At 50.6% G+C, this 115,343-nt stretch carries 96 protein-coding genes, 2 tRNA genes and 1 pseudogene (2 of these 99 running past the window's edge); 53 read left to right on the top strand and 46 right to left on the bottom strand.

The window, feature by feature from the left end:
• The 5 genes from rimO to IMY23_RS11315 form a co-directional block, all read left to right on the top strand.
• On the top strand, nucleotides 1-729 hold the 3' portion of the coding sequence (gene rimO / locus IMY23_RS11335) for a 30S ribosomal protein S12 methylthiotransferase RimO (RefSeq protein WP_192822192.1). Its footprint begins 639 nt before the window's first position; only the last 729 of its 1,368 coding nucleotides appear in the window; its start codon lies beyond the left edge, outside the window; the stop codon is at nucleotides 727-729.
• A gap of 601 nt (nucleotides 730-1,330) precedes the next feature.
• Nucleotides 1,331-2,887 (top strand): bacillithiol biosynthesis cysteine-adding enzyme BshC, encoded by a 1,557-nt coding sequence (gene bshC / locus IMY23_RS11330; RefSeq protein WP_192822191.1) that lies wholly within the window; start codon nucleotides 1,331-1,333, stop codon nucleotides 2,885-2,887.
• A gap of 1 nt (nucleotide 2,888) precedes the next feature.
• Nucleotides 2,889-3,467: a 5-formyltetrahydrofolate cyclo-ligase gene (locus IMY23_RS11325; protein WP_192822190.1), complete on the top strand. Its 579-nt coding sequence runs from the start codon at nucleotides 2,889-2,891 to the stop codon at nucleotides 3,465-3,467.
• A 606-nt stretch (nucleotides 3,468-4,073) separates the two neighbouring features.
• Nucleotides 4,074-7,304: a SusC/RagA family TonB-linked outer membrane protein gene (locus IMY23_RS11320; RefSeq protein ID WP_192822189.1), complete on the top strand. Its 3,231-nt coding sequence runs from the start codon at nucleotides 4,074-4,076 to the stop codon at nucleotides 7,302-7,304.
• Between the two features lie 11 nt (nucleotides 7,305-7,315).
• Nucleotides 7,316-8,743 (top strand): SusD/RagB family nutrient-binding outer membrane lipoprotein, encoded by a 1,428-nt coding sequence (locus tag IMY23_RS11315; RefSeq protein ID WP_192822188.1) that lies wholly within the window; start codon nucleotides 7,316-7,318, stop codon nucleotides 8,741-8,743.
• A 253-nt stretch (nucleotides 8,744-8,996) separates the two neighbouring features.
• On the opposite strand, the gene IMY23_RS11310 is transcribed toward IMY23_RS11315, so the two are convergent.
• From IMY23_RS11310 to IMY23_RS11285, 6 genes are all read right to left on the bottom strand, one after another.
• The gene (locus IMY23_RS11310) at nucleotides 8,997-9,380 is read right to left on the bottom strand and encodes an SRPBCC domain-containing protein (protein ID WP_192822187.1); all 384 of its coding nucleotides are present in this window, start codon (nucleotides 9,378-9,380) and stop codon (nucleotides 8,997-8,999) included.
• Nucleotides 9,381-9,511: 131 nt separating this feature from the next.
• Nucleotides 9,512-10,111 (bottom strand): hypothetical protein, encoded by a 600-nt coding sequence (locus tag IMY23_RS11305; protein ID WP_192822186.1) that lies wholly within the window; start codon nucleotides 10,109-10,111, stop codon nucleotides 9,512-9,514.
• 481 nt (nucleotides 10,112-10,592) lie between these two features.
• Nucleotides 10,593-13,103, bottom strand: coding sequence for a DPP IV N-terminal domain-containing protein (locus IMY23_RS11300; protein ID WP_192822185.1), 2,511 nt, complete (start codon nucleotides 13,101-13,103; stop codon nucleotides 10,593-10,595).
• A gap of 351 nt (nucleotides 13,104-13,454) precedes the next feature.
• Nucleotides 13,455-14,123, bottom strand: a complete 669-nt coding sequence (mnmD, locus tag IMY23_RS11295; RefSeq protein ID WP_192822184.1) for a tRNA (5-methylaminomethyl-2-thiouridine)(34)-methyltransferase MnmD — start codon at nucleotides 14,121-14,123, stop codon at nucleotides 13,455-13,457.
• Between the two features lie 273 nt (nucleotides 14,124-14,396).
• Nucleotides 14,397-15,053, bottom strand: a complete 657-nt coding sequence (locus IMY23_RS11290) for a hypothetical protein (RefSeq protein WP_192822183.1) — start codon at nucleotides 15,051-15,053, stop codon at nucleotides 14,397-14,399.
• A gap of 394 nt (nucleotides 15,054-15,447) precedes the next feature.
• Nucleotides 15,448-16,413 (bottom strand): YihY/virulence factor BrkB family protein, encoded by a 966-nt coding sequence (locus IMY23_RS11285; RefSeq protein ID WP_192822182.1) that lies wholly within the window; start codon nucleotides 16,411-16,413, stop codon nucleotides 15,448-15,450.
• 145 nt (nucleotides 16,414-16,558) lie between these two features.
• Here IMY23_RS11285 and IMY23_RS11280 point away from each other — a divergent pair, with 145 nt between their 5' ends.
• Nucleotides 16,559-17,332, top strand: a complete 774-nt coding sequence (locus IMY23_RS11280; RefSeq protein ID WP_192822181.1) for a hypothetical protein — start codon at nucleotides 16,559-16,561, stop codon at nucleotides 17,330-17,332.
• Nucleotides 17,333-18,151: 819 nt separating this feature from the next.
• On the opposite strand, the gene IMY23_RS11275 is transcribed toward IMY23_RS11280, so the two are convergent.
• From IMY23_RS11275 to IMY23_RS11255, 5 genes are all read right to left on the bottom strand, one after another.
• Entirely contained in the window at nucleotides 18,152-19,594 is a 1,443-nt protein-coding gene (locus IMY23_RS11275; protein WP_192822180.1) for a DUF4403 family protein, read from the bottom strand.
• Between the two features lie 66 nt (nucleotides 19,595-19,660).
• The gene (locus IMY23_RS11270) at nucleotides 19,661-19,990 is read right to left on the bottom strand and encodes a thioredoxin family protein (protein WP_192822179.1); all 330 of its coding nucleotides are present in this window, start codon (nucleotides 19,988-19,990) and stop codon (nucleotides 19,661-19,663) included.
• Nucleotides 19,991-20,113: 123 nt separating this feature from the next.
• A complete protein-coding gene (locus IMY23_RS11265) occupies nucleotides 20,114-20,767 on the bottom strand; it encodes a hypothetical protein (RefSeq protein WP_192822178.1) in 654 nt (217 codons plus the stop codon).
• Between the two features lie 67 nt (nucleotides 20,768-20,834).
• Nucleotides 20,835-21,566 (bottom strand): DUF3891 family protein, encoded by a 732-nt coding sequence (locus IMY23_RS11260; protein WP_192822177.1) that lies wholly within the window; start codon nucleotides 21,564-21,566, stop codon nucleotides 20,835-20,837.
• A 287-nt stretch (nucleotides 21,567-21,853) separates the two neighbouring features.
• Nucleotides 21,854-22,816 (bottom strand): NAD-dependent epimerase/dehydratase family protein, encoded by a 963-nt coding sequence (locus IMY23_RS11255; protein WP_192822176.1) that lies wholly within the window; start codon nucleotides 22,814-22,816, stop codon nucleotides 21,854-21,856.
• 455 nt (nucleotides 22,817-23,271) lie between these two features.
• Between IMY23_RS11255 and kbl the strand changes: the two genes are divergently transcribed.
• The 3 genes from kbl to IMY23_RS11240 all read left to right on the top strand — a co-directional run bounded on the left by kbl (nucleotide 23,272) and on the right by IMY23_RS11240 (nucleotide 26,636).
• The gene (gene kbl, locus IMY23_RS11250; protein WP_192822175.1) at nucleotides 23,272-24,465 is read left to right on the top strand and encodes a glycine C-acetyltransferase; all 1,194 of its coding nucleotides are present in this window, start codon (nucleotides 23,272-23,274) and stop codon (nucleotides 24,463-24,465) included.
• A 353-nt stretch (nucleotides 24,466-24,818) separates the two neighbouring features.
• Entirely contained in the window at nucleotides 24,819-25,244 is a 426-nt protein-coding gene (locus IMY23_RS11245) for a hypothetical protein (RefSeq protein WP_192822174.1), read from the top strand.
• A 459-nt stretch (nucleotides 25,245-25,703) separates the two neighbouring features.
• A complete protein-coding gene (locus IMY23_RS11240; RefSeq protein ID WP_192822173.1) occupies nucleotides 25,704-26,636 on the top strand; it encodes an NYN domain-containing protein in 933 nt (310 codons plus the stop codon).
• A 220-nt stretch (nucleotides 26,637-26,856) separates the two neighbouring features.
• On the opposite strand, the gene IMY23_RS11235 is transcribed toward IMY23_RS11240, so the two are convergent.
• Both IMY23_RS11235 and IMY23_RS11230 read right to left on the bottom strand, forming a co-directional pair.
• Nucleotides 26,857-28,266 (bottom strand): hypothetical protein, encoded by a 1,410-nt coding sequence (locus tag IMY23_RS11235; RefSeq protein WP_192822172.1) that lies wholly within the window; start codon nucleotides 28,264-28,266, stop codon nucleotides 26,857-26,859.
• A 6-nt stretch (nucleotides 28,267-28,272) separates the two neighbouring features.
• Nucleotides 28,273-28,839, bottom strand: a complete 567-nt coding sequence (locus tag IMY23_RS11230; protein ID WP_192822171.1) for a sigma-70 family RNA polymerase sigma factor — start codon at nucleotides 28,837-28,839, stop codon at nucleotides 28,273-28,275.
• A gap of 339 nt (nucleotides 28,840-29,178) precedes the next feature.
• Here IMY23_RS11230 and IMY23_RS11225 point away from each other — a divergent pair, with 339 nt between their 5' ends.
• Nucleotides 29,179-29,826 (top strand): hypothetical protein, encoded by a 648-nt coding sequence (locus IMY23_RS11225; protein WP_192822170.1) that lies wholly within the window; start codon nucleotides 29,179-29,181, stop codon nucleotides 29,824-29,826.
• A gap of 133 nt (nucleotides 29,827-29,959) precedes the next feature.
• Here the strand turns inward: IMY23_RS11225 and IMY23_RS11220 are convergent, their stop codons facing one another.
• From IMY23_RS11220 to folP, 7 genes are all read right to left on the bottom strand, one after another.
• A complete protein-coding gene (locus IMY23_RS11220) occupies nucleotides 29,960-30,664 on the bottom strand; it encodes a DUF4919 domain-containing protein (protein ID WP_192822169.1) in 705 nt (234 codons plus the stop codon).
• Between the two features lie 87 nt (nucleotides 30,665-30,751).
• A complete protein-coding gene (locus tag IMY23_RS11215) occupies nucleotides 30,752-31,678 on the bottom strand; it encodes a serine hydrolase (RefSeq protein WP_192822168.1) in 927 nt (308 codons plus the stop codon).
• 139 nt (nucleotides 31,679-31,817) lie between these two features.
• Nucleotides 31,818-32,150 (bottom strand): DUF86 domain-containing protein, encoded by a 333-nt coding sequence (locus IMY23_RS11210; protein WP_192822167.1) that lies wholly within the window; start codon nucleotides 32,148-32,150, stop codon nucleotides 31,818-31,820.
• Nucleotides 32,140-32,442 carry a nucleotidyltransferase family protein gene (locus IMY23_RS11205; RefSeq protein ID WP_192822166.1) on the bottom strand — a complete coding sequence of 101 codons (303 nt, stop codon included), beginning with the start codon at nucleotides 32,440-32,442 and terminating at the stop codon, nucleotides 32,140-32,142. Before IMY23_RS11205 ends, IMY23_RS11210 begins: the two co-directional genes overlap by 11 nt.
• Nucleotides 32,443-32,602: 160 nt before the next feature.
• Nucleotides 32,603-33,130, bottom strand: coding sequence for a hypothetical protein (locus IMY23_RS11200; protein WP_192822165.1), 528 nt, complete (start codon nucleotides 33,128-33,130; stop codon nucleotides 32,603-32,605).
• A gap of 49 nt (nucleotides 33,131-33,179) precedes the next feature.
• Nucleotides 33,180-34,010, bottom strand: coding sequence for a diadenylate cyclase CdaA (gene cdaA / locus IMY23_RS11195; protein ID WP_192822164.1), 831 nt, complete (start codon nucleotides 34,008-34,010; stop codon nucleotides 33,180-33,182).
• Nucleotides 34,007-34,786 (bottom strand): dihydropteroate synthase, encoded by a 780-nt coding sequence (folP, locus tag IMY23_RS11190; protein WP_192822163.1) that lies wholly within the window; start codon nucleotides 34,784-34,786, stop codon nucleotides 34,007-34,009. The genes cdaA and folP overlap by 4 nt, the downstream gene beginning before the upstream one ends.
• Before the next feature lie 288 nt (nucleotides 34,787-35,074).
• On the opposite strand from folP, the gene IMY23_RS11185 reads away from it, so the two are divergent.
• The 5 genes from IMY23_RS11185 (at nucleotide 35,075) to IMY23_RS11165 (ending at nucleotide 41,344) form a co-directional block, all read left to right on the top strand.
• Nucleotides 35,075-35,647 (top strand): DUF1599 domain-containing protein, encoded by a 573-nt coding sequence (locus tag IMY23_RS11185; protein WP_192822162.1) that lies wholly within the window; start codon nucleotides 35,075-35,077, stop codon nucleotides 35,645-35,647.
• Entirely contained in the window at nucleotides 35,625-36,737 is a 1,113-nt protein-coding gene (locus IMY23_RS11180) for a BT_3928 family protein (RefSeq protein WP_192822161.1), read from the top strand. The genes IMY23_RS11185 and IMY23_RS11180 overlap by 23 nt, the downstream gene beginning before the upstream one ends.
• Before the next feature lie 291 nt (nucleotides 36,738-37,028).
• On the top strand, nucleotides 37,029-37,583 hold the full coding sequence (locus IMY23_RS11175) for a shikimate kinase (RefSeq protein WP_192822160.1): 555 nt from the start codon (nucleotides 37,029-37,031) through the stop codon (nucleotides 37,581-37,583).
• 84 nt (nucleotides 37,584-37,667) lie between these two features.
• The gene (locus IMY23_RS11170; RefSeq protein ID WP_192822159.1) at nucleotides 37,668-38,276 is read left to right on the top strand and encodes a sterol desaturase family protein; all 609 of its coding nucleotides are present in this window, start codon (nucleotides 37,668-37,670) and stop codon (nucleotides 38,274-38,276) included.
• An 827-nt stretch (nucleotides 38,277-39,103) separates the two neighbouring features.
• Complete coding sequence (locus tag IMY23_RS11165) at nucleotides 39,104-41,344, top strand: T9SS type A sorting domain-containing protein (RefSeq protein WP_192822158.1); 2,241 nt, start codon at nucleotides 39,104-39,106, stop codon at nucleotides 41,342-41,344.
• A gap of 91 nt (nucleotides 41,345-41,435) precedes the next feature.
• On the opposite strand, the gene IMY23_RS11160 is transcribed toward IMY23_RS11165, so the two are convergent.
• Nucleotides 41,436-41,606, bottom strand: coding sequence for a hypothetical protein (locus IMY23_RS11160; RefSeq protein WP_192822157.1), 171 nt, complete (start codon nucleotides 41,604-41,606; stop codon nucleotides 41,436-41,438).
• 442 nt (nucleotides 41,607-42,048) lie between these two features.
• On the opposite strand from IMY23_RS11160, the gene IMY23_RS11155 reads away from it, so the two are divergent.
• The 5 genes from IMY23_RS11155 (at nucleotide 42,049) to IMY23_RS11135 (ending at nucleotide 46,065) form a co-directional block, all read left to right on the top strand.
• Complete coding sequence (locus IMY23_RS11155) at nucleotides 42,049-42,438, top strand: hypothetical protein (protein ID WP_192822156.1); 390 nt, start codon at nucleotides 42,049-42,051, stop codon at nucleotides 42,436-42,438.
• A 161-nt stretch (nucleotides 42,439-42,599) separates the two neighbouring features.
• Nucleotides 42,600-43,274: an MCP four helix bundle domain-containing protein gene (locus tag IMY23_RS11150; RefSeq protein ID WP_192822155.1), complete on the top strand. Its 675-nt coding sequence runs from the start codon at nucleotides 42,600-42,602 to the stop codon at nucleotides 43,272-43,274.
• 73 nt (nucleotides 43,275-43,347) lie between these two features.
• The gene (locus IMY23_RS11145; protein ID WP_192822154.1) at nucleotides 43,348-43,617 is read left to right on the top strand and encodes a hypothetical protein; all 270 of its coding nucleotides are present in this window, start codon (nucleotides 43,348-43,350) and stop codon (nucleotides 43,615-43,617) included.
• A gap of 155 nt (nucleotides 43,618-43,772) precedes the next feature.
• Complete coding sequence (locus tag IMY23_RS11140) at nucleotides 43,773-44,198, top strand: hypothetical protein (protein WP_192822153.1); 426 nt, start codon at nucleotides 43,773-43,775, stop codon at nucleotides 44,196-44,198.
• Between the two features lie 337 nt (nucleotides 44,199-44,535).
• Nucleotides 44,536-46,065 (top strand): SulP family inorganic anion transporter, encoded by a 1,530-nt coding sequence (locus tag IMY23_RS11135; protein ID WP_192822152.1) that lies wholly within the window; start codon nucleotides 44,536-44,538, stop codon nucleotides 46,063-46,065.
• Between the two features lie 313 nt (nucleotides 46,066-46,378).
• Here IMY23_RS11135 and IMY23_RS11130 read toward each other — a convergent pair whose 3' ends face one another.
• The 4 genes from IMY23_RS11130 to IMY23_RS11115 form a co-directional block, all read right to left on the bottom strand.
• Entirely contained in the window at nucleotides 46,379-47,404 is a 1,026-nt protein-coding gene (locus tag IMY23_RS11130; protein WP_192822151.1) for a UDP-glucose--hexose-1-phosphate uridylyltransferase, read from the bottom strand.
• A gap of 94 nt (nucleotides 47,405-47,498) precedes the next feature.
• Entirely contained in the window at nucleotides 47,499-48,665 is a 1,167-nt protein-coding gene (galK, locus tag IMY23_RS11125) for a galactokinase (RefSeq protein ID WP_192822150.1), read from the bottom strand.
• Between the two features lie 73 nt (nucleotides 48,666-48,738).
• A complete protein-coding gene (locus IMY23_RS11120; protein WP_192822149.1) occupies nucleotides 48,739-50,376 on the bottom strand; it encodes a sodium/sugar symporter in 1,638 nt (545 codons plus the stop codon).
• A gap of 90 nt (nucleotides 50,377-50,466) precedes the next feature.
• Nucleotides 50,467-51,498 (bottom strand): LacI family DNA-binding transcriptional regulator, encoded by a 1,032-nt coding sequence (locus IMY23_RS11115; protein WP_192822148.1) that lies wholly within the window; start codon nucleotides 51,496-51,498, stop codon nucleotides 50,467-50,469.
• Nucleotides 51,499-51,845: 347 nt separating this feature from the next.
• On the opposite strand from IMY23_RS11115, the gene IMY23_RS11110 reads away from it, so the two are divergent.
• From IMY23_RS11110 to IMY23_RS11075, 8 genes are all read left to right on the top strand, one after another.
• Nucleotides 51,846-54,971: a TonB-dependent receptor gene (locus IMY23_RS11110; RefSeq protein ID WP_225986485.1), complete on the top strand. Its 3,126-nt coding sequence runs from the start codon at nucleotides 51,846-51,848 to the stop codon at nucleotides 54,969-54,971.
• 26 nt (nucleotides 54,972-54,997) lie between these two features.
• Nucleotides 54,998-56,539 carry a RagB/SusD family nutrient uptake outer membrane protein gene (locus IMY23_RS11105; RefSeq protein WP_192822146.1) on the top strand — a complete coding sequence of 514 codons (1,542 nt, stop codon included), beginning with the start codon at nucleotides 54,998-55,000 and terminating at the stop codon, nucleotides 56,537-56,539.
• 87 nt (nucleotides 56,540-56,626) lie between these two features.
• Nucleotides 56,627-58,444 carry a T9SS type A sorting domain-containing protein gene (locus IMY23_RS11100; protein ID WP_192822145.1) on the top strand — a complete coding sequence of 606 codons (1,818 nt, stop codon included), beginning with the start codon at nucleotides 56,627-56,629 and terminating at the stop codon, nucleotides 58,442-58,444.
• Nucleotides 58,445-59,039: 595 nt separating this feature from the next.
• Entirely contained in the window at nucleotides 59,040-60,116 is a 1,077-nt protein-coding gene (locus IMY23_RS11095) for a family 43 glycosylhydrolase (RefSeq protein ID WP_225986484.1), read from the top strand.
• Between the two features lie 221 nt (nucleotides 60,117-60,337).
• A complete protein-coding gene (locus IMY23_RS11090; RefSeq protein ID WP_192822144.1) occupies nucleotides 60,338-61,501 on the top strand; it encodes a cellulase family glycosylhydrolase in 1,164 nt (387 codons plus the stop codon).
• Nucleotides 61,502-61,888: 387 nt separating this feature from the next.
• Nucleotides 61,889-62,986, top strand: a complete 1,098-nt coding sequence (locus IMY23_RS11085; RefSeq protein WP_192822143.1) for a family 43 glycosylhydrolase — start codon at nucleotides 61,889-61,891, stop codon at nucleotides 62,984-62,986.
• Nucleotides 62,987-63,020: 34 nt separating this feature from the next.
• Complete coding sequence (locus tag IMY23_RS11080; RefSeq protein ID WP_225986483.1) at nucleotides 63,021-64,217, top strand: aldose epimerase family protein; 1,197 nt, start codon at nucleotides 63,021-63,023, stop codon at nucleotides 64,215-64,217.
• Between the two features lie 183 nt (nucleotides 64,218-64,400).
• A complete protein-coding gene (locus IMY23_RS11075; RefSeq protein ID WP_192822142.1) occupies nucleotides 64,401-66,008 on the top strand; it encodes a family 43 glycosylhydrolase in 1,608 nt (535 codons plus the stop codon).
• A 119-nt stretch (nucleotides 66,009-66,127) separates the two neighbouring features.
• On the opposite strand, the gene IMY23_RS11070 is transcribed toward IMY23_RS11075, so the two are convergent.
• Complete coding sequence (locus tag IMY23_RS11070) at nucleotides 66,128-66,796, bottom strand: hypothetical protein (protein ID WP_192822141.1); 669 nt, start codon at nucleotides 66,794-66,796, stop codon at nucleotides 66,128-66,130.
• Between the two features lie 98 nt (nucleotides 66,797-66,894).
• Entirely contained in the window at nucleotides 66,895-67,620 is a 726-nt protein-coding gene (locus IMY23_RS11065) for an RDD family protein (protein WP_192822140.1), read from the bottom strand.
• Between the two features lie 66 nt (nucleotides 67,621-67,686).
• Between IMY23_RS11065 and IMY23_RS11060 the strand changes: the two genes are divergently transcribed.
• The 7 genes from IMY23_RS11060 to IMY23_RS11030 all read left to right on the top strand — a co-directional run bounded on the left by IMY23_RS11060 (nucleotide 67,687) and on the right by IMY23_RS11030 (nucleotide 75,492).
• A complete protein-coding gene (locus IMY23_RS11060) occupies nucleotides 67,687-68,637 on the top strand; it encodes a stage II sporulation protein M (protein WP_192822139.1) in 951 nt (316 codons plus the stop codon).
• On the top strand, nucleotides 68,634-69,530 hold the full coding sequence (locus tag IMY23_RS11055) for a hypothetical protein (protein ID WP_192822138.1): 897 nt from the start codon (nucleotides 68,634-68,636) through the stop codon (nucleotides 69,528-69,530). Before IMY23_RS11060 ends, IMY23_RS11055 begins: the two co-directional genes overlap by 4 nt.
• Nucleotides 69,531-69,534: 4 nt before the next feature.
• On the top strand, nucleotides 69,535-70,260 hold the full coding sequence (locus IMY23_RS11050; RefSeq protein ID WP_192822137.1) for a DUF4129 domain-containing protein: 726 nt from the start codon (nucleotides 69,535-69,537) through the stop codon (nucleotides 70,258-70,260).
• Nucleotides 70,257-71,447, top strand: coding sequence for a DUF4350 domain-containing protein (locus IMY23_RS11045; RefSeq protein WP_192822136.1), 1,191 nt, complete (start codon nucleotides 70,257-70,259; stop codon nucleotides 71,445-71,447). The genes IMY23_RS11050 and IMY23_RS11045 overlap by 4 nt, the downstream gene beginning before the upstream one ends.
• A 12-nt stretch (nucleotides 71,448-71,459) precedes the next feature.
• The gene (locus IMY23_RS11040) at nucleotides 71,460-72,458 is read left to right on the top strand and encodes a MoxR family ATPase (protein WP_192822135.1); all 999 of its coding nucleotides are present in this window, start codon (nucleotides 71,460-71,462) and stop codon (nucleotides 72,456-72,458) included.
• Nucleotides 72,459-72,950: 492 nt separating this feature from the next.
• Complete coding sequence (locus tag IMY23_RS11035; RefSeq protein WP_370589844.1) at nucleotides 72,951-74,282, top strand: DUF58 domain-containing protein; 1,332 nt, start codon at nucleotides 72,951-72,953, stop codon at nucleotides 74,280-74,282.
• Nucleotides 74,283-74,703: 421 nt separating this feature from the next.
• Nucleotides 74,704-75,492, top strand: coding sequence for a hypothetical protein (locus IMY23_RS11030; protein ID WP_192822134.1), 789 nt, complete (start codon nucleotides 74,704-74,706; stop codon nucleotides 75,490-75,492).
• A 130-nt stretch (nucleotides 75,493-75,622) separates the two neighbouring features.
• Here the strand turns inward: IMY23_RS11030 and IMY23_RS11025 are convergent, their stop codons facing one another.
• From IMY23_RS11025 to pheS, 4 genes are all read right to left on the bottom strand, one after another.
• The gene (locus IMY23_RS11025; RefSeq protein WP_192822133.1) at nucleotides 75,623-77,593 is read right to left on the bottom strand and encodes a tetratricopeptide repeat-containing sensor histidine kinase; all 1,971 of its coding nucleotides are present in this window, start codon (nucleotides 77,591-77,593) and stop codon (nucleotides 75,623-75,625) included.
• Between the two features lie 268 nt (nucleotides 77,594-77,861).
• A tRNA-Asn gene (locus IMY23_RS11020) sits at nucleotides 77,862-77,935 on the bottom strand.
• 176 nt (nucleotides 77,936-78,111) lie between these two features.
• Nucleotides 78,112-78,978 carry a 3-hydroxyacyl-CoA dehydrogenase NAD-binding domain-containing protein gene (locus IMY23_RS11015; protein ID WP_192822132.1) on the bottom strand — a complete coding sequence of 289 codons (867 nt, stop codon included), beginning with the start codon at nucleotides 78,976-78,978 and terminating at the stop codon, nucleotides 78,112-78,114.
• Nucleotides 78,979-79,162: 184 nt separating this feature from the next.
• Nucleotides 79,163-80,188: a phenylalanine--tRNA ligase subunit alpha gene (pheS, locus tag IMY23_RS11010; protein ID WP_192822131.1), complete on the bottom strand. Its 1,026-nt coding sequence runs from the start codon at nucleotides 80,186-80,188 to the stop codon at nucleotides 79,163-79,165.
• Nucleotides 80,189-81,161: 973 nt separating this feature from the next.
• On the opposite strand from pheS, the gene IMY23_RS11005 reads away from it, so the two are divergent.
• The 10 genes from IMY23_RS11005 to IMY23_RS10960 all read left to right on the top strand — a co-directional run bounded on the left by IMY23_RS11005 (nucleotide 81,162) and on the right by IMY23_RS10960 (nucleotide 93,046).
• Complete coding sequence (locus tag IMY23_RS11005) at nucleotides 81,162-81,935, top strand: LiaF domain-containing protein (RefSeq protein WP_192822130.1); 774 nt, start codon at nucleotides 81,162-81,164, stop codon at nucleotides 81,933-81,935.
• A gap of 44 nt (nucleotides 81,936-81,979) precedes the next feature.
• Entirely contained in the window at nucleotides 81,980-83,005 is a 1,026-nt protein-coding gene (locus IMY23_RS11000; protein WP_192822129.1) for a sensor histidine kinase, read from the top strand.
• Entirely contained in the window at nucleotides 83,002-83,745 is a 744-nt protein-coding gene (locus IMY23_RS10995) for a LytTR family DNA-binding domain-containing protein (RefSeq protein WP_192822128.1), read from the top strand. The genes IMY23_RS11000 and IMY23_RS10995 overlap by 4 nt, the downstream gene beginning before the upstream one ends.
• Nucleotides 83,746-84,091: 346 nt before the next feature.
• Complete coding sequence (locus tag IMY23_RS10990) at nucleotides 84,092-84,706, top strand: TetR/AcrR family transcriptional regulator (RefSeq protein WP_192822127.1); 615 nt, start codon at nucleotides 84,092-84,094, stop codon at nucleotides 84,704-84,706.
• A gap of 5 nt (nucleotides 84,707-84,711) precedes the next feature.
• Nucleotides 84,712-86,073 carry a TolC family protein gene (locus tag IMY23_RS10985; protein ID WP_192822126.1) on the top strand — a complete coding sequence of 454 codons (1,362 nt, stop codon included), beginning with the start codon at nucleotides 84,712-84,714 and terminating at the stop codon, nucleotides 86,071-86,073.
• A 36-nt stretch (nucleotides 86,074-86,109) separates the two neighbouring features.
• Entirely contained in the window at nucleotides 86,110-87,243 is a 1,134-nt protein-coding gene (locus IMY23_RS10980) for an efflux RND transporter periplasmic adaptor subunit (RefSeq protein WP_192822125.1), read from the top strand.
• A 170-nt stretch (nucleotides 87,244-87,413) separates the two neighbouring features.
• Nucleotides 87,414-90,851, top strand: a complete 3,438-nt coding sequence (locus tag IMY23_RS10975; protein ID WP_192822124.1) for an efflux RND transporter permease subunit — start codon at nucleotides 87,414-87,416, stop codon at nucleotides 90,849-90,851.
• A gap of 10 nt (nucleotides 90,852-90,861) precedes the next feature.
• The gene (locus IMY23_RS10970) at nucleotides 90,862-91,122 is read left to right on the top strand and encodes an acyl carrier protein (protein ID WP_192822123.1); all 261 of its coding nucleotides are present in this window, start codon (nucleotides 90,862-90,864) and stop codon (nucleotides 91,120-91,122) included.
• A gap of 280 nt (nucleotides 91,123-91,402) precedes the next feature.
• Nucleotides 91,403-92,662, top strand: a complete 1,260-nt coding sequence (locus tag IMY23_RS10965; RefSeq protein WP_192822122.1) for a PAS domain-containing protein — start codon at nucleotides 91,403-91,405, stop codon at nucleotides 92,660-92,662.
• Nucleotides 92,663-92,695: 33 nt separating this feature from the next.
• The gene (locus IMY23_RS10960; RefSeq protein WP_192822121.1) at nucleotides 92,696-93,046 is read left to right on the top strand and encodes a histidine kinase; all 351 of its coding nucleotides are present in this window, start codon (nucleotides 92,696-92,698) and stop codon (nucleotides 93,044-93,046) included.
• 235 nt (nucleotides 93,047-93,281) lie between these two features.
• On the opposite strand, the gene IMY23_RS10955 is transcribed toward IMY23_RS10960, so the two are convergent.
• The 3 genes and pseudogenes from IMY23_RS10955 to IMY23_RS10945 form a co-directional block, all read right to left on the bottom strand.
• Complete coding sequence (locus IMY23_RS10955; protein WP_225986482.1) at nucleotides 93,282-94,028, bottom strand: M48 family metallopeptidase; 747 nt, start codon at nucleotides 94,026-94,028, stop codon at nucleotides 93,282-93,284.
• A 662-nt stretch (nucleotides 94,029-94,690) separates the two neighbouring features.
• A pseudogene (locus tag IMY23_RS20320) lies at nucleotides 94,691-94,768 on the bottom strand (DUF1232 domain-containing protein); the annotation flags it as partial.
• 605 nt (nucleotides 94,769-95,373) lie between these two features.
• Nucleotides 95,374-96,018, bottom strand: coding sequence for a C40 family peptidase (locus IMY23_RS10945; protein ID WP_192822120.1), 645 nt, complete (start codon nucleotides 96,016-96,018; stop codon nucleotides 95,374-95,376).
• 286 nt (nucleotides 96,019-96,304) lie between these two features.
• On the opposite strand from IMY23_RS10945, the gene IMY23_RS10940 reads away from it, so the two are divergent.
• Nucleotides 96,305-96,679, top strand: coding sequence for a hypothetical protein (locus IMY23_RS10940; protein WP_225986481.1), 375 nt, complete (start codon nucleotides 96,305-96,307; stop codon nucleotides 96,677-96,679).
• Between the two features lie 227 nt (nucleotides 96,680-96,906).
• Here the strand turns inward: IMY23_RS10940 and IMY23_RS10935 are convergent, their stop codons facing one another.
• Both IMY23_RS10935 and IMY23_RS10930 read right to left on the bottom strand, forming a co-directional pair.
• The gene (locus IMY23_RS10935; RefSeq protein ID WP_192822119.1) at nucleotides 96,907-97,530 is read right to left on the bottom strand and encodes a thioredoxin family protein; all 624 of its coding nucleotides are present in this window, start codon (nucleotides 97,528-97,530) and stop codon (nucleotides 96,907-96,909) included.
• Nucleotides 97,531-97,534: 4 nt separating this feature from the next.
• Nucleotides 97,535-98,017 carry a TlpA disulfide reductase family protein gene (locus IMY23_RS10930; protein WP_192822118.1) on the bottom strand — a complete coding sequence of 161 codons (483 nt, stop codon included), beginning with the start codon at nucleotides 98,015-98,017 and terminating at the stop codon, nucleotides 97,535-97,537.
• Nucleotides 98,018-98,139: 122 nt separating this feature from the next.
• Here IMY23_RS10930 and IMY23_RS10925 point away from each other — a divergent pair, with 122 nt between their 5' ends.
• On the top strand, nucleotides 98,140-98,697 hold the full coding sequence (locus IMY23_RS10925; protein WP_192822117.1) for a type 1 glutamine amidotransferase domain-containing protein: 558 nt from the start codon (nucleotides 98,140-98,142) through the stop codon (nucleotides 98,695-98,697).
• A 195-nt stretch (nucleotides 98,698-98,892) separates the two neighbouring features.
• Here IMY23_RS10925 and IMY23_RS10920 read toward each other — a convergent pair whose 3' ends face one another.
• Nucleotides 98,893-99,537, bottom strand: coding sequence for a porin family protein (locus IMY23_RS10920; RefSeq protein ID WP_192822116.1), 645 nt, complete (start codon nucleotides 99,535-99,537; stop codon nucleotides 98,893-98,895).
• A gap of 167 nt (nucleotides 99,538-99,704) precedes the next feature.
• Between IMY23_RS10920 and IMY23_RS10915 the strand changes: the two genes are divergently transcribed.
• Nucleotides 99,705-100,607, top strand: coding sequence for a histone deacetylase (locus IMY23_RS10915; protein ID WP_192822115.1), 903 nt, complete (start codon nucleotides 99,705-99,707; stop codon nucleotides 100,605-100,607).
• A 259-nt stretch (nucleotides 100,608-100,866) separates the two neighbouring features.
• Here the strand turns inward: IMY23_RS10915 and IMY23_RS10910 are convergent, their stop codons facing one another.
• The 4 genes from IMY23_RS10910 to IMY23_RS10895 all read right to left on the bottom strand — a co-directional run bounded on the left by IMY23_RS10910 (nucleotide 100,867) and on the right by IMY23_RS10895 (nucleotide 104,271).
• Nucleotides 100,867-101,085, bottom strand: coding sequence for a hypothetical protein (locus IMY23_RS10910; protein WP_192822114.1), 219 nt, complete (start codon nucleotides 101,083-101,085; stop codon nucleotides 100,867-100,869).
• A 162-nt stretch (nucleotides 101,086-101,247) separates the two neighbouring features.
• A complete protein-coding gene (locus IMY23_RS10905; protein ID WP_225986480.1) occupies nucleotides 101,248-101,955 on the bottom strand; it encodes a methyltransferase domain-containing protein in 708 nt (235 codons plus the stop codon).
• Nucleotides 101,945-103,057: a type III polyketide synthase gene (locus IMY23_RS10900; RefSeq protein ID WP_192822113.1), complete on the bottom strand. Its 1,113-nt coding sequence runs from the start codon at nucleotides 103,055-103,057 to the stop codon at nucleotides 101,945-101,947. Before IMY23_RS10900 ends, IMY23_RS10905 begins: the two co-directional genes overlap by 11 nt.
• Before the next feature lie 95 nt (nucleotides 103,058-103,152).
• Nucleotides 103,153-104,271, bottom strand: a complete 1,119-nt coding sequence (locus tag IMY23_RS10895) for an NAD(P)/FAD-dependent oxidoreductase (RefSeq protein ID WP_225986479.1) — start codon at nucleotides 104,269-104,271, stop codon at nucleotides 103,153-103,155.
• A 176-nt stretch (nucleotides 104,272-104,447) separates the two neighbouring features.
• Between IMY23_RS10895 and IMY23_RS10890 the strand changes: the two genes are divergently transcribed.
• Entirely contained in the window at nucleotides 104,448-104,798 is a 351-nt protein-coding gene (locus IMY23_RS10890; RefSeq protein WP_192822112.1) for a T9SS type A sorting domain-containing protein, read from the top strand.
• 257 nt (nucleotides 104,799-105,055) lie between these two features.
• On the opposite strand, the gene IMY23_RS10885 is transcribed toward IMY23_RS10890, so the two are convergent.
• Both IMY23_RS10885 and IMY23_RS10880 read right to left on the bottom strand, forming a co-directional pair.
• On the bottom strand, nucleotides 105,056-105,508 hold the full coding sequence (locus tag IMY23_RS10885) for a hypothetical protein (protein ID WP_192822111.1): 453 nt from the start codon (nucleotides 105,506-105,508) through the stop codon (nucleotides 105,056-105,058).
• A gap of 479 nt (nucleotides 105,509-105,987) precedes the next feature.
• Nucleotides 105,988-106,062, bottom strand: a tRNA-Arg gene (locus tag IMY23_RS10880).
• Between the two features lie 155 nt (nucleotides 106,063-106,217).
• On the opposite strand from IMY23_RS10880, the gene IMY23_RS10875 reads away from it, so the two are divergent.
• Entirely contained in the window at nucleotides 106,218-107,714 is a 1,497-nt protein-coding gene (locus IMY23_RS10875; RefSeq protein ID WP_192822110.1) for a phage integrase SAM-like domain-containing protein, read from the top strand.
• Nucleotides 107,715-108,246: 532 nt separating this feature from the next.
• A complete protein-coding gene (locus IMY23_RS10870; protein WP_192822109.1) occupies nucleotides 108,247-109,173 on the top strand; it encodes a hypothetical protein in 927 nt (308 codons plus the stop codon).
• A 140-nt stretch (nucleotides 109,174-109,313) separates the two neighbouring features.
• Here IMY23_RS10870 and IMY23_RS10865 read toward each other — a convergent pair whose 3' ends face one another.
• The 3 genes from IMY23_RS10865 to IMY23_RS20145 form a co-directional block, all read right to left on the bottom strand.
• Nucleotides 109,314-110,804 carry a VapE domain-containing protein gene (locus IMY23_RS10865; RefSeq protein ID WP_192822108.1) on the bottom strand — a complete coding sequence of 497 codons (1,491 nt, stop codon included), beginning with the start codon at nucleotides 110,802-110,804 and terminating at the stop codon, nucleotides 109,314-109,316.
• A gap of 99 nt (nucleotides 110,805-110,903) precedes the next feature.
• Complete coding sequence (locus IMY23_RS10860; RefSeq protein WP_192822107.1) at nucleotides 110,904-111,914, bottom strand: hypothetical protein; 1,011 nt, start codon at nucleotides 111,912-111,914, stop codon at nucleotides 110,904-110,906.
• Nucleotides 111,911-112,045: a hypothetical protein gene (locus IMY23_RS20145; protein ID WP_255430317.1), complete on the bottom strand. Its 135-nt coding sequence runs from the start codon at nucleotides 112,043-112,045 to the stop codon at nucleotides 111,911-111,913. Before IMY23_RS20145 ends, IMY23_RS10860 begins: the two co-directional genes overlap by 4 nt.
• Nucleotides 112,046-112,866: 821 nt before the next feature.
• Here IMY23_RS20145 and IMY23_RS10855 point away from each other — a divergent pair.
• On the top strand, nucleotides 112,867-114,585 hold the full coding sequence (locus tag IMY23_RS10855) for a class I SAM-dependent DNA methyltransferase (protein ID WP_192822106.1): 1,719 nt from the start codon (nucleotides 112,867-112,869) through the stop codon (nucleotides 114,583-114,585).
• Between the two features lie 11 nt (nucleotides 114,586-114,596).
• Nucleotides 114,597-115,343, top strand: the 5' portion of a protein-coding gene (locus IMY23_RS10850) for a restriction endonuclease subunit S (RefSeq protein ID WP_192822105.1). 621 nt of this gene lie beyond the right edge of the window; 747 of the gene's 1,368 nt are visible here — the first part of the coding sequence; the start codon lies at nucleotides 114,597-114,599; its stop codon lies beyond the right edge, outside the window.

Here is a 115,343-nt window from a genome sequence, read left to right as displayed (position 1 = left end):
TTACAGCGCCTTTCAGACGTGAATGGCATTGAGTGGATTAGAATGCAATACGCCTACCCAAGCCAATTCCCGATGGATGCCCTAGACGTAATGGTAGAGCGCGAGAACATCTGCAAGTACCTGGACATGCCGTTGCAGCACATCTCAGACAACATGCTCAAGACTATGCGCCGCGGTATTTCCAAGCGCCGCACGCTGGAACTGGTAGATACCATCCGTCAGCGCGTGCCAGACATCGCCTTGAGAACAACCTTGATTGCCGGTCACCCTGGGGAGACGCAGCAGGATTTTGAGGAGATGTACCGTTGGGTAGAGGAAAGCCGTTTCGACCGTTTGGGTATTTTCACCTACAGCCACGAAGAAAACACGCATTCCCATACCTTGGTTGATGATGTGCCAGACGAAGTAAAACAGGAGCGCGCCGACATCATCATGGAACTGCAGCAAGGTATTTCCATGGAGATGAACGAGGAGAAAGTAGGCAACACCTACAAAGTCCTGTTCGACCGGAAGGAGAGTGGCTATTTCGTGGGCCGTACCCAGTATGACTCCCCGGAAGTTGACAATGAAGTGTTGGTGCCCGCAGACAGTACCTATGTGCGTTTGGGAGACTTCGCCCATGTGAAAATCACCAGTTCCACAGACTTTGACCTGTACGGTGAAGTAGTTGGAACTTCCGCTGCCGTAGAGCAAAAACATATAGCCATGCAGGAATCTATAATTCTTTAATCCCGTTTTCGGGCTCATTTCTGAAAACGGAGCCAAAAACGGAAAAAGAGATTCAGACCTCACAGGTTTTCAAAACCTGTGAGGTCTTTTCATTTCTGCTAAGTCCCTTGCTGGCCTAGTTAGAAATTTTCGCTGGCGCGAGTCTCCAGACTCATGCCCACGGATGTTGGGTAGTCTTCTGACGACCCTCGCTGTGAAACAGCGACTCTACGCATGGCAGATGATTCTCCCCTTGAGGGGAAAACCCGCATCTATGGCGCGGAAGTTATTTCCGTGACTTTTCCACATAAGCACGGAAGTAACTTCCGCGCTAAGAATACAGAAAACCTTAGCAGATGCAAACACTCCTCTACGCTACTCTCAAGGGGAGAATCCGCGTTTGGCAACTACTATCATTTTCCTGTTTTTGGCCCCATTTTCAGAAACGAGGGCAAAAACGGGAAAGGGAGAACAACAATTAGCCATAAGCAATCAACAATTAAACGGCAGTTTCTCCAACAATACCAGCAGCCGGCTGTTGCAAAACGTAGGTAGCACCGTATTCTGAAAATAGATTTTACCTTTGCACGGCTAGCCAATCATTTTGGGCCGCACCCACTGTATGAAAGTTTCCTGTATTGACTATAGCGCCACCGGTGCCTTCTCTTCGCTTGTGCTGGACTATCTGAACCAAGATGCCAGGCTCCAGCCGTTCTACGCCGCTTTTCCTGAGATTCCTGCCTTTAAGCAACTAATGCAGCAGCGCAACTTCCCGGCGGCGCAGCGGCAGGTCTTGGTAGAGGAACTGCAACGCCAATACCAAGGGTTGGAAACAAGCGCCGCGGTGCAGGAGAATATTTCGGCCTTGGCCGGAGAGCAAACGTTTACCATCACCACCGGTCATCAACTCAACTTGTTCACCGGTCCGCTGTACTTTATTTACAAGATTGTCACGGCCATCACCTCTGCCCGCGAACTGCAGAAAGCGTACCCTGCGCAGAAATTTGTGCCCGTGTATTGGATGGCCACCGAGGACCATGACTTTGCCGAGGTGAACCATTTCAACCTGTTCGGGAAGAAGTACGAATGGGAGCAAGAAGCCGGCGGCGCTGTGGGTAGATTGTCCACCGATGGCCTGAACGAGCTCCTGGATGCCATGCCCGAGCACTATCCGCTGTTTGAGGAAGCCTACACCGAGAGCGCTACCCTGGCCCAGGCCACCCGGCGCATTGTGAACGGATTGTTCGGCGAATATGGCGTGGTCTGCCTGGACGGCGACAGCGTGGCCTTAAAGCAAGCCTTCGCGCCTGTGGTGGAAAAGGAACTGACCCAGCAGCTGAGCTACAAAGCCGTTACCCAGACCAATGCCGCGCTGGAGCCCCACTACAAACCGCAGGTGATGGTGCGCGAGCTCAACCTGTTCTACCTGGACGAAAACCTGCGCGAACGCATTGTGCTGGAAAACGGTCACTACAAAGTGCTCAACAGCGGCATGGTGTTCACGCAAGCAGAAATGCTGGAGCAGGTGCATGCGCACCCAGAGCGTTTCAGCCCCAACGTGGTGCTGCGCCCGCTGTATCAGGAACTGGTGTTGCCCAACCTGGCCTACATTGGCGGCGGCGCCGAAGTGGCCTATTGGTTTCAGTTGAAAGGCATGTTTGAGGCGTTTGACGTGCCGTATCCGGCGGTGATGCTGCGCAACTCGGCCATGTACGTGACCAAACCCAACGCGCAGCGCCTGGAGAAACTGGGTCTCACCGTGCCGGAAATCTTCAAAGACCTGTCCGAGCTCAAAAAGCGCCTGGCTGAGTTATTAAATCAAGAGGAAATAAACCTTGCCGCGCAGCGCGAAGCCGTGGAAGCCGCTTTCAGACAAGTAGAGGAACTGGCCCAAACCATTGACCCTACCCTGGTGAAAGCCGTGGGTGCCGAAGGCCAGAAAGCGCAGAACAGTTTCCAGATGTTGGAGAAGAAGCTCAACAAGGCCATTGAAAGCAAGAATGACACGGCCTACAATCAACTGGCCAACCTCAAGGAAAAGCTATTCCCCACGGGCGTGTTGCAAGAGCGCGTAGACAACCTGCTTACCTACCAGACCAACAACCCTCAGTTTATCCAAGCCTTGGTAGACGCGTTTGAACCGTTCGCGTTTACGTTTACTGTACTGGAGGAGGAATAGCATGGCATTGAAGGCATACCTGCGGAAAGAGTACCTGGCCCGGCGCAAACGCCTGTCGGCAGAAGAACTCGCACAGCAAAGCCAACAGATCGCTGACCTATTCTTCGCGCACTATGCTCCAACCCAGGGCGGGTCGGTACACACATTTCTGCCCATCAAGAAGCACCATGAACTAGACACGTGGCTCATTGTACGAAAACTTTGGGCCGAATTTCCGCAGACGCAGGTGGTGGTGCCGGTTGCCAACCCGGTTGATTTCTCCATGACCCATTTCCACCTGAACCCAGACACCGGGCTGCAGGAGAACCGGTGGGGCATTCCGGAGCCGGTGAATTCACTGCCCGTGCCGGAGTCTGAGATGACCACTGTGCTGGTGCCATTGCTTTGTTTCGACCAGCAAGGCCACCGCGTGGGCTACGGCAAAGGGTTTTATGACCGTTTCCTGGCGCTAATTCCGGCCTCCAGCCAGAAAATAGGCCTTTCATTAACGCCCCCGGTAGACGTGATTGATGACGCCGAAGCCAGTGATTTCACCTTAGACGCGGTGATTACGCCAGAGAAAATCTACACTTTTTCCTGAGTCCAAATCCCTTCTCATTTCTTTCTTCTTCCGTTTTTAAGGGTTCTACCGCTTCAGAGCATGTTTAAATTTCTATTTTGCCAGCGAAAACTGGCATCAAAAGAACCTGGCATCGCCTTTTTCTCTCACCGTAGCGCTGCTACGCTGCTCAAAAAAGGCTTCGCCAGAACCTTTCGCTCCCAGTTTTCGCTGGCAAAATAGAAATTTAAACAAGCTCTCAGGGATTTTATCTCCTGCAGAATGGTAAGCACTATTATTGCTTTTCGCCTTCCAGAAAAATTTGCGGGCTGCTGAACCTCTACTCTGAGATTCAGTCACTAGAATTCCTTTGTCTTATTTCCGTTTTTGGGCTCATTTCTGGAAATGGAGCGAAAAACGGACGCGTACTTTTTCTAAAGAGGGCGGTGCGTGCCGGAAAGATTTGCCAGGGCAGGTGGCAAGTGGTAGAAACCAGACCCGGTAGGAGTCAGGATGTTACCTCTATGTTATTATTTTTTTTAATTAAGTGTAGGAGTTGCTGTATTTTCTTGCTATAATTCATCGCAAATAGCACCGTTCCGCCCATTTCTAACAAACCAACTTTACACTTTTAACTACAAACAAAGCATGAAAAAAACATTACTCATTTTATTGACGCTTCTATCCTCGTTGAGCATTGCGTATGCCCAGCAGCGGGAGGTGAGCGGCAGGGTAACCGCCTCAGATGACGGTACCGGGTTGCCGGGCGTGAGCGTGGTAGTGAAAGGAACCACCTTGGGAACTTCCACAGACGCCAACGGTGAATTCAGACTGCGCGTGCCAGATGAAGCCGCCGTGCTGGTGGTGAGTTACCTGGGCTATATTACCCGCGAACTGCCGGTGGCCGGGCAATCTACCTTTACCGTGGCCCTTACCCCAGACAGCAAACAGCTGAACGAAGTAGTGGTGACCGCCCTGGGCATTCAGCGCAGCGAGCGCTCTCTGGGTTACTCCACCCAAGAGGTGAGAGGCGATAACCTTACCCTTACCAAAGAGCAGAACGTATTGGGTTCCTTGGCTGGTAAAGTAGCCGGGGTGCAGGTGGTGGGCTCTTCTGGGGCCAGCATGGGCGGTACCCAAAAGTTATCTATCAGAGGCGTTAACTCTGTGAACGGGGCTACCCCTCCGTTGATTGTGGTTGATGGAACCCCTATTTCTAATGCCAACTTCGCCGGTGACGCCGGGGCTGACTTCGGTAACCTGGGCCAGGACATCAACCCAGAAGATATTGAGTCTGTGAACGTTTTGAAAGGACCGGCGGCTTCTGCGCTGTACGGTTTGAGAGGGCAATACGGGGTGATCATGATCACTACTAAGAAAGGCGCGAAAGGTGCCAAAAAAGTAACCGTACAACTGAACTCAGCCTTCTCCATTGAAAAAGCCGGTAACTTCCTGCCCTTGCAGAACCTATACGGCGGTGGCTCCAAGCAAACCTGGAACGTGTTGCCCAACGGTCAGAAAGTGGTGCAGTTAGACGTAGATGAAAGCTGGGGCCCTAAAATGGATGGAACACCCGCGCGCCAGTTCTACAGCTTCTTCCCACAAGACCCTGACTTTGGCAAGGAGACGCCTTTTGTGGCGCACCCAGACAACATCAGAGACTATTATGAGACCGGTACCAACCTGAACAACGGCTTGACCATTACCGGCGGCGGCGAGAACACCAACTTCCGGTTAAGCTTCAATGACACCAGAATTGAAGGTGTGGAGCCCAACACCTGGTTAAGAAGAAACAACGTGGGCGTGAGCGCCGGCATTGACGTGAGCAAAAAGCTGAACTTCTCTGCCAACGTGAACATTGCCACCAACAGCGCCCAACGCCCAAGCCAGGGCTCAGAGTTGGGTTCGCGCTACACCACCCAGTGGTTCCAGCGCAACGTGGACATGAAGCGCCTGAAAAATTACAAATATGATGACGGTACCATTCTGCAGTGGAACATTAGAGCCGTTCCGTTGACAGGTACCAGCGCCGGGGTAGTTTCTAACTTCAAAGGCCTGTACTGGAATAACCCATATTTTGAGGCCTATGAGAACCCTGTGACTGACAGCAGAGACCGTATGTTTGGAGATGTAGGTCTGACCTACACCGTGTTGCCAGCCTTGAAACTGAGCGGCTTTGTACGCGGCGACTTGTTCACCCAAAACATTGAGTCACGCATTGGGGCCGGCGGGCAAGAGCCTTTGCCAGCGTTCTCTACCGGTAAATACCAGGGTAAGCAGATGAACTATGAGTTCCTGGCGCAGTATGACAAAGAGTGGGGTGCCCTCTCTTTGAACGCCAACGTGGGTGCTAACTTGTTCACAGACCATTACACCTACTTGAGCATGTCAACGGTGGGTGGCCTTTCTGTACCGGGCTTCTACAACATTGGCGCCTCCGTTGACAGACCATCTACTACCTCTTTTCTGCGCAGAAAAGAAGTGCGCAGTGTGTACGGTATGGTTTCTTTGGGGTACAATGACACCTATTTCTTAGATGCGTCTATCAGAAATGACATTTCTTCTGCCCTGCCAAAAGACAACAACTCTTATTTCTACCCTTCTGTTTCAGGTTCATTTGTATTTAGTGAACTGTTAGACTGGAGCCCGCTTTCATTTGGTAAAGTACGTGTGAGTTATGCCCAGGCCGGTTCTGACTTAAGTCCTTATCAAACTACTGCCTTCTACAGCACAGGTACGGTTTATAATACGGGTACTTCAAACGTAAATACCCTGTCAGTGCCAGACAACCTGAACAACCCGCTCTTGAAGCCAGCTTTCGCGCACTCCTATGAGGCCGGTATTGACTTGAAGTTCTTGCAAAACCGTTTGGGGGTTGACCTGACATTTTATCAGCAGAAGAATAAAAACCAGGTGTTGCCTCTGACAGTTTCAGGCGCTAGTGGCTACGGTTCAACTACCATCAATGCCGGTCTGATCCAGAACAAAGGGATTGAACTTACCTTGACCGGTTCCCCTATCAAAAAGGATAATATTTCATGGGACATGACGTTCAACATTTCCAGAAATATTAACGAAGTGGTGGAACTGGCTGAAGGAAGCCAGGTGCTCCCGTATGACAATACTACCTATTCCTCTACTACCAGTTACATTAACTCTTATGTAGGGCAGGCCTTTGGCGTTTTGGTAGGGCAGTCATATCAGCGTGATGCCGCTACCGGTAAAATTTTGATGAATGGCTCTGGTATTCCGTTGTTCACAGATGCAACTTATAACTTTGGGAGCGTGTTGCCAGATTACACCGGCGGTTTACAGAACACCGTGAGACTCTGGAAGTTTGACGTATCTGCCATGATTGACTACCAGATTGGCGGTCAGTTCTTTAGCCGCACTAAAATGCTGGCCATGAGAACCGGACAAGACGCAGAGACGGTGGCCATGAATGACCGCGGTAAGAACGTACGGGACCCTGTTGCCGAAGGCGGTGGCGTTAGAGTAGACGGCGTGTACGGACCCAACACCGTCATTAACGGGGTGAACGTGAGCGGCCAGTCTGCCACTGTGTATGTGAACCCACAAACCTATTACGGCACCGTGGCCAGACGTATTTATGATGACTGGTTGTATGATGCCTCTTACGTGAAACTGAGAGAAGTACGTTTGGGCTACACCTTAGAGAAATCTGTGCTGGGCAAACTGCCGTTTGAGCGTGTTGGTCTGGCCTTTATTGCCCGCAACGTGGCGCAACTGTGGCAAGATGCCCCCAAAGGCTTAGATCCGTCAGAACTGTCTGCTGGTAGCCAGGGCATTAGCTGGTATGAGTCTGGCCAGTTGACCACGGTTAGATCCTATGGGGTAAACCTTAACATCACCTTTTAATTGAGATGAGAATGAAGAAGATATTTATAGTAATGGTGGCATGCCTCTCCTTGGTGGGGAGTTGCACAGAGTTTGACGATGATCTGAACATAACGCCAAACTCACCTGCCAATGCCTCAGGCATGCAATTGCTGGCCAACGCCATGCTGTCCTTGCCTGGTTTAAGCTCATCGCCGCAAGGCGAATTCATGGCCCAGTTCCTGGCCGAGACCCAGTACCCAACGGCCTCTTTGTACCCTTCCGGGGGAACCAGCTTCTATGGTCTGTACCAGGGGCCTTTGATGAACATTGAAACCGCCCTTACCTCCAAGGACCTCAACGCCGTGCAAGGCCCGGTGGCCAACCAGTTGGCGGTGGCCAAGATCCTGAAGGCGTATTACTTCTGGCACATCACAGACCGTTGGGGAGATGTACCGTACTCAGAGGCGCTGAAAGGCAATACCGAGTTCACCCCTAAGTATGACACCCAGGAGTCTATCTACAACAGCCTGTTTATATTGCTGAAAGAAGCCAATGACCAGATTGTGCCCGGAGCCGTGACCAATGACATCATTTATGCCGGTGACATGACCAAGTGGAAAAAGCTGGGCAACACCATCAGGTTGTTAATGGCGCTTCGTATTTCTAAGGTGAACCCAAACAAAGGCAACACTGAGTTTAACGCGGCTTTGGCAGATGGCGTAATGACCGCCAACGCCGATAACTTTGTCTTCAAGCACCTGGCAGATGCCAACAACCAGAACTACTGGTTTGGTGAAGTGAGCAGAGGCCGTGAGTGGTGGGCGTTGACCAAGACCCTGGTTGATTACATGAAACCGGTTTCTGACCCAAGATTGCCGGTGTATGGCCAGCCAACCAAATCTACCAGAGAGTATATTGGTCTGCCGTTTGGTACCACGGCGGGCATGCCTAACGTGAGCAACTACTCACTGTTGGGAACGGCCATTTCCGCGCAGAACGCACCGGTGTATTTGGTGACGTATGCGCAGGTGTTGTTCGCCAGAGCAGAAGCCGCCAAATTAGGCTGGATCACCGGTGGTGACGCAGAAGCCAAAACCAATTATGACAACGCCATCCGGAACTCAGTGGCCCAATGGACCGTCACCCCGGCCGGTGTAACGCCTGTGGTGACCGCTGCTGACGCCTTGGCTGCCGCCAACACGTTGCTGGCCCAACCAGGCGTGACCTATGACCCTGCCAGAGCCATGGAGCAGATTGGCACCCAGCGTTGGATCCACCTTTTCATGCACGGGTATGAGGCCTGGGCTGAGTGGAGAAGAACCGGGTACCCCAACAACCTTATTCCTTCCGGCGGAAACAACGTTCCTACCAGACAGATGTACCCCTCTAATGAAGTATTCCTGAACGCGGAAAATTACACCGCTGCTGCCAAAGGTGGTGACACCATGTACGGCAAAGTATGGTGGGATGTAGATTAGCCCATTGCACCATATAACAAAAAAGAGAGGCCGGTACACACCGGCCTCTCTTTTTTGTTTAAGATTTAATGTAAATCAAGGAGCAAAATTCCAGTTAAATGCTACGGTCTTTTCTGCTTTCTGTTTTGGGGCTCATTTCTGGAAATGAGCCCCAAAACAGAAAGCAGGAAATAGCTGAAATGGTTTTTGCTTCTGCAGAAGCGAGGAATACATAAGTTTTACTCCGCCATAAACCGGCTCTAACTCTTATTGCCTACTGCTCCTCAAAAAACGAAACCAGGGAACCGACGTAGCTTTCGTCCCAACCGGCCACCATGTCTTCATAGGCCTCATCTGGGATGTTGGTCTGTTTTACTTCCATAGACGTGCCGTGCTTGTGCGGGTGCAGTTTGATGGTGACAATGGAATCTTCGGGCTCGCCTTCAAAGTACCAGTGCTGCACCAGCTTTTTGTTTTCCTCAAACTCCAGGTTCTTGCCCACAATGTTGTCATCCCAGAGCGAAAACTCAGAGCCGGGCTCCGTGGACATCTGCGCGGCGTCACCGGTCCAGATTTCCAGGGTGATGGGGTTGGTGAGGGCAATATAGACTTCCTCCGGCGTGGCCGGAAGAATGTAATATTTCTTGAATTCTTTCATAGTGGCGGTCTGTTGCGGCGGTAAGTTACCCAATCACGGGCAAAGGTAGAAATGGTTGCGCCAGGCTTGCGTTTTCGGGCTCATTTTCAGAAACGGAGCCGAAAACGGAAAATCTTCCAAAGCTTGGCCTTTTACTTCACTTCGTCAATCTGCCCGTTGGCCTGAATCTTAAAGCGCTTTCTGGTAACGGTGAGTTTTCTGGTGTTGGGCACTTCATTGTACTGCGCATCTACTTGCCAGCGCGTGGTGCTGTCTGTGTGCGTAATAGTGAAGTCTTTGGCGATGGTGAACTGCTCCCGGTGGTCAGAACTAGGTTCTTCGCGGCACGGCAGAAACTTTAAATCCTGTTCATCCAGCTGTCTTCCGTCTGGGGTGAAGGTGCGCAGGCGTGGCAGAATTTCATCTGTGGGGAACAGCACCACCAGCGCCACCACGTTTTTGTTGACAATTACTTTTCTGTACGGCAGTTCATGCGGTTTCAGGAAATGACCTGCCGCCGCCGTGTCTGCGGTAGGCGAGGGCACGAACGCAAAACTGCAGCCCGCCGTGAATGGCAACGCCAAAGGAGCCAATTCTTCGGCAAACGCCTCAAAGGATACCTGCGGAATGTCGGCGGCCTGGGTCACGGTCTCAGCGGTGGGGTTGCGCTCATAGTTAGCGTTGCTCTCATTAGAGCAGGACACCACCGTGCTGGCTGCTAGCCCTATCAAAAAAGTGACGAAATGCTTCATAGCTGCCTTATACGCAAAGCTTCCGTTTTTGGGCTCATTTCTGAAAACGAAGCCGAAAACGGGAAATTGTTGATTGCTAATTGCTGATTGTTTTTTCAGTGAAAATGCTGGCCGGATAAAGATTCTCCCATTGAGGATTGATTAGACGAGAGTTTGAGGCAGCAAACGCTGCTCTATAGTGGAAAATTTAGATCTGATGGTTGGCGTTTCGTAAGTGTAGGGACAGGGCTTGACCTGTCCGTACGCATTCCTGATCCACGCATTTCTGGTACACAAACCCGGTCCACGCATTCCCGAAGGGAAACTCAGTGTTGTTGCAGAGAGAATCAATTGCTTCGGCCAGTGTTCAGGACAGGTCGCGACCTGTCCCTACAGATCAGGAATGCGTGATTTCAAAAGAAACATTCAGGCGTACATCAAAATACAAAAAAAGCCCCAACGTCTGCACGCCGGGGCTTTCTTAAAATCGAATTCAAATCAATTAATCTTCCTGTTCTGGCGTGGCTCTGCGGCCGGCGGGGCGTTTGTTGTTCTGCTCCAGGTCTCGGTTCATCTCAGTGATATCTACGGTTTGGGAGAAATCGCCGAGCAGGTACTTGGAGAAATAGTCGGCGGTTAACCAGAACGAGTACTCCGTCATGTCACCGTAGCCGTGGCGCTGGCCGGGCATGAGCACCAAATCAAAGCGCTTGTTGGCTCTGATCAGGGCATCGGCCATTCTGATGGAGTTGGCCGGGTGCACGTTGTTGTCAATATCGCCGTGGGTCAGCAATAAGCGGCCTTTCAGGTTTTTAGCCAGGTCTGGGTTCTTGTCAATGCTGTACTGGTAGGTGGTATCGCCTTTGGCCGTGATCACTTCTTTCACGCCGTGGTGTTTCTCAGACCACCAGCGGTTATAGATGTTGTTTTCATGGTTACCCGCGCCAGACACGGCTACTTTAAAGAAATCTGGGTAGACCAACATGGCCGCCGTTGACATGAAACCACCACCGGAGTGACCGGTAATGCCCACGCGGTCGGCGTCAATGAATTTGTGGCGGTCTGCCAATTGTTCCACGGTAGCTTTCTTATCTGCCAGGCCGTAGTCACGCAGGTTGCCGTACCCGAAGGTGTGGTACCATTTGCTCCGGGCGGGGTGACCGCCGCGGTTCCCCACGGTCACTACTATAAAGCCCATCTGCGCCAGACGGTCCATGCGGTCCATGCTGCGGCCGAAGGCTTTGTTCACGGCCTCGGTCTGCGGACCTGGGTAGATGTACTGAATGATGGGGTATTTCTTGGTAGAGTCAAAATCGAAGGGCTTGTACATGACACCGTACAGATCGGTGATGCCATCATCAGCTTTTACTTTGAACGGCTCCGGGAATTTGTAGCCCGTGGTCATCAAGCGTGACAAATCGGCTTTCTCCAGGTCCATCACTTTCTTGCCGTTGTTGTCATATAAGGCAGAAACCGGCACGGTATTCACGCGCGAAGCATTGTTCACGAAGAATCTTCGGCTGTCACTCATGCTGCTTTGGTGGTCAAAATCGCCGGGGTTCAACAATTTCAGGCCAGATCCGTCAAAATTCACGCGGTACAAGTGCAGGTAATACGGGTCTTCCTTGGCTTCGCGGCCGTTGGCCGAGAAGTAGAGCACGCGGGCTTTCTCGTCAATGGCCACCAGGTCTTCACAGTGGAAAGCGCCTTTGGTGATCTGGTTTTTGAGTTTGCCGTTGCCGTCATACAGGTAGAAATGGCCCCAGCCGTCACGCTCCGACCAATGAATCAACTCGCTGCCGTTGTTTACCAGGCCCACGCGGGCTACTTCTACATACGTGTTGAAGCGTTCCTCAATGATGGGTTTCACGGTGCCGTTGTTCACATCCAGCACGCAGACGTCAATCTTCTTCAGGTCACGGCTGGTGCGGGTGAAATAGATTTGGTTGGCGGTGCCGTGCCATAAGCTAGGGCGGAATTCATCATCTCTGGAACTTTGCTTGGCGGGCGCGCCCCACACAGAAATTTCCTGGTCTTTGAAGGCGGCGGCGGTGATTTTACGCTGGGTTTTGGCCGGGAAGTTGAACAGCACAAACTCTCTGATAGGCGCTTCCTTTTCGCCGGGCATCTGGTATTTGTAGGTTTCCAGGGCAGGTCTGCCGGCAGCGGTGTTATGAATTACCCACAGGTCTTTCACCTTGCGGGCATCGGTGCGGGTGATCAGAAACGTCTTAGAATCTGGTGACCACAGCACGAAGGCGGGTTTGCGGTTATTCTTGTTTTTCTCTTTCTCTACATTGTTCTCACCGTTGGCATCGCCGCCGTAGCTATAGTTTTCTATGCCGTCTTTGGTAAGCTGGTTTTCTACAATGGTGGAGTCCTTCTCATTTTTGAGGGCTTTCTCATAGTTAACCTTGTCCATCCAATACAGGTTGTAGTTCTTGGCGAACAAGATTACCTGCTGGTCCGGGGAGATAGCGGCCCACCGGGGCTTGGTCTTCGGTTTGTTGTAGTCTGTGAGCTCTATGACTTGGCGGTTGGCCAGATTATACTGGAAGTAGTGGGTTTTCTTCTCCAGTGAGTCGGCGGCTTTTTTGTCCAGGCGGTCTTTCTTCACCACATCCACAGAGCTTTTCACCTCAAACATCACGCTTTTTTCGTCTTCGGTGAACTTGAGGTTTTCAATGGGCAGGTGCTGCGCGTCAAACGGGTCCTTCACAATAAGCGTGATGGCGGCGGCCACCTGGTCCAGGTCAAAAATGGCGCGTTTGCTCTTGGTGGCCGGGTCTACAATGTACCAGTTCTTGCCGTTGGAGGTCTCATACTGGTACCAGAACTGGTCGGTTTTCTTGAGCCAGTGTGGGTCTAGGCTGGTGGTGAAAATGAGCTTCTCCAGTTTTTTAGGCGAGAAGCGGGAAGCCAACTGGTAATTGGCCTTGGCGGGTTGCCCTTGCTGGGCGTGTAGGCCCAAGCTGCTGAGCAGCAGCACGCCCAGGAAATAAAAGGTTTTCATGAAATGCAGGTTGTTTGTGTTTGTTTGGAAAGATGAAGGTACAAAACAACCTCCACAATCTTTTAAAATGCCCACATTTACATGGGCTATTTGTGTTTTTGCCCTCATTTCCCAAAACGAAGCCCGAAAACGGCAAAACAGATTTGTAGCGTCGTGGCACTGACACAATGTGTCCACCTGAAACTTTAACAGCTCTTTCGGCAACAGACCTAAAGCTTGAGCAAAACTGCGAAATCAGTCCTCAGAAAATTGAAACTGAACTGCTCCGTAGAACCACGTCGTGTCAGTGCCACGACGCTACATTCCGTTTTTGCCCTCATTTCCCAAAATGAAGCCAAAAACGGCAAATGCTTATTTCACCCCGCGGGTCATCTCGCGTTTGCCGGGTGGGCCGGGCAGCGCCTCAACCGTGAAACCGGCGGCTTTGAGGCTGCGCTTGAAACTGCCTTTGGCGCAGTAGGTCACCAGCCTGCCGCCGGGAGCCAGGGCATCATAGAGTTTCTGGAAAATGGCGTCTGTCCAGAGGTGGGGTTGTTTCTCTGGCGCGAAGGCGTCAAAGTAAATCAAATCATAGCTTTCCGGCGCGGGCGCGAAGGCCTCTAAATCAATTTCCAGCTTTTGCAGCGTGAAGTTTGGCGTAATGGGCACAGGCTGTTCCCAGGGCGCGGCGTGCAACGGTTGGAAAAAGTCCAGCAGTTCTGGGTTCAGGATGAATTTCTCAAACTCCAATTTGTCCACCACTTCCGCTGAAAGCGGATATTTCTCCAGGGTGTCATACTGCACAGTGGCGCCAGTGGCCAGCGAATGCTGCAAGGTTAGCAACGCGTTAAGGCCAGTGCCAAACCCTACTTCCAGCAGACGTACGGCCGGCAGACGCTCCAGCGTGGCCTGCAACCCCATCTTGATGAACACGTGCTGTGATTCCTGCAACGCCCCGTGCACCGAGTGGTAATGCTCATTCAATTCCGGCACAAAAAGGGTGGAAGACCCATCCTTCGTCTGTCTAACCTCTACATGCATCCTTAAAATTAAGAATTAGGAAGTAAGAAGTAGGAATTTCTGGTAGAGAAAATCCCGTTTTCGGGCTCATTTCTGGAAACGGAGCCAAAAACGGAAGGCCAAATGCGTCTAATCTGGGATTTGTTTTGAGAAATAGCGTCTTGTTTAGGTTTATCTAGTTTGCCCACAAGGTCCTTTCAGGATGACAATTTTGATAGGATGGAAGAGGGAGTAACTTAAGAGCATGTTTAACTCAAAGAACACAATTCTTAATTCCTAATTCTCAATTCCCAATTAATCAATGTAGCCTTCATACTGAATGCTGGCCACGCGGTCTTTGTGCAGGTAGAACCGCAGCCAGGAGTTGCGCTCAAAGTCACAGACTTCCACCACGTTCTTGCGCTCTTTGATGAACAGTTTGTAGGTGCCCAGTTTCTGGAGGAGTTCCTCGCGGGTGGAGCCTACTTTGAGGCCATTGCGGAGGGGCAGGTTGGGGCTCTTGACATCGGCGTAAGACAGCAGGAACCGTTTGGTGTAGGCCGGGTAATACAGCTCCACGGTGCTGGAATCAAAGTTGAGGTGAAAAAGCGTGTCTATGTACCGCGCGTTGTGGAGATTGGTCACGGTGTCTTTCACCAGTTGCAGCGGCGCTTTCACCTGGGCCACGTACTGCTTGAGCGCCGCGTCTGGCACGGGCAAAAACGGGTTGGCAATAAAGTCAGAGGCCTTGGTGATTTCTGGGTGGTCCTGGGCCTGCTGCTCGGCGCGGGCGTAGAACGCGTTCATGACGGCCGTGTTGTTGAAATTGCGTTGGTAAGCGCTTTTAACGGCCACAGGCTTGGGCTTGGCCGGTTTGGCCGCCACACGGGGCGTGTCGGGGTCTGGGTTGCTTTGGCAACCGGCGTACGACCAAACCGGGAACAACATCAAAAGCACAAGCAGCCGCCGCATAACCGGTTCAGAAAAGATAGGTGAAGGAAGTGTCACGTGAATGAACTGTATACGGAAAATCGCTGAAAATGGCCATGCTTTCTGCCCCGGGGACTAGTATTTTAAAGAGACAGCCCGCCTGCGCCTGACCCCCATCTGGCTTCTAGTTTTCCTTGGCAAACGCAGGCTGTAGCCGCGTGCTTAGGTGGTGCAATGTTACAGAAAGAAAACCGGGTTTCTGGGCTGGTTTCCCAAAGGATACAACGGTATTTCCCGGCTCCGTTTTTGGCTTCGTTTCCAGAAATGAGCCCTAAAACAGGAAACCTCTCAAATGCACCGCTGGGTGAATAGTTATTGAAATAAAAAGAGCATCGGCTTTTGAAAACCGATGCTCTTTGAAAATCTACGTCAAGGCTTAGGACTCCCTGAAGCGGCCTTCGGCGGGTGGCCGGCCAGACTTGGCGTCTTCGGTTTCCTCGTGGGGCACTTCGCGAACTTCAATACGCACCGAGTTGTGGTTAGGCCGCACCGGTTGGCCGTAGGTGTCAGCGTATTCCTGGGTGAGTTCGGCGCCGAAAAAGATGATTAATGAGGAATAATACACCCATGAGAGCAGGATGATGATGGAGCCGGCCGCCCCGTAGGAACTTCCCATGTCGCTCTGACCCAGGTACCAGCCAATCAAAAACTTGCCCAGCACAAACAGCAACGCGGTCACAAAAGCACCCACCCACACATCGCGCCAGCGAATAATGGCGTCTGGTAAATATTTATAGATCAGCGCGAACAACAACGTGATAATGCCCAAGGAAACCACCAGGTTGAGGATATGGATGAACACCACCGCAATGCCGGGCAGCAACTTCTGCAGGTAGCCGGTGAGCGCGGCCAGCACGGCGCTCAGCACCAAACTCACCAGCAGCAGAAACGCAATGCTCAGCACCAACCCGAAGGAAAGCAAACGGTCAATAGCCATTTTCAGGATGCCGTTCTTGGCCTTGGCCTCCAGATTCCAGACCTGGTTCAGAGACTCCTGCAGCGTGACGAAAATAGTGGTACTGGCGAAGACCAGCGTGCCAATCCCAATCCAAGTGGCCAGCGGGCTGCTGCCTTCCATGTGTACTTTGGTCAAGGATTCCTGAATCTGCTGAGCCGCCTCTGGGCCTACCATACCGCTGATCTGGGTGTTGAGTTCGCCGGTCACCGCTTCATCCCCGAAGAAATAGCTGGCAGCCTTAACCACAATGAACAGCAGCGGCGGAAGCGAGAAAATGGTGTTGTATGACAGCGCGGCGGCTAACCGCAACGACTTGTTTTTGATGAACTCAGAGGCCGAGTTTTTGATGAGACCCCAAATGCCTTGTTTGGTGTATTTTGCCATAGGCCGAAGATGCAGGTTGTATAGAATATGTTGGATTTTTAATACGGCAGTGCGGCGCTTTGGTTAAACCCGGCAGAAAAAGTACAGAACGCCGTTGCTTCCGGGGCGCAATTTGTATCTTGCCTCTCTCAACCAGGCCTTCGTTATGAAATCTATCTTCCTGCTGTTTTTTGTGGCCGCCACGCTTTTTGGGCAGAGCTGCAAAACCTCTTCCCAAGCTACCACCACCTCGGTGCCCGTAGACCCCAAGGCCACGGCCATTGCCCAGGAAGTACTGGCGGCGCTGGGCGGCAGAAAAGCCTGGGAAGACACCCGCTTCATTGCCTGGACCTTCAACAACCAATACCACATCTGGGACAAGAAAACCAACGACCTGCGCTATGAGCGCGGCGATTCTCTGGTAGTGCTCAGCAACCTCAGCACCCGCCAGGGCCAGGTCTTTCTGCGCGGCACCCAAGTCACCGACACCACCAGGGCCAGCCCGCTGATTAGGCGCATGTACCCCATGTGGGCCAACAACTCGTACTGGCTGCTCATGCCCTACAAGATTCTGGACCCCGGCGTGACCCTGCGCTACAAAGGCGACGGCACCACCCAGGCCGGTGCCCCAGCCGATATGCTGGAAATGACCTTCTCGCAAGTAGGCGTGACCCCAGACAACAAGTACCTACTGGCCGTGGACAAGAAAAGCCGCCTGATCACAGAGTGGAGCTATTTTGCCAAGTACACCGATGAAAAGCCCAACTTCACCCGGCCCTGGACCAATTACCAGAAATATGGCAAACTCCTACTTTCCTCGGGCCGCAGCACAGACCCCAATGACCGTCTCAACATCAAAGACATTCACGCCGCCGCTACCCTGGATCCAGCGCTATTCACCCAGAAAACCGTGGTAGACCGCCAGGCCATCTGGAAATAGGGAACTGCGTTTTCGGGCTCTGTTTTTGAAATGAGGTCCAAAACGCAATTGGCAGAGACACTCGTAGGGCAGAAAAGCCCCACCCCCGCCCCTCCCAATGGAGAGGGGAGTTTTGGATTGCGGGGGACCGATAAGTAGGAAAGCGTGCGAGGGCTTTTGGCGCAGACGCTCGCAGGAGCTTCGCACGCTACGAGGTCTTTGGAGTAAGCGTTTGTCGGTTCCTCCACCGTAGAGACAAGGCGGTGCCTGGTCTCTACAATGTAATCTGCCGCAAGTTTAGCGACAGCGTAACTTGTGGTTAAACACGTTGTAAGTTTACAAACTTACGTGAGTTGATAAACTCACCATGTTGGGTGCCACAAGTTACGCTGTCGCTAAACTTGCGGTAGGGAAAATTATGTTGGTTTCGCCTCCATTTCCAATTTAGAGCCCGAAAACGCATTTAACCCGGTTCCAGAAACGCAGACTGCCCATCAAAGCGAACCTTTTCCAGCCTTTCCATCGAGCGCCTAAGCAGGTTTCGTCGCCGGCAGGCGGGTGGCGAAGGCACCAGGAAGCTGGTACAGCGCGAGAGGGGAAGGCGGGGCCTCGCGGCCGTGAGCGCTCGGAGCCCGACTATGGAAAAAGCCGCCTTGTAGAACTCAGGAGGCAGCGGTAATTTGAAGGGAAGCAAACTGCGTGCACAAAAGCTGTTTGAACTGCAGATTGGGTCGTTGGTGAGAACACCAACAAAGGCCACAATACTTACCAGAAATATTAGAAAGCATCTTCGTTAGATCCTTCGACAGGCTCAGGATGACGGTAAGAAAATAATCCCCTCTATTCCACCACCACCGCCAATTTCCCAGACGCGACAAACAAAGCCCGCACGCCGGTGGGCGTGAGAAAGAGCGTGTCGGCGTCAAAGGTGAAGTGGGAGCCGCGGAGCACTACTTGTTCATGGAGCCGGGTTTGGGAAAGGCCACTCTGGAGCGCCTGACGGGTGGCCGTGAGCTGGTCTTTGACTGAGAACACCATCTGCTGCTGCAGCTGCGCCTTGAACTTGTTGCCCAAAAGCCAGTTGGCGGCGTTCACCAGTTGGTCCTGGGTCTGCACGTCATAGGCTAAATCCCGAACTTTGAGGCTTTGGGTGGGCGCATCATAGTAAGGCGTGCCTTTGAGGTAAATCTTGCCCTGGAATTTCTTGGTGAAGAGACCGGTTTTGGCGTGGCCGCTGGCGTCCAGGGCGAGCAGGAACTGCGATCCGGCACCAGTGAGGGCCACATCATGAATGGTGAGTTGCTGCTTGCCGTCTTCAAACGTGAAGGTCTTCTGGTTGAGCTCTTGCTGCAGCATGGCGGTTAGATAGGCAAAGGAGACATCACTGTTAATCTGAATTTGGGCCTCCTGTGGCAAGGTGCGGGTGGGCGAGAACGCAGGCAAGGGAAGGGGCGGCGTGGCCGTTGGTTTCTGCCCCGTGACCACCGAGAGCAGCGCGTCTATGCCCACCTGCAGGCTGAGTTGGTTGTTCTGCAGTTCCAGGGGCGTGAGCCGTACGCCTTGCGGCACCAAGGTAAGCCAGGTCTTATACCCTTCATGCAACAGATACGGTTGCTGCAGTTGGCGCCAGGCGTCTGTGAGGTAGGTCTGCAAGTTTACTTTTTGCTGCAGTTCCTTGTCCAGGCGCTGGAGCATGGGGTTCAGTTGGGCTTTGAGTTCGGGTTCTATGAAGGGGGCGAGGTTAATCTTTAGCGGACCCAGAGAAAGGCTGGGTTTCTGCGCGCCCCAGACAAAGTCGCCGGTGGTGGTGCTTTTGAGTTGGTAATTGGGCAAAACCTGCAGGCGGCTTTCGGTGCGCACTACCAGGTCAAATTCGGTTTCCTCTGTTTTCTGGAGGCTTTTGCAGAGTTCGCAGGCGTTCCATTGCCAGCGGCCCTTGGCCCAGACCTTCAGCGGAATCTCAATGATGAGCTTGCTGAACTCGGCCTTAAGTTTAATGGCGCCCGTTTTGGTCACTTTTACGGCCAGGTCATCATCTGTGAGGTCATTGTCTTGGTAGAGCACCCCGGTGAGTTGCTGGTTGAGCGCCTGTTCTAAGACAGACGTGGGCACCGAGATGGGCAAGGTAATGGTAGACAGCCGCGGAGCGGGCAGCGGCGTTTGGGCCACTTGGGCCGCGGGCACTGTTGAGGCCAGGTTGGTAGAAGATTGACAAGACAGAAAAAGCAGGCCTTGCAACAAGAGAGCCGGCCACACCACCCAAAAGCGCCTAAAATCCTTCATGCCCTCAAGATACTGATTACCGGTGACGCAACGTAGGGAATCAGCAAAAAGCGTAAGGCGAATACCTTATTCACAGCACGTAGACAGCGTTTCTACCAAGGCTTCTACTTCTTTTTCGCTGGAGAACAGGCCGCAGTCTTTTAAGGTGCCGTTGCAATAGGTGGCGAAGAACGGGGTGCCCGACAGTTTCACTTCCTTGCTGGAGACAGGATTCTCTGAGGCGTCCATGCGCAGGAACGTGATGTGCTGGTACCGGCTGTCATCGGCTAGGCGTTCAATGGAGGGCGCCAGTTCCTGGCAGACAGAGCAGTTTTCATCTATGAACTTTACCAACACCCGCTCCTTGTCAAAGATAATGGAGCGTAACTCAGCGTCAGAAGAGGTTTGAATGGCCATAAGGGAATAAGTTGTTCCAGCCTTATAAGTAACGTGCCTCAGAGACAGAAGTTAAATAAAAATTCCCTTTCCGGCCGGTGCAAGACTAGCCAGAAAGGGAAGAAGGGGCTTGAAAACGGGTTCTTAGAAGGCGTACCCTACGCGTATGCCACCCAGGAAATTAAACCCGGCACCAAAGGATTTATAGCCCTCTGAGGTATTGGATTGGTTGCCGACCTTAACGGTCACGTCATCATACTCAGTGCTGGAAAAACCAAACCCGAACTCCACGCCCAGGAAAAGGCGGCGGGCTACGTAAAAATCGGCACCGGCCAGTACGTTCAGGCCATAGCTGGAATAAGCACGCGCCGAAGCTTGTCCGCCGCCACTGGCCCAGCCGTCAGTCACTTCAAAATTAGGGCCTTTCTCGTCATAAGAAGCGCCATCAAAAAATACTTCGGCCCCAAAATAAGGCGAAAGGCGCTCTGTGCCGGCCAAATGCTTCTCAATACCCAAGCCTATGGAGTAGCTGGAAGAGTTACGCTCCACATCATTGGCAAGCTCCTGGTTGTTGACGCCCAGACCTAAACCCAAGCGCAACGCAGACGTGGGGCTCAGAAAATAACGGCCTTTGAACTGGGGGAAACTGATGGTGTTGTTATTGCTGCTGCTTAAGTTCAACTGAACCTCAGCAGTGATGTCGCCGCCCTGGGGCTTAAGGCCGCTGCCATCTTGGGAGAAAGCGGGGAACGCCAACGCGAATGCCAACGCAACAACAGATAATGATTTTTTTAACATAAAAGGGAAGCTATAAGGTTAGAACTGCAATGCTAATGGCTAATATCTAATCCTTATATATAGTATTTTACATTTCTTTTTCTATACGCCACGCTTTTTGGTGCACCGGTGCCTGCGCCAACGCCTGGGCCAATTCCTGGTCTGAGCTGAACTGCAATTGCCGCAGGTGGCGTGCCTCAACGGTCAGTAAAAAGCTGTCTTGTAAAAAAGGCCAGGGCGTGACCACCACCTCACCGGTGGGCCGCTGGTAGACTTCATACCGCAGTTTGTCTGGCCCCTTGCTGATCTCCAGGGCGCGGGCCATCTCGGGCAATTCATTGCGGCAGAGAATAAGGGAGAAGCGGTCACACCACTGCATAAAATCATAGGCGTACTGCGCTTCTTTCTTGGTGAGGTTCAGTTGCCGCCGCCACTGGGTTTGGTGGGCTAGTTGTTCATCCAGGAAAGTATCCCAGGTTTTCTTCTGGCCACGCAGTTCCTCGTAGAGAAACGACAGGTGCATGCTGGTGAGCAGGCTTCGCCAGCGGCTTTGGTACCGGGCCTCTTTCATGACTTGCTGCGCCTGCTCCAGACTAAATGGCAACTGCGTGAAATTGGTGGGCGCGCCGGCAGACGTGAGGGCGTATTTGCCGGTCCAGTCTTTCTGCCCGTCATCATGCTGCGCGATGGCGGCCAGGGTCTGCGCCACGTGCAGCGGTTGCTTGTCTGGGTGCCAGGCAAACCCAATCTCGGCGGCCTGCAGGGCGTGCGCCTGTTGGTAGATAATTTCCCAGCCAATGGTATGCGGGTTCACAATCATTTGAAAAGTGTTCTGAGTCCTGAGTCAGGTTTGCGTTTTGGGGCTCGTTTTCAGAAATGAGGCCGAAAACAGCTTTTTATGTCGGCTGTAAAAGCGAAGTCCTGCAACCGCATTTGCTTACGTACCAACGCTGTAGACGGACAAAAAAAAAGGCCTCACAGGTTTTGAAAACCTGTGAGGCCTCTCAAGTTACTTTCCGTTTTCGGGCTCATTTCCAGAAACGAAGCCAAAAACGGAAATCCTATTTTAAAACTCAGGACTCAGCACTCAAGACTCAGAACTCTCTTCTAATTGTGTGTGCGTTTCAGGTTCAGGAGCATGTCATCGGTCATGGAATCCAGGGTATAAGACGGGTTCCAGCCCCAGTCCTGGCGGGCTACCTGGTCATCAATGGTTTGGGGCCATGAATCAGCGATTTGCTGGCGGCCGTCTGGCTCATAGGTGATGGTGAACGTGGGGAAGTGGCGCTGAATGCTGGCTGTGATTTCCTGCGGCGTGAAACTCATGGCCGCCAGGTTATACGAGGACCTGATTTTCACCTGTTCGGCGGGCGCGTGCATTAGGTCAAGGGTGGCTTTGAGGGCGTCTGGCATGTACATCATGGGCAGACGCGTGTCAGCGGTCAAGAAGCATTTGTAGGTGCCTTTGGCCAGGGCCTGGTGGTAAATGTCAACGGCGTAGTCGGTGGTGCCGCCGCCGGGCAGGGCTTTGTAGCCAATGAGGCCGGGGTAGCGCAAGCTTCGCACGTCCAGCCCGTATTTCTCAAAATAGTAATTGCACCAGCCTTCGCCGGCCAGCTTGGAGATGCCGTAAACCGTGTTGGGGTCCATGATGGTGTGCTGCGGCGTGTGGAGGCGCGGCGTGTTGGGCCCGAAGACGGCAATGGAAGACGGCCAGTACACTTTCTGCACTTTCTGCTCCAGCGCAAAATCCAACACGTTAAACAGGCCGTCCATGTTCAGGTGCCAGGCAAACTTGGGGTTTTTCTCACCCGTAGCCGACAGAATGGCCGCCAAATGGTAAATCTGGGTGAACTGGTATTTCTTGGCCAAATCTGCCAGGTGCTGTGGCGCGAGCACGTCAATCACCTCAAAGGGACCGGATTCGCGCAGCTCAGCCTGCTTGGGGAATTGAATGTCGGCGGCTACCACGTTGGCTGCGCCGTACATGGCCCGGAGTTCCATGGTCAGTTCAGAACCTAGCTGCCCGCAGGCGCCAATCACCAGAATAGTGTCTTTTTTAAGTGTCATGCCCGTGCTGGAAATAGAAAAACAAATGTACGTTTTTAGTTGACCCCAAAAAATGCGGGAGAGGTGCGCCGGTTTTGTATCTTTGGTGGTGCCCCTTCGCCCGTAAGCCATCTCTTGGGAAAGTCTATACGCCCAAACCCACGGTCACAGTTTTTGCCTGGGAGAAATTTGGGTGAAACAACCTCGGCGTAGCCGAAAATAGGAGAGTTGTTATGCGGGATTACTGTTTTCGGGCTCATTTCTGGAAACGGGGCCAAAAACGGAATGGCAGAAACGGAAAGTGGCTATGTTTAAGCTTTTTATCGTAAAGCCGAAGTAAGATTTTAAGGGCAAGGCATTATTACTTATACACTAATACCCACAAGATCTTTCCAAGATGACAAAAAGGGAGAAGTGATTTTTAGAACCAAAATCAACATCGAAATAAAACTAAACACCTACATAACCATTAAACTATGTACGCAACCTTACAACCAGATCTGGAGCAGCAGCTAGCCGAGATCAAAGCCAACGGCTTATATAAACAGGAACGCATCATCACCACACCGCAGCACGCCGAGATCAAGACGCAGCAGACCGGCGAGGTGCTGAATTTCTGCGCCAACAACTATTTGGGTTTGTCATCGCACCCGGCTGTGATTGAAGCGGCCAAAAAAACCATTGACAGCCATGGCTACGGCATGAGTTCGGTGCGGTTTATCTGCGGCACGCAAGACATTCACAAAGAGCTGGAGAAGAAACTGGCCGAATTCCTGGGCACCGAGGACACCATTCTCTACGCGGCCGCCTTTGACGCCAACGGCGGGGTGTTTGAACCCTTGTTCGATGAAAAATCTGCGATTATTTCAGATGCGTTGAACCACGCCTCCATTATTGACGGCGTGCGTTTGTGCAAGGCGCAGCGCTACCGCTATGAGCACAACAACATGGCAGACCTGGAAGCCAAACTGCAGGAAGCCCAGGGCGCCAAGCACCGCATCATTGTCACAGACGGCTCTTTCTCCATGGACGGCACCATTGCCCAGCTAGACAAAATCTGCGACTTAGCGGACAAATACCAGGCCCTGGTGATGGTAGATGAGTGCCATTCCAGCGGGTTTATTGGCAAGACCGGCCGCGGCACGCATGAGCACCACAATGTAATGGGCCGCGTGGACATCATCACCGGTACCTTGGGCAAAGCGTTGGGCGGCGCCATGGGAGGGTTCACCTCGGGCAGGAAAGAAATTATTGACATGCTGCGTCAGCGCTCACGGCCGTATCTGTTCTCTAACTCGCTGGCGCCGTCAATTGTGGGTGCGTCTCTGGCGGTGCTGGAACTGCTGAGCGCCACCACAGAACTGCGTGACCGTCTGGAGTGGAACACCAAGTACTTCAGGGAGAAAATGACTGCCGCCGGTTTTGACATTAAGCCCGGCGTTCACCCCATTGTGCCCGTGATGCTGTATGAAGCGGCCCTGGCGCAGGAATTTGCGGTCAAAATGCTGGAGAAAGGGATTTACGTAATTGGGTTCTACTACCCGGTGGTGGCCAAGGGCGCGGCCCGAATACGCGTGCAATTGTCTGCTGACCATACGCAGGATCACATTGACCGCGCCATTGCTGCATTTATTGAAGTGGGCCGTGAGTTGGGCGTCTTGAAAAGCTAAGGCTGGTTTAGGCTCCATTTCACGTTTAGAGGCCAAAAACGCCCCGTCAGGAAATCTGGCGGGGCGTTTTTTGGTTGGTTCGCTGGTTGGCGGTTCTGGCTGGCAGATAGGGTTAGGGTGGCTTGGCAGGAATGCATCTCTACACACATCCTTGAAGACAAATCTATAAATAAATTTTTTAAGTAATATACATTTAGTTGCATAACTAATAAATTAGTTATGCGTTTAGGCGGAAAGTAATTTGAAGTGGTGCCAGAAATAACAAGCACCCAAGTTCTTCTATTTTCCTGGGAGAATTGTGCCCTTTGCCAGCTCCCAATTCCACCTGTTTTTCAACCTTACCCTATACTTGTATGAACATTCAAAAAGGAATGAACCAGTGGTTGCCCGTGGCGCTGCTGGTGTTTGCGTTCGCAACGCTGAGTTGGATTCAGAAAGGAGATGTCCATGTGCTGGTCAACGGCAAACCCATGAACACCAACGGCCACCATTCCATAGAGGAGCTGCAAGGCGGCGTAGCGGTTACCATACCGGGTGGTTTTGAAATAGTAGACGTGTACCAGGTGCGGGGCAACCGGCCGGTGAAGTCTGCCAAAATGTTGAGCGCGCAGGAACTCAAAGACTTCCAGTTCAAAGACTGGGCGTTTGGGAAGAGCGCACCGGAGGCCAGTACAGGGGCTGCCGCGCCTAAGGGAGACGTGCGCCCCGGCGACCGTTTTCTGTACCGCATACAAAAAGGAAACGGCCAGGAAAGTAGCTTCTCTCTGCACGTAGAGTAGTCATTCACAGTCCTTAACCTAGCCTCAAGTTTGAGGTAGCTACACATAATTACCTTACCTGCAAGAAATTAGCAGGTAAGGCTTTCGTATTTAAACCTGTCATAGTTTGGGTTCCTTAGTTTATTCTATATTTTTGTAGCAGATCTCGGTTTGACAGCCCGGGTATGTTCTTTGTAAGATAGGGAAGACCGCCACAGGCTAGAAAATAAGTCTGTAGTACGCCCATGGCCCTCGTGACAAAGGGTGCCGTGGGCATTTGACAAGTATTCGGCAAAAAGATTCAGGTACCGGACAAGCTGTAGCAGGCACGTGTGACCGATAGAAACAGTGTATCCCCCGCCATTATTTTAACTCATCATACGTAAGGCCCTTCCAGATTACCGATTCCCTCTCTTGGTATTACTCCCTATTGCATAAAGGCACAGACAGACACAAAAAACAATAGCAACAACCAAGCCCATGCAAGAAAAATTAGTGAGGATTGGCGTCTTCTATGACGGCAATTATTTCTTACAGGTCAGCAACTATTATGCGTACGGGCATCAGCGTAAGCGCAGAATCAGTATCTCTGGCCTGCATGAGTTCATCAGAGACCAGGTAGCGGAAGAAGAAGGAGTAGACCCGCGCCTCTGCAAGATTGTAGACGCGCATTATTTCAGAGGGCGCCTCAACGCCTATGACGCCAGCCAGCGCGGCGACACCCTGTACTGGGACCGCGTGTTTGATGACATTCTCATGTCTGAAGGCGTGACCACCCACTACCTGCCCGTGCGCACCACGCCAGACGGCTACAAACAAGAGCGCGGCATTGACGTGTGGCTGGCCCTGGAAGCCTTTGAGCAGGCCTTCTACAAACGTTTTGACGTGCTGGTGCTCATCTCCTCAGACGGTGACTACGTGCCTTTGGTGCGCAAGGTGAACACTTTGGGCACCCGCGTGATGGCCATGACCTGGGAGTTTGAATACACCACAGACAATGGGCAGCGCATGACCACGCGCCCCTCACAAGACCTATTGGCCGAGGTGACCTACCCGCTGGCCATGCACAGCATGATTGACAACCGCATTGCCCGCCAAGATGCCGGCATTCAGCGCCTGTTTGTGCAGCCAGACCAGAAAAGGAACCTAGCCCCACAGCCTGACGTGGCCACCGGAAATGAAGACGAGGACGATCAAAGCTCCATGATTCCCGGTGAGTTGGGCGAAGGCGAGATCATGAGCCTGAAAAACGGTTACGGGTTCATTAAATTTCCGCCCAATAACCTGTTCTTCCATTTCACCAACGTACTGGACACAGATTTCAATGAACTGCGCGTAGGCGACAAAGTGGAGTTTGAGATTGACAAAGACGATGAAGGCAATGACATCGCCAAAGCTGTTCGGTTGGTGTAAGTAAGCCTGATTAAAGTAGTTTAAAACAGAAAGGGAGCAGATCATCTGCTCCCTTTCTGTTTTAAACTACTTCTGGTGTGCCGGTTGATCAACTTCTTGACTGGTCAGGCATCTGTTTTTGTGCTGCCGTTTCCTGTTTTCGGCCTCGTTTCCGGAAATGAGCCCCAAAACAGGTTTGGTTCTGGTACTTCTCTGGGCTTAATTTTTGATGAACCGGGGGTTACTTGCTAATATCAAGTTTTATGGTGGCGCTTATGCCAACTTTTGGGGTAGAGTCTCGGTAAGCTGGTTCACTGAGCTGGTAATTGTAGTAGGGCATTAACTGGCCCACCCATTTGCCAAACGTGTACTGCAGCCCTACCCCATACAAAACGTTGTTGAACGTATTTGGCGCGGGCTTTTTGTTAAAGCGGTTGAACTCCTGCTTGCCTTGGAATGAGCTCTTGAAATCTACCCGCTGTTGCACAGAGATATCTAAGTTGGTGCCGCCCATGACCATGAAAGACAAGTTGCCGTTGGTGGGAAAATAATACTGCAGACTCAAAGGCAGGCGCACGAGTTGAGTGGTTAGCTGAATTCCCTCAATCCGGTCATTTCTGGGAATTCGGTCACGGTACTCATCTTCAAAGCGCCGGCCTTTTTTTCTGTTGAATTCTTTGGGGTCTCCCAGGCTCTCAATAAAAGGGGCAGAGAATTGCAGACCTGCCCCCACACTTAATCTTTCCCCCAGGTACAGTTCTGCCGTGGGCCCAAAGGCAAGCCGTTGAAACCCGACGGCATCTGCCGCTATCCCAAACCGGGCGTGTAATGCCGGAAATGTAAAGGAAGAACCCGAAGGCTTGTCTGTCATGGCGGCCGCTGCCGTAGCCACAGTGTCTGCCCGGTTTACGTGCCGGGTGGTGTCTGGGGAAAGCGGCAGATTTGCTTTGTTGTCTGGGCGGGAAATGGTTGACAAGGCAGTGCTTTCACTTTGGCCTGTAGTAGCGGTGTCCTGGATCTGTCTTTCTGCGCTTGCCCTTGAAGAACCAGAACTGCCTGTGGTGGTGACGACCGTCATGTTATTTATGTTTTTTGCCGAAGCCTGTGAGCCTGGAGAAATGGTTGGCCCCGTGCCCTCAGAAACCTTACCAGTTTGGCGCATGATAGCAGTTGAGATATGACCATCTTGGGCGGTACTGCTTTCTGTTTTGTGGCGGTCTTTTACAAAAACAGGCCTGTCAACATAAATCTTCTGCACCAGGTAAACTGTGTCTGTTTTTGAAAATGCCTCAGCCCGCGCTAGCGGTTGGTTGGGTAAGGTGGGGTCTATCTTAAAAGAAGGGGCAGTAGGTTGGTTAGCTAAAACTGGTTGAGTACCGGAGTTTTGTTCTGCCGCAGTGGTTTGCAGCGTGGCCAGATTTTGTTTCAATAAATCATTTTCAGAACGCTCCTGTAGATAAAAATAAGTGGTGGCCACCAGGGCCGCAGTGGTTATTCCGGCATAGGCATAACCGCCGTATTTTTTCAGAAAAAGCAGGTACCAGGGCATAGGCAAGAGGTGCTTGAATTTCTGCCATGCCTCTTCCCGGAAAGGCGGCCGCACAGACTCCAGTTTCTTCTTTATCTTATGGTCAAAGTGCTCTTGAGACATACTTCCTTATTTCATGTAGGCCGGGTGGCTTGTGCTTACCCACGCCTGTAATTTAGTGCGGGCTTTGGCCAGGTTAGACCTGGAGGTGCCCTCGTTGATGCCCAGCAGCTCAGCAATTTCTGCATGGGTATATCCATCTACTACAAACAAGGAGAAGACAGCCCTGTAAGCCGGGGGTAGTTTCTGGACCAAGGTGAGGATCTCCTCAGCGGCCATGTTCTCCAGCAGGTTATCTTCATACTCGGGTTCTGGGGCATCTTCCAACGTGATTCTGGTGCCCTGCAGTTGGTTTCTTCTATAGTAGTCAATGCTGGTCCTGATCACCACCGTCCTGAACCAGGCCTCAAAGGCCCGTGTAGGGTCATAGAGGGGAAGTTTCTCCAAAACTTTCAGGAATCCGTCATTCACCATCTCCTCTGCCTGCTCTTGGCTGGCCGCGTACCGAAGGCAAATACTTTTGGCAAAAGAAAAATAATGCTCATAGAGTGCCCGCTGGGCGGTTTGTTTGCCTTTGAGGCAACCGTTCAGTGTGTCAGTTAAATCAAAAGCCTTGCTGTTTTTCCTGAAAAACACGCGGGTTACACAAAGTGAGAAATCAGACGGAAGTAAGGATCAAGGTACCAATTAGCAACCAGAATTTCTTGGTGACAGCGCTGCTTTTCCTGTAGTAGCCTTGCCGGTAGAGGTTGGAATTTTTCAGTTGCCCCGTTACCATAGAGTACGAGGTGTTCCCCTGGATTCGCTGCCTGAGAATTTTTTTTATTTCTAAGGCAACGGTGGCTTTCTGAGCGTGCGTAATGTTAGATAAAGCCCCTAACTTCCGGAGATACCTGCAGATGCTCCATAAACCGATGCCGAGGGCTCAGCTAGCAGACCATTCTTTACCCTAACCAATTTAAACAGAGACAAATCATGAAAACTACTTTTATCTGGGCCTTGTTTGTGGGCGTTGCCATGTTTTTTACAAGTTGTGAGCAGAATGACGTAGACCCTGCCTTAGATGTAGATGAATTGGCGTCTTTTGCCATGGTGTCTACTAGCGCCAACATTAGCACAGACTCTGCCACGGGCAGACCTTGCACCCCGGGTTCTAAAGGCATGAGGCGCCGTTTGACAGAGGTGGCCGTTGCTGACCTGCCCGTTTCCATTTCAGCTTTAATTACGTCTAGATTACCCGGCGCTACTATTGTAAGGGCAGGCAAAACCAATGGCGGTGACTTTATAGTTCTGGTGAAAGCCGCAGATGACACCAAGCATGTGCTGACTTTCAATGCCAGAGGCGAATTTGTCAGCAGGGCCACGCACCAGAGGTTCCATGGAACTAAGGTAGAGCTATCCGACCTGCCAGGTGCCATCACCAGCTACATTACGGCCACTTATCCGCGAGCCACCTTAGTGAAAGCGGGCCAGGGCCGTGAAGGCAGGTACGTGGTGGCCATCAAACGCGCAGATGATTCTGTGTTAGGTCTGGCCTTTGACCGCGCCGGTGTTTTTATCACGGAGTTGGCCTTAGACGGGGAGTTTGGCTGCAGAAAAGGAGGGAAGCCTAAAAAGAAATAACTTTGGCGGGGCCCGAGATGCTTTCCAGAGCCTGACATATCTTTTTACCTTAACAGGAAGGCTGCGAATTTTTCGCAGCTTTTCTGTTTTGGGGCTCATTTCTGGAAATGAGCCCCAAAACAGAAAAGCGTAGTTATTTCAAATCCCGCGGGTTGACCACCGTTAAAAACAGTTCTTCTTCTTTGCCAGACTCTTGGTTTTTGATGAGCCAGATATCGGTCATGCCCATGGGGGCGTCTCCGGTGCTGCCTTTCCGGCGTATGGTTTCCAGGCCCATCAAAGGCAGAAAGACGTATTCATCAGAGATGCTGGTGACCCAATAACCTTCTTTTAGTGACTGGCCAGAACCGCTAGAGGTAATGGCGCTCAATAGCAGACGCAGCTTTGCTTCAAACATGGCCGTTTTCTCTGGCTGGTTGGTGTTGCGGTAGCAGATGTGGAGTCCGGCAATAAGTTCCAGGTCTACGGGATCGCGTTGAAGGGCTTTTTCGCCCAGCGGAATGGCTTTTTCATAGTTGCCGGTCCTGATTTCCTGGTTAAAGGTTTTGGCGTCTTCGGGTTTTTGGCCGTAGGTGGAGAACCCTTTCCTGAAAATTTCGCCGTAGTACAGAAACTGCGCCTGCGTGAGCGTCATAGTGGCAGGACTGGTCTTGAACTGGCTTACCAACGAGTCATAGAAAAACACCGAGCCCGGGTCTGTGGTCTGTTCCTTGATGCGCTTTAAATCAATGCTTTCCTGGCTTTTCGCCGAAAACGAAATACCCGCCAGCAATACCAAAAGCAGCCCCAGTTTTTGGACGAGCCTGTACGTAACCTGCGAGAGAAGATGGTTTTTCATACGTGGGGAGCCAACCGGTGCACTTTAAGACCTGCCGGGCACCCGGTAGAGAAACCTAATATCGGGAATTAACCAGTGGCATCAAAACTAGAATTTCTCTACACCCGCCGCGGGTTTCCAGTCAGACTTCGGTTCAAAATGGTGCCAGAGTGTTTGGGAGACGTTCCTAATTAAGACAGACCCGGCGTTGTCATACGCCCAGCGTTCGTCTTTCTGGTTGTTGGTGATGATGCAGAACACATAGTCGCCGCTGGGCGCGTTGACTAGCACTACCTCAGATTTGGAACGGTTCACTGCGCCAGACTTGGAGGCCGTGTGCACGTACGGCGGAATCTGCGAAAGCGCCTCAGAGTCAAAGTAAATGCGGCCCAAGTTGCGGTACATACGTTCACTGGCCGCTGGGCTCACCACTTTCCCGTCTCTGATCATAGAAACTAGAGTAGCCATTTCGCGGGGAGTGGTCTGGCCCCAGCCGTATTTGCGCCAGTTGGGCTGCCTACCGGCCGTGCGTGAATTCATGCGCGTGTGCTGAAACCCGTTGCTTTCCAACCACTGATTGATGGCCACCCCACCGCCCGCCAATTGCTGCAGCCACAAGCTGCCTGTGTTGTCTGAGGTGGTAATGCTCAGCATCTGCACTTTGCTCAAGGCCACGGTCGCGCTGTCTCTAAATGCGCCCACAATGTCTTCACCGGCATAATGCAAGGAATCTCGGTAGCGCAGCACAGTCTTCGGGTCAATCTCGCCACGCTCCATCTTAGCAAACATGCCTACCATAATAGGAATTTTGATCATGCTGGCCGTGGGAAACACCGTGTCTGCGTTAATGACCACTGTTTTCCCGGTTTTCAGGTGCTTCACGTAAATGCCCACCTCGCCGTCAAAGCCTTTAACCAACTCCTGCAGTTTCTGCTCCAGTTTCTGGTCGGTTTTTTCCTGGGGAGATTTTTGGGCGCTGGCGAAAAGGGAAACCAGCGAGAACAAGGCAAGGAAGAAAGGACGGAGGTAGCGCATAGAATTAAGGTTTTAGCGCCAAAAAGATACAAACTATTTTAAGAACTGCTAAGAATCAGCGAAGTGTGGTTTTGAAGATTGCGTTTTTGGCCTCGTTTTGGGAAAAGAAGCCGGAAACGGGAAGTAGTGCGGTTGTTATTTAGAGGAGCAGTCGGTCAATTTCTCCTTCAAGTTTTGGCAACTCTTTCATAACTATTGACCAAATAATTTCCTCTGAAACGGTGTCATAGCCGTGTATGATTCTGTTTCTGGTATCTACAATCCGGCGGGAGTTGGTGATGTGTATATCAGGATTCACCCGTAAAATTCTGTTTAGGGCTTCTCCTATAATTTCAAGATTCCGCTCAACTGCTTTCCTTGTTTTCAGGTCTTGCTGGAAGGTAGAGAAATTTTTCTCTGCTGGCAGGAAGTCGTAAATTTCAGTGATTGACCTTTTGATGTCAGTTAACCATGCCTTGATATCATTCTCCATAAATAAGAATTTTGGTACGGTCAATCTCTTTTTTGAGAAATGGGTTTTTAATAGCTTTCTGCTCCAGTAAATCAATTTCTCTCTGAAGGATTTGCTCTAACTGAAATTTCAATTCAAAATAATGGTCTGTGTATTCTAGTGGGTCAGCGGCGTCAATATCAACCACTAAATCAATGTCGCTGTCAGCTTTGAATCTTTCTGTGGTAACCGAGCCAAACGCAAATAGGCTCCTAACGCTGTGCTGGTCACAGAGGCTTTTGATTCTTCCTATCTGGTCGCTGATAACTTTCATATCAATCCCAAATTACGACTTTTCCAGTAAACCAGTTTATTCCTGTTTTTTGCTCTTTCGGATTTACCAATCCGAAAGTAGTATGTCGGGGATTTATCAATCCCAGTGGTAGAGTTTTTGCAAATGGCGAGCAACGGCCGAGGCTGGCGTTTAAGTGTTGTTAGTGAACGTTTTCATTTTTATGTTCAATTTGCACGCCTGCTAAAAAAGCAAAAAAGGAATTTCTTTCTTTGAGGAAATTCCCCTTCGGTTGATTTAATCCTGCGAAATGGAAAAGAATTAAGTCATTGTTCCTTCTTGTGACCACTGTTGTGTTACCCAAGTGTATATCCTTCTCCTTTATTATATAGTCTATCACCTTGTATTCCTTGCCCTCAATGGTATCCCCCTTGACACTTACTAACTTATACGCCTCGTATCTGGAAGGCAATGTTTCAACTATAGTCTGGGCGACCTGTTCTAATGTTTCTTTATTTGTGTTTTTAATGACTCGAATCACTATATTCTTACAGAAAGCTGCATCCTGCTCGCACTTATACTTAAGAACATAAGTGTCATTTGAAAGCTTGCTGTAGCTCCAGTTGTCATCAAGGGTGACAGAGACCCCATGGTCGTCAAGTTTGATTTGCTGGGAATGTGTGCAATGGAACAAAAGAAAACTAATACATACCAATAATAATTTCTTCATGATTTTTTAAATGTTTGCTTACTTTCAGAAAAGAGTAATTAACCAAAACCTAAGCGGCAGCTACTTTCTCCACCACTTTCGGTTCAATGTCAAAGAGGTAGTGGTTGAGTTTGGAGCGGAGGTCAGCGGCGGAGAGGTTACGGTTGACTTCGCCGTTGCGCACGATGGAGATTTGGCCAGTTTCCTCAGAGACCACCAGCACCACGCTGTCGGTGACTTCAGAAAGGCCAATGGCGGCGCGGTGCCGAAGCCCCATAGAGGCGGGCACGTCGTTGCTTTCGGTCACGGGCAGGATGCAGCGGGCGGCTTTGATGCGGTTGCCTTGGATAATCACGGCGCCGTCATGCAGCGGGCTGTTTTTGTTGAAGATAGAGATAAGCAGACGCTTGCTTACAATGGCGTCAATGGCATCCCCAGACTCGGCGAAGTACCGGAGTTCAGAGCTTCTGGCGAAGACAATTAACGCACCAGTGTTTTTGCCGGCCAAGGATTTAGCGGCTTCAATGAACGGGGTGATGGCGAGTTTATCGGGGTTTTCGTTTTTGCGCCACGGGAAGCCTTTGAACAGTTTGTCATTGTTGAAGGCGGTGGTCTTGCCAATCATCAATAGAAATCGCCTAATCTCGGGTTGGAATACAATGATGGCAGCCAGCACGCCTACGCCCATGAACTGCCCCAGAATGATAGTGAGCAATTCCATGCCCGCCGCGCGCACAATCAGGTAGAGCAGGTAGATGGAGAGTAACCCCAGAAAGATTTTGAGCGCCACGCTTCCCGTGAGGAGTTTGTAGAGTTGGTACAGGAGCACCGTCACCAGCAGCACATCTATGACGTCTAGCCAGTTGATCTCTAAAAACCCTATGGAAAACAGTTGAATCACGCGGTTATGGTCTTTTTTACGATTTCTATGGTATGTACGGCTTCCTTTACGTCATGCACGCGCAGAATGTCGGCTCCGTTGAGTAACGCCAGGGTGTGGGCGGCAATTGTGCCGGTGAGCGCTTCTTCGGGGCCCACGTGCAGTGGTTTGTACGTCATGGATTTTCGTGACAAACCCACTAACAGCGGAAGCTCAAGCAATTGCAGTTCTTTCAGCCTACGCAGCAACTGATAATTCTGCTCCACAGTTTTCGCAAACCCGAAGCCTGGGTCTAAGATAATATCTTTCACGCCGTCTTCGCGCAATTTGGCTACCCGCACGGCAAAATAAGAAACCAGTTCCTCCAGCAGTCCGTTGTCATACTGCGTGAGGCTGGTCATGGTTTGCGGCGTGCCCCGCATGTGCATCAGAATATACGGTACGCCCAATTTGCCCACAGTAGCGAACATGGCATCATCCAAGGTTCCGCCAGACACGTCATTCACCAGCAAGGCACCGGCAGAAACAGCAGCTTCGGCCACGGTGGCTCTGAACGTGTCAATGGAAAGCAGCGCCTCCGGAAAAGCCTTTGTTATTGCCTCTATGACCGGTACTACGCGTTGCAGTTCCTGTTGTTCTGTAACCTCTGGGGCATTGGGCCGCGTAGAATAGCCGCCTATGTCTAGAAACGTAGCGCCCTCGGTGAGCATTTTTTCGGCTTGCCGCAACGCTTCTTCTATGCCGTTGAGTCTGCTGCCGGCGTAGAATGAATCTGGCGTGAGGTTGAGGATGCCCATGACGGCAGGCTGCTCTAGCACCACCAACCGGCCCCCGCAGTTAAGGGTAATCTTTTTGCAAAAAAGTGTATCTTTCGCGGTCAATTAGAGCTTGTTTAAATTTTGGTTTTGCAAGCGAAAGGTGGTAGCGAATGGTTCTGGCAAAGCCATTTTTGAGCAGCATAGCCCCGCTATGGTGAGAAAAAATGGCGAAGTCAGGTTCATTTGATACCATTTTGCAGCGCAAAAGACAAATTTAAACATGCTCTAACCTATTTTTTCAGTTTCTATAAAAGTAAAGCGAAAAAGTTGATTCACCAAACCGCCCAAGAATACCAGCGCGTGATTGATGCGTGCCAGCGCCTGTTTCTGCAGAAAACGCAGGATTACGGCACCGCGTGGCGCATTTTGCGGCTTCCCTCGCTCACCGACCAGATTTTCATCAAAGCCCAGCGCATACGCTCCATACAGGAAAAAGGCACCCAGAAGATTCAGGATGACATCACCTCTGAGTTTGTGGCCATTGTGAACTACTGCGTGATTGCCTTGATACAAGAGCAATTAATGGCGCAGGGCGAAACCGAGCAAGCCTTACCCGTGGAACGCGTGCGCGAACTATACGAAGACCAGATACGCCAAACCCACAGCCTGCAGCAGGACAAAAACCATGATTACGGGGAAGCCTGGCGCAGCATGCGTGTGGAGTCTATGACCGATTTAATCTTGATGAAGATTTACCGCACGAAGCAAATTGAGGACAACGACGGCCAAACCATAGTATCTGAGGGCGTAGAGGCCAATTACCGTGACATGCTCAACTACGCCGTTTTCTGTTTGATTAAACTAAACTACCCAAACCATGCTGCCTCGTCTGCTGAATAGGTTTGCCTGGCTGGTGGTGGGCGGTCTGTTCATCTTCTCCGGCCTAATCAAGCTCAACGACCCCATGGGCACCGCCATCAAGCTGGAAGAATATTTTGATGTTTTTTCGGTAAGCTTCTCCACGCTGTTTCTGGCCTTCAAACCCTACGCGCTGTACTTGTCCATTTTTCTGAGTTCCTTGGAAGTGGTCTTGGGCGTGGCCTTGCTGGTGCGCTGGCGAACCAATTTGGTGCTGTGGCTATTGTTCGCGCTTACGCTGTTCTTTACATTCCTTACTTATTATTCAGCAAGATATGATAAGGTAACAGACTGCGGCTGCTTCGGGGATTTCATCAAACTCACGCCATGGGAGTCATTTACCAAAGATGTTATCTTGCTGGTGTTGCTGATTATCTTGCTGGCCACGAAGCGGTTTTTGCCTTCATTTCCAAAATGGAGCCCGAAAACGGCCAGCGCTGTGGTGTTGGTGGCCGTTATTCTATCGGTGGGCATGGGCGTGTACGCGTATCTTCACGAGCCTTATTTCGATTTCAGGGCCTATAAAGTGGGAGCCAATATTCCGGCTTTGATGAAACCCTCCGCGCCCATCAGGTATGAATACCATATGGAGAAAGGCGGAAAGCAATACACCTTCACCACCTACCCCACAGACACCACCTACAAATTCAAGAAGATGGTGCCGCAAAACCCGGAAGACGGCCCCAAAATCACCGACTTCAACGTCTGGAACGACCAAGGCGATTTCACGCAGGAAATGTTCCTCGGCAACCGCTTACTGGTGGTAGTGCACACCGTGGCCAAAACCAACCCAGGCAGTTTTAAAGAAATTAATGCCCTGCTGGAAGGCTTGGAACGCAACCAAGACCCGAAGGTGGTGCCAGTGGTCTTGACCTCCAGCAGCAGCCAGGAGTTTGACGTGTTCCGGCATGAAGTGAACCTGGCCGCGCCGTATTTCTTTGCTGATGCTACGGTTTTGAAAACCGTGATTAGAGCGAATCCGGGTCTGCTCTTACTCAAGAACGGTGTGGTGGTAGGCAAATGGCACCACAATGATGTGCCCACGCTGCAGCAGGTGCAAAGTTTGCTGTAAGGAATTTCCGTTTTCGGGCTTGATTTCAGAAATGAGCCCGAAAACGGGAATTATCTGCACCACGCATTCCCCTCGTACGGACAGGTCGCGACCTATCCTCTTCCGTTGAGGTTGCCTTTTCGCAGTTTCTTTGGAAGTAAAAATGATTCTCGGGAAAGCGTGAATCAGCAATGCGTGGTGGACAGGTCGCGACCTGTCCGTACAAATAGTCACGAAAAGCCCACCTAGCTAGCCCAAAAGGTCCTTTCAGGATGACAAAATAATAAAGGTCGAATTGGCCCTAATAAAAATATGACTTCGTCTTACATAACTTCAACACCTTCTTGTATTTTCCTGGTAGGCATGCCCGGCTCCGGGAAGTCGTCGGTGGGGAAGGTATTGGCAGCGGAGTTGGGGTATCAGTTCCTGGATTTGGACACGCTGCTTGAAGAGCAGGAGGGTTTGTCTATCGCAGAGGTGTTCGCGCAGAAAGGGCAGGCGTATTTCCGGCAGGCCGAAGCGAAGGCGTTGCGCCGCGTGAAAAACCTGCAAGAGAATGTAATTCTGGCTACCGGTGGGGGCGCGCCCTGCTTTCATGACAACATGGCCTTTATGCTGGATGCTGGTTTGGCGGTATACTTAAAGGTAGCACCCCAGGAACTGGTGACAAGGTTAACAGAAACAGATTTGCAGGTGAGACCGTTGCTCAGAGACAAATCACCGCAGGAATTACTGGCGTTTTTAGCCGAAACCTTAACCCAGCGGGCATTGTTTTATGCGCAGGCACCTGTTATTTTAGAGGTAGATGGGCTGTCTGTTGCCCAAGCTGCGCAGGCCTTGGTGCCGTTGATGCAAGCCGGTCGGTAAACATTGTTCAGGGTAGCTTCATATATTTTCGTTAATTTTGGGCGTTTCAAAGGAGAGAACCGATTTTATAAACTTATGGAAGCTATGAAACCGAGTCATAAAGGATCTGCCACTATTTTCAAGAATCCGGTGCTGGAGCGCATGACCCATACGCATATTGCACTGCCTATTTCTATTTTCCTGGTCATTGCCACCGGCCTATTGGTGTACGGCTTCACGTACGGCTTTTTAGATGTGCTGTCGGCGGTAGGTTTATTTCTGGCGGGTTGGCTGATTTTCTCGCTGGTGGAGTACATGGCGCACCGCTTCATCTTTCACATGGCGCCTACCAATGAGTTCAAGCGCAAGGTGCAGTACACGTTCCATGGCAACCACCATGACTACCCCAAAGACAAAACGCGTTTGGCCATGCCGCCCATTGTGAGCTTGTTCATTGCGTCGTTTTTCTTTTTTGTGTTCAAGCTGGTGTTTGGTTCACTGGTGTTCGGGCTGGTGGCGGGGTTCCTTTTTGGCTATGCCCTGTATCTGTTTGTGCACTACGCGGTGCATGCCTACGCGCCGCCCAAGAACTTTTTGAAGACGCTTTGGATTCACCACAGCATTCACCATTACAAAGACCCGGAGCGCGCCTACGGCGTTTCGTCGCCGTTATGGGACTACATCTTGGGCACCATGCCAGAGCGCAAGCGATAATCAGAACAGACTTATAGTGAGAGAAAAGGCCTTCGGGCCTTTTTTTATGCCCATCTGTGAGGTGTAGCACCATTTCGTTGGCACCTAAACAGACCTGGCCAACACGCTCCAGGTTCATCGCCGTTTTCGGCCCCGTTTTCAGAAATGAGCCCGAAAACGGATTTCAAACTCCCTCTTTCTGAATTGAATGACACTGAGTAACCTGCGTGATTAGTCCCAATCCCGTGGGCATTAAAAGTTCTTGACAGTGAGATAGTGCATCTACACGGCCACCGGCAAAGTGCTTGCTAATCAGGCTATGAAAACCTAAAATATCCCCTATAACCATAGTCTAAACGAAGTTGATTTTCAGGGTTATACTAGAAAATGGTAGAACGGCTGTGGCCAGAATTGTAGATAAGGGATAATATATAGTTTATATATATATAAATTTTATAATAAAGAGAAAATAATTATAGGATTATTTTAATTTGATTTTGAGGCTGTCCAAGATATAATCAGAAATAGGAATAAATAAACAATAATTATAAAAAGCGTAGCTGTTAAATTTAATATTTGATTAGTCTCATTATTTAAATTAATAGCCTTGATGATGTTATTTAAGCAATTTATAATTGACTTTATATAATAATACCAAAGATGTTAGTTCAAGCGGCAAGGCTATATAATGGAAAAATACAAAGTAAAAATAGGATGAATTGTTAAAATCTATCTGCTTACTTGCCACCGTACTTAACCCCGAAGCTTATGTAACACTCAGAATTATCATGTCACTTTCTTTAAACATTCATATGAAGCATTTGTACTCCCCCTATCAAATGTTATGCTTGGTAAGCATACTGCTTTTGCCCAAGGCCGAAGTAAACGCCCAGGTGACCATCGGGTCCCTGCCCTTTACCTACACACAGAATTTTAACTCGCTGCCTACCTCAACCTCGCCCTCAACTACCTGGCAAAACAATACCTCTTTGCCCGGATGGTACGCAGAAACAACTGTAAATGGGTACGACCTTTCCACCATTAAGCCATCAGACGGAACCAACCCCACCAATGGTGTCACCAGTTTTGGGGTAGGTACAGAAACAAACCGATCATTTGGGGCTGTTATGACCTCTGGTAGTGACGTTTACTGGGGAATTAAGGTTAAAAACAACACTAATGAGCCTATTAGGCACCTATTGCTCAACTACACCGTGAAGCAATGGAATAATTCCCAGGGCAACGCCAGTTCTACCATGCTGGTTTCCTACAAAGTGGGCGCTGCCACACTCACAGAAACAGGCTACATTTCCCTGGATTCTATGAATGCCACCTCGCCGTTTGTTAAGAACAAAGATGTCTTGGATGGAAATCTGCCTGCTAACCTGACCATCAAAAAGCAGTTCCCCATAAGGGGCATTCTGCTGCAGCCCGGCCAGGAAATCTTCATTCGGTGGACCAACCAGTTCGCGGCTAAAAATAAGCGCGATGATTTGGCCATAGATGACGTACAGTTGCAAGCCGTGAAGGATCTGGTTTTCTACTCCAAACCAACCGGCAGCTTAGACAATGTGGGCACCTGGTCTTCCAAAGCAGATTTAACTGGGTTCAGCCCCAGCAGTCTTGCCGGGGAGAACCAGCAGTTCCAGCTAACGCAAGCCAGATTGCAGGCTACTTCTCTTACCTCTAATCTGTCCTTACCTGCCTCGGCTAAACTGGTGTTAACGGGCAAGGCCGTGTTCAATATTCCGGCTGCGTTCACCTTTAGGGGTACCGTTGACGTGCTGGACAGTGCCACGTTGTATATCAATAACAAAGAGTTGCCTACGTTGGGGCAGGTGGCACCGGGCAGTACCGTTGTGTACGGCGCCATGGATGTGCAAGACATTGCCACGGTTACGTACGGAAACCTCCAGATTGAGGGCTGGCAAGTGAAAACACTGAAAAGCAAAACCGTGGTAACCGGACATTTGAAGATTAAAGGCGGTGGAAAGCTAGCATTGGGCGATTTTGACCTGCATATGAAAGACCATCGTAAATTCTCTGAGCATGACGCGCAAAGCTACATTCAGACCCAGGGCAAAGGCCGCGTGCGGGTAGAATTGAAAGCCGGGGAGTCGGCCAAAATTCCGGTGGGGAATTCCCAGTACACGCCCATCTCCCTCAAACTGACCAGCGGCGTCACAGACACTTTTGGCGTGCGCGCTATCAACAGCCTCTACACCGGTTACCTCAATGATGAACCGCAGGGCGTACTTATAGATACCAAGGCCGTGAACAAAACCTGGTTTATTGACGAAAAGGAGAAAGGTGGCTCCAACATGGAAATCACGCTCTACTGGCAGGCTTCTGACACTTTGCGGGGTTTCAAAGAAGACAATATTTACCTGGCGCACTATGAAAACGGCACCTGGGACAGGCTGCCCGCCGGCAGGGCCACCCTAGCCAACGGACAATACAGCATGACCAGGACCGGTATTACCTCGTTCTCACCGTTTGCCATGCTGGCACCAGACGGGCCGGGTGCGGTGCCACTGCCCGTGTCTTTGCTGTACCTCAAGGCCAAACGGGCCAACGGGCAGGTGCAGGTAGAATGGGCCACGGCCTCAGAAGACAACAACGCCTTTTTTCAGCTGGAGCAAAGCCTTGACGGCTACCTTTTCAGGCCGGTAGGGGACCAGGTGGAAGGCGCGGGCAACAGCCAGGTGACGCGTGTGTACCAGCACAAGATTTCGGGGCACCCGGGGCAAACCATTTACCTGCGGCTGCGCCAGACAGATTTTGACGGTACCACCACGGTGTCAAAGGCAATTGCCGTGGCGCCCGGCGCCACGCACCCAACCGCCAGCCTGGCCCTGTATCCTAACCCCACCAGCGGTAGCTTCTCTTTGCGGGGAACTTACCTGCAGGAAGGCACGGCCCACCTCACCGTGTTCCATAGCAGCGGGAAACAGGTCATGACCCAGCAGGTACAGGTGCAAGCGGGGCAGTCAGAAGAAGTGACTCTGCAGCGACAGCCCGCTGGTGTCTATTTTGTGCAGGTTCGGTACGCAGACCAGCAGACCATGCTGCGGGTAGTGAAGCAATAAGTTGGCACAGAAAACAAAAAAGGGGAGCCGCACTAAAGCAGTTCCCCTTTTCTGTTTTCGGGCTCATTTCTGGAAATGAGGGCAAAAACGGCTAGCGTCTGATCTTCTTGAATAACCAGTACACAATGAAGATAATGGCCAGCACAATGATAATGCCCATCCACATGCCCACTTCCAGAATGTCACCCACCAACTCACAACTGGTGAGCGTAAGGGTGAACACTAACATTAATGCTAAGAAATATCCTTGTAAATTTTTCATAGTGGTAGTCTTGAGGTTCGGTTGACATACTGTAGACAATAGATCTATAGTATTTTTTAAATACTCTGTTTCAGGGCAAAAGGTTAGCCGGTCAAGAATGGAGGTCTGCAAATGCCGTAGTTTGGGCTCAAAGGAAACCAAATGGCCACGCGCCACCCAGGGCATAAGCCACAGTGGCGGACCACGCAAATTTGTAGCTTCTAGTGAATGCAACTCCAAGTAGGGGAAGAGAGAATGTTTGGCATGGCTTTGTTGCGGAAGTCTAACCAGCAAGCCATTAGGTGGTAAGCGCCCTTGTCTATTGTTAAAGCAACGCCAGAAAATAACACTTGTTTTCTAATCCGTTTTTGGCCTCATTTCTGAAATTGAGCCCGAAAACGGATTTTTCCTTTTGCGCCCTGAAGCTTGCATAGTGCCTGTTCAATCTCTTACTGCCTTTAAAATGAATACCAGAATTCTTATGAGCGGCAGTGCGGTTTTTATGGGCGCGCTGGGCTTGTATTTTTCGTTTTTCCCAGACAGTTTCACTGCGTGGCTGTGCGGCGAAGCCCAACAGGAGATGGCCTTGGCCATGCAACTGCTGGGGGCGCTGTACCTGGCGTTTGGGGTGCTGAACTGGATGGCGAGACGCCTGCTGCTGGGCGGGGTGTATGCGCGGCCCTTGAGCATGGCCAATTTCCTGCACTTTCTGATGGGCGCGCTGGCGTTGGGCAAAGGAGTGTGGGCCGCAGCAGAACCACCAGTGTACCTCATGGTTTTGGCGGCGGCGTATGGCGTGTTTGCGGTACTCTTCGGACTGGTGCTCTTCGCTCGCCCTGCAAAAGTGACATAATTCCCTGCAAGGTTTTTGTGGGTGGTGGGAATGTGCTATCACTTTGGGAAACAAACGGATATGTGGAATTTTTTTAGTAACTTAAGGGTGCTAAAGGTGTGGCAAACGCAATGCTTGCCTTGACCACCGTTGGGTTTGTGAAACTTTTAACCAGAAGATTTATGAAATGGGGATATAGCATTCAGCAGAAAGGGAAGGCAGCGCTTATACTGGCAGTGATTGTAGTGCTGGTGCTGGTGAAAAATACCGTTGACAGTAGAAATGTGACTGAACTGGGCCATTCGTTTTCATCTGTGTATGAAGACCGATTGCTGGTGGAGAGTTACATTTTCCAGCTGTCTGGGCATTTGTACCAGAAAAAAATGATGGTTGACAACTGTGCCTACCAGGGTGGCGCGGCAGCGGGTATGTTGCCAAAAATCAACCAGCACAACACCGCCATAGCGGGGCTCATGGAGAATTACGCCAAGACCAAGCTTACCACGGCAGAGGCGTCTTACTTTGGCGCTTTGCAGCAAAACATGGCCACCATTGGTAAACTGGAACGGCAATATCTGGCTGCACCGGGCAACCTGGCGCAGACCACCTCCTCGGCGAAGCCGCTGTTAGACGCCCAGTACCAGCAAGCCGCCGCGCATCTGGAGCAGCTGTCTGGCATACAGGTAGAGGAAGGCCGCCTGCTGAACAACCAGTCAAAGAAGATTATTGCCGGCTCGGCCATTCTCACGCAGTTTGAGGTGGTGCTGCTGGTGGGCCTGGGGCTCATGATTCAGGTGATCATCTTCGCGTCTAAGTCTGCGTTCCCCAAGAAAAAACAGATGCCGTCTTTGAATTGATTTTTTAGAGACAGGTAGTTAGAAGTCCGTTTTGGGGCTCATTTTCAGAAATGAGCCCCAAAACGGATTTTTTGTGTCAGAATCTGCTTTGGTATTCACGGGTGAGGTTTATAGGGTAACAGATAGAAAACTGCCTGGTTTGGCAAGGCAGTTTTTTAGCTTTATACCTAATTTCTGTAAGGTGGAGCTAGTATTCCTCTCCACCGGAGAAAGGTTGACCATTGAAGAAGTTCGTAACCATATGTTAGCCCAATTATACTTATTAGATGAGGACGAGAATAAAACAGAATGGATTGAAAAGGTGAAAAATGCGAGAACTTTTGAAGAAATAATTTTTGGTTAAACCACCACAGCACAACAGTGGGAGTAGGCCAAGCTACACCGCATGCTTTTGCAAGAATATATGCCGCAGATGTGGTACTTCTACTTATCTTTACACAGAATAGCTGGGAACTCAGCTACTGGCCTGCACGTTAGGCCTGAAACTTATAGGTTTATATGAAAAATTCGTCACGTCTTTTCTTGGTTGCTTCTTTGCTGGTGGCAATGGGCTGCTCAGAGAAAAAAAATACCGCCAACGGCTCATTCACCCCAACGCCGGCCACGTTCAGTACTAATACCCCGGCCGCAGCCGGTGACACCACCGGTGGAAACGCCGGCGCCACCGCGGCCCTGAACCCGCCGCACGGCCAGCCCGGCCACCGCTGCGACATTCAGGTAGGGGCCCCGTTGAACGGATCACCGGCGCAAACACCAGCCGCTTCTGCGGGAACGGTGGTGTCACCAACCCCAACGCCGGTGCCTGTAGCCGCCCCAACCCCAGTTCCGGCAATGCCAACGGCCACTGCGCCCGGCATGAATCCGCCGCACGGCCAACCCGGCCATGACTGCTCTATTGCCGTAGGCGCTCCACTTAAGAAATAACCAGTTTCTTGTAGAACACCCGTTAATCCGTTTTGGGGCTCATTTCTGAAAATGAGCCCCAAAACGGATTTTTTGGTTTACCCTATTTCCGAAGGGCGGCATGCTCCTGTAGCAGTTTCTGTGAATTTTAAATTACTTTTGCCAGAAGTATGGCAACCTCCTTTCTTTATTTCATAAGCGTCACCCCGCCCTGAGCCTGAGGTTTTCCTGACCTTTGGCATTTTCAAATCGTCCTTCCTGTAACTTCGCATGTTGCGTGCCTGGCACAGACTTTAGAAATAGGTCTGGTATGCCGAGTGTGCCTGCGCTTTTTTAGAATTAAATTGAATTGTTTAGAATGCAACCCATCATACGTTTATTTGATTTCAGCCAGAAAGTAGATTATAAAAAAGAGATTCTGGCCGGCCTCACCGTGGCCATGACCATGATTCCGGAGTCGCTGTCTTTTGCCATTCTGGCCGGGTTTCCGCCGTTGGTGGGTTTGTACGCCGCCTTTATCATGGGTTTGGTCACGGCGGTTCTAGGCGGAAGGCCGGGCATGGTCTCCGGTGGCGCGGGCGCCACGGCGGTAGTCTTGATTGCTTTGATGCAGAGCCACGGCCTGGAATATGTGTTTGCAGCCGTGGCTTTGGCGGGAATTCTGCAGATTCTGGTGGGCGTATTCAAGCTGGGCAAGTTTATCAGGCTGGTGCCACAGCCGGTCATGTTCGGGTTTGTGAACGGGCTGGCCATCATCATCTTCATGTCACAGGTGGAGCAGTTTAAAACCGGCACCGGCTGGCTTTCCGGCGACACGCTCTATATCATGGCGGGGCTGGTGGCGCTCACCATTGCCATTATTCTGCTGCTGCCCAAGATTACCAAAGCTGTTCCGCCTTCTTTGGTAGCTATTCTGGTGGTGTTTGGCGTGGTGATGGGCTTCGGCATTGATACCAAACTGGTGCGCGACATTGCCTCGGTGAGCGGGAGCCTGCCGCCCTTCCATATTCCGCAGATTCCGTTCACGCTGGAGACGCTGCAAATCATCTTCCCGTATGCTTTAATTATGGCCGGCGTGGGTTTGACCGAGAGTTTGCTCACGCTCAATCTAGTGGACGAAATCACGGGCACGCGCGGCAACGGCAACCGCGAAAGCGTGGCTCAAGGCACCGCCAACGTGCTGAACGGTTTTTTCTACGGCATGGGCGGTTGCGCCATGATTGCTCAGACGCTGGTGAATTTGTCGGCGGGCGCCAGGGCAAGGCTGGCCGGAATTGTGTCTGCGGTGACTATTCTGGTCATTATTCTGGTGGGCGCGCCGTTCATTGAACAAGTGCCTATGGCAGCCTTGGTGGGCGTGATGGTGATGGTGTCCATTGGTACGTTTGAGTGGCTCAGTTTTAAGATTATCAACAAAATGCCCCGGCATGATGTGTTCGTGGGAATTCTGGTGGCCGTGATTACCGTTTGGCTGCATAACCTGGCGCTGGCGGTTTTGATTGGTGTGATTATCTCAGCGCTGGTTTTCGCCTGGGAAAGCGCCAAACGCATACGCGCCAGAAAATACATAGATGCGCATGGCGCGAAGCATTATGAATTGTATGGGCCCTTGTTCTTCGGGTCTGCGGCGGCGTTCACGGAGAAGTTTGACGTGGCCAATGACCCCGCTGAGGTTATCATCGATTTCAAAGACAGCCGCGTGGCCGATATGTCGGGTATTGAAGCTCTCAACAAACTCACCAATCGCTACCAAAAAGCTGGTAAGAAACTCCACCTCCGCCACCTAAGCCCCGACTGCCGTGCCCTGCTCCAGAACGCCAGCGCCGTGATTGAAGTTAACATTCTGGAAGACCCACACTATTCTGTGATGACTGATGCAAAAAAATAGGGTTTCTGTTTTTAGGCTCTAAATTCGAAATGAGGCCCAAATCGTGAAAATATCATAAGAAGAAGAAAGCAATGCGCTAGAGACAAGGCGATGCCTGGTCTCTACACGAGAATGAAAATTCGATTTCTTTATAGGTAATGTCCCTGTAGAGACCAGGCACCGCCTTGTCTCCCACGCATTTCACCCAAAACAAAACACATTTCGTCCCCCTTTGAAGGGGGTAGGGTATGATGACTTTACAGATTTCATTCTTGCCGCATAGAGATAAGTGTTTCCGTTTTCGGCTCCGTTTCCAGAATTGAGCCCGAAAACGCTACGCCAATCCGCGCAGCCGTTCGGCGGCGCTTTCTGGGGTGATATCACGTTGCGGGTCGCCGAGGAGTTCATAGCCTACCATGAATTTCTTGACGGTTGCCGAACGTAGCAGCGGCGGATAGAAGTGCATGTGGAAGTGCCATTCGGGGTGTTCCTGTGCGTCGGTGGGGCTTTGGTGCAGACCAGCGGAGTAGGGGAAAGACGTCTGGAAGAGTTTGTCATAAATAGCCGACAAGTCTTTTATCATGGCCGCAAAAGCGTCTTTTTCTTCATCTGAAATCTGGCCTAAATGGGCGAAGTGGCGTTTGGGGATGAGCATGGTCTCAAACGGCCATACGGCCCAGAACGGCACCAGCGCGGCAAAGTGTTCGTTCTCCAAAACAATTCGGGTTTTCTCCTCCAGTTCCAGGGCCAGATAATCGGCTAACAGACTTCTTTTGTTTTCATGGAAATACTGCGTCTGCTGCATGGTTTCTTTGGCGGGTTCCACGGGCACCGAGCTCTGGGCCCAGATCTGGCCGTGCGGGTGCGGGTTGCTGCTGCCCATGACCGCGCCTTTGTTCTCAAAAATCTGCACGTAATTAATGTAGTCCAGCGCGCCCAGTTCCAGATATTGCTGTTGCCAGAGGTCCACCACTTTGCGTATTTCCGGCACGGCCATGTCAGACAAGGTTAAATCATGCCTCGGCGAGAAACAGATGACCTTGCACAGCCCGCGCTCGCTCTCGGCTTTAATTAAACCGCCTTTGCTTAAGCCACCGGCCGGAGTTTGTTCCTGCAGCGCCGCGAAGTCATTTGTGAACACAAACGTGGACGGATACTCTGGGTTGGTTTCGCCGTTGGCGCGCAGATTGCCCGGGCAGAGGTAACAGTTTGGGTCATATTGCGGCCGTTGCTCTTTGGTGGTTTCTTCCTGCTGGCCCTGCCACGGCCTTTTGGACCGGTGCGGCGAGACCAGCACCCAGTCGCCGGTGAGGGCATTGTATCTTCGGTGAGAATGGTCGTTTATATCAAAGGCTTCCATGGCGATGCGTGAAGAAATGAAGATGTGAATGGTAAGAAATAACTAAAGCTACCCCGAAGTCATGCGAAATGACTTGGAGGTAGTGAGTCAAGGGTTATTTCTTTGAGAAGTCAATAGGAACCAGGCTGGTCCCGTTTTCTATCTGGGCCACGTAGGTTTTGAGGTCAATGTTAAACTGGGCTTTATAAGCCTCGGTCATCTGGGCGGTGAAGGTGCCAATACCGGCCAGTTTCACCAGGTTGATGGTACAGCCGCCAAAGCCGCCGCCCATCATGCGTCCGCCCAGCACCTCTTGCGATTTCTTGGCTTCGTCCACCAGAAAATCCAACTCTTTGCAACTGACTTCATATTGATGCTGCAGGCCGTGGTGCGAGGCGTACATCTTCTGCCCGAAGGCTACCATGTCGCCGTTGGCTAAATCTTGGCAGGCCTGTTCCACGCGCAGGTTCTCTTCCACTACGTAGGTGCAGCGGTTGTACACCACGGGGTCAAATTCGGCTTGGTGCGCTTGGAGCATTTCCAGCGTGGCATCGCGCAGGCTGTGGACTTCTGGGTAATGCTTTTGCAGGAGCGCCACGCCGGTTTCACATTCTTGGCGGCGCGTGTTGTACGCCGAGGAAGCCAGGGAATGTTTCACCTGCGTGTCACAGAGCACAATGCGGTAGTCAGCCAAATCAAACGGGAAGTATTCGTATTCCAGCGAACGGCAGTCCAGCTTGACCACGTGGTTGTGCTTCCCGAACATGCTGGCAAACTGGTCCATGATGCCACACATCACCAGCGCGTATTCGTGCTCGGCTTTCTGCGCCATTTTCACCAGCGTGAACTTCTCAATATTAAACGCGAAAAGGTAATTCAAGCCATACGCCAGCCCGCACTCCACCGCCGCCGAGGACGACATGCCAGCGCCAATGGGCACATTTCCGCCAAAGACCACGTCAAAGCCTTTCACGTCATAGTTGGCTTTCTGCAGCTGCGCCACCACGCCCAATAGGTAATTGGCCCAGCCAATCTCTGAGCGCTGCACATTGTTCAAATCAAACTCGGCGGTTTCTTCCAGGTCAAAGGCGTGCGCCCGCATGGTGTTGGTGCCGTTGGGCGCAATGGCGAAGTAGATTTCTTTGTTCACCGCTGCCGGTAGCACAAAGCCTTCATTGTAATCTGTGTGTTCGCCAATAAGATTCACGCGGCCCGGCGACCGTACCACTATTGGCTCCTGCCGGTAGAATTGCTTGAATTTGTCTACTATGTCCTGCACCATAATTTCTAATACGCTTTAAAAATGCAAATGCGCCAGTTTTTCTTAACGCATTTGTCTTGAATTAGATAATCATTTACCAGAAGATGGTGTATAAGCCTACCAAGATTCCGCAAATTAAGATGGCGCCCACCGTAAACGAAGTGGAAGGTTTGAACATGCTGGCGTCAATCTCCAGGCCTTTGGGGTTGTGCTTACTTTTGGGATCCAGCAGCGTGATGATGACCATCAATACGGCCAGCATCACAAACACAATGCCCATGCGGTCAATGAACGGAATCTCCGGGAACTGAAACTTAAGGAACGTAGACAACGGAATAGTCAGGATAGCGGCGGTTAAGGCGGCGGCAGAGGTAGTGCGTTTCCAGAAGAAGCCCAGCGCAAAAATGGCAAACACGCCCGGCGAGATAAAGCCCGTGTATTCCTGAATGTACTGGAACGCCTGGTCCAGATTTCGCAGCGCAGGAGCTACCAATACTGCAATGACGAACGAGGCCACCACTACCAGCTTTCCTACGCCTACCAGACGACTTTCAGTGGCATTCTTGTTGAAAAATTTGTTGTAAATATCTAGGGTGAAGATGGTAGAGATACTGTTGGCTTTGCCCGCCAATGACGCCACAATGGCCGCTGTCAAGGCGGCAAACGAAAGACCTTTCAAGCCAATGGGCAGCAGGTTGAGCAACACCGGGTAGGCATGGTCTGGCTTGATGTGTCCCAGTTCGTTCGCCATTTCGGCCTGGAACATCCCATTCTTATGAAGTACGTACGCAGCAATACCAGGCAATACCACAATCACGGGCATCAAGAGTTTCAGGAATGCGGCAAATAACAAACCGCTGCGGGCCGTCTTCAAATCTGCCCCTAGGGCGCGTTGCGTGATGTATTGGTTACAGCCCCAGTAATTCAAGTTGATAATCCACATACCGCCAATCAAAACCGACAGGCCGGGCAAGTCCATGTAGGCATCACGGGTGCCGCCTTCGCCGTTGGGGATCATGATTTCGCCTTCAGACAGCACCATGCTGAAATGGTCCGTAGCCTCAGAGTATAAGTAAGACAAGCCATCGCCAATGCCCGTGCCACCCAATTGGTCAGACACTAAGTCCAAGGCAAGATACGTAGTGGCCAGACCGCCCAGCACCAACACAAACACTTGAATAACGTCTGTGTAGCCAATCACTTTCATGCCGCCCAGCGTGATGAAAATAGCGAAGATGGCGCAGCCGTACATGCAATAATAGAAGTCAATGCCCGAAATGGTCTGAATAGCCAGCGCGCCCAGGTATAGGATAGAAGACAAGTTCACAAACACGTACACCAGCAGCCAGAAAACGGCCATTATGGTACTCACGCTGTTGTTATACCGCTGCGACAGGAACTGCGGCATGGTGTAAATCTTGTTCTTGAGGTAAATGGGAATAAAGAACACCGCCACCACAATAAGGGTAGCTGCCGCCATCCATTCATAGGTAGAAATGGCCAAGCCCATGGCAAACCCAGACCCCGACATGCCGATAAACTGCTCGGCGGAGATGTTGGAGGCAATCAATGACGCACCAATGGCCCACCAGGTCAGAGAGCCTTCTGCTAGGAAGAAATCTTTGGAGTCAGCCTGCTTAGTTTTTTTGCGCCGGTAGATCCAGTACCCGTACCCAGAGACTATAAAGAAGTACAGCAGGAAAATACAGTAGTCAATGGTGTGTAGTCCCATGGTAGTTAGAAGTGTTTCAGATGAATAAGTTTGTTTGTAGTGTAAGAGGAAAGGGAAGCGGGAACTAAGGTGAGAATATGGAGATTTTGTTTATTTCTTAGGTTTTTTCATCTGGGAAGACTGCCGCTGAATGAGCAATGGTTCCAGTACTATTTTTTGCGAAGGCTTTTCGTTGAGGTCTTCGCCCGGGCGGTGTTCCATGAATAACTTGGCCGCCTCCTGGCCCATAAGCGCTGTCTGCTGGTCAATGGTGGTAAGGCTGGGCGTAATGTAGGCACTGAAAGCCTCATTGGCGAAACCCACCAAGCCAATCTGGCCCGGTCTAGACCACTTACTTTCTTTAATGGCCTGCAGCGCGCCCAAAGCAGTAAAGTCTTCCACCGCAAAAATGGCGTCTGGCTTTTTGCTGAGTTGTAGCAGCTGATCTGCGCACGCGCGCCCTGAGTCAATGGAGACCTTGCCATAGGTAATCAGGTCTTCCTCTACTTTCATGCCGTGGGCGGCCAAGGCATCTACATAGCCGCGCAGGCGTTCATGGAAAATTTTAATGTGCGAAGGACCGGCAATATGGGCAATACGGGTGTAGCCCTGCGTGATAAGGTGTTCAGTGGCCATAAAAGCACCTTTATGGTCATCAATCACAACGGTAGAGACACCCAACTCGTCAATGGCCCGGTCAAACAACACTAATGGCACCCGGCGGCGCTTCACTTCCAAAAAGTGATCATAGCGGGTGGTTTCCTTGGCAATGGAAGCAATGATGCCGTCCACGTTAGACTGCAACAAGGTTTGAATTCCCTGTACTTCGTCTTCATAGGATTCATTGGACTGAAAAAGCAGCACACTGTAGCCATTTGCCTTGGCAATGCGCTCAATACCATGAATCACAGAGCCAAAAAAGCTGATTTCAGCGCTGGGGATCATCACACCTATAACAAAGGTCTTACCCAATCTAAGGGAAGAAGCTGTGCGGTTCTGTTGGTAGTTCAACTTTTTAGCCACGTTCCTGATGTTCTCCTTGGTAGCCGCACTGATAGAGGGGTGGTCATTCAAGGCACGGGACACCGTAGCCGCGGTGGTGTTCAGCTCTTTGGCTATATCATGGATAGTGGTTCTCGGCATAAGATGTAATCGATTACGTAAATATATAGTTTATTTTTAATCGTATCCAAGCTGCTTGTTGAATATATCAATTGAATATTTTTCAATAAAAATACCATAAAACGCATTTTGCTTTCCAAATAGGCCTTTTACAAGGTAAATAATTAACAAGGTTTAAAAATATGGCATTAAAAATCTTACTAGTTATTAGGAAATGCCTATCTGTATTACTAAATATGCAACGTAATCGATTACGTAACTGGGGTGAATTGACGATTTGGCATTCGGTTAGGTCGTTTTTAGCAAATCCTTCACCTGCTAGTTACAGGTTAATCGGTGGTGGCACGCATTCTATCAAACACTATTCTATGAAAGGAAATCTACTTACACTCCCTATGCACCAGCCTCAGGCCGCCTCTTTGCAGATGGCGGAGCATAAAAAGTGGCTGTTTCTGCTAGTCGCCTTTTTGCTGTTTGGGGCAGTGGCGCAACCTGCATGGGCGCAAACCAGGACTGTGACCGGCACCGTGGTAGGTGCGCAAGGTGAGGCATTGCCCGGCGTGACGGTCATGGTGAAAGGCACCAGCAACGGCTCTTCTACAGATGTGAACGGCGCCTATTCCCTTGCCCTCACTCCAGCCCAGGAAACCGGTACGCTGGTCTTCTCTTATGTTGGGTACGTGTCACAGGAAGTGCCCATTGGTGCACGGTCCACCATCAACGTGACCTTGGCCACAGATGACCAGACCTTGAATGAAGTAGTGGTGATTGGGTACCAGACCGTCAGAAAGAAAGATTTAACGGGCGCGGTTTCAGTGATTAATCCCGCTGAAGCTAACAGGATAACCGCTAATTCAGTAGCTGAGTCTATTCAAGGCTTGACGCCAGGCGTAACCGTGCGGAACGGTGGCGCCCCGGGTCAGGGAGCGGTAGTTGAGATACGCGGAGCAGCCAGTTTTACAGACACCAACCCATTGTATGTCATTGACGGTATGTTGTCAGATGCCAACTCCACCATTAATACAAATGACATTGAGACCATGCAGGTCCTGAAAGATGCCTCAGCGGCGGCTATTTACGGTTCGCGCGCGGCCAATGGCGTTATCATCATCACCACCAAGCAAGGCAAAAACGGTCCAGCTAAAGTGAGTCTCTCCGCCAAATACGGCATGCAGGAGATTCCTAAGCGCTGGGACATGATGAACAGTACAGAATTTGCAGCCCTGCAACGCCAGCAATACCAAAATTCAGGGAGGCCAATCCCTGTCAGTATTTCCGAGCCGTTCAACGCTACGGTGAACACAGACTGGCAAGACGAAATGATCAGAGTAGGCAACACCCAAGACTACAACGTGACTTTGTCTGGAGGAAGTGAAAACGGTACCTACCTTTTGTCTGGAAGTTATTTCTCCAACCAAGGCGTTTTAAAAGGGCACTCGTTTGACCGCGGGAGCTTTAGGGTGAACACCCGCGGCAAGAGAGGCCGCGTGAGCTTTGGCGAGAACCTTTTGCTTACCAACACCAATACCAAGAACCCGGCTGAGGGCAACCCTTTCTATGATCTGCCGCAACTGTTACCTGTTCAACCTATCAAGGGCATTGAGTTCGTAGATCCTGTCTACAACCCAGAAGGTTGGTCTTACGGTACAGACAACGCCCGGTCTTTTGCCTGGAACTCCTTAGCCATTAATGACCTGTGGCGCCGGAGCAGTAATTTCGCCAAGCTGGTGGGCAACGGCTTTGTAGATGTGAAACTGACCGAGTGGTTGAGTTATAAGTTTGACGCCGGTTTAGAGGTGAGCTTTGACTACGTGAACACCATCACAGAAGTAGGACGGTTCCAGTACCAGAGACCAGATGTGCCCAGCAGCGTGCGGGAGAACCGCTCCCGGTTCCTGAATACCAAATTTGACCATACGCTCAATTTCAACAAAGACTTTGGTGGACACCACATTGATGGGGTAGTGGGCTACACGCAACAGTCTATTATAAGAGAAGAAACCATTGCCGGCCGTGACACGCTTTCCATCTACAACGGGCAGTATTTTACTACCATTGGGTCTGCTATAGGTACGTCCAGTACGGGCGGCGGCATTCCGGCCAACTACCGCAATATTGGCTATTTGGGCCGGTTGAACTATGTGTACAAAGATAAATACCTGTTCACCTTCACGGGTAGAGTAGACCAGGATTCCAGGTTTGGGCGGTCGTACAGAACCGGTTTCTTCCCATCTTATTCGGCGGCATGGCGCGTGAGCGAGGAAAGTTTCTTTGCCAATGACTGGGTGTCTGACCTGAAGATAAACGCCTCTTACGGTGAGTTGGGCATTGTGCCATTGGGCTCCTGGGATTATATCGGGTTCCTGAACTTAGCGCCCAGAGCTATTTTTGGATCCAGCCAAACCCCGTTTGTGGGCGGTTACCAAGCCCGACTGGTGAACCCAGATTTGCGCTGGGAAAACCGGATTGTCAAAAACATAGGGTTTGACGCCAGCTTGCTCAACAACCAAATTTCCATTGAATTCAGTGCCTACAATTCCCTTTCCAAAGATGCCCTGCTGACCAACCTGCCCTTGCCAGGGTATTTGGGCAACTTGAATGGTAACCCGCCCGTGAACGCCGGCTCAATCAGAAACACCGGTTTTGAGATTGGCGTGACCTACCGCAACAACAAGAACGCGTTGAAATGGGATATCTCGGCCAATGCCACTACCATCAAGAACAAAGTGGAAAGCGTGGGCAACCAAGGCGAAGGAAGAAACTACATCCAGACGGGCATCACGCGTACGCAAGTGGGACGCTCCCTGGGCGAATGGTTCTTGCTGAAGACCGATGGTCTGTTCCAAAGCCAGGCAGAGGTTGACACTTACAAAAACGCCGCCGGCACTATTATCCAGCCAAACGCCAAACCCGGTGATATTAGATTTATTGACGTGAACGGAGATGGTCAAATCACCGACGATGACCGTGCCTTTGTGGGTTCTCCTTGGCCCACCTTGCAGACCGGTGCCCAGTTCAACGCCGCCTACAAAGGATTTACTGTGAATGTGCAGCTAATTGGGGTGTTTGGGAACCAGGTGTTCAACGGGGTGCGCCAAGTGCTGGACAGCTACCAGAACACCAACTTCCGGAGAGACGTGAACCCGTGGCGGCCAGACAACACTAACACCACTGACCCAAGAATTGGGATTAATGAAGGAGACCCCGGGCTTACCCAGAACGCCGTTTTTGGCAGTGACAGATGGTTGTCAAGCGGGTCTTATGTACGCCTCCGGAACATTGAGTTGGGGTATGCTATTCCTACCGCGCTCACCAACCGGGTAGGGGTGCAGACGGCCAGATTGTTTGTGAGCGGGCAGAATTTGTTGACCATCACAGACTATGATGGTTTAGACCCAGACGTAGTGGGCAACGGCATACAGGAAAGAGGCTTTGACGCCGGTAACTGGCCGTCTAACCGCATCTTCTCGTTTGGCATGCAATTAGAATTTTAATGAATTCTTATTTAGAAATTAAGAATATGAAAAGAGTCTTCCTATACACATTTGCCGCAGCCACGCTTGTTTTCTCAGGCTGTGAGAATGACCTGGATATAGAGAACCCCAACTCGGCCACCATTGAGTCTTTCTGGAAAACCAGCGCCGATGCAGAGCTGGGCGTGAATGCCATTTACAGCACCTTGCACCGGGGTGGGCCCTCACGGTGGTTACCATTTTTGACCGTGATCAGGTCAGATGAGGGGTTGAGCAACAGCCCGGGTGCCGGTGGGGCTTTGGCCAACGCCATGGACAAGTTCATTCAACCAGACTACAATTTTGGTGATGTGGTGGCGGTGTGGTATGACATGTACGTTGGCATAAACCGCGCTAACCAGGTGCTGGACAACGTACCGGCCATTGCCATGAATGAGCCATTGAAGCAGCGTTTGCTGGGCGAAGCCAAGTTTATGCGCGCCTTCTATTACTACCACCTGGCCAGTCTTTGGGGCAACGTGCCCTTGATGCTGTCAACGCCTAAACCCACAGATATGCCTCCCACGTCGCCGCAGGCGGTAGTATGGGCGCAGGTAGAAAAAGACTTGTCTGAGGCCGCCGCCGCGCTGCCTGCCGTGTATCCCAATGATGCAGATCTTGGCCGCGCCACCAAAGGAGCCGCGTACGCCTTGCTGGCCAAAACTTACATGCAGCAAAAGAAATATGCCCAGGCCTTGCCGCCCTTGAAATGGCTGGTAGAAGAAGACGGCCGCAACATCTATGGCTTGATGGAGGACTATCGAGATAACTTCTTGATTAACCGCGAGAACAACAAAGAGTCAGTGTTTGAGATTCAGTTCGCTGAAAACCCCACGGAGAACCATGATGATGACACAGACCCTAGAACAGACCAACTGAACTATGGTACCTCCATTGCACAGTTCTGGGCGCCGTCGGGCATTGGTTGGTCAGATGGGGAGGCGCACCGCTGGGTAACCCGTGAGTTCCTGCAAGAGCGCACCACCATGGATACCCGTGACCCGCGCCTGGAGGCTTCGTTTATCTATGATTCCACAGATGCGAGAGGGCCGTCTTTTTCAATGGTATATGGCAGAACGTTCAGAAGCAGATTTGGCTCCAACAACAAACGGGTATGGTTCAGAAAGTTCCAGAACGACCACTGGAAAGACGTAGAGGGCTACCGTTCGCCTAACAACTGGCGCTTCATCAGGTACTCAGACGTGCTGTTGATGTACGCAGAAGCCATCAATGCTACCAGCGGCCCGGCTACCGCCTACCAGTATGTGGACCGTGTGCGCCAAAGAGCCAAGCTACAGCCGCTCTCCACGGCCATGCCAGGACTAGACCAGCTCCGGTTCCTTAACCAACTCAAGCATGAGCGCATCACGGAACTGTCTGGGGAAGGCCACCGCTGGAATGACCTGGCCCGTTGGGGCGACCTGGGGCCGTTATTGGCGCCGCGTGATCCGGGCTTCGCCAATTTTCAGGTAGGCAAGCACGAGTTTCTGCCTATTCCACAACTGGACTTGGACATCAACCAAAACCTGGATCAAAATCCAAACTGGTAATTTACCGGTGAACCTTGGGGCGCTCAAACGCTCTAAGGTTCACCCATTTTATACGTTTAATTCATTCCCACACCTAAAATCAGCTTTATGAAAAAAAAATTACCATTTCTTTTGTGTCTGGGTCTTCTGGGGTACACCAGTGCCTCGGCCCAGTCATTCACCCTTAGAAACCTCAACTCCGGTGGGGTGCAGCACGCTGACATCTCTGTGGTGGATGTGGACAGTGATGGCGACCTGGATATTTTCCTGAGCGGCGATGGCCCTCAGGTGGACGGTGTCTGGACCCGCATCAAGCAGTTGTACCTTAATAACGGCTCTGGGGTGTTTACGGCCGTAGAATCTCCCTTTATGGGTGGCGGTATGGCTACTATAGATTGGGGTGACATCAACGGTGATGGAAAACTGGACATGGTGCAGGCAGGTTTTGCGGCCAACGGTTATTCTGCACTGTACACCTCCAATGGTACCGGCACGTTCACGCCCATGACCGTTGACCCAGATTTTGCCGCCAGCGCGCCAAACGTAGGCTTCGCAGATTTGAACAATGACGGCTACCAAGACATTTACTCGTTCTCCAACGCCAACATTGGCCGAAGCGTGCTGTACATGAATGACAAACAGGGCGGTTTTACCGTGTCTGAGCAGTTTGACAACTTCGCGTTTATTGACCCGCAGGTTTCTGTGGTGGATTTTGACAATGACGGTGACCTGGACCTGTTTGTGAACGCGTATGATGAGAACAACCGCACGCGCTTCTCCAAAATGTTTGTGAACACCAACGGCACCTTTGCCGTGCGTGACTTGGGCCTGAAGCAAAAAGGTTTCGGCTCTGCCACCTGGGGTGACTATGACGGAGACGGTGACCTGGATATGTTACTGAACGGAGACGGTTACCAAGGCACCGGTGAAGACAGTGATGACGTGTACCGCCTGTACAAAAACACCAACGGCGTATTCGCAGAAGCCACTACGTTCACAAGGTTCAGACAAATCAGCGTAGGGGACGGCGGCAAATTTGCTGACTGGGACAATGACGGCGACCTGGATATTATAGTGACCGGTTGGGCCGGTGACCTAAACAGACAAGCCACCGCTATTTTCCTGAATACCAACGGCACGTTTGCACCCATGACCAACAATGACAAACTCCCGGGCGTTTCTGAGAGCTCCATTGAAGTGGCAGATATTGACGGCGACTCTGACCTTGACTTGTTGCTGACCGGTTTCTCCGGAAACAACTTTGAAGGGGCCGGTACCGCGTTCAACAGCCAGATTTCCATGATTGTGGTAAACCCTGCCACCACAGTAAACGCTGCCCCTGCTGCGCCTGCTAACCTGCGCGTGACCGCCGGCACCGGTGGGGCCATGACTTTTAGCTGGGATGCCGCGGTAGACGCCACCACGCCACAGGCAGGCTTGACCTATAACTTGTTTTTGATGAACCTGACCACCGGCAGAACGTTTTCTTATGCCATGGCAGACACCACCTCTGGCAAATTGATGCTGCAGCGCATGGGCAACGTGCAAATGAACAAGAGCTGGACCATTAATGGCTTGCCTAACGGCAGATACCGCGTAGGCGTACAGGCCGTGGATAACAGCTTTGCCGGTTCTCCTTTCATGATGAAAAGCCTCACCATCACCAACGGCGTTATCACCAGCGTGAGAGATGAGAGAGCGCCTAAGCAAATGGCAGTGTACCCTAACCCTTCAACGGGCAGAGTGGCCATCAAATTTACCAATGGCAAGAAATACCAGGTAAACGTGAGCGCCCTAGACGGCCGTCTGTTAAAGACCGTAGCCGTTGACGGTGAAGCCAACCTGAACTTAACCCCAGGTATGTACATGCTGCAGATTCGTGATACCAACGGAGCCGTGGAGACACAGCGCCTGATTGTGCAATAACTTATAAAAGGGAGGCTGCGCCACTTGGGGGCAGCCTCCCTTTCTTTTTAAAATAGACAAGGCCGTTTTCAGGCTCATTTCTGAAAATGAGGCCGAAAACGGAAACTCACACCAACGCAAACTCAGACAAAAATCACGAGGGAATAAAAATCAGCAATTGTCCACCAGAAGCACCCTTCTCAGTTTCAGCCTTATTTGGGAAAACGAGGCCGAAAACAGAACCAGTTGCTTCTGAGCCCGGCATGGCCCTGAGTAAAACCTCAATTTTTAGTCTGATATACCTTCAGTGTCTTATACGAATACAGAAACATTGCCAGGCGGAGGCCACCTGCGCAGGCCATGACCTTGATGAACCGCTACAAACTGTTACAACACCAGTTACCCCTTGCCCAATGTGCCCACCCATGAAGGCGCATATTACAGCAGCTTGTTTGTAAAAGATGCCCACACGGTGGCCTTGGTCACCACCAGGAATTTTAGTGACGGGCACAGTGAAGTGTTTGTTAAAGAAGGAAGAATACAGCGGTAGCACCTTTCGGGCGAACGCGGTGTTGGGAAGGAAATAAGAAAATCGGCTTAGAAGTTTATGATGAAGATGATGCAAAAAAAGTTTTTATACAGCCTCTTGGTGGGGGTGTTGTTTACGGTGGGCTGTTCGTCTTCAGACGAGGACGACCACACCATTTCCACGCCGCCGCCTCCGCCGCCTGTCCCCGCAGAGACCACGTTTTCTAACCCGCTCATGACCAGCGGCGCTGACCCGTGGGTGGTAAAAAGCGGCAATTTCTATTATTACACGCACACGCTGGGCAACCGGGTGGGCATTTACAAAACGCAGCACATGAGCCAGCTGTCCAAGGCGCCACTCACCACCGCCTGGCTGCCCCCGACCTCCGGGGCATACTCCAAGAACATCTGGGCACCTGAGCTGCACCAGATCAACGGGAAATGGTATGTGTACTTCGCCGCCGATGACGGGAATGACGCCAACCACCGCATGTACGTAATTGAGAATGCATCACCAGACCCAACCGCGGGTTCCTGGACGTTCAAAGGCAAAATTGCGCCTACCACAGACCGTTGGGCCATTGACGGCACCATTCTGGAGCACGGCGGGCAAATGTATTTTGTGTGGTCTGGCTGGGAAGGCACCAACAACCCGGGCGTGCAGCAAATCTACATCGCCAAGATGACCAACCCCTGGACCCTGGAGGGAGACCGCGTCATGATTTCCAGACCTACGCAGAACTGGGAGATGAACGGTCTGGTGAATGAAGGCCCGGAAGTGCTCAAAAACGCCGCCGGCAAAGTCTTTTTGATTTATTCCGCCAGCGGTTGCTGGACCGATGATTACGCCCTTGGCCGCCTGACCCTGCGTGACAACGGCAACCCCATGAACCCCGACGACTGGATTAAAGCGCCCACGCCCGTGCTCAAGACCAATGCCAACAACAACGCCTTCGGGCCGGGGCACAACGGGTTCTTCAAATCACCGGACGGCACTGAGGACTGGATTATCTACCACGCCAACTCGTTCAGCGGCGAAGGCTGTGGCGCGGCCAGAAGCCCCCGCATGCAGAAATTCACCTGGAACACAGACGGCACGCCCAACTTCGGGGAACCCGTGAAAACCAACACCAGAATTACCCGTCCTTCCGGCGAAGTGCAATAACAACTTCTCTTCCCGTTTTTGGCCTCATTTCCAGAAACGAAGCCAAAAACGGGAAAAGGGTGAAGCTATAAAGAACTGACTACAAATTGCCTCAGCTAGGTGGAGGAGGTTAGTGGTTGGCCTAACAGCTTTCTAAAAGAAGGTTTCTGTTTTCGGGCTCATTTTTAGAAATGAGCTCGAAAACAGAAACCTTAAAAAAAACAGTACACCAACCTTCTTCTATGAAAAAAAATCTACTCTACCTGCTGGCGCTGTGCTGCGGCCTGCTCACGCAAAGCTGTTTCAAAACCACCCAGGAAAAACCAGTGAAGCCCCGCGCCATCTGGTCTAAGGAACAAGCCCACGCGTGGTATGACAAACAAGGCTTCCTCATCGGGCCCAACTTTACGCCCAGCACTGCCATTAACCAACTGGAGATGTGGCAAGCCGAAACTTTTGACACCGCCACCATCTCCCGGGAGTTGGGCTGGGCGAAGTCCATTGGCATGAATACGGCTCGCGTGTACCTGCATGATTTGCTCTGGCAGCAGGATTCCGCTGGTTTCCTCCAGCGCATTGACACGTTTCTGAGCATTGCCGAGCGGCACAACATCAAACCCATGCTGGTGTTCTTTGACTCCGTCTGGGACCCGAACCCAAAAATAGGCAAGCAACGTGATCCCAAACCGCACGTGCACAACTCGGGCTGGGTGCAGAGCCCCGGCTCAGCGGGGTTGCAGGATTCTTCGCAGCACCCGCGCCTGGAGCGCTACGTGAAAGGCGTGATGCTGAAATTTGCGCAAGATGACCGCGTGCTGGCCTGGGACATTTGGAACGAACCCTACAACCAGAACCACGGCTCGGCCTACGGCAAACAGGAACTGCCCAATAAATTAGATTTGGTGCTGCCGCTGCTCAAGAAAAGCTTTGTGTGGGCGCGCGCCGTGAACCCGTCGCAACCCGTGACTTCCGCCATTTGGATGGGGAACTGGGAATCCCATGACTCGCTCACCGCCATTCAGAAAGTAATGGTAGACGAGTCTGACATCATCTCTTTCCACAACTATGACAACGGGCAGGAACTGGAAAAACGCATTAACTGGCTTAAGCGCTACGGCCGCCCCATGCTCTGCACTGAGTACATGGCCCGCCCCAACGGCAGCACCTTCCAGAGCTCGCTTCCTATTGCGCAGAAGCACAATGTGGGCATGATGAACTGGGGCTTCGTGGCTGGGAAAACCAACACCATTTACCCCTGGGACAGCTGGGACAAGCAATACACCGCTGAGCCCGAGGTCTGGTTCCATGACATCTTCCGGCAAGACGGCACGCCGTACAGCCAAGAGGAAGTAGACATGATTAAAGTGTACGCAACTTCAAATAATCCGGGTATAGTCATTGAATAAAAGCCGCCGCCGTTTCAGCAAACTAAACAGGAGTTTAGGTTTCCGTTTTCGGCTCCATTTCTGTAAACGAAGCCGAAAACGGAAGCTGGACCTTTATCTAGAAAATTCCCAAACGCTGTTTGGGATTTACCAACCAAACGCTGTTCGGGATTTACCAATCCCGAACCACTCTGTCAGGGATTTGTAATCCCCATGACAAAAGCTTTTAAAAATGGTGATTGATAAATCCCCGACAGATAGAATCTGGAATGAGAAATCCGGATTAGCGGGTAGGCCGGAAGAAATGTGGTTGGATCCACAAGTACACGTTGATTTGTCGGGGGAGAAACCAAGGAAACGGGGAGTGAATATTTTATTCGATACAGTCAGAAAAATCTTATAACTGAAATGAAAAAGAGTGCCTTAAAGGTGTTGGTTTTAGGTTTGTGCCAGGCGGTACTGTTTGGTTGTGCTCCACGCACTATACCGTCGGGTACCGTGACCACCACCAAACCAACGGCACAGGCCACGCAATTTTTCACCAATCCCATTGCAGATGGCGCAGACCCGTGGGTAATTAAGCAGGACGGTATGTACTATTCTTGCGGCGTCACCAAAGGCGGTATCTACGTGTCAAAATCACCGGTGCTGACCAAGTTTGGGGAACGAGTGCCCGTCTGGAAGGCCCCGGCCACGGGTTGGAACTCCAGCAATCTCTGGGCGCCGGAGATTCATTTTCTGCAAGGCAAATGGTATATTTATTACACGGCGGGCAGAAAGGAAGGCGGGCCGTTTCTGTACCAGCGCTCAGGCGTGTTGGAGTCTGTGTCTGATGACCCCTTTGGGCCTTACGCAGACAAAGGCATGCTGCATACCGGTGATCATCTGCAAGACACGGCTAGCATTAAATGGGCCATTGACTTGTCGCCGTTTTCTTTGAACGGACAATTGTATGCAGTATGGAGCGGGTGGGAAGAAAACGCAGCCACAGACAAAACCAAGCAACATCTATACATCGCCCGCATGCAAAACCCTTACACCATCAGTTCTACGCGCGTGAAACTATCGTCGCCGGTGGCGGACTGGGAAACGGGCGGGGAACTGGATTTGCAGGAAGGCCCCGAGATGCTCAAAAAGAAAGAGAAAGCCTTCATTATTTATTCTACGCGGGAGTCTTGGCTGAAGGAATACCGGCTGGGCTATTTATTGCTCACAGACACCTTGGCAGACCCCACCCAACCGCAGAACTGGACCAAAAGCGCCGGACCGGTTTTTCAGGGCACGGCGCAGGTGCTGGGGGCGGGGCATTGCAGTTTCACCACGTCACCGGACGGTTCTGAAGACTGGATTCTCTACCATTCCAAGAAAACCGTGAACCCCGGCTGGCAGCGCGACATCAGAATGCAGAAATTCACCTGGAGCGCCACTGGTTTGCCGGTATTTGGCGAGCCGGTGCCGGCGGGCGTGCCATTGGCGGTACCGTCGGGGCAAAAAAATCAGGAATAATCAGAACCTACGTATAAGATACATCGCTAGAACTATGAACAAAAAAACCTTACAGCAGACATTGCTGTCCCTTTCCCTGGCCAGCATGACCGTGACCGGCCTGGTGGGTTGCTCTACCAAAACGGAGACCAAGGAAACGGAAACAGCCACCACCACAGAAACCAAAAACATGGAAAACTTGAACGGCGAGCCCTTCGGGAAATTGAAAGACGGCCAGGAGATGCGCCTTTACACCCTCACCAATAAAAACAATGCCAAAGCCACCTTCACCAATTACGGCGGCCGTTTGGTAGGCCTCTGGGTACCAGACAAAAACGGCAAAATGACTGATGTAGTAGTTGGTTTGCCCAGCGCCACCGCGTTTGAGAGTTCCTCAGAACCGTATTTCGGGGCTACCATCGGCCGCTTCGGGAACCGCATTGCTAAAGGCAAGTTCACCTTGGAAGGCAAAGAATACACGCTGCCCATCAATAACGCACCCAACACATTGCATGGCGGCAAAAAAGGCTTTCAGGATGTAGTGTGGCAGGCCCAGCAGACCAGCGCCAACACCATTGTGCTCACGTACACGTCCAAAGACATGGAAGAAGGATTCCCTGGTAACCTGACCGCCAAGGTGACCTATACACTCACCGATGACAACCAACTAACCATGGACTACGAGGCTACCACTGACAAAACCACCGTGGTCAACCTCACAAACCATGCGTTCTTCAACCTCAACGGCGAGGGCAGCGGCACCATTCTCAACCACACCCTGCAAGTAAACGCTGATACCTACACACCCATTGATGCTACCTTAATCCCGACCGGGAAAATTGAGCCGGTGGCTGGCACGCCGTTTGACTTTAAGAACCCCACCGCTATTGGCGCCAGAATCAATGACAAAAACGAGCAGCTCAAGAATGGCGCGGGCTATGACCACAATTTCGTGTTGAACCAAAGCACTGATACCGGCCTGTTCAAAGCAGCCACCGCCATTGGTGACAAAAGCGGAATTGTGCTGGAAGTGCTCACGCAAGAGCCCGGTCTGCAGTTTTACAGCGGCAATTTCATGAAAAGCCAGAACACGTTCAAAGGCGGCAGCAAAGATGATTACAGAACGGCCTTCTGCCTGGAGACGCAGCATTTTCCAGATTCACCAAACCAGCCCAACTTCCCGAGCACAGTGCTGAAGCCCGGCGAAACCTACAAAACCAGCAGCAGCTACAAATTCTCTGTGCAGAAGTAAGCAAGATAATTCTCTCTTTACGCTACTTTGTCATCCTGAAAGGACCTTGTGGACAAGCTAGAAAAGCAGGTATAAAACGCTGCTGCAGTTTGCCACCAAGATCCTTGCAGGATGACAAAAACGGATGGTGTTTTATGCTTTTTAACACTCAGATCTTCTTGTCAACACATGAATATTCGTTCTATGAAAAATAAGTTCCTATCCATTTCTGCGGCGCTGTTGGGGCTGTGGGTTTCTGGTTGCAGCGTGAAGCAGCCGGCGGGTACTAACACAGAAACTAGTGCTACTTCGTCAACCCTAACGGTTACCTATACCAACCCCGTGTTGCCCGGCGATTACGCAGACCCGTCGGTGGTGCGCGTAGGGTCAGATTACTGGGCCACAGCCACGTCTTCTGAGTGGGCGCCGCTGTACCCTATTCTGCATTCCAAAAACCTGGTGGACTGGGAAACGGTGGGCCATGTGTTCCCGAAAGAGCCTCCGGCCTGGGCCGAGGCACATTTCTGGGCGCCTGAAATCTCGTATGAAAAAGGCCGCTACTACATCTATTACACCGCCAAGAAAAAAGGCGGAAACCTGTGCGTGGGCGTCGCCAGTTCTTCTAAAGCAACCGGTCCGTACACCGATCATGGTCCCTTGGTCTGTCAGGAAGTAGGTTCTATTGACGGTTTCCCCATCAGAGACGAAAAAGGCGACTTGTACTTAATCTGGAAGGAAGACGGCAACAGCAAAGGCTTGCCTACCCCGCTCTGGGGCCAGCGCATGAACGAGGAACGCACCGCCCTTACCGGTGAGAAATTTGAATTGTTCCGGAACGACAAAGGCACCTGGGAAGGCGGCTTGGTGGAAGGCTCGGCGCTGGTGAACCGCAATGGCTATTTCTATATGTTCTACGCAGGTGACGCCTGCTGCGGCCGCCAGTGTACCTACGGCGTAGGCGTGGCGCGCGCCAAAAACCTGCGCGGGCCATGGGAGAAATTTGCCGGCAACCCCATCATGAAGAAAAACGAAAGCTGGACTTGCCCCGGCCACGGCACGGTGGTGACCACAGAAGCTGGGCAAGATTATTTCCTGTACCACGCCTACAGCGCCAATATCACCGTTTACCCCGGCCGCCAAGGTTTGCTAGACGAGATTTTGTGGGGCACCGATGGCTGGCCTACCTTTAAAACCAACTCACCCATCTTGACCGCCACTGCCCCGCACAAAACCAATGCGCCAGAGAGCTTGAATATACAGGACGAATTCACCAGCACCACCTTGCACCAGGACTGGCAGTGGTTTGTGACGCAGCCGCCGTTCACCAAGGTGCAGGGCGGAAAATTGACGTTGCAGGCGGCGCCCGCCGGCATTGGCAGCGCCTTAACCCGCCGTACCGTAGGCGGAAACTACACGGCCACCACCGTGTTGTCGCCCAACCAAGTACCTTCGGGCGTATCAGCCGGATTGGCGGCGGTAGGTGATCCTAACCACGCGGTAGGCGTGTCTCTGCTCAACGGCGAAGTGGTGCTGTGGTCCACCAAAGACAATAAAACCGAGATTATTTCGCGCGCTAGCCTGCCCAGCCAGGAAAATCTGCACCTGCGCCTGACCACCACCAAAGGAGATCAACTGCAATTTGCCTACAGCGCCAATAGCTCAATTTGGACAACCCTCAACAACGGCCAAGCCGTGAGTGGCGCGTTCTTGCCGCCCTGGGACCGCGGCGTGCGCGTAGGTTTGGTGGTGAAAGGTCCGGCCACTGGTTCTGCCAGCTTTGAGTCTTTCCAGTTGGTGAACAGCCCAGAGTAGTAATCCCGTTTTCGGCCTCGTTTCTGAAAATGAGCCCGAAAACGGAAAACAGAAATCCCCGCCACAAGCAGTTTGTGGCTGGGATTTCTGGTTGGTAAGGGTTGCTGATTCAGGAGCAGTTAGTTATTTCTACTTTCCTCTTTAAGCCGGGTCACCTGATTTTTGAACATCTTAATGGTGATTTCATTGGACTCTGTCTCTTCGCCATTGACGGTAATAGACATTTTATATTGCATCTTTTCAGTACCCTTGGGTTCATTGAGGCTGTCAGCGTGCAGTTCATAAGAATGCCCATTCTTTAATGCTGAATTGAAAAGGCTATTGCCGCATTCAACACCCGTGTTGCGCTTTTTCTGTAGCTCTACCCACTTGCCATTGATTTTCAGGTAATCTTTAAAATCACGGATTGTAGCATCAGCCCTAGGAATTTGAACTACACTGTCAGAGAGGTTAAGCAGCTTTATTTTAGTGAATCTGTTTCCATTAGGCATGGCCACAAGCCAATTATCTGGAATATGTAGAGCAAGGCCATACTCCTTCGGTTTGTTACTATTTTGATCCTGTAGGCTTGATTCTATCGCATCTTGGCTTACAACCCAAAGCTCTCTGTCAACACCTAAATTTCCTGCCTCTTTCCGCTTCTTCTCATAAGCTTCCTCTGCTGTTATCTTCTGATACTTATAATGAAGTTCAGAGATTTCTTTTTCTTTCTTTTCCCATTTTTTCTGTGCCATTGCTGGCAAAGCGAGGAAGGAGGAGAAAAGGAATAAATAGAAGAGCTTTCCCATGTTGGTGAATCATTTATTTGGCCAGCGTTTTTGGGTTTTCTTTTAACTTATTTCCCGTTTTTGCCCTCATTTCCCAAAATGAGCCCCAAAACGGAAATTTACGCCTCTACGCCGGCGGTCAAATGGTGGAAGTCTTTGATAACAGTCTTCAGGAAATCACGGTGGGTGGTGGTGGGAGTGACGCCCATGACTTCCTGCACGCGTTCTGAGATGCGGGTCAGCAAAGTTTCGTTTTTGTGGGTGACGGCTTTGAACAACAGTTTTCTGATGAGGGCCATGTCGCGGTCAGTGAGGGCGGCTACCTCTGGGTAAACCAATTGGTATTCGTCTTCGTGCTTTACCTTGAACGGGTCCTGGCGGCGGAGGGGCTGGGTTTTGATCACGCTGGTGGCGGCGGCCAGATCGCCTACGCGCTGGCCTTTGCCGTTGATGGAGATGGTGACAATGGCCACAATGCCATAAAAGGTGATGTCAAGCAACCGGAACATCCAGCGCAACAGGTAGTCGCCCAGGCTGGGGGACTGGCCGTTGAGTTTGATCACTTTGAGGTCTTTGGCCCTTTTGCCCAGGCTTTGGCCGTTTAAAAACACTTCACAGAGCAGGTCATAGAAGAAGTACGGCAGCAGAAAAAGCACCACCAGTACTATGTAAGAGTTTTCACTGGGTTTAGCCGCGGCCACGCCCACAAAGATGATCATGCAGACAAAAAACCAACCTATAGAGATGGCCAAATCAATCAGATAGGCAATTATGCGGTCGCCCACGCTGGCGATGGCGTACTCCACCTCTACATTCTGGGTGGTTTTAACCTTAATGGTGTTCATTTATTGAGAGAGAGGCTTTAATATTTGCCTAAGTTAAATATATTTGAGTTAAACAAAAAGACGGGAATGCGCGAGGCCGCTTTTATCAAACAGAATTCAGCTAAATGGAAGCAGTACGCCACCCAGGCCACGCGTAACCCAGACCAGCTCGCAGATCAGTTCATTGAACTCACTGATGACCTGGCCTACGCCCGCACCTTCTACCCAGACTCAGACAACACGGCCTACCTCAACAACCTCACGGGCAAGATTCACCAGACCATTTACAAGAACAAGAAAGAGAAGAAGAACCGTTTTGTGTTGTTCTGGAAGCAGGAGCTGCCTTTGCTGTTCTACCAGCACCACCGCCAGCTGTTCTATGCGTTTCTGGTCTTCGCCGGAGCCTGTTTCATTGGGGCCTTGTCGGCGGCGTATGATGATTCGTTTGTGCGCCTGATTCTGGGTGACAACTACGTGAACCAAACGCTGGAGAACATCAGAAACGGGGACCCTATGGCCGTGTACAAAAAGATGGACGAGGCCCCCATGTTTTTCTACATCACCATCAATAACATACGGGTGTCGTTCATAGCCTTTATCATGGGCGTGTTGCTGAGTGTGGGCACATTTGCGGCCCTGTTGCAGAACGGCATTATGGTGGGCGCGTTCCAATATTTCTTCTACAAACAGGGCGTGCTCCTGACCTCGGTGCTGACTATCTGGATCCATGGCACGCTGGAAATCTCAGCCATTGTGATTGCGGGTTGCGCCGGTTTTGTGATGGGCAACAGCATTCTCTTCCCGAAGACCTTTTCCCGCATGGAGTCTTTCAAGCGGGGCGCCAAGCAGGGCATTAAGATTGTGATTGGCCTGGTGCCTATTTTCATTACCGCCGGTTTCTTAGAGAGCTTTGTGACGCGGCATAACACCATGCCTATGGCGGCCAGCCTGAGTATTATTTTGACATCGGCGGCCTTTATTGGCTTTTACTTTATCTATTACCCCATGTACCTGCACCGCCAGGCCCGTGCCCTATGATGACACATAGACCCATTGAATTTAGAGAAGAGCGTGATCTGGGGCAGAAACTGAACGTCACCTTCGCGTTTATCAAGCAGAATTACAAAGTGCTGCTCACCAGTTTGCTGTACCTGGTAGTGCCGTTCGCGCTGCTGGCCGGTATCTTTTCTGGCATTTACCAAAGCACGCAACTGGCTCAGGCCGCCGGCGAAGTGGAGTATGAATCTATGGGCGCGTATTCCTTCGCCAGTTCCATCTTGTCTGTGCATTACTGGCTGCAGATTTTCTTTACCATAGTGGCCTATGTCATGCTCAGCCTCACGGTGTATTCCTTCATGGTGTTGTACCAGGACTATGACGGCCCCATTGAAGTGCGTGATGTGTGGGCGCTGGCCAAAGGCCATATCATTCCAGTGTTGTACTCCACCATTGGCGTTTTCATTATCTGTGTGCTGGGCACGCTTTTGCTGGTGGTGCCGGGGGTATACCTGTACGTGGCGTTTTCCATCTTTATCGTGGTCATGCTGCGCGAAGACGTGGGTTTTGTGGAGGCCATGGAGCGCTGCCTGTACCTGGTGAAAGGCAATTGGTGGTCCTCGTTTGGGTTTTTTCTGGTGTTAATCATTATTCAGGGTGTGTTCGGTTTTGTGGCCTCGGCGCCAGCCATTGTCACCTACATCCTGCGTATTCTGCACCTGCCGGGCGGCGAAAATGATTTGCTTTTGGTGGCGGCCGGCACGGTGTCTACCGTTGTGAACCTGCTGCTCTACATTATCTGGGTGACAGGCCTGGGGTTCCAGTATTACCATTTGGTGGAAGTCAAAGACGGCATTGGGCTCCTGGAGCAGGTAGAAAACATTGGCAAGCCAGAACCCGCACTGGCCACCATTTCAGAACAGGAGGAAGCTTAACGTTTTGAGACCACTTTTCCTCTTTCTTTTCCTGTTGTTAGGCACGTGCCGGTTGGCCTGGGCTGCGCCCGAAATTCAGACTTCCCCAGTGCCGGTGACCCAGCAGAAACTGGAACTGCGCCAGCCCAACCCCCAAACTTTACAATCTTTACAGGAAGACCGCGCCTTCCAATATGAAGTGGACGTTCGCCCAGATATGTCAGCGTGGGAGCGTTTCTGGCGACGCGTGGGCCAGTTTTTCTCAGAAATGTGGGGAAACAAAAACGCCTCGCCTTTCTGGAAGTTTCTGATGTACGCCGTAGCGGTGGGTACTACTTTGTTTGTGATTCTAAAATTGCTGCAGGTAGATTTTGTGGGCTTGTTCAGCCGTAAGGCTTCTGGCCTGGCCCTGCACTATGAAACCTACCGCGAGAACATCCATGAAATTGACTTTGTTGCGCTGATCTCAGAAGCAGAAACCCAGGGCGATTACCGAAGGGCCATCAGGCTGTACTACCTCAAAACGCTCAAGCAACTCACAGACCAGGCTCACATAGACTGGAAACCCGGCAAAACCAACCGCATGTACGTCTATGAAATCAAGGAAAACGGCCTGCGCCGGTCTTTTGAGCAGATAACGTGGTTGTTTGAGGTGGCGTGGTACGGCGGTTCTGCGGTAGACGCCCAGCGGTTTGAAGCCGCCAAGCAGCGGTTTCTGGCCTTTGATCAATCTTTACTGGCGCGTGCATGAAACAGTATAAAACGTATGCGCTGGTGCTGGGTCTGTTGTTCACGGTGTTGGTAGTGGTGGAGTATTATCGGCCCAAGCCCATTGACTGGAACGTCACGTTCATCAACAAAGACAAAATCCCGTACGGCACCAATGTGCTCTACCAGCTGCTGCCAGAGCTATTCAAGAGGGAAGCAGTTTCTACGGTGCGGCAGCCTATCCTAAACCAGGTGGAGACTTCGCTGGAAGACAGTGCGGCTCAACCCGTGAACTATGTGTTCGTGAACGCTTCTTTTGCTGCAGATTCCTTGGACGTAGACGCGCTGCTGGACTTTGTGGCCCAAGGAAACCAGGCGTTCATTAGTGCCTATGTGTTTGAGAAAGCCCTCCGCGATACCCTGCATTTTAGTGTGGCCTCTACTACAAGTATAGAACAAGATTCTATTGGCCTGGTGTTCACGCACCCGCAATTGAAAAACCTGAAGCCTGCGCGGTATGCCTGGGCCCGGGGCAATGTTGAGCTGGTGCCAGACGCGGCTGCCAAGGCCACCGTGCTGGGCAAGAACACGGTGGGCGGCGTGAATTTTGTGCAGGTACCGTTTGGCAAGGGGAGTTTCTTTTTGAGTTCGGTGCCGTTTGCGTTCAGTAACTATTACGTGATCAAAACGCCGCAGAGCAAATACGCCGCCGCCGCGCTGTCGCATTTGCCGGTACAGCCCGTTTGGTGGGACGAATACCAGAAACAGGGCTCGCAGGAAAACGAGTCTAAATTCAGGGTGCTGCTGAGTTATGACGCGCTCACCTGGGCATATTACATCACCTTGGGCGGACTTTTTCTCTTTGTGCTGTTCCAGAGCAAGCGCACGCAGCGCATCATTCCGGTGGTAGAAAAACCCCGCAACACCACCCTGGAATTTGTGCAGGTGGTAGGTGATCTGTATTACAACTACCGCGACCACAAAGCCATTGCCGAGAAAAAGGTGAACTACTTTCTGGAGTACCTGCGCCTGCATTTCCATGAACACACCACTGACCTGGACCAGGAACTGCAGGAACGCGTGGCCGCGAAATCTGGCATAGACCTCCAGGAAATCACCAAGCTGTTCAACATCATCCAAGACGTGCGCCGCTATGAAACCGTGGAGGAAATCACGCTCTGGAACCTCAACAAAAAACTGGAAAACTTCTACCGCAACGCCGGTAGATAAGACAAGAATTATATGGAAAATCAGATAGAAGAAACCGCCCTGCCCCATGAACCCCAACCCGACTTTTCTGAACTGCAGGACGCCGTGCAGCAAATAAAAGAGCAGCTGCGCAAGAGAATCATTGGGCAGGAAGCCTTCGTGGATTTGCTGTTGGTGGCCGTTCTGGCCGATGGGCACGTGCTGATTGAAGGCGTGCCAGGCATCGCCAAAACACTCACCGCCAAACTATTGGCGCGCACGATTGATGTGGGCTTCAACCGCATTCAGTTCACGCCAGACTTAATGCCTTCAGATGTGTTGGGAACCAGCGTGTTCCACCCGGGCAGCGCCACGTTCCAGTTCAAGGAAGGCCCCATTTTCTCTAACATCATCTTGATTGACGAGATCAACCGCGCCCCCGCCAAAACGCAGGCCTCTCTGTTTGAGGTGATGGAGGAAAAGCACATCACCCATGACAGCGTGCAGTATGACATGGCCGACCCATTTGTGGTGCTGGCCACGCAGAATCCCATTGAGCAGGAGGGAACCTACCGCCTGCCAGAGGCGCAGCTGGACCGTTTCATGTTCAAGATTCTGGTGCAGTACCCTACTCTGGAAGAGGAGATTTCAATTCTGGGCGTTCACCACCAGCGGCCTGCATTGCAGCAAGGCGTACAAGACATTCAACCCGTGCTGTCTGCCGAAAAAGTAGCCCGTCTGCGCAAGCAAGTGCAAGCCATTCATGTTGATGACAATGTGCTGGCCTACATCGCGAATGTGGTGGTGCAGACCCGTTCGCATAAGTCACTGTATTTGGGTGCTTCGCCGCGTGCCTCCTTGGCCTTGCTTAACAGCGCCAAAGCCCTGGCCGCCATTAGAAACCGTGGTTTTGTGACCCCCGAGGATGTGCAGGAACTGGCCCCCGCCGTATTGCGCCACCGCGTGCTGCTCACCCCAGAACGCGAAATGGAAGGCGGCACGCCAGATGACGTGATCAAACAAATCATCCAGAAAGTAGAAGTGCCGAGGTAGTGTCTGGTTTACGTTTTCGGGCTCATTTCTGAAAATGAAGCCAAAAACGGAAAAGATGAAAAGTCCACCCTCCCTCTAGGAGAGGGTTAGGGATTAATCATTTTATTGCCACGTGAATTAGTGATCAATGGATAATTCTCCCTCATCCTAGCCTTCTCCCAGAGGGAGAAGGGACTGGGCCTTTGGTTGATGGATGGTTTCTGTTTTAAGGCTCATTTTCAGAAATGAAGCTCAAAACAGAAACTTTGGGAATACTTAACTTGAATGAAAAGTACGCATTTCGTCCCCCTTTGAAGGGGGTAGGGGGATGACAAAGCCGGCTGAAGAACCGAAAGCAGAAACTACCCCACTGCCGCAAGTTACGCTAGCGCTAAACTTGCGGTAGAAGTATTTTAAATGAAAAATCTAGGTATGCAAATCATCCCGGGCCTTCAAAGGGGGACGAAATGCGTCATAAAAGAATAATTAATTAATAGTACAACTCATTCATCCGTGAACATCTTCCGCAGTCTATATTTCACCCGTACGTTTTACTATGGCCTGGCCGCGGCGGTGGCGTTGTTTGTGGTGGCGTTCTTTTTGCCGGCTATTCTGTTGGTAATGAAGGTGGCGTTTGGCGTGTTTGTGCTGTGCGCGGTGGTAGATGCGCTGGTGCTGTTCAAAACCAAACAAGGCATTCACGCCAGCCGCAGCATGCAGGAAAAGCTTTCCAACGGCAGCGAGAATCCAGTGTTTCTGTACGTGGAGAACCGCTACAGCTTTGGCCTGGACATGGAAGTGATAGAAGAATTGCCGTTCCAGTTCCAGAAGCGCGACGCGGTGTTTCAGGTGCAGGCCAAGCTCGGCGAGACGCAGGTAGTGGAATACATGCTCCGGCCGGTGCAGCGCGGCGTGTACCATTTCGGTGCGATCAATGTGTTGGTGAACGGGCCTTTGAAACTGGCGCGGCGGCGATATAAATTTAGGCAGGGGCAGACAGTGCCGGTGTACCCCTCGTTTATTCAGATGCGGCAGTATGAGCTGTTGGCGGCCAGTCAGAACCTGAGCGCCATGGGCATCAAGAAAGTGCGGCAGGTAGGCCACAGCGCCGAGTTTGAGCAGATCAGGCCTTACGTGGCCGGCGATGACCAACGCAGCATCAACTGGAAAGCCACCGCCCGAAGATCTGAGCTCATGGTCAACCATTTCCAGGATGAAAAATCGCAACAGGTCTTTTGCTTGATTGACAAAGGCCGTGTGATGGAAATGCCGTTTGCCGAACTGAGTTTGCTGGACTACGCCATCAATGCGGCGCTGGTGCTGTCAAACGTGGCCCTTCGCAAAGACGACAAAGCAGGCATCATCACCTTCTCCAACCAGATTGGGTCCATGTTGCCCGCCGAGCGAAGAACCACGCAGCTGCAGAAGATTCTGGAACTGCTCTACAACCAGAAAACGAAGTTCCAGGAATCTGACTTCGAGCGGCTGTACGTGACGGTTAGGTCCAAAATCAAGCAACGCAGCCTGCTCTTGCTCTTCACCAACTTTGAAACCCTCAACGGGGCCAAGCGCCAGCTGCCCTACCTGCGCAAACTCGCCAAACACCACTTATTGCTGGTGGTTTTCTTTGAGAACACCGAAACCAAGCACCTGCTAGACAAGCCCGCCGACAACCTGGAGGAAATCTACCTCAAAACCATCGCGGAGAAGTTCGCCTATGAAAAGCGGCAGATTGTGAAGGAATTCAGCCTGCATGGCATCCATTCCATCTTAACGCCCCCAGACAAACTCACCGTCAACGCTATTAACAAGTACCTGGAGTTCAAGTCAAGAGGGTTGATTTAAAACGACGAAAAACAACCAGATTATGTAGGGACAGGACTCGACCTGTCCGCACGCATTCCTGATAACTACGCATTCCTTTTTAATCGCATTCCTGGGGCTGTTTACTGCATAGAGCACCAGCTGAGATGGCTATCGTTCAGGACAGGTCCCGACCTGTCCGTACATTTATCTGCTGTTTTGAAGGGAGCAGTGCGAGGATATTTAGACAAGTCCTGTTTTCGGGCTCATTTCCAGAAACGAGGCTAAAAACGCAGAGTCCTCACAGGTTTTCAAAACCTGTGAGGACTCTTTCTGTGGCTGTTTTCGGCTCCGTTTCCAGAAATGAAGCCAAAAACGGGTTTGCCCCTAGCGTACATGACTAGCATTTTTGGGTAGAATGCCTATATTGAGGTAGCCAAGCGTATAGTCAGACCAACGTTATATGAACAGAGAAGAAGCCATTGCCATCCTTGATGCCCTGGCGGCCGGCTGCTCGCCCTTCACCGGCGAAGTGCTGGAAGGCCATCCCATCTTACAGGAACGCAGCGTAATCAGAGCCTTGCAAACAGCCTTGGTGTCTTTGTCGGCGCAACCCGGCACCACCAGGCAAAGCACTTCCCAGACGGAAAGCCTCCCTACTGCCCTGTCAATTGAAGAGTTGGACAACGCCATTAGGGTTCTGCAGGAAAACGGTTTTAGCACCTCGTTTGGCAGGCTTACCAAATTCTTGTTAGGAAGTCGGCATTTTGAGGGAACAGCGGTAACACGAAGCCCGCTGTACGGCGTTTACAAAGGCCAGTTCAGGTACAATTCTCTGAAGCCCCTGGTGTTGCAGGCGCTCCAGGACAACCCAGACCTGAATACGTTTGCGGCTAGTAAAAAGCCACCCGCTCAGGAAAAACCCTGGGACTCTGTAGCCTATTTCACCGGGCCAAAATTCTGCAAGCTATCGGTCAAAGCCTTGGGTCAGTTAAAAGAGAAACTGGAGGCATTGGGCATTCAGAAACCCACCGCCACGCTGCCCGACAACCAACAGCCGGCCCGCTTGTCCTACCCCAGAGCCTATGAACCCTGGTCTGCCCAGGAAACCGAGTTTCTGGCCAAAGCGCTTTTTTACACCAATGATTTGAAAGTACTTTCTTCCTGCTTTCTGCGCACAGAAAGCTCGCTCAGCGCCATGGGCAAGAAACTGATCTTTGAAGGAAAAGCAGAAATCAACCCAGACACGTAAGCGTAAAATCTTGTAAATTTCTTTTCCTGTAAGTGGGCCTGTTTTCGGCTTCATTTTCAGAAATGAAGCTAAAAACGCAATGGGTGCCTTCTGAAAAAGCTTCTGAGTTCTTCGCCTTGCCTTACTACACTTACACCAACTCAGGCACCGCCGCCTCTTGGTAGGCCGGAAGCGTGAAGGAAAAGGTGCTGCCTTGACCCAGGGTACTTTCCAGGGTGAGGGTGCCGCCGTTGAGCTGCACAAAGTCTCGGCAGAAAAGCAGGCCCAGGCCACTGCCTTTCTCGTTGGCGGTGCCTCTGGTGCTCAGGGGGGCGCCCTGGAACAGTTTTTCCTGGTCTGCTGGGCTCATGCCCTTCCCGAAATCCTGCACAGACATGGTGATAAGGCCTTCTTCTTCATGGCCAGTGACCAAGACGGAGCCGTTGCTATGGGAGAATTTAATGGCGTTGGCCACCAGGTTGCGCAGCACAAAATGAACCATCTCCTGGTCTGCCCAGGCCACTACGTCAGGTGAAATTTCCTGTGACAGACTAATGCCTTTCACGGTAGCCAGGGGTTGGAGCAGCTCCAGGTTGCGGTGGGCCAGCTCTTGGAGGCGCACCGGCACGGGTTGGGTGGTGGAGCCTCCTAGCTGGCTTTTGGCCCAGGCCAGCAGATTGTCCAGCAGGTTGGTGGTGTGGCTGATTTCAGAGTCGAAGAGCGGCAACAGTTTTAGAGTTTCCTGTTCTGTCAATTTGTGCTCGGCCAACAATTGCACAAAAGCCCGCAGGGAGCCCACCGGCCCGCGCAAATCATGGGAGATGATGGAGAACAGTTTGTCTTTGAGGTGGTTAAGTTTCTCCAGTTCCTCTTTTTGCCGGGTAAGTACATGGGCTTGCGTTTTCAAGTCTTCACGGTTCTGCTCTACCTCACGGTTGGTTTTAGAGAGGAGTTTCAAGGCCTCTTGCAGGCGCACGCGGCTGCGGTAGAAAAAGAAAATAGCCAAGGCAGCGGCCACCAGCAAGGCCAGAATTAGGGTTTGCACCAGGTTTTTACGCTCCAGTTGTTCGGCTTTCAGTTTCTGTTCGGCCCGGAGCTTGATGTTTTCCTTCTCTTTTTTCTCGGTCTCAAATTTCACCTGTTCCTCGGCAATGCGGGTTTGCATGTTTTCTGCTGAAATACTGTCTGCGTATTGTCTGGTGAGGCTGAGATATTGGTGCGCTTTTTTGTAATCGGCGGTGGCCAGGTAAATTTCGTTGAGTGTTTCTACGGCGTTGAGCAGCGTGACTTTGGAGTTGAACTGGTGCGCCAAGGCCAGGCCGGCCTCCCCGTATTGCACGGCGTCCTGTTTTCGGCCCATCTTGGCGTACACTTCACCAAGGCCGCTGAGCGCATGAATCTGGTTCTGCAGGTCGCCGGTTTTCTCGGTAATGGCCAGGCTGCGCCGGTAATAGGCAATGGCTTTCTGGTAATTGGCTTTGCGGGAGTACAGCAGCGCCAGGTTGCCCAGGCTCACGGTAAGGCCCATCTTGTCACCGGCGTCCTCCTTTATTTTCATGGCTTTTTCATAATAGCCAATGGCTTTGTCGTTCTGGTGAAGGCGCTCTGCAATGTTGCCCAGGTTGTTGTACACCCGACTGGTGCGCACTTTGTCGCCTAGCCGCAGCGCGATGGCCAAGCCCTTGTGGTAGGCAGCTGCGCCGGCGGGATAGTTCTGCTGGAGCACATTGATGTTGCCCACGTTGTTGTAGCTGTCAATAATGCCCACGGAGTCATTGATGCGTTCCCGTATTTTGAGGGCCTTGTAGTTGAGCGAGGTGGCCAAAGGATAATTGCCCAACAAAAAATTGCCGTAGGAAACCAGGTGGAGCGCCCGCGCCTCTGTATAGCTGACTTTGCCGCGCCGGGCCACTGCCAGGGCTTGCTGACCCGCTTCTATGGCTTTTGCTGGCGCGGAGCTCATGTAGATTTTACTGATGTCACACAACAACTCTGCCTTCAGCGAATCGTTTGACTGGGCGTTTGCCAGAGTCTGGAGACTGTCAATCTTGGGGTTCTGGGCCATGGTTGGCAAAGCAACCAACAGCAGCGGGAGAAAACGGCAGAAACGGAGAAAAGCCATGGCAATCTGGTGGTTAAAAGCGGCAAGCCAACGGCTTGACCATCTGGTTTTTATTATAGCCCGGGGGAAGAAGGCAACTACATAAGGCAATGGCGCAGCAGCTGGTATTCTGAAGAAGGCGATTACAATTAAGTTGAGGCGCCAACCTGCGCTGCAGAAGAAAGGAGGGGGACCTTTGCCAATTGCCTGGGTAAGGTAGCCAACTGCCAAAAGGTATGCAAGCAAAAAAGCCACCTACAAGTTTTATCTTGCAAGTGGCTTTCTGTTGCTCCCCCTCTTGGGCTCGAACCAAGGACCCCATGATTAACAGTCATGTGCTCTAACCGACTGAGCTAAGGAGGAGTTTACCGTTTCAGCGCCTAGACGTTGAATTAGTGATGCAAAAGTAAGGTGCCCGTGGAGATTTCGCAAGTGTTGCCGAAGAAAAATTTTGGGCTTCTGGGTAAGTTCCTGAAAATGAAAGGAGAAATTTCCTGTTTTCGGCTCCGTTTCTAGAAATGAGGCCGAAAACAGGAGACTTACGACCCCTCTGGATAGTCATAAAAACCTTTGCCGGTCTTGCGGCCATGGTGCCCGGCATCTACTTTCTGCTGCTGCCAACGGCTGGGCCTAAACTTGGGGTCTTGGTGGAAAGCTTCAAACATGGCACTGGTCACAGAATAGTTGGTATCCACGCCAATCAGGTCCATTAACTGGAACGGTCCCATCTTAAAGCCGCTGGCCTGCAACAATCGGTCAATGCTCTCGTGGCTGGCCACACCTTCTTCCAGCAGTTTCAGGCTTTCTACATAAAAATGGCGGGCCACGCGGTTCACTATGAAACCGGGCGCATCCTGGGCAATCACGGGTGTTTTGCCCAGTTTGATGGCCAGGTCTTTCATCAACTGCGTTACTTCAGGAGCGGTAGCCGCGCCCGAAATCACTTCCACCAATTTCATGATGGTGGCCGGGTTGAAGAAGTGCAGCCCTACTACGCGTTCGGGCCCTTGCACTTTGGCGGCAATGCGCGTGATGGGCAAAGACGAGGTGTTAGACGCCAAAATGGTGGTGGGTGGGTTCTGGTCGGCTATTTCGTTTAAGATGCTGTGCTTCACATCCAGGCGTTCCACCACGGCTTCAATCACCACCTCGGCGCGCAGTTGCAGCACATCTTGCGTGAAGGTGATTCTGGAAAAAACGGCTTCCTGTTCCACGGCGGTCATTTTCCCTTTCTCCACCAGCTTGGCTAACGACTGCTGCGTGGCCACGCGCGCTTTCTCCAGCACCGTGCCGTTGATATCATACAACAACGTGGCAAACCCCGACTGCGCACATAACTGCGCAATGCCTTGGCCCATGGTACCCGCCCCAATCACGGCAATGGTCTGTATGTCTTGTAAGGTCATGGTTTCTTTGATTTGGAGATTAGGCAATGTGAAGATGTGGAAATGGATTTCTTTAAAACGTTTTCGGCCTCATTTCCAGAAATGAGGCCGAAAACGGAAATTCTATCATGCGTTTAGTTTGATCCGAAAGTGAGGAAACCAGCCATTTCCAAATCTCCGCATTTTCAAATCTTCAAATTAAAATTTACACTGCCTCAAACTGACGAAGGAAACGGGCGTCATTCTCGGTGAACAAGCGCAAGTCTTTGATCTGATACTTCAGCATAGTGATGCGCTCAATGCCCATGCCAAACGCGAAGCCCGAGAACTCTTTGGAGTCAATGCCGCAGTTTTCCAGTACTTGCGGGTCTACCATGCCGCTGCCGCCAATCTCTACCCAGCCGCTGCCTTTACAGATGTTGCAACCAGTGCCTTTGCAGATGTGGCAGGTAATGTCAATTTCGGCGCTAGGCTCTGTGAACGGGAAGAACGACGGCCGGAACCTAATCTGCGTCTCTGGCCCGAACAGCTCCTTTACAAAATAGTAAAGTGTATCTTTTAAATCCTTGAAGCTCACGCCGCGGTCCACAAACAACCCTTCCACCTGATGGAACACGCAATGCGCGCGCGCCGAAATGGCTTCGTTCCGGAAAACTCTTCCTGGCGATAAGGTGCGGATGGGTGGTTTCTGGTGCTCCATCACGCGCACCTGTACAGAGCTGGTGTGCGTGCGCAGGAGCATGTCGGGGTTTTTGCTCAGGAAGAACGTGTCCTGCATGTCGCGGGCGGGGTGGTTCTCTGGGAAATTCAGCGCCGAGAAATTGTGCCAGTCATCTTCCATCTCTGGGCCTTCAGACACGTTAAAGCCAATGCGCTCAAAGATTCTGATGATTTCTTCGCGCACTTTAGACAGCGGGTGGCGCGTGCCCAAGGTGTTAGGCACCGGTGGCAGGGTGAAATCAAGGCCTTCCAGGGCGTTGGGCGTGGCGTTCTGGCTAAGGGCTTCCTGGGCGGCGTCTAGTTTCTGCTGCGCCAGCTGCTTGAGTTGGTTCAGTTCCTGGCCCACCTGCTTGCGCTGCTCGGGCACCACGGTTTTCATTTCGTCAAACAGCGCGGCAATCTGGCCCTTACGACTCACAAACGTATTCCGGAAGTTCTCCAGGTGTTCCTTGTTCTCTATGGCGTAGGCCTCTACCGCTTGGGTTAGCCTCTTGATGTTCTCAGCTAGCATGTCGCAAAGATAAAGAAGTAAAGGGGAATGCGGTACAGGAATTTACGGCGGGTAGACCACCCCCAGCCCCTCCTAGAACAGGAGGGGAGTTTTCTGGAATGTAGGGAGCAGAAGAGAGTTTTGCGTGGGAGACAAGGCGGTGCATGGTCTCTACACCTGCAAACCTGTTTTCAGCTTTATTTACAATCTAGAGCCTGAAAACGGGATTGGCGTAGACACTCGTAGGAGCTGCGCGCACTACGAGGTCTTTTGAGCAAGCGTTTGTCGGGACCTCGACCGTAGAGACAAGGCAGTGCCTTGTCTCTACAACCGGCACACGCATTGCTAGTTTCGCCACCATTTTCAATCCAGAGCCCGAAAACGTACTAGACCTCACAGGTTTTGGAAACCGGTGAGGTCTTACCTGGCAGACTGCGCTTGAACCCGCACCTTTTCCAGCCTTTCCATCGAGCGCCTCGCGGGTTGGCCTTGTATGGCTGATGCGATGAAACAAATATCAGCAATGGCCAAGACGGGCAGTGCGAGAGGGGAAGGCGGGGCCTCGCGGCCGTGAGCGCTCGGAGGTTGCCTATGGAAAGGGCCGTCTTGTAGAACTCAGGAGCAAGCGGGAGTTTGGAAGGAAGGCAAATGGCGTGCACAAAAGCTGAATGAACCGCAGTATAGGTTGTTTGCCCCTATGAACACCAACAACGGCGAAGGGAAATGCTTGAACAGTCCAAGAAAGAGTCTTCGTTAGATCCTTCGGTAGCTTCGCTCGCTCTTTTCGGCTCTCTCCTCAAGAATGCTCAGGATGACGTTTTTGCCTCCCGCCTGAGAAACAGGTGCTCAGGATGACCAATCATCGGCGAAGCCGAAACCCACCACCATTCACCTCCCAAAAACCACCACTCACCTACTTTTCAAGCCACTTAGCCTATTAGCCGTTGTGCTGCCAGACTGAATAGGGTAGCTTTGGAACATACTTCAAGAAATCATGGAACAGCAAGAGAAAATAGCAGAAGAAAAAATGGACCGCTGGAACCGGTCCAAGACCCGCAGTGGCCGCATAGGCGCCGGTCTTTTATTAGTGGCGGTGGGCGCCGTATGGATAGCAGACAAATCTGACATACTGTTCCTGCCGTCTTGGGTGTTCTCTTTCCCAATGTTCCTTATTCTGGTAGGCTTGTTCTCAGGCATCAAAAACTCTTTCCGGGACTTCGGTTGGCTGTTTCCGGTGGTGATTGGAATTGTGTTTCTGCTGGAAGACCTGCTGCCGGGTCTGACTCTCAAGCCGTATCTGTTGCCCGCGTTGCTGATTATCTTCGGGTTATGGGTTATTTTCAAGCCCAAGAGCACCTGTGAGAACCACTTCAAAAAGCAGCGCCACCTACAGAACTCGCAAGACCCGCGCTCCATTCAGTTCTCCCAAGAAGACTTCATCAACGGGTCGGCGGTGTTTGGCGGCATCAAGAAAAGCGTTATCACCAAAGAATTCAAGGGCGGCCAGATCTCCACCATTTTCGGCGGGGCCGAATTCAACCTCACCCACGCAGATTTTCAGGGCGAAGTAGTGCTGGACATAACCATTGTTTGCGGCGGTGTGAGTTTGAAAATTCCATCCGACTGGCGTGTGCGGTCAGAGATTTCGCCCATCTTTGGAGGTATTGAAGAAAAGCGCGGGGGAGGACAGACTATGATGACTTCAGAAAAGATACTGGTGCTCAGAGGCACGCTGCTGTTCGGGGGCATAGACATCAAAAGCTATTAAAGGAAACCGTTCCCGCACACCTACCAAACCCAACCTGCAGCCGCATGTCAACCCTTAAAATCATCTTTTTGTACCTGGCCTGGGCGGGCGTGTGGATGGCGGTGCAGGCGGTGGTGCTGTCTGAGTCTGGTTTTGGCCCCGCGCTCACGGTGCCAGATGCGGTGCTGACTAACCTGTTGGTGGTGGCCGGCGGTTACGCCATGTCATTGGCCATGCGCTATTACCATGCGGGGCTCAGGCAGGTGGTGTATCTGTTGGGCTGGGGTGTTGGTTTGGCGGGGTTGAGTCTGGTGTTGTTCACGCATGGCCTGGAGCAGGTGATAGAGGTGCCGGAAGCGTATGCGGCGTTCATTGAGAAGACCATGGGCGTGCGGCTGGCCTTCGCGTGGCTGATGATTCTGTTCATGGCCATGCAGAACTGGCTCTGGTACTACACCCGTGACAAGAAAGAAGCCGAAGACCGCAAAGCCGCTACTGAGAAACTGGCCCAGGAAGCCGAACTTTTCCACTTGCGCCAGCAGCTGCAGCCACATTTTTTGTTCAATAGTTTAAACTCCATCAGTGCGTTGGTGAAAACCCAGCCAGACCAGGCTAAGAGAATGGTGCAGCAGCTGTCAGACTTCCTGCGGGGAACCTTACGGCGCGAAGGCCAGCCTTTTGTGCCCCTCGCCGATGAACTGCAGCACCTGGAGATTTACCTGGAGATTGAGAAAGTGCGGTTCGGGCACCGGCTGCAGACCCAGGTAGATGCCCAGCCAGAAAGCCTGCCGCTCACCTTGCCGTACCTCTTGTTGCAACCACTGGTGGAGAACGCCATCAAATTCGGGTTGTATGACACCCTGGATGACATTGTGATCGCCATTACCGCCACCGTGCAAGACGCCATGCTGGTGATCACGGCCAGCAATCCGTTTGACGCCACCGTGCAGCAACCCAAACAGGGCACCGGCTTCGGGCTGGACTCTGTGCGCCGCCGCCTGTATTTATTATATGGAAGGAATGATTTGTTGATGACCCGTCAGGAAGAAAATACCTTTATCACCACCGTTAAAATTCCGCAGCTGTTATGATCAAGTGTCTGGTAATTGATGATGAACCCTTGGCCCGCAGCATTGTCTGTGAGTACCTGCAAGCCTACCAGCACGTGCAGCTGGTGCAGGAGTGCGCCAACGGGTTTGAGGGCGTGAAAGCCATTCAGCAGCACCAGCCCGACCTGATTTTCCTGGATATACAGATGCCTAAGATCAACGGGTTTGAGATGCTGGAACTGGTGGAGCAGGTGCCGGGCGTGATTTTTACCACCGCCTTTGATGAATACGCCATCAAGGCCTTTGAGACCAACGCGGTAGATTATCTGCTCAAGCCCTTTACCCAGGAACGCTTTGACACGGCCATGCAGAAATGGACCCAAAAACAAACCCAGACCTCGGCGGTAACCGCCGTGAAAGCCCTGGAAGAAGTGACCGCCAAACAACCCGAGGAGCAGGTGCGCATAGTGGTCAAAGTGAACAATGACATCAGAATCATTCCCGTGCAAGACATTCTGTACCTGGAAGCCTATGATGACTATGTGAAAATCCATACTGGTTCCGGCTGTTTCCTGAAGAAGAAGACCATGGGTTATTATGAAAAGACGTTGGCTGCTGACCAGTTTGTGCGCGTGCACCGGTCCTTCATGCTGGCGCTTCCGCAGCTCACGCGCATTGAGCCGCTGGAGAAAGACAGCCATGTGGCCTTGCTTAAATCTGGGATGCGCATTCCGTTGAGCAGAGCTGGGTACACCAAGTTGAAAGCTGTGTTGGGGATTTAAAGATTTAGCAGACGAATTTCCGTTTTGGTGCTCATTTCTGAAAACGAAGCCGAAAACGGAAGAAAAAAAGTAACAGAAAATGCAGGTCGCCAAAAAATCGTCATTTAACTTGCGCCGCCAAAACAGTTCAGCACAAGAGAAGCAGCCTTCAGTCATTGGTTTTCCGGTTTGGTCAGAATTAACAAGAGGTGGGTCATTTTGGTCCTTAGCTTTCCGGTGAAAATTTAAGCAGACGCTCCCCCCATGCCTCCCTAAACACTCTCCCAAAATCTCATGGATTATTTTCTGATGGAAACTTTGGGAACATTAAAAGTTTCCATAGGTTTGCGCCGCATAAGAAAAGCCAATGGAGATACGAGATAGGATTTTGCAGGAAGCCTTGCGGCTGTTTTTCCAGAAAGGAGTGAAGGCGGTGTCTATGGATGACGTGGCCACGCACCTGGGAGTGTCTAAGAAAACCATCTATAAGTGGTTTGTAAACAAAGATGAACTGGTGTACGAGACCATGAAACCCTACATCAGCAACATGGAAGAGGGCTGCTGCCAGGCCATTGAAAAGTCTGAGAACGCCATGGAAGGCCTGTTCAGGATGGTGGAGATGGTGAAGGAGTTGATGCGGCAGGTACACCCCAGCATTTTCTTTGACCTGCAGAAATACCACCCCAGTTCCTGGCAACTCTGGGTGGCGCACCGAGACAAGTTCTTTCTGGCCCAGGTGAAGGAGAACATAATTAAGGGCAAAACTGAAGGCCTGTTCCGGCCAGACGTGGACGTGGAGATCATGGCCCGGCTACGGCTGGCAGAGGTAGAGCTGGCCTTCAACTCAGAGGTGTACCCCGCCACGCAGTTTGACCTGCAGCAGGTGCAGATCAGCCTGCTGGAGCATTTTATGTACGGCATTGCCACCGTGAAAGGGCACAAATTGATAAATACCTACAAACAGATCACCGAAGAAGAATAAGTACTATGAAAAAGTTGAATAAAGCGGTCGGCCTTGGGGTTGTCTGGCTTCTGTTTTTAACCCTGGCATCGGCTCCCGCCCAGGCACAGCAAGGGCAGTCGTTCACGTTGCAGCAGGCGGTGCAATATGCGCTGGCCCACAAAGCCGCCGTGCAGAATGCCAAGCTAGATGTAGAATCGGCCAAAGCCAGGGTAGGTGAAGTGCGGGCCATTGGCTTGCCGCAAGTAACCGGTGGCGTGGATTATAGCAACAACCTAGCAATTCAGCGGGTGTTTTTACCAGCGGCCTTCGTGGGTGACCCTACCCCGGGCGCCGTGATTGCTGCACCCTTCGGTACACGTCACTCTAACAGTCTAGCGTTGAACGGCAGTCAGTTGCTGTTTGACGGTTCTTACCTGCTGGGTTTGAAAGCCGCCAGCGTGTACACGCAACTGAGCGAGAAAAGCCTGCAGCAGACGGAGATCCAAACCGCAGATGCCGTAACGCGTGCCTATTACACCATTCTCATCACAGACGCCCGCGCCGGTCTGGTGTACCAAAACCTGGTTCGGTTAGATTCCATGCTCCGCGAAACCCGCATTTTAAACCAGAACGGGTTTGTGGAGAAAATTGACGTAGACCGCCTGGAAGTCACTAGAAACAACCTGCAGACCGAGCGCACCAAACTCAAGAACCTGCAGGAGTTGGGCTACAACCTGCTCAAGTTCCAGATGGGCATGCCGCAGGCGCAAGCCATCACGCTCACCGGTACCATACAAGAGGCCATTGTCATGGCAGAGGAGCAGAACCAGCAGATCAACTACGGCAACCGGGTGGAGTATTCCTTGCTGCAGGTCAACAAGCAACTGGCCACGCTGGACCTCAAAAACAAACGCGCCGGGTATTTGCCACGCTTGGTGCTGACCGGGCGCTACGGCGTGAACACCGCCAGTGATGACCTGGGCGACATCTTCACCCCAGATAATTACTTCCAGTTTGCCACGGTGGGGTTGGGTATACAGGTGCCGGTGTTTGACGGCTTCTCCAAGAAATACCAGATTCAGCAAAGCAGAATAGCCCTGCAGAAAATTGACGTGGGCGCCAAAGAACTGGAGAACACCATAGACCTGCAAGTGGCCCAGGCCAACACCAACCTGCGCAACGCCAAAGTGCAGATTGAAGCCCAGGAACGCAACCGCGCCCTGGCCCAGGAGGTAGTGCGCGTGGCTCAGATCAAATACCGCGAAGGCGTGGGTTCCAGCATTGAAGTCCTGAACGCCGAAACCTCCCTGAAAGAAGCCGAGACCAACTATTTCAGCGCTTTGTATGACCTCATCATCTCACAGGTAGACCTGCGGCTGGCCAACGGTTCGCTGCTCAATCAATAAGTACTTTCAGATTCAAAAAGATAATATCCAACCTACATGAAAAAGCACATCCTCGCTTCTTTTATAGCCATGACCCTGGTAGCGGCGTGCAGCCAACCAGCAGACAAAGAAACCCAATTAGCCGAACTCAAAAAGCAACAGGCCGAACTCAACACCCAGATTGCCACCCTGGAGAGTGATCTGAAAAAAGAAGGCAAAGGCGGAGCCACGCAGCAAGCCGCGGCCGTTCCGGTGTCTGTCATCACCGTGCAACCCGAAACCTTTCGGCATTACCTGGAGGTGCAGGGCAAGGTTGACTTTGACCAGAACGTGATGGTGAGCGCCAAGGTGCCGGGCGTGTTGACCAGCGTGCGCGTGGACCGCGGCGCCCGCGTGAGCAAAGGCCAGGTATTGGCCACCATAGACGCCAGCGTGCTGGATCAGCAGATTGCCGCCCTTCGGCCTAACTTAGATTTGGCGCGCACCGTGTACCAGAAACAGAAAAACCTCTGGGACCAGAAAATAGGCACCGAAATCCAGTTTCTGCAAGCCAAAAACAACGTGGAAAGCCTGGAACGCCAGATTGCCGCCATGCGCCAGACCAGAGCCCAGTACTCCATCACGGCCCCAATTTCTGGGGAAGTGGACGAAGTGATTCCGAACTCAGGTGAGGCGGTGAACCCGGGCGTGGGCATCATCAGGATTGTAAACGCCAGCAGCGGCAAGATTGTGGCCGAAGTTTCTGAGGCTTACGCCAGCAAAATCTCCAAAGGAGACGAAGCCCTGGTCTTGTTCCCGGACATCAACAAAGAGATTGCTACCACCGTGCGCGTGATAGGTTCTAACATCAACCCCAGCACGCGGGCCTTCACCGTGGAACTGAACGTGAAAGACTCTGAGAAAGGCAAAGTGAACCTAAGGCCTAACATGGTGGCGGTGGTGCGCATTCAGGATTACGCCAAAGAAAACGCGCTGGTGTTGCCGGTGAACCTGGTGCAGAAAGACGAGCAGGGCAATTTTGTGTACGTGGTGGAACAGAAGGGCAACCAGAAAGTGGCCGCCAAGCGCAACATCACGGTGGGCTCCTCCTACAACGGTAAAATGGAAATCCTGACCGGCCTCAACGCCAATGATGTGCTTATCTCGGCGGGCGTGCAGAACCTCAATGAAGGCCAACCCATTTCTTTCTAAATAGTGAAAGCGGCAGACTAACCTTTGATTTCCGTTTTCGGGCTCATTTCCAGAAATGAGCCCGAAAACGGAAAACCCACCGTTGCTCAACTTCTAACGAAAGGAGTTCTGCGCATCTGGCATCGGTTTACAAAAATCTAAAGGCAGCCTGTCTAAAAATATCCCAGAAAATGGAACAATCAGAACATAACATCAAGGATTTCAAGCCCACCAGTTGGTCTATTGACAACCGCACCAGTATTTACGTAATCACGTTCATTATTGCGCTGGCGGGCATCATGGCCTACTTAAAGCTGCAGAAAGAGAACTTCCCAGACATTGTGATCCCTACCATGATTGTGACCACGGTGTACCCCGGTACGTCTCCGTCTGACATGGAGAACCTGGTCACGCGGCCCATTGAGAAGCAGATCAAGTCATTGAGCGGAGTCAAGAAAGTGACCTCTACCTCCATGCAGGACTTTGCCATGATCAACGTGGAGTTTGACACCGACGTGGACGTGGAAGTGGGCAAGCAGCGCGTGAAAGACGCCGTGGACAAAGCCAAAACCGACCTGCCAACGGATCTTCCGCAGGCGCCCAACGTGCAGGAGGTGAGCTTCTCTGAGATGCCCATCATGTACGTGAACCTTTCGGGTAATTTCAGCGCTGAGCGTTTGAAGAAGTTTGCCGAAGATTTGCAGGACCGCTTTGAAGGCTTGCCCGAGATTAGCCGCGTGGACATTGTGGGCGCATTGGAGCAGGAAGTGCAGGTAAACGTGGACATGTACAAGATGCAGGCCGCCAAAATCACGTTTTCAGACATTCAGCGGGCCATTGGCTCAGAGAACTTAACCCTTTCCGGTGGCACCGTGCCCGTGGGCGACATGAAACGCGCCGTGCGCGTGGTGGGCCAGTACACTGACCCCACCGCCATTGGCGATATTGTGATCAAGTCGTTGACCGGCGGTAACATCTACCTCAGAGACATTGCCGAGGTGAAAGACACGTTTGAGGAACGCGAAAGCTTCGCCCGCCTGGACAATGAGCCCGTGATCACGCTTAACGTAGTGAAACGTAGCGGCCAGAACCTGATTGAGGCCTCGGACAAGATCAACGCCATCATCAAAGAAATGCAAGGCACCCAGTTGCCCACCGACCTGAAAGTGACGGTGACCGGTGACCAGTCTACTACCACTCGCCACACATTGAATGACCTGATCAACACCATCATCATCGGTTTCATATTAGTGACCTTGATTCTGATGTTCTTCATGGGTACCACCAACGCCTTGTTTGTGGGCTTAAGTGTGCCTATCTCCATGTTCCTGGCGTTCCTGTTCATGCCTATGCTGGGCGCTTTGTTCGGGTTTAGTTTTTCCTTGAACATGATCGTGCTGTTCGCATTCCTGCTGGCGCTGGGTATTGTGGTAGATGATGCCATTGTGGTGATTGAGAACACGCACCGCATTCTGCACCAAACGCACTGGAACATCTTTAAATCGGCGAAAGCTGCCGCCGGTGAGGTGTTCATCCCAGTATTGGCTGGTACCTTGACCACCGTGGCGCCGTTCACGCCACTGCTGTTCTGGCCGGGTATTATAGGCGAATTCATGTTCTATCTGCCCGTCACCTTGATCTTGACCTTGATGGCGTCTTTGATTGTGGCGTTTGTCATGAACCCGGTGTTTGCGGTGTCTTTCATGGACCGCGGAGAGGCCAAAGACCCCCGCAAAGAGCGGAAGACCTTCTTGCTTGCCATGGGTATTATGGGTGCGCTGGCCTTGATATTTTATGTTGCTGGCTCTATGGGCTTGGGCAATCTGGTGGTGGTGATCATGATCTTCGTGGCGCTGAACAAATACGTGTTCACGGGCTGGATCAATAAATTCCAGTCTAGCATTTTGCCGGCCTTCATGAACCGGTATGAACGTTTGCTGCGCTGGATGTTGGTGGGCTTGCGGCCTATCTGGGTGGTGTTGTTTGTGGTGGGGCTCTTGTTTGCGTCCTTCATTGTAACGGCCATCCGGTCGCCTAAAGTGGTGTTCTTCCCTGAGGGCGATCCTAATTTTGTGTACACGTACATTAGCATGCCAGTGGGTACAGACCAATCGGTGACAGATTCAGTAACTAAGTTGGTGGAGCGCCGCGTGCACAAAGTAATCGGTCCCAACAACCCCAACGTGGAGTCTGTGATTTCAAACGTGGCCATTGGTGCCGGTGACCCCACCGCGCCAAGTTTACAGGCCGAGTCTAACAAAGGCAAAGTAACGGTGGCGTTTGTGGAATACCAATACCGCGAGTCGGGCTTGAAGACCCAGACATACTTAGATGACATACGCGAAGCGGTGAAGGGAATTCCGGGCGCGGAGATCACCGTGGAGAAAGAGCAGAACGGTCCGCCGGTGGGCAAGCCCATTCTGGTGGAAGTAGCCGGCGAAGACTTTGAAGGCCTGATCCAACTCTCCAAACAAGTGGAACGCTACATTGACTCTGCCCAGATTGCCGGTATTGAAGACTTGCGCTCAGATTTGCAGGACCAGAACCCCGAGATCACCATAGAAATTGACCGCGTGCGCGCCAACCGCGAAGGCCTGAGCACCGCCCAGATTGGCATGGAAATCAGGACGGCCATTTTTGGGGCAGAGGCTTCCAAGTTCAAGAAAGACGAAGAAGAATACCCCATACAAGTGCGCTACGCCGAACTGTACCGCAAGAACATTGACCAGTTGCAGAACATGGTGCTCACTTTCAGAGACGCTAGTGGCGCGGTGCGGCAGGTGCCCATTTCGGCGGTAGCCAACGTGAAATACTCCACCACCTACGGCGGCATTAAGCGCAAAAACCTGAAGCGGGTAATCACGCTTTCCTCTAACGTGCTGGGCGGCTATAACAACAATGAAGTGGTGGCCAACATCCAGACTGCGCTCACCAGGTTCAAGGCGCCTGAGGGTTACGAGATCAGAATGGGCGGCGAGCAGGAAGATCAGCAGGAAACCATGGACTTTTTAGCAATGGCCGGTTTAGGTGCTATCGGGTTGATTTTCTTGATCTTAGTGGCGCAGTTCAACTCGGTTTCCAAGCCGTTGATAATTTTATCAGAAATTATCTTCTCGGTGATAGGGGTATTGCTTGGGTTCTCTGTCTTTAATATGGACATGTCAGTAGTGATGACCGGAATTGGGATCATTGCCCTGGCAGGAATTGTGGTGAAGAACGGCATTTTGCTGGTAGAATTCACAGATGTGCTGCGGGCCCAGGGCCTGGAACTGAAGGAAGCGATTGTGATGGCGGGCAAAACCCGACTGAACCCCGTGATCCTGACGGCCACCGCCGCTATCTTGGGCTTGATACCGCTGGCCATTGGGTTGAACATCAACTTCTTCACGCTCTTCTCCGAGTTTGACCCGCACTTCTTCTTGGGCGGCGAAAACGTGACGTTCTGGGGCCCCTTGGCCTGGACCATCATCTTCGGGTTGAGCTTTGCCACGTTCCTGACCTTGTTGGTAGTACCCATGATGTACCTGATCAATGAGAAAATCAAAGACAGGGTGTTGCCGAACCGGAAGAACCAGCCGAAGACGCAAGAGAATGACGAGGAGAAAGAGAACTGGACATTGGAATTTTAGTCTTACCCATATGATTACTGCGCAAATACCCTCCATTGCCCATGAGGTGGTGAAAATTATCAGCAAAACCAAGGAGATCAAGCCGTCGCGCCTGCGGGTGACTTCTAACCTGAGCAAAGAGTTTGGGTTTGACACCGTAGACGTGGTGGACATCATTCTGGAACTGGAAAAGAGTTTCAAGATTGTGATTCCAGATGAGGTGCCTCTCCACACGGTGGGTGATTTTGTGAGCTATGTGTCTACCCAGACCACGCTGCGCCAAGCGAGCTAAGCACCTTTATTATACATTACTCATTTTGACCTGGAAAGGCAGCGGAATATTTCCGCTGCCTTTCTTTATTTTCCCGTTTTGGGGCTCATTTCCAGAAATGAGCCCAAAAATGGGCATGCCATGGCTGGGGCTTCAATGATTGTATAGGCGGCACTGTGGCTCGTTTTTTAGAAGCGACGTAGTGTGCGCGCAAGAAGCAGACAAGTTGCTTTGAGTCTAAATGGTGCTAACTTTGTAGCAACCTGTTCGGTTACTTCTTTCAGTTAGAGACCAGACCCCTATGGACTTTTTTGACTACTTTAATCACGTTCCTGAGAACATTGTCATAATCTCTCCTGCTTATGAGATACTTGCCGCCACAGACATGTACCTCAAGACCACCATGCGCAACCGTGATGAAATACTGGGCAAGCATTGGCTCAAAGAGGTGTATGTAGATCCAACCGTCGCGTTTGAAGACAATCCGGTGGCCAAGTGCGTGGAGAAAGCCAAGGCCACTAAAGAGGTGGTGTACCTAGAGGTGTTCAAGTATGATTTAGAAAGGCCTGCCTCTGAGGGTGGCGGGTTTGAGACAAGGTATTGGGAAGCCGCCCACACCCCCGTGCTGGACCAGGCCGGCAACGTGAAATTCCTTTACCAGAGCCCCAAAGACGTGACTGAGCGGGAACTGGCCAAAAAAGCAAGCAAGGAGAGCGAAGAGAAATTTAAGTTCCTCACAGACACCGTGCCCCAGCTCATCCATACCGCAGAGCCCAACGGCCATTGCACCTTCGTGAACCAGCGCTGGCTAGATTTCACCGGACTTTCTGCAGGAGAGTTCCAGGGAGATAACTGGCACAAGGTAATTCACCCTGAAGACCTGGGAAAAGTGGTGGAGCGCCAGAAAGAAGCCATTCACGCATCTACTGAGTTTCAGGCCGAAATGCGGATCAAAACCAAAGACGGCCACTACCGGTGGCACCTGATGCGCAGCATGCCCATGCGTGATGACCAGGGCAACGTGATCATGCGGGTGGGCAGCGCCAATGACATACACGCCACCAAGCAGATGGTGCAGGAACTGCTGGAATCCAATGAGCAGATGTCAGCGTTGTCTGACCAGGTGCAGAAAGCCTTCCGGAGCGCCGAAGACAGACGCGTGACCCTGGAGCAGATGATCATGCAGGTGCCGGCGCTCATCAACATCACCAAGGGCCCAGAACACCGGTTTGAATTGGTGAACCCACAGTACCAGCGCCTGTTCCCTAACCGGCAATTGGTAGGCAAAACCACCGCTGAAGCGCTGCCAGAGGCGGTGGAGCAAGGATTTATCCAGATTCTGGACAACGTGTACAGCACCGGAGAGCAGTTCATTGCCTATGAGATTCCGTTTTTCTCAGATTGGTATGATGACGGCAACGTGCAGGAGCATTACTTCACCATCACGTATCTGCCTTTGGTAGAAGATAAGAAAGTGACTGGTATCATTACCTTTGGGTATATTGTCTCAGACACGGTAAAATTGCGGAAAGAATTAGAGGAGTTGCAAAGTGCCAAGTAACCCATTGGCTTTCTTACTAGAAGTCTCGCTTCCATGAACCAAGCACAAGTAGATTTTCAGCAGTTACGGATTAAACATATTCTGTTTAAGTCTAAGGTGCGCTCTGTGCTGTACGGTGGTACGTATGATGCTGATTTTTTCTCCAGCCAAGGTCCCATCAACGCTTGGTTCAACGCCGTGGGCCTATCCAAATACCGTTCTGAGCCCAACATGCTGGAGTTGCGCCAGGTGCAGCAACAGTTGAGCACTGCGGCAGAGAGTCTCTTTGCCTTATACAACCGCGGCAAGATAGAAGAAGCACACGCCGGCCTTTCCATCATTGAAGCCCTGTCAGAGAAATTCCTGAGCTTATTGACCTCCCTGGAAGGCAAACTGGCCGCTTAGAGCTTGGTTAAATTTTGATTTTGCAGGCGAAAGATGGTAGCGAAAGGTTCTGGCGAAGCCATTTTTGAGTAGCATAGCAGCGCTATGGTGAGAAGAAATGGTGAAGTCAGGTTCTTTTGATATCATTTTGCAGCGCAAAAGACAAATTTAAACATGCTCTTAATCAATTATTAGCGAATTACACTCCCGTTTTGGGGCTCATTTCTAGAAATGAGCCCCAAAACGGGAGTGCTTGCTAATAAACCTGCAACCTGAAGGCTTTCAGTTCTTTGTCCAGACCACGGGCGTTGCCGCTGATTTTGTCCAGCAGCGCCCAGAAGCGCGGGCCGTGGTTTTTCTCCACGGTGTGGGCCAGCTCATGCAGAATCACGTAGTCGCAGAGGTGGGCGGGGAGACGCATGAGGTGCAGGTTCAGGTTAATGTTGTTGGTGTGCGAACAGCTTCCCCAGCGCGTCTTGGCATTCTTGATGGTCACCTGCTGGTAACTAAACCCGAACTGCTCTGCCCAATACGCCACGCGGCCGGGCAAATACTGGCGTGCCTCCAAACGGTACACTTTCTCCACAGTGGTTTTGAAGTATTCCTGTACTTCGGGGTGTTCCCAGCCGGTCTGCTCTGGGTAGAAAATGTGTACCTCCTGGCCACGCAACCGGCTTTTGAGTTGCAAGGGCGCGTGGGCCTGCAGATGAATTTGGTGAAACCTGGTGTGGTAGGGCGCGTCTGGCGTGAAGACCGTTTTTTTCTGCTGCTCCTGCTGTTGGGTAGCCAGGTGCTTTTTGATCCAGGCAGATTTCTCCTGCACAAAGGCCTCGGCCTGGGCCAGGGTGGCTCTTTTGGGCAAAGTCACGCGTATGCCCTGGCCTGGTTTCAGGCTGATGCGCACGTACTTAGCTGTGCCGCTGGGCACAAAATACACCAAGCCAATCCCCGGCATTTCCTTGGTCACCACTCCGGCGTTCGCACCTTTCTTCCGCTCCGTCATACACTGCAAAGATACCACATTATGCCCGTTTCGCTGAGGTGGCCTTGCCGCTGCCGCATAAAAAAACGGCGATCCCCGTGGTGCAGGAGCCGCCGTTTAAATATGTAAAAATTCAGTTACCTGATGTTGCCGCCGTGGTCTGTGTCATAGCTGTTGCTGCTGGGCACGCGGGTGCTGTCTGTGGTGGAGGCACGCACGTTGGGTTCGCCGTAGCCGGTGGGCACGCCTTTGTCAGTGGGGCGGGCGTCTGGCGTGGCGGTGGGGTCAAGTTCGTGCACGGGCGTGCCTTCTACGGTGGTGTAGCTGGTCACCGGAATGTCATGGTGCTGGTCTGGAATAATGCCACCCGTAGAGCCCTGCGACCCAGATGAGCTGTTGCCCACCTGCATGTTGCCAGACTCCGGAGACGTATAATTCTGCTGCCCAGAGGCGCCCAACCCGCTGCTAGACGGCGCCGACATCTGTCTGGAACCGTACTGGCCTGCTTCTTCATTGTCATACTTGGTAGTATGCGCCGAGGTGTCAACGGTCATCTCATTGCGTACCGGATCACCAGACGTGGCAGTCATGGAGGCTACCTCAGTAGACGTAGAAGCGGGTTTGCTGGCTTCCCAGGCATGGAACTTGTCCATCTCGGTTTTAATGCTGGTCATGAACCAGGCCAGAAGGCTTACATCGTCCAGCAAACCAATCACCGGAATCCAGTCTGGGATCAGGTCAATAGGCGACAGAAAGTAGATGACCACGGCCACGCCCATGACCACGGTGCTGGTAGGAATGCCATGGTACTCTTTAGAGACGGCCGCCTTGATCATGCGTGACAGCGTGCTCAGGCTCTCCATCACCTCGCCGGCAATGGTCCCGAAGTCTTTTTTCTCGCTGGCTTTCTGGTAGGCGTCATTGAGGAGCTCCTTCACGCGCAGCGGCTGCTTCACGTATTCCTCGGCTTTGCCTAGAAACCGCTTGAAAAACGACGACTCATGCACATTGTTGGTTTTATCTTGTTGGTTTTCCATAGTATAGTTAGATATAAGAAGTTCACGTTGACTGGCCGCCCCGCGCAGGTTGATGTTTCTGGTTTCGGCAGTTTGCCAGAAAACCAGTGCCGCGAAGTAACAAAAAAACAGGGAGTGACCGCAGGCCGGCAGTTAAAACAAACTGGTTTTGAGGCACGGCCAACTGTTACGGGTTATACTTATAAATCAGGAATTGGTTGATGCCGGTTGGCACGCAGTTTCCGTTTTTGGGCTCATTTCTGAAAACGAAGCCCAAAACGGAAACCGCCAAACGCAAAACAGCCTGTTCTGGAAGAGAACAGGCTGTCTGTAATGGGGTTAAGCTGGGCTTAGATCACGCGGCCGGCCGCGTAGAAATTCTTTTTGTAGTATGCCGAATACAGGGAGTTGATCATCACGCCCCCGTTAGACGCAGAATGGATGAACTTGCCGTCTTTAAGGTAAATGCCCACATGAAAGATAGGCTGGCCCGGGCCACGTCTGAAGAACACTAGATCACCGGTCTCCATCTCTTTTTTAGCCACACGGTCTACCTGATGGAACATGGAGCGGGAACTGTGGGTGAGCTTGATGCCGTACACTTGCTGGTACACGCGGCTCACAAAACCAGAACAGTCTGTGCCTTTTTGGGAGCTTCCGCCGGAGCGGTACGGGGTGCCAATCCAGTTGGCCACGGTCTCCAGCAGTTCTTTGTCCTCATTGTATTCAAACTTGAGGCCCATGGACTGGGAGTAGTAATTATAGAAAAGGGAATCTTTGTAGGTGAGGGATTTCTCTTTGGTCACGACGGCTTCTGTGGCAGTGCCGTTGCTGGAGAAGTTGATGCCGTTGTGCTCCATGGCCCATTCCTGGATCATTTCCTCGGTGCTGAGGTTGCTGGCTTCAAGGGGTGCCGGCGCGGCCGGTGCGTCATAGAAAAAAGACAATAAAACTGACCCAAGGGCCAATGCAGACAAAATGTAACTTTTCATCATGGGTAATTATGGTGAAACATAGGGCAGTTCTGGCTGCGGCAGCGCTACCCGCGGCTTTTTCAAAGTCAGGCTCCTGAGAGCCGAAAACACAAGAAAAAGACCTTTTACCGGATCAATATTCGGCGTGAATATTTTTTCCTTATTTCAAAGATAATTCTGAAACCTTTAAAAACCAAACTCGTATAAAGCCGATTTTAGTTCAGGCGAGAGAAAAGAAAGAGGAGAGGAAGAGAATAAAGCAGCCTGAGAGGCTGTGCCGCCGTATAAAAAGGCCAAAGGAAAGGCAATGAACCTAGCGGAAAAAAATATAAAAATAGTGGAGCGGTCCCCCTTCGCGCGCATTGCCCGCTGGGTGCTCAAGAGCAGCAACGTGGCCATGGTGCTGGGCAAAAGTATACACCTCAGCGGAGTTTCCAAAGAAATGTTCCTTAAAAATACGCCCTGGGTGGCCCATGAACTCTGCCATGTGCGTCAGTTTGAGGAACATGGCTACCTTAAATTTCTTTGGCTGTATGCCGTGGAGTCTCTGAAGGTAGGCTATTACAACAACAAGTTTGAGGTAGAAGCCCGGCTGGCAGGTACCAAAGAGTCTTTTCTGGCGCAACAACAGAAAGAAATTGGCATTCAAGATTATATACGTACAGGGCTTGACCTGTCCTGAACGCTTGCCTGAGCAGCAAAGTAGCTACAAGTCAAAAAGCCTATGATTGGCTGATTGTGTTTTGCCCTTTTCTTGCTTCACGCAAAGTGAAAGCGTTAGCCACGGCCTAAGACAGGTCAAGCCCTGTCCGTACAAATCAGAAATGCTTTTACTAAAAAATCCGTTTTGGGGCTCATTTTCAGAAATGAGCCCCAAAACGGATTTTCTTTTAGAATACTACTAACTTCTTAGCTGTTTCCGCGCCATTTAATGGTGCAGCCAATGGCTTTGGTGGTGGCTTGTTGCACGGGCTTGCCAGACAGCAGGTTGTCCAGGGCGGCCTCGGTGTAACGTTTCTCTACTTTGGCGGGGTCGCCGGAGTTGTCATCAATGGCGCCAATGTAGGTCACTTTGAGGTCATTGCCGGTGCGGGTGAGAATGTAGATGTGCGGCGTGCGTGTCGCCCCGAAGCGTTTGGCCACTTCCTGGCTTTCGTCATACAAATAGGCAAAGGGGAATTTCTTCTGCTTGGCGCGTTTCTGCATCTCTTCAAAAGAATCGCCTGGCGAAATGGTCACATCATTGGGGTTGATGGCCACCACCGGATAGCCTTTGGACGCGTATTTCTGGTGCAGCTGAATCAGGCGGTCTTCGTACAGTTTGGCGTAGGGGCAGGTGTTGCAGGTGAACGTGACAATGTAGCCTTTGGCGTCTTTGAAGTCGCGCAGGCTCATCTGCTGGCCATTGATGTTTTTGAGTTTGAAATCAGCGGCGGTGTCACCTACCTGGTAGCCGGCCTCATTGGCTACAAACGCCGAAGACAGGAGCGTGAACACGCCCAGGATGAACAAGAAAGCGTAATTTTTTTTCATACTCTTAAGGGTTAAGGGGGAATTTGGAGGTTAAATAGGTTTGTAACTGTTCCAGGGTCAGGGGTTTCTCTGTGAAGAACCGCTGTTTGCGGGCATTGTTTACAAAAAGCGTGGCCGGAATGGCGCCGCTCCAGCTAGGTTCAATTTTCTCAATCCAGGCGTTCTGGTCAGGCTCGTCCAACAGGAAAACGGTGCTCTTGAGCTTATGCCGGTTTACAAACGGAATTACTTTCTTGTCTAAGTCCTTCACAAAATCAAGGCTCACCAGCACCACCTGCACGGGTTTGCCGGCATTCTGCTGCTGCAGCGCCTCAAAGGCGGGCAGTTCCTCTATGCAGGGCTTGCACCAGGTGGCCCAGAAATTAATGATATAGGTGGTGTCACTGGTAGAGGAGAGGTAGCGTTGCAGCGCGGGGAGTTTCACGGCCTGCACTTTTTTGGTTTGCGCCCAAGCACCAGAGCCCAAGCCCAGCAGGAGCAGGGCCATCAGGAAAAAAAACTTGTATTTAACTAGTGGAGAACGTTGGCTTTGCATATTTCTGGTAACGTTTCTTCTCCTACTAAAGTACATAATTCCAAGAGATTCACAATACCTAAAAAAATTAAACCATGACGAAGAAATTGGAAGGAAAGAAGATAGCCATATTGGTAGAAAAAGGCTTTGAGCAGGTAGAACTGGAGAAACCGCGCCAAGCCCTGCACGATGCCGGCGCCCAAACCGTATTGATTTCGCCGCAAGCGGATAAAGTGAAAGCATGGGACAGCACCGACTGGGGCCAAGAATTCACCGTGGACCAAGCCTTGAAAAATGCCAGCGCCCAGGACTTTGACGGACTGCTGTTACCCGGCGGCGTGATGAACCCAGACTACCTGCGCGCCAATGAGCAGGCGGTGGCCTTTGTGCGGGCCTTCTCAGAATCTGGAAAGCCCATTGCCGCCATTTGCCACGGCCCCTGGACTTTGATTGAAGCCGGTGCCGTAAAAGGCCGCAAAGTCACCAGCTGGCCCTCGCTCAAAACCGACCTCACCAATGCCGGCGCCAGCTGGGTAGATCAAGAAGTAGTCACTGACCAAGGCCTGGTCACCAGCCGCAAACCAGAGGACATTCCGGCGTTCAACAAGAAAATGATAGAGGAATTCGCCGAAGGCAAACATGACCGGTCTTAAAATTCTGAACGGTTAGCCATCTAAAAAGCCAGCGCTGGTACAAGGCGCTGGCTTTTTTGTTATGAAAGGTTTTTCTGTTTTGGGGCTCATTTCCAGAAATGAGCCCCAAAACAGAAAAACACGTTGGCGTTGGCCCAACAAAAAAGGTGCCCTTAGCCAGAGCACCTTTTCATGTAAACCTTTCTGATGGATCTGTCAGAAGCCAATGCCTATATACACTTGGAAATTACCGGCTTTTATGTCATTGAAGGCCGCACTGGAAAGGTTTTGGGTACTGCCGTCGCCAATATCAGCCAGGCTCATGTAGTACCGGCCGCCTAACCTGAAAATGCTCAACCTGGCTTCTAGGCCGGCTGCGACGCCATAGTCAAAAGTGTTGTAGCCTTCCTTGTCCAGTTCTTTTCCGTCTTGTCTAAGGGTCATCATCACGCCCACCTGCGGGCCCGCGTGCAGGCTCACGTTCTCGGTGAAATTGAACACGGCCAGCACCGGAATATCAATGTAATCCATCTGCAGGCCCCCGTTGTCTGACTTCACCTCGCGGCGGGAGTAGAGCGCCTCCGGCTGAATGGAGAACACATTGTTAAGGCTAAACTGGGCGTAGAAACCGGCGTGCCAGTTGCTGGCGCTTTTGAGGCCCGCAATCTGGTCAGAGCCGTCGCCGCGCAGGCTGGTGTACAAAAGGCCGCCCTTCACCCCAAAACCGTTATTGGCCCGGGTGGGGGCTACCACGCCGTCGCCGTCGCGGTGGTTGATGATGCCGCGGTTCAAGACCCGTTCCTGGGCCTGGGCTGCGCCAAAACCCAATAGGCATATTAAGAGGATAGTAAGTTTTTTCATAGCAGGTAGAAATTAAGTAATCAAACAGCGTAGTTTCCGGTTAAAGAATCATTGGTCCTATATACTTGCCTGGCCTTAGAATGTTGCAATTCTGAGAATGCGGCCCTCTAAAGGCAGCGCCTGCACCCAAGTTGCCTAGACCAGACGCCCTTTCTACTTTTGCGTGTATGCTGAAAATTGCCTGGTCCCCAGAATATGCCCACTCCCTGCCGCCGGGGCACCGCTTTCCCATGCTCAAGTATGAACTGTTGCCCGAGCAGCTGCTGTATGAAGGCACCGTCACGCAAGAGAATTTCTTCCGGCCCACGCCGCTCACGCCAGAGCAGATCATGCGCGTACATGCCCCAGACTATTGGCAACGGCTGCGTGCGCTGGAACTCACGCCGTCAGAGATCAGGAAAACGGGCTTCCCGCTGTCTGCTGAATTAGTGGACCGCGAAGTCCTGATTATGGGCGGTACGGTGCAGGCAGCGGTTTTTGCCTTGGAACACGGGGTGGCCATGAACATTGCCGGCGGCACGCACCACGCCTTCACCAACCGCGGCGAAGGATTCTGCCTGCTCAATGATATTGCCCTGGGCGCGCAGCATTTACTGGATGAAAAGCTGGTGAACAAAATATTGGTGGTGGATTTAGACGTGCACCAAGGCAACGGTACGGCGCAGATTTTTGCCCATGAGTCGCGCGTGTTCACCTTCAGCATGCACGGCGGCAACAACTACCCACTACACAAAGAAACGTCTGACCTGGACGTGCCCTTGCCCGATGGTATTGACGATGCCGGTTACCTGAATCTGCTGGGCCAGCACCTGCCCAAACTCATGCAAGAACTGGAACCCGATTTTGTGTTTTTCCAGAGCGGCGTAGACGTACTGGCCACCGACAAACTGGGAAAGCTGGGCCTGACCCACGCCGGCTGCAAAGACCGCGACCGCCTGGTGCTGGAAAGCTGCCACCAAAACGGTGTACCCGTGGTATGCGTGATGGGCGGCGGCTACTCCCTGCAGATCAAAGACATTGTAGAGGCGCACGCCAACACCTTTCGGCTGGCACAGCATATCTTCTTTTAAAGCGGGCGGTTTCTTTTTTCGGGCTCATTTTCAGAAACGGAGCCAAAAACGGGAATAGATTTTAAATGGTAGCTACTACAAAAAGTTTGCAACACTAATCAAGGGCAGCTTTCAACGTGTTCGTGATAACACCAACACGGGCCTGCGTGCGTCAGTCAAAGTTGTTCGGCTGAATGCTGTTTTGGGCCTCATTTATGGAAACGGAGCCAAAAACGGACAAAGTTTTTCCGGTGGAGTACTGACTGCCAGCCATCAATAATTAATCCCGGGTTTTGAGTTTGGTGTTGGGGTTTCTGAACGTGGCCACGGCTTTTTTGAGGGCCAGGTAAATGATGGGCACCAGCACCAGGACCAGCAAGAGGTAAATCATGACTTTCACCACCTTCAGGAACAGGCTGATGACCATGGCAGACAAGACAACGGAGGCTGCCAACAGGAGCCAGAACTGGAGAGATGATTTACTGGAACTTCGGCCCATGGAATAGGGGGTTGGTGAAAAATAGTCGCGCAGTGCCCGTTGAATTTCTTTTAACAATTGAAGTTGAAGAAAACCAAGGAGCTGTGGCCCGGCCAGGCGAACCATACGGGTAGTTTAAGGTAGCTAAAAATTCTGGAAACTCTGGTACGGCCTGGCCACTTTTCAGAAGATAAGTTGCCACCGGAATGCCCAGCGCCACTGCAGGGTATACGTGGCCACGCCCGCGCTGGTTAGCAGGTTTCGCCAGTCTTGCCGCACAAACGCCCTTTTCACCGAGAGCGGAGCATCATGCTTCACCAGATGAGACTTGGAGAAGACGGCGGTAAGCGCTTTGATGGAATAATAAGCCAGCGGGTGCCGGTGAAGGTCATTCACCAACACGGCGGTGGTAGCTTGGCGGTGCAGTTGGTTGAAAAGCGTGACCAAAGCCTGGTCTGGAAAATGGTGCAGAAACAAACTGCAGATCACAATGTCAAATTCCTCCTGTGCAAATGCCGCAGAATAAACATCGGCTTGCCGAAAGGAAATCTCCGGAAAGTGCTGGCTGTGCCGGGTGCCATACTCCACCATGAACGCGTTGGCGTCATAGCCCACCAGTTGCACGGGAATGTTTCGGCGGCGCGCCCATTGGGCTACCATGCGCAGGGTGTCGCCGCCACCGCTGCCCAGATCGGCTATTTTGAGCGCCGTTTCAGGTTTAGAGCCCGAAAACGCTTTTTTATAAATCTTGTCCAGCCCGTTGCGCACCACGTCATGGCCACCTAGGTACTGATTGATGAATTCCAGTTCGCGCAGGTTCTGGCGCAGGGCCTCGCCGGTGAGCGTGAGATCATCCATCAACTCCAGTTCCGTGGACCGTTCATTCAGCATAGTGCACGCGCAAGAGCATGGATTCTAACGTGAGCCCCGGCCCAAACGCGAAGCTGAGCACACGCTGCCCGTGCTGGTGCGGCTGCAGGTCTCGCCAGAGTTCGCGGAGCACAAACAACACCGTGGCCGATGACATGTTCCCGAACCGTCGCAGCACGTCATAGGCATACCGGTTGTCTTCTTTCTGCAGCCCCAGCGCCTGTTCAATCACTTCCAGAATACGCTTGCCACCCGGGTGAATGGCGAACAGGTGCACTTCGTCTAACTGCAATTCCAGTTTCTTCAGCAGCGCGGCCGTCAATTGCCCAATGCCCTGTTTGATCAAAGCCGGCACATAGCTGGACAAAGTCATCTCAAACCCGAAATCATGGATAGACCAGGCCATCTCGCGCTGACCGGCGGGCGCCAAATCACAATGAAATCCTTCCAGCTGCAATGAAACCTCAGAGAGCGGTTTTGGGCTGACCAACACGGCGGCGGCACCATCGGCGAAGAGGGCATTGGAAACCAGATGGTCAGATTCGGTTTTCTTCTGGAAATGCAGGGTGCAGAGTTCGGTGCAGACCACCAACACGCACGCCTGGGCGTTGGCCCGGCAAATGGTGTCGGCTAGTTTTAAGGCGTTGAAGGCCGCGTAACAGCCCATGAAATACACGCACGTGCGCTCCACCTGCGGCGAAAGGCCCAATTCCTGTACCAGTTCAATGTCCAGGCCCGGCGCGTACATGCCCGTGCAGCTGACCGTGATCAAATGCGTGATATGGTTGGGATTGAAATCGGGAATTTGAGCGAAGCAGTCTTGCACCGCAGCCACTGACAAAGGCAAGGCCTCTGCCTGAAAGGTTTGCATGCGCGCGCCCACCGTAGGAAAAGGCTCCAGCCCCGGCGTGTTGGGGAAGAAGGAAAAGTCACTGTTCTGCCGGCCGTAGTCGGGCAGCACGCTGTGCCGCTGGTCAATGCCTGAGGCCCGGTACAGGGCTTTCAGTTTTCTGGTTTCTGGTTCCTCTAACTCAAGGGCCTGCGCCATGAAATCAGCAATCTGCTGCTGCGGAAAAACATGCGGTGGATTAGCCGTGCCGAGGGCGCAGAGGTAACTCTTCATAATTTAAGTATAAGCAAAAGAACGGCAACATGTTTTAGGCCGGTTGATTTGTTTTGTGCGTTACTGGTGTTGACCGGACCCGGGCATGGCTTTTTTTAGAAAGGTTGGCCGTGCGTGTGTTTCATGATGGCCTTGGTGATGAACGGGGCCTGCCGCAGCCCGGCCACCGCCGCCTCAGACAAAAGTGGGTGCCCAAACAATTTCTGTACCCATCTGCCGGTACGCAGCCTGGCCCCAAACTGTTGTTGCCACCGCTGCGCGAAATTGGTTTCCATCTGCTGGCGGGTCTGTTGGCCGTTCAAAAAAAGCTGCACCTGGTCACAGGCCAACTTAGCCCCATGAATGGCCATGGCCATGCCGTTGCCGCAGAGCGGCGTAATGAGCCCGGCCGCATCGCCTACCATGAGCACGTGGTCTTCCACGCAGGCCTTGGGCGCGAAAGAAATTTCATTGATCACCTCGGGCTGGGCGTACAAAGATTGGCTGTTCTCTAAAATGGCACGCAGGGCTGGGTTTTTGTGCACTACCTGTCTCTCCAGTTCTGGAATGGTGCCGTAGGTCTTCAGGTTTTGCCGGGTGGTGAGGTAACAGAAGCAATACTTTTCTTCTTCAATAGCCGAGATGCCCGCATAGCCGTCTTTGAAATTATGCAGCCCAATGATGTGCCTGGGCATGTGCGTGTGCAAATGGTATTTCACGGCCAGGTACGGTGAGCGCTGCTCAAAGAATTGCCGTTTGAATTTGCGGTCCAGGGTGCTTCGCTTGCCGTACGCGCCCAGCACCACCCGGCTCTGGATTTGCTGCCCCGTGGAAAGTGTCACTGTAAAATGGCTTTGGTGGAACTGCGTGTCTGTTACGCTTACTTCTTGCAGAAACTGCACACCGCGCGCTTTGGCCAATTCATATAAGTGAAAATCCAGCGTATAGCGGCTTACACCAAAACCACCCAGATCCAACCGCGTCTGCAAAGACCGGCCGGCCGGCGAGGTAAGCAAAAAGTGCGTGAGGCGCGCGGGCTGCAAGGATTCTGCGTTTACGCCAAGCTGTGACAGATAGGGCAGCACTTCATTGGAGATGTATTCGCCGCAGACCTTGTGGAACGGATAGCGTTTCTTTTCTACCAGCGTGACCGCTACACCTTGGCGTGATAATTGCAACGCACTTACTAAGCCCGCCAGGCCACCTCCTATAATCAGTACATCGATTTGCGGCATTGTGCGTGGTAATTATGTCTTAAACACAAAATAATTTAGCCTTAATGGGTATAATAAAGTGGTTTTGCTGGAAAAATACAAAACTACTTTTAATTAGAACGCGTTACAGCTTATATAAGACCCTACCTATATCTAGACGGGCTGATGCTTAACCATTTACCTTAACCTTAACGTCCATGAAACACCTTATACTCTTACTGTTTGTTTGTCTTGCCACTACCACGCTTTCGGCGCAGGTCAAGTCCCAGGGACTTCCCGCTGAACCCAAGGCAGAAGAGCAAGCCATTTCTGTGTTCCCCAACCCCTCCAGCGGCATCATAACCATTTCCCTGGAAGGCTTTGACGGCAAAAAGGCCGACCTCCGGATCATGAACGTGATTGGCAACATTGTGTACCGCGAGGTGCTCCAAGACCCTAACCAACGCTACGTAAAAACCTTAGACCTAAACAAACTGGCGAAAGGTTTGTATTACGTAAAACTGGAAACACCAACTTACAGTGAAGTCCGGAAAGTGATCATTCGTTAGCTGGAAGCTTGCTATATATGCTAAGGCAAAACCTTTCTAAAAGGTTTTGCCTTTTTTTTTGCCGTTTCCTAAAAGGGGCTGCCAAAGATGTAAAAGTAGTGGAGCTGGCGCTGGCGCCGCGTATGGCAGGAATATGGGCAAAGAAAATATCTGTTTGAGTATAGCTGCTTGCCAAATGGAAGTGCACGTCTACAGCTCTGGCTAAGAATCTTCTCACTCCACATAAGTCTCCAGGGGAATCTTAACGAATGGCCTGGCTACTCCTTTTTGAATTTATACCGCACCACCTGAAACGAGCCCAGGTCCACAGAGCCTTCATACGCCCTTTCTGTTCTTTCCCAAATCATGTTTTTGGCATCAATGGCCACAATTTTAAACGGCAGTTCGCCAATGATCTTGATTATAATAAAGCCTTCCTGTTTGGCTAAGTCATACAGCTTGGTAGAGGTGTCGGCGCCTTCCCACAGTTCTCCAGTACGGTGCAAAGAAGTGCCGTTAATGGTCCACTCCCCGTTGTGAGAAAAGGTGGCTTCATGGTCTCGGCCGCTGCGGGTACCGTCTTCGGTTTTTTCATAATAGGTCCAGGTTCCCCGCATGAGTGCATCCACCGCCAGAAGGTTAAAGCCGGGGTCTGGTTCTTCCTCATCTTTGCAGCCCACAAAAAGGACCAGAAAAAAGAGCGTGCAAAGCGAAAAAACGGATGCTTTCATAGGTGTAAGTCTTGGTTTGCTTCGTTTCAGGATTTCCTGAGAGGCCAATGCCTGGCCGCTACTTCTGTTTACGCAGCAGGGCTAGAGAGGCAGCAATATAAAATTACTGGCGTTGAATCTTTGGCTTTTCCTGGAATTAAATTTTAAGTGCGCCTGCTGAAAACCCCTGGTAAATAACCCTATTTATGCCTTTTATTTTATCTGAAAACAAGGCAAATCCTGCCCGTTTGCCAGCGTTTGGCCAGCGTTATAAGTGCCTAATGTTGCTGATTTTCCATCGGCTAAACTTAGGTTGGCACCTTAAAAGCTTATGCAATTTAATGGTGTATTTTGGGGTGCGCTGGCAAATGTGAGCTGGAAGAAGTAAATGATGGGAAATAAAAGAGAAATTTACCTGAGGAACACAAAGGAAAGGAACGCTGCTTTTGTGTAGCAACCGGCAATAATAAAAGAAATGGAGTGCTGGGTTTTGGGTGAATTGGTGGCCCCGTCAGGAATCGAACCTGAATCTAACGTTTAGGAAACGTCTATTCTATCCGTTGAACTACGGGGCCTTGTTAAATGATTGGTAATCAGGTTTTTATGTAATATTGATGTTGCTATGTTTGCTTTAAAATGTGAAAAATATTTTACACTTTATTTTACACCAGATACAAATGTCACTGTTTCCTGACTAACTTACATCATCATCAGTGTAAAGGTAATGATTATGGCTACTTCTTACAAGGCAGTGCTTCGGGTAAAATATTCTACGGATAGCGTTGGTACAATCGCTATTAGAAAAACAGTGAAGACAAAGTCTACTTATTGCTCACTGAGAATCAAATTGCCTGTTAAGCTGTGGAATAAGAAGTCTGGTACAGTCAGAAAAACCGATGCGGTTGATTACGTAGAAATAAATAAGGAAGTAACCGCACGGATTAAAGATTTTGAGAACCTATCAGACAAGGAAGGTTTTAAGGCAACTCTTAAAAGTAAGGAGTCATTCTTGTCATATTTCGAAAATGAGTATTTGCCAAGAGTAATCAATCATGGAAGCCGCATTAAGTATCAAACTGTTTTAAACAAGTTAAAAGCCTTTATTAAGGATAGGAAACAGGTGAATATTTTATTTAGTGATATGGATACTAAATACATTTATGACCTTAATAGATTCTTCTTGTTAAAAATGTCAACCAATTCAGCTAATCATTACCTGAAATTGACAAGGCAAGTGCTTGACAAAGCGATTGGTGAAAACTTCTATGATTACCTCCGTCACCCGTTTACTTCCTTTGAATTTAAAAATACCAAAGTAAACAAGGTAGCATTGGGTGAAGATGAAATCTCTAAGATATTTAAACTTTATCTTCTTAAGGGAGAGCAAACATGGGATACCAGAAATAAATTTTTTGCACAACTATTCTTGCAGGGCATGCGGGTTTCTGACTTGCAGTTGCTTCGCTGGAATATGGTAAAGGGTAATCACATTGAATATAAAATGTTTAAGACAGGCACTTTCATGAGTGTTTATATAAATGATATTGTATGGAATATTTTAATTTGTGAATTTAAAAAACTTGCTGAAAGGATAAGTATTAAGTCTCTGCGAACTATAAAAGTTATTGAAAAAGAATTAGAGAGACTAAATAATTATAAAATAGATGTGTTAAATAGTAGAGGTGTCAAAGGTGGTTATGATTCCATAGTTAATGAGACGATTTCACTTGATTTCGCTAAAGAAGTAGAGAGTGTTCAAAATCATTTATTTGAGAACTATAAGGAGCAAATCATGCAGTTTTCAATTCTGCCAAAGAATGGTGAAATATTTATTTTTGACTTTTTGCGAGATGTAGATTTCAGGAATATTAAAAATAATGACTTTTCTAAAGTTACAGAAGCACAATACAAGAAGATGAAGAATAAGTCAATAGTTTATGATAGGCATCTGAAGTTGCTTCAAAAGAAGGCAGGGTTGAAAATTACATTGAAATCGCATCTTAGTCGGCATTCATACGCAAGCTTGATGCTTATGAATGGAGTGGATGTATATGACATTGGTAAATCCTTAGGTCACATAGGTGGATTGCAGGTTACTGAAAAATATCTATCGGGATTGAAAGAAAATAATACATCAAAAATTAACAAAGAGATGGCTGAAATATTTTCTGTGAAGAAATCCTATTTGGAGGTTTTTGAACAAATAGAGTCTGTAGTTGAAGGTTGATTTCATTAATCAAATACACTTCGCAAATCATTTATTCTGGTGGTAAGCCATGGTGGCTTGATATTTTGTTATAACTATAAGATACTTCAATACCCTGGGCCGTCACCTTTACTCATAATTATAGTGAATACCCGAGCGTCTATCTTAGGCAATTCCAATGCTCTTTAATTCCAAAATACTTTTATGGAAGTATTTCTACTACTTCAACAGTGATTTAATTGTCCAGTAACCTAAAGAAAAAGTTGGTCTTCTATCGGCATTCAGGCCATTAAGAATAATTCCTACTCATGTCTTTACCTAACTGCATACAGCAATGGTTGCAGAAGGGAGGCTCATGCTTGATTTTATTAGTAATTGAACCTATATCCTTTAATAATTTATTTTAGTTAAAGGATATAGGTATATGATACTTGGATGATATTAGGGATAAATTACACGAATTAATATTTGGAATATTTATAGAAAATTCGTAAATTTATAATAGAAAAGTGACTTTTGTAAGTTGCTAAATCTTTAACTAAACCCATCCTTTATGCGCAGAAATTCTGGACGATTAACTAAAACTGAAAAAGATGAATTAAAGACTCTATTATTGAAAAGGTTAGTTGGTCAGGATAAAAAGAACTTAATCTATTTTTGCTCGGGTACGAAAATTCGTGAGCGTTATACAGAATTGAGTGACCTGGACAACATAGTATTAGTTGATAAAGCCTTAAAAACCAGATTCTCTACTGAGAAGAACATACTTAAGTTAGGTATGACGCTCATAGAGGCTGTAGCCCTGCTTCATGAGTGTAATATTAGGTTTACGTACGGGGTTTTGATTAACCCAGGCGTAAATGAAGGTGGAGCGGACTACCAGCCTATGGCGAACTGGTCATTCTCCTTGCTAAAAACCATCATGGATGATTCGTTTTTTTTCTTAAACTGCCCTGACGAGCATGGAAAGCGTAAATTCAAGAAGTATTTCAATCTCCCGCAGGATGCAGTTCTTTTAGGAAAAACAGACGAAGGTTACATAGACCCGACCATTTTTTCAGACCTGTATAAGTACGGAAAGGAATTTTGTGTATGGAAGATAACCAAGAAGGAGGGTACGCCAGTTAACTTCAAATTGGGCAATAGGACAGTCACTGTCCAAAGACGCAACATATTCAGTGCCACAGACCATGAAGCATTATTCGTCCGCACCAGCCCTGGCGAATTCAATAATATGAAAGCTGTCATGCCTAATGTTCACTACGTTAAAGATTTAAGTATAGAGCAGATTATCCAATTCTGTAACAATAACAGGATAGAGAGAATAGCCATTGCGCCATGGTTAAGGCATTCCTACAACTCTTTGATTCAATACCTGGAACGAGACGACACAAATTTTCCGAAGCATTTATCATTTCTGCACGTTAATGTTGGGGATTATGCCCAGATATACAAAAGAGCAGAGCAAAAGACTGTTTAGTTACATCCTTTTCCATTATTAATGGAGTAGGGTATCCATAAACACAAAAAGGGCTGGTCATACACCAGCCCTTTTTGTGTGGCAACAATAAATCATTGAACAGATGATTCCCTTATTATATGCCAAATAATGATTTAGTTTTAAGCTGTGGCATCTTTTCTGCCGAAAAACATATCTTCTACACTAAGCTCTTCTTCATTGCTTTCTCGCAAGATTACCCCCAATGGTTGCATGAATAAATCACTGTCTTCTTTTTTGTGAAGGTGATAACGCTTTGTTGGTGGTGATTTTGGGCCATGATAGCGGTCACTTTTAATAATCGCACCCAAAGCAGTTAATGCTTTTCCTAACGTACCAACATTTGTATGAAGGTTAGGCTCCCTTTCCTTTAAGTAATCTAATACCATTGTGGTACTCATATATACATTTCCAGGCTTGGTGAAATCAAAGTGGCGCTGCAAATACTCTTCGTCAGCAGTAACATACCTGAAATTCTGGTTGTTTTCGTTGATGGTATCGAAATCAACATATACTGTGTTGCCCTGTCTGTGGAAGTAATTGTATGCCTCGCTCCATAAAAGGTCATAGTTGATTTCCTTAATGGCTTCCAAGTCGATACCCGTAACTCCTAATATCAAAAACCTTCTTGACCCAGATTCATCGTTGACGATATTCATGTTATTGGTGGCTCCGATAAACGAAGCCTTTCTGATATAGTTTTCTGATGTGCGTCCGTAAGCTGGTCTAATATTGTTGATATGCTTAAGATTGGTTATCTTCTTTAATTCATTGACTTCTGATTTTCTGGTGGCAGATAGTTCATCATCGAAGATGATTAAGGACGTGGCCAGCTTTATCATCTCATCTTTGTTTGACGTGTTCCAGTCAAAGCTTTTCACAACGTAGCTTCTAAACGGATTCAACAAGTATTGCTCTATGGCGGTTGTCTTACCAACTCCCTGTGCTGATTGAAGTATCAAAATTCCTTCACGTACCTTAGTATCTGAGTAGTAGTTAATGAAAACCCCTTCGAGCCAATACTTAAAATACTTTTCCACTACGTCTGGGGCGTTGTCGCAGGTGAAGCAGCGGATGAACTTGTCTATCTCTTTTGTCTCAGTTATGCCCTCTGCCAGAGGTTCGACTTTTTGGAAGTACTCGTCTATAGGGTCGTAAATGGGAGCGAATGCATCGTTCTCAATAAGAACGAAAAGTTTGTTCTTATCAATAGTTACCTTCTTTATAGATTCCTTGCCATTCCTTCCATCTACTGACATGTAAGTTGAATAGCTCCATAGGTGGTTAAGCCAGCCGTGAACCGTCCTGTCGTTTAACTCTTTCATCTGGTCACCCAGCACTAACTCAATCTTATTCGTTAGTTTATTGGTGCGTATAGTGTCATAACTGCTGCGGATGTAGGTCTTTACAGCATCAATCTCTGATTGTGGTAACTGATTCTGGCTGCTATCCCATACTTCTTCTTCAGTATCCTGGAAATCCATTTTGAATTTCTCCTTAGGTCTTTTTTCTATAGTTGAGGTTATCTGTACTATGCCATTCACCTTGTCATTTGAGGCAAAGTGCCTGAAGTTGCTTCTTAGCTCATTTCTGTTTTTGTCATTGTTGTTCATTTTAGATTTATTGTTTTTTATATTTTTATATTTTCTCAGAAAGGGAAACTTACCTTTCGTCTATTCTATTCTGAAAATGGATTTTGTTTTATGGCAGCTTCATTTTTTTAGAATGTTTTTTTCAGCGCAACCTATAATCCGCATAATTTCAGGCAGATAGCCTGTTCTTTTTTCTTTGTTGTAAAGGTTATGGAACTCCTTCTGGGCATATGCCTCAAGCGCTGGCCTGCTGATGCCTTTTGCTATGCAGGAGTTGGCGAAGCTCAGGAACGCTTTGTGGAAACCTGTCATATACACCGTTTTGCTATAGCCAGACAGATACTTGTTCTGCGACTGCCTGATAATTTCAAGCTCCCTGAATTTGTTCGAGATGTGTGGTACGCTTTGGTTAGAATATACCTTCTTATTGACCATGATACCTGAAGTGACTAACGCTGTAACTTCTGGGTTGATGACAAGGTCAGCGTCTGGTGCGTAGTACCTCAGGCGGTTGGTGATGTCAGTGACCGAGGCGTCCAAGGTTTTCTCTGGGTTCTTGAAAATGAATACCCTTTGCAATAGCTCGTACACCTTTGCAATCACTACCTCAAGCACATCATGTTCATCCGTGTCACAGAGCAGGTATAGGTAAAGCCCTTTCCCGCTGATGGATTTGCCACTCAGTAGGATATGCTTTCCCAAATCCGTTAATTCATAGATGTCTCTCAAGACTTCTTCCACGTAGGTGGTGGTGCAGTTAGGTTCGTTCTTCAAATCCAAGTCCAACTGCACCAGTTTTGTAAATGTGCGGTAGCTATGTTTCAGCCTCCTGATTTTGCCTTCACCGTCTGGGTGGAAGGTGGCTACGCAGAAAGCGAAAAGCTCGCTCTTCTGCGCTTGGCCTGCGATTACCTTATCCACCGTGTCCTTTAGCTTTGAGTTCAGAAGCTCTGGGTTTGCTATGTGCTTGACCAGGTAATGGAACGGTACATCCTTAGCGAAGTAGAACCCATTTCCATTTGATGTAGGTTTCCATAGTGATATTTGCTGTTTGAAAATATTCAGGTTCAGAACCTGCTCAGCTTCCCTTTCAGTGGCTTGTCTTATTTCGTCTTCTAAAAACAGTCTCATACATCCATGCCTTTGATTTTTGCTGATGCAATCAGTAAGTCCAGCATGTCCACTTTCGTCACTATCCTATTCTGATGCTCGCCAAGCTCCGTGCGGAGGCGCTCGAAATCATGGTAGGTTGACCTATTCATCTTTAATGTGAAGTACCTTCTATCAGAATGATTTTGTATTTTATTACACTTTTCCATTTTTATATATGTTTTTATTTATATATTAAAGAGAAACTACTCTCTTGTGCATATTCTACTTCAAAAGATAAAATAGTTTGAAAACTGATGATGAAAATGAGTGCTGGGTGATAAAAAGGTTAAAGAATTTTATGTAAGTATTTGATTATGAGGTGTGAAATAGATTTTATGGCAAGAATGAGTGGATTGAATTTCTTTATTATCAATGCAGGACGCAGAATATGTAGTAGGTGGTGTGGATGTTGATATTTAAACCTGCTACAACCTGCTACATCAAAAAGATGGTTTGGAGGCCGTTAAGCAGGTTTTTGCTGTGATGTAGTAGGTTGCAGGTGTAGTAGGTATGATTTCAGATAATATAGAAGTATATGGCCTACCCTTGTAAGCATATATGTTTTTCTAATTCTTTAAAATATAGTTACTACACCTACTACATGCTACAAAGTGGCTTAGCAGCTTAAAAAAAGCTGTTTTTTGTGTAGTAGGATGGTGTACATGCACCTACTACAACCTGCAACAGTTGAAAAACAACTGACTACAAGTAGCATTTACATCCTGAATATCATCGTTAGAATCCTTTTCTAAGCTAAGGCCATGGTCAATTTTCAAACTATGAATAGGTAGTTGCTGAAAATTAACGCCTTACATTAAATAGTAATTACCATCCTTTCACAATTCATAGGATATCTCAAATTCTGCTTATTTATCTAAACCTTATATTTTATCTTGTGGAATAAAGCACCCATTAGAAGAATACCCATAAAATGATAAATTTCAGAGAATACGCCAACTTTATCTGGTCGGTGGCAGACTTGCTCCGTGGCGACTATAAGCAGGCAGACTACGGCAAGGTGATACTTCCGCTTACCATTATAAGACGATTAGACTGCGTGTTGGAGAAGACCAAGCCTAACGTGCTGTCAAAATATGAGGTACTCAAGACATCTTCCATCCAGAACATTGACCCAATCCTAAATGCAGAGGTAGGTTTGAGCTTCCATAACCGTAGTAAGTATGATTTTGATAAGCTTGTGGCTGACCCCAATAATCTTGCTGCCAACCTACGCAATTACATTAATGGTTTTTCTGACAGCGCACGGGAAATTATAGAGTACTTCAAATTTGAAGACCAGATAAACCGTTTGGAAGAGGCTGACCTGCTGTTCTTGGTGATAAAGCGGTTTCAGGAGATTGACCTGCACCCGCAGAAAATCAGCAGCATGGAGATGGGTTACATCTTCGAAGAGCTTATCCGTAAGTTCGCTGAGATATCCAACGAGACAGCAGGGGAGCATTTCACGCCCCGTGAAGTTATCCGACTGATGGTAAACCTACTGTTCCTGAACGACAGACAGATACTCACTCAGGAGGGCATCGTGAAAACGCTTTATGATGTGTGCGCTGGTACGGGCGGTATGCTCTCGGTAGCTGAAGAGTACCTGAAAGAACTAAATCCTAAAGCACGTCTGGAAGTGTTCGGGCAGGAGCTTAACCCAGAGTCTTATGCCATCTGTAGAGCGGATATGCTCATTAAAGGGCAGAACCCGACCAACATAAAGCTTGGTAACTCACTGTCCAATGACGGACTTGAAAACCACAAATTCGACTACTGCCTGACCAACCCGCCATTCGGTGTAGAGTGGAAAAAGGCCGAGAAGCAGATAAAGGACGAACACCAGAAGAAAGGTTTCGGTGGCCGTTTCGGGGCTGGCCTGCCACGAATCTCTGACGGTTCTTTGCTATTTCTGCAACACTTGGTTAGTAAGATGAAGCAGAACGGTGAAGGTTCACGCATTGCCATCGTGTTCAACGGCTCTCCGCTTTTCTCTGGTGGCGCTGGTTCAGGCGAGTCTGAAATCAGGAAATGGATAATAGAGAACGATATGCTGGAAGCCATCATCGCCCTGCCAGACCAGTTGTTCTACAATACAGGTATCTCCACCTATATCTGGATGCTCACCAACCGCAAACCTAAGGAGCGCAAAGGCAAGGTGCAGCTTGTGAACGCTGTGTCATTCTACCAGAAGATGTCCAAGAGCCTTGGTAATAAGCGTAATGAGATAAGCCCTAAGCAGATTGAAAATATCACCAAGATGTACGGTGACTTCATGCCAGGAGAATATTCAAAGGTGTTCAACAACGAAGACTTCGGGTACAGTCGCATCACCATAGAAAGACCAATACGTGATGAAAAAGGCAATGTGATTACCGATAAAAAGGGTACTCCAAAAGCAGACGCATCACTACGTGATAATGAGAACGTGCCGTTGACCGAAGATATTGAAGAATACTTCAAGCGAGAGGTGTTACCGCATGTGCCTGACGCTTGGATTGACCACAGCAAAACCAAGATTGGGTATGAAATCAACTTCACCAAGTACTTCTACCAGTATAAGCCTTTACGTTCGCTGGCAGACATACGGGCTGATATCATGAAGCTTGAAGAAGAAGTGTTCAATGAGGTAGCTTCTTTTATTTCTTAAAGCATAAGGTGATGAAGAAATACGAAAGCTATAAGGATTCTGGTATAGATTGGGTAGGAGAAGTTCCCAAACATTGGAACCCAAAGAAACTGAGGTTTGCTGGTGTAATAGTAAATGGGTCTACTCCAAGTAGTGGCAGTCCGAATTTTTGGGATGGGAATATTGTTTGGGTTACCCCTTCAGATTTAAGTCGGTTGAAAGATAATTATGTCAATTCATCTGAAAGAAAAATAACATCAGAAGGGTTGGATAGTTGTGGCACTACCTTGGTTCCTGAGGGTTCTGTTGTCTTAACAACAAGAGCGCCAATTGGTAATTTAGCCCTTGCTGGAACAGAGCTTTGTACGAATCAAGGATGTAAATCAATTATTACGAATAATAATTTCAATTCCCTGTTTCTGTACTATCAGTTATTCTCAGGAAAAGAAGAGTTAATTTCACTTGGGTCAGGAACTACATTCAAAGAACTATCAACGGAATCATTAAAATCTTTCAAAGTAGTTGAACCTCCTTTAAAAGAACAGAATGCTATTGTCAATTTTTTAAACACAAAGACTGCCAATATTGATGCTCTAATAAAGAAGAAGAAGCAAATGATTGCTTTGCTGGAAGAGGAAAAAACAGCGTTCATAAACGAGGCGGTCACAAAAGGCTTATGCCTTGATACCCACATGGAAGATAGTGGCATTGAATGGTTGGGTATATTGCCAGCGCATTGGAAGGTGAAGAAGTTAAAGCATATTTCTAAATTGATTAGC

Source organism: Rufibacter sp. LB8 (assembly GCF_014876185.1).
GTDB lineage: Bacteria > Bacteroidota > Bacteroidia > Cytophagales > Hymenobacteraceae > Nibribacter.
Note: the sequence above shows the minus strand (reverse complement) of the source record. Positions and strands in the feature narration are given on the sequence as shown.

Coding starts and splice junctions, on each gene's coding strand:
- bshC (WP_192822191.1), top strand. CDS start 1,331: ATGAAAGTTTCCTGTATTGACTATAGCGCCACCGGTGCCTTCTCTTCG.
- IMY23_RS11325 (WP_192822190.1), top strand. CDS start 2,889: ATGGCATTGAAGGCATACCTGCGGAAAGAGTACCTGGCCCGGCGCAAA.
- IMY23_RS11320 (WP_192822189.1), top strand. CDS start 4,074: ATGAAAAAAACATTACTCATTTTATTGACGCTTCTATCCTCGTTGAGC.
- IMY23_RS11315 (WP_192822188.1), top strand. CDS start 7,316: ATGAAGAAGATATTTATAGTAATGGTGGCATGCCTCTCCTTGGTGGGG.
- IMY23_RS11310 (WP_192822187.1), bottom strand. CDS start 9,380: ATGAAAGAATTCAAGAAATATTACATTCTTCCGGCCACGCCGGAGGAA.
- IMY23_RS11305 (WP_192822186.1), bottom strand. CDS start 10,111: ATGAAGCATTTCGTCACTTTTTTGATAGGGCTAGCAGCCAGCACGGTG.
- IMY23_RS11300 (WP_192822185.1), bottom strand. CDS start 13,103: ATGAAAACCTTTTATTTCCTGGGCGTGCTGCTGCTCAGCAGCTTGGGC.
- mnmD (WP_192822184.1), bottom strand. CDS start 14,123: ATGCATGTAGAGGTTAGACAGACGAAGGATGGGTCTTCCACCCTTTTT.
- IMY23_RS11290 (WP_192822183.1), bottom strand. CDS start 15,053: ATGCGGCGGCTGCTTGTGCTTTTGATGTTGTTCCCGGTTTGGTCGTAC.
- IMY23_RS11285 (WP_192822182.1), bottom strand. CDS start 16,413: ATGGCAAAATACACCAAACAAGGCATTTGGGGTCTCATCAAAAACTCG.
- IMY23_RS11280 (WP_192822181.1), top strand. CDS start 16,559: ATGAAATCTATCTTCCTGCTGTTTTTTGTGGCCGCCACGCTTTTTGGG.
- IMY23_RS11275 (WP_192822180.1), bottom strand. CDS start 19,594: ATGAAGGATTTTAGGCGCTTTTGGGTGGTGTGGCCGGCTCTCTTGTTG.
- IMY23_RS11270 (WP_192822179.1), bottom strand. CDS start 19,990: ATGGCCATTCAAACCTCTTCTGACGCTGAGTTACGCTCCATTATCTTT.
- IMY23_RS11265 (WP_192822178.1), bottom strand. CDS start 20,767: ATGTTAAAAAAATCATTATCTGTTGTTGCGTTGGCATTCGCGTTGGCG.
- IMY23_RS11260 (WP_192822177.1), bottom strand. CDS start 21,566: ATGATTGTGAACCCGCATACCATTGGCTGGGAAATTATCTACCAACAG.
- IMY23_RS11255 (WP_192822176.1), bottom strand. CDS start 22,816: ATGACACTTAAAAAAGACACTATTCTGGTGATTGGCGCCTGCGGGCAG.
- kbl (WP_192822175.1), top strand. CDS start 23,272: ATGTACGCAACCTTACAACCAGATCTGGAGCAGCAGCTAGCCGAGATC.
- IMY23_RS11245 (WP_192822174.1), top strand. CDS start 24,819: ATGAACATTCAAAAAGGAATGAACCAGTGGTTGCCCGTGGCGCTGCTG.
- IMY23_RS11240 (WP_192822173.1), top strand. CDS start 25,704: ATGCAAGAAAAATTAGTGAGGATTGGCGTCTTCTATGACGGCAATTAT.
- IMY23_RS11235 (WP_192822172.1), bottom strand. CDS start 28,266: ATGTCTCAAGAGCACTTTGACCATAAGATAAAGAAGAAACTGGAGTCT.
- IMY23_RS11225 (WP_192822170.1), top strand. CDS start 29,179: ATGAAAACTACTTTTATCTGGGCCTTGTTTGTGGGCGTTGCCATGTTT.
- IMY23_RS11220 (WP_192822169.1), bottom strand. CDS start 30,664: ATGAAAAACCATCTTCTCTCGCAGGTTACGTACAGGCTCGTCCAAAAA.
- IMY23_RS11215 (WP_192822168.1), bottom strand. CDS start 31,678: ATGCGCTACCTCCGTCCTTTCTTCCTTGCCTTGTTCTCGCTGGTTTCC.
- IMY23_RS11210 (WP_192822167.1), bottom strand. CDS start 32,150: ATGGAGAATGATATCAAGGCATGGTTAACTGACATCAAAAGGTCAATC.
- IMY23_RS11205 (WP_192822166.1), bottom strand. CDS start 32,442: ATGAAAGTTATCAGCGACCAGATAGGAAGAATCAAAAGCCTCTGTGAC.
- IMY23_RS11200 (WP_192822165.1), bottom strand. CDS start 33,130: ATGAAGAAATTATTATTGGTATGTATTAGTTTTCTTTTGTTCCATTGC.
- folP (WP_192822163.1), bottom strand. CDS start 34,786: ATGGGCATCCTCAACCTCACGCCAGATTCATTCTACGCCGGCAGCAGA.
- IMY23_RS11180 (WP_192822161.1), top strand. CDS start 35,625: ATGCTGCCTCGTCTGCTGAATAGGTTTGCCTGGCTGGTGGTGGGCGGT.
- IMY23_RS11175 (WP_192822160.1), top strand. CDS start 37,029: ATGACTTCGTCTTACATAACTTCAACACCTTCTTGTATTTTCCTGGTA.
- IMY23_RS11170 (WP_192822159.1), top strand. CDS start 37,668: ATGAAACCGAGTCATAAAGGATCTGCCACTATTTTCAAGAATCCGGTG.
- IMY23_RS11160 (WP_192822157.1), bottom strand. CDS start 41,606: ATGAAAAATTTACAAGGATATTTCTTAGCATTAATGTTAGTGTTCACC.
- IMY23_RS11155 (WP_192822156.1), top strand. CDS start 42,049: ATGAATACCAGAATTCTTATGAGCGGCAGTGCGGTTTTTATGGGCGCG.
- IMY23_RS11150 (WP_192822155.1), top strand. CDS start 42,600: ATGAAATGGGGATATAGCATTCAGCAGAAAGGGAAGGCAGCGCTTATA.
- IMY23_RS11140 (WP_192822153.1), top strand. CDS start 43,773: ATGAAAAATTCGTCACGTCTTTTCTTGGTTGCTTCTTTGCTGGTGGCA.
- IMY23_RS11135 (WP_192822152.1), top strand. CDS start 44,536: ATGCAACCCATCATACGTTTATTTGATTTCAGCCAGAAAGTAGATTAT.
- IMY23_RS11130 (WP_192822151.1), bottom strand. CDS start 47,404: ATGGAAGCCTTTGATATAAACGACCATTCTCACCGAAGATACAATGCC.
- galK (WP_192822150.1), bottom strand. CDS start 48,665: ATGGTGCAGGACATAGTAGACAAATTCAAGCAATTCTACCGGCAGGAG.
- IMY23_RS11120 (WP_192822149.1), bottom strand. CDS start 50,376: ATGGGACTACACACCATTGACTACTGTATTTTCCTGCTGTACTTCTTT.
- IMY23_RS11115 (WP_192822148.1), bottom strand. CDS start 51,498: ATGCCGAGAACCACTATCCATGATATAGCCAAAGAGCTGAACACCACC.
- IMY23_RS11110 (WP_225986485.1), top strand. CDS start 51,846: ATGAAAGGAAATCTACTTACACTCCCTATGCACCAGCCTCAGGCCGCC.
- IMY23_RS11105 (WP_192822146.1), top strand. CDS start 54,998: ATGAAAAGAGTCTTCCTATACACATTTGCCGCAGCCACGCTTGTTTTC.
- IMY23_RS11100 (WP_192822145.1), top strand. CDS start 56,627: ATGAAAAAAAAATTACCATTTCTTTTGTGTCTGGGTCTTCTGGGGTAC.
- IMY23_RS11095 (WP_225986484.1), top strand. CDS start 59,040: ATGATGCAAAAAAAGTTTTTATACAGCCTCTTGGTGGGGGTGTTGTTT.
- IMY23_RS11090 (WP_192822144.1), top strand. CDS start 60,338: ATGAAAAAAAATCTACTCTACCTGCTGGCGCTGTGCTGCGGCCTGCTC.
- IMY23_RS11085 (WP_192822143.1), top strand. CDS start 61,889: ATGAAAAAGAGTGCCTTAAAGGTGTTGGTTTTAGGTTTGTGCCAGGCG.
- IMY23_RS11080 (WP_225986483.1), top strand. CDS start 63,021: ATGAACAAAAAAACCTTACAGCAGACATTGCTGTCCCTTTCCCTGGCC.
- IMY23_RS11075 (WP_192822142.1), top strand. CDS start 64,401: ATGAAAAATAAGTTCCTATCCATTTCTGCGGCGCTGTTGGGGCTGTGG.
- IMY23_RS11070 (WP_192822141.1), bottom strand. CDS start 66,796: ATGGGAAAGCTCTTCTATTTATTCCTTTTCTCCTCCTTCCTCGCTTTG.
- IMY23_RS11065 (WP_192822140.1), bottom strand. CDS start 67,620: ATGAACACCATTAAGGTTAAAACCACCCAGAATGTAGAGGTGGAGTAC.
- IMY23_RS11060 (WP_192822139.1), top strand. CDS start 67,687: ATGCGCGAGGCCGCTTTTATCAAACAGAATTCAGCTAAATGGAAGCAG.
- IMY23_RS11055 (WP_192822138.1), top strand. CDS start 68,634: ATGATGACACATAGACCCATTGAATTTAGAGAAGAGCGTGATCTGGGG.
- IMY23_RS11045 (WP_192822136.1), top strand. CDS start 70,257: ATGAAACAGTATAAAACGTATGCGCTGGTGCTGGGTCTGTTGTTCACG.
- IMY23_RS11040 (WP_192822135.1), top strand. CDS start 71,460: ATGGAAAATCAGATAGAAGAAACCGCCCTGCCCCATGAACCCCAACCC.
- IMY23_RS11030 (WP_192822134.1), top strand. CDS start 74,704: ATGAACAGAGAAGAAGCCATTGCCATCCTTGATGCCCTGGCGGCCGGC.
- IMY23_RS11025 (WP_192822133.1), bottom strand. CDS start 77,593: ATGGCTTTTCTCCGTTTCTGCCGTTTTCTCCCGCTGCTGTTGGTTGCT.
- IMY23_RS11015 (WP_192822132.1), bottom strand. CDS start 78,978: ATGACCTTACAAGACATACAGACCATTGCCGTGATTGGGGCGGGTACC.
- pheS (WP_192822131.1), bottom strand. CDS start 80,188: ATGCTAGCTGAGAACATCAAGAGGCTAACCCAAGCGGTAGAGGCCTAC.
- IMY23_RS11005 (WP_192822130.1), top strand. CDS start 81,162: ATGGAACAGCAAGAGAAAATAGCAGAAGAAAAAATGGACCGCTGGAAC.
- IMY23_RS11000 (WP_192822129.1), top strand. CDS start 81,980: ATGTCAACCCTTAAAATCATCTTTTTGTACCTGGCCTGGGCGGGCGTG.
- IMY23_RS10995 (WP_192822128.1), top strand. CDS start 83,002: ATGATCAAGTGTCTGGTAATTGATGATGAACCCTTGGCCCGCAGCATT.
- IMY23_RS10990 (WP_192822127.1), top strand. CDS start 84,092: ATGGAGATACGAGATAGGATTTTGCAGGAAGCCTTGCGGCTGTTTTTC.
- IMY23_RS10985 (WP_192822126.1), top strand. CDS start 84,712: ATGAAAAAGTTGAATAAAGCGGTCGGCCTTGGGGTTGTCTGGCTTCTG.
- IMY23_RS10980 (WP_192822125.1), top strand. CDS start 86,110: ATGAAAAAGCACATCCTCGCTTCTTTTATAGCCATGACCCTGGTAGCG.
- IMY23_RS10975 (WP_192822124.1), top strand. CDS start 87,414: ATGGAACAATCAGAACATAACATCAAGGATTTCAAGCCCACCAGTTGG.
- IMY23_RS10970 (WP_192822123.1), top strand. CDS start 90,862: ATGATTACTGCGCAAATACCCTCCATTGCCCATGAGGTGGTGAAAATT.
- IMY23_RS10965 (WP_192822122.1), top strand. CDS start 91,403: ATGGACTTTTTTGACTACTTTAATCACGTTCCTGAGAACATTGTCATA.
- IMY23_RS10960 (WP_192822121.1), top strand. CDS start 92,696: ATGAACCAAGCACAAGTAGATTTTCAGCAGTTACGGATTAAACATATT.
- IMY23_RS10955 (WP_225986482.1), bottom strand. CDS start 94,028: ATGACGGAGCGGAAGAAAGGTGCGAACGCCGGAGTGGTGACCAAGGAA.
- IMY23_RS10945 (WP_192822120.1), bottom strand. CDS start 96,018: ATGATGAAAAGTTACATTTTGTCTGCATTGGCCCTTGGGTCAGTTTTA.
- IMY23_RS10940 (WP_225986481.1), top strand. CDS start 96,305: ATGAACCTAGCGGAAAAAAATATAAAAATAGTGGAGCGGTCCCCCTTC.
- IMY23_RS10935 (WP_192822119.1), bottom strand. CDS start 97,530: ATGAAAAAAAATTACGCTTTCTTGTTCATCCTGGGCGTGTTCACGCTC.
- IMY23_RS10930 (WP_192822118.1), bottom strand. CDS start 98,017: ATGGCCCTGCTCCTGCTGGGCTTGGGCTCTGGTGCTTGGGCGCAAACC.
- IMY23_RS10925 (WP_192822117.1), top strand. CDS start 98,140: ATGACGAAGAAATTGGAAGGAAAGAAGATAGCCATATTGGTAGAAAAA.
- IMY23_RS10920 (WP_192822116.1), bottom strand. CDS start 99,537: ATGAAAAAACTTACTATCCTCTTAATATGCCTATTGGGTTTTGGCGCA.
- IMY23_RS10915 (WP_192822115.1), top strand. CDS start 99,705: ATGCTGAAAATTGCCTGGTCCCCAGAATATGCCCACTCCCTGCCGCCG.
- IMY23_RS10910 (WP_192822114.1), bottom strand. CDS start 101,085: ATGGGCCGAAGTTCCAGTAAATCATCTCTCCAGTTCTGGCTCCTGTTG.
- IMY23_RS10905 (WP_225986480.1), bottom strand. CDS start 101,955: ATGCTGAATGAACGGTCCACGGAACTGGAGTTGATGGATGATCTCACG.
- IMY23_RS10900 (WP_192822113.1), bottom strand. CDS start 103,057: ATGAAGAGTTACCTCTGCGCCCTCGGCACGGCTAATCCACCGCATGTT.
- IMY23_RS10895 (WP_225986479.1), bottom strand. CDS start 104,271: ATGCCGCAAATCGATGTACTGATTATAGGAGGTGGCCTGGCGGGCTTA.
- IMY23_RS10890 (WP_192822112.1), top strand. CDS start 104,448: ATGAAACACCTTATACTCTTACTGTTTGTTTGTCTTGCCACTACCACG.
- IMY23_RS10885 (WP_192822111.1), bottom strand. CDS start 105,508: ATGAAAGCATCCGTTTTTTCGCTTTGCACGCTCTTTTTTCTGGTCCTT.
- IMY23_RS10875 (WP_192822110.1), top strand. CDS start 106,218: ATGGCTACTTCTTACAAGGCAGTGCTTCGGGTAAAATATTCTACGGAT.
- IMY23_RS10870 (WP_192822109.1), top strand. CDS start 108,247: ATGCGCAGAAATTCTGGACGATTAACTAAAACTGAAAAAGATGAATTA.
- IMY23_RS10865 (WP_192822108.1), bottom strand. CDS start 110,804: ATGAACAACAATGACAAAAACAGAAATGAGCTAAGAAGCAACTTCAGG.
- IMY23_RS10860 (WP_192822107.1), bottom strand. CDS start 111,914: ATGAGACTGTTTTTAGAAGACGAAATAAGACAAGCCACTGAAAGGGAA.
- IMY23_RS20145 (WP_255430317.1), bottom strand. CDS start 112,045: ATGAATAGGTCAACCTACCATGATTTCGAGCGCCTCCGCACGGAGCTT.
- IMY23_RS10855 (WP_192822106.1), top strand. CDS start 112,867: ATGATAAATTTCAGAGAATACGCCAACTTTATCTGGTCGGTGGCAGAC.